This window comes from Clostridioides sp. LIBA-2809, assembly GCF_056688965.1.
The window spans coordinates 771,887-887,229 of record NZ_CP197004.1; the positions used below are offsets into that span (position 1 = coordinate 771,887).

General features: G+C 29.5%; 93 protein-coding genes, 1 tRNA gene and 2 other annotated features (1 of these 96 cut by a window edge). Of the genes, 77 read left to right on the forward strand and 17 right to left on the reverse strand.

Annotated features, from left to right (window positions below):
• Positions 1–1,037, forward strand: partial view of a metallophosphoesterase gene (locus ACTG44_RS03910; protein WP_479921342.1) — the 3' portion only. The gene continues 862 nt to the left of window position 1, outside the view; 1,037 of the gene's 1,899 nt are visible here — the last part of the coding sequence; the start codon falls outside the window, past its left edge; the stop codon is at positions 1,035–1,037.
• Positions 1,038–1,388: 351 nt separating this feature from the next.
• Here ACTG44_RS03910 and ACTG44_RS03915 read toward each other — a convergent pair whose 3' ends face one another.
• The gene (locus ACTG44_RS03915) at positions 1,389–2,267 is read right to left on the reverse strand and encodes a LysR family transcriptional regulator (RefSeq protein WP_479921343.1); all 879 of its coding nucleotides are present in this window, start codon (positions 2,265–2,267) and stop codon (positions 1,389–1,391) included.
• 268 nt (positions 2,268–2,535) lie between these two features.
• Here ACTG44_RS03915 and ACTG44_RS03920 point away from each other — a divergent pair, with 268 nt between their 5' ends.
• The 3 genes from ACTG44_RS03920 (at position 2,536) to ACTG44_RS03930 (ending at position 7,503) form a co-directional block, all read left to right on the forward strand.
• Positions 2,536–4,272 carry an ABC transporter ATP-binding protein gene (locus tag ACTG44_RS03920; protein ID WP_479918202.1) on the forward strand — a complete coding sequence of 579 codons (1,737 nt, stop codon included), beginning with the start codon at positions 2,536–2,538 and terminating at the stop codon, positions 4,270–4,272.
• On the forward strand, positions 4,272–6,131 hold the full coding sequence (locus tag ACTG44_RS03925) for an ABC transporter ATP-binding protein (protein WP_479918203.1): 1,860 nt from the start codon (positions 4,272–4,274) through the stop codon (positions 6,129–6,131). Before ACTG44_RS03920 ends, ACTG44_RS03925 begins: the two co-directional genes overlap by 1 nt.
• Before the next feature lie 283 nt (positions 6,132–6,414).
• Complete coding sequence (locus ACTG44_RS03930; protein ID WP_021383495.1) at positions 6,415–7,503, forward strand: GGDEF domain-containing protein; 1,089 nt, start codon at positions 6,415–6,417, stop codon at positions 7,501–7,503.
• 269 nt (positions 7,504–7,772) lie between these two features.
• On the opposite strand, the gene ACTG44_RS03935 is transcribed toward ACTG44_RS03930, so the two are convergent.
• Positions 7,773–8,126: an ArsR/SmtB family transcription factor gene (locus ACTG44_RS03935; RefSeq protein ID WP_021383444.1), complete on the reverse strand. Its 354-nt coding sequence runs from the start codon at positions 8,124–8,126 to the stop codon at positions 7,773–7,775.
• Between the two features lie 183 nt (positions 8,127–8,309).
• On the opposite strand from ACTG44_RS03935, the gene ACTG44_RS03940 reads away from it, so the two are divergent.
• The 6 genes from ACTG44_RS03940 (at position 8,310) to ACTG44_RS03965 (ending at position 14,833) form a co-directional block, all read left to right on the forward strand.
• Positions 8,310–8,531 carry a cation transporter gene (locus ACTG44_RS03940; RefSeq protein WP_021383518.1) on the forward strand — a complete coding sequence of 74 codons (222 nt, stop codon included), beginning with the start codon at positions 8,310–8,312 and terminating at the stop codon, positions 8,529–8,531.
• Positions 8,532–8,552: 21 nt separating this feature from the next.
• A complete protein-coding gene (locus tag ACTG44_RS03945; protein ID WP_479921344.1) occupies positions 8,553–10,421 on the forward strand; it encodes a heavy metal translocating P-type ATPase in 1,869 nt (622 codons plus the stop codon).
• 280 nt (positions 10,422–10,701) lie between these two features.
• Positions 10,702–11,595, forward strand: coding sequence for a helix-turn-helix domain-containing protein (locus ACTG44_RS03950; protein ID WP_479921345.1), 894 nt, complete (start codon positions 10,702–10,704; stop codon positions 11,593–11,595).
• 78 nt (positions 11,596–11,673) lie between these two features.
• Positions 11,674–12,978, forward strand: a complete 1,305-nt coding sequence (locus tag ACTG44_RS03955; RefSeq protein WP_479921692.1) for an MATE family efflux transporter — start codon at positions 11,674–11,676, stop codon at positions 12,976–12,978.
• Between the two features lie 428 nt (positions 12,979–13,406).
• Positions 13,407–14,135 carry a DNA alkylation repair protein gene (locus tag ACTG44_RS03960; RefSeq protein ID WP_479921346.1) on the forward strand — a complete coding sequence of 243 codons (729 nt, stop codon included), beginning with the start codon at positions 13,407–13,409 and terminating at the stop codon, positions 14,133–14,135.
• Between the two features lie 113 nt (positions 14,136–14,248).
• Positions 14,249–14,833 carry a TetR/AcrR family transcriptional regulator gene (locus ACTG44_RS03965; protein WP_479921347.1) on the forward strand — a complete coding sequence of 195 codons (585 nt, stop codon included), beginning with the start codon at positions 14,249–14,251 and terminating at the stop codon, positions 14,831–14,833.
• 153 nt (positions 14,834–14,986) lie between these two features.
• Here ACTG44_RS03965 and ACTG44_RS03970 read toward each other — a convergent pair whose 3' ends face one another.
• On the reverse strand, positions 14,987–15,604 hold the full coding sequence (locus tag ACTG44_RS03970) for a DUF998 domain-containing protein (protein WP_479921348.1): 618 nt from the start codon (positions 15,602–15,604) through the stop codon (positions 14,987–14,989).
• Positions 15,591–15,824 (reverse strand): AbrB/MazE/SpoVT family DNA-binding domain-containing protein, encoded by a 234-nt coding sequence (locus tag ACTG44_RS03975; protein WP_479920280.1) that lies wholly within the window; start codon positions 15,822–15,824, stop codon positions 15,591–15,593. Before ACTG44_RS03975 ends, ACTG44_RS03970 begins: the two co-directional genes overlap by 14 nt.
• A 581-nt stretch (positions 15,825–16,405) precedes the next feature.
• Here ACTG44_RS03975 and ACTG44_RS03980 point away from each other — a divergent pair.
• From ACTG44_RS03980 to ACTG44_RS03990, 3 genes are all read left to right on the forward strand, one after another.
• Positions 16,406–17,764 (forward strand): glycoside hydrolase family 55 protein, encoded by a 1,359-nt coding sequence (locus ACTG44_RS03980; protein WP_479921349.1) that lies wholly within the window; start codon positions 16,406–16,408, stop codon positions 17,762–17,764.
• A 25-nt stretch (positions 17,765–17,789) separates the two neighbouring features.
• The gene (locus ACTG44_RS03985; RefSeq protein ID WP_479921350.1) at positions 17,790–19,250 is read left to right on the forward strand and encodes a glycosyl hydrolase family 28-related protein; all 1,461 of its coding nucleotides are present in this window, start codon (positions 17,790–17,792) and stop codon (positions 19,248–19,250) included.
• A gap of 86 nt (positions 19,251–19,336) precedes the next feature.
• Complete coding sequence (locus ACTG44_RS03990; protein WP_479921351.1) at positions 19,337–20,773, forward strand: glycoside hydrolase family 55 protein; 1,437 nt, start codon at positions 19,337–19,339, stop codon at positions 20,771–20,773.
• 67 nt (positions 20,774–20,840) lie between these two features.
• On the opposite strand, the gene ACTG44_RS03995 is transcribed toward ACTG44_RS03990, so the two are convergent.
• From ACTG44_RS03995 to ACTG44_RS04005, 3 genes are read right to left on the reverse strand one after another with little or no spacing between them, the layout of a single operon-like run.
• Complete coding sequence (locus ACTG44_RS03995) at positions 20,841–21,146, reverse strand: hypothetical protein (RefSeq protein ID WP_479921352.1); 306 nt, start codon at positions 21,144–21,146, stop codon at positions 20,841–20,843.
• Positions 21,125–21,442 (reverse strand): Fic family protein, encoded by a 318-nt coding sequence (locus tag ACTG44_RS04000; RefSeq protein ID WP_479921353.1) that lies wholly within the window; start codon positions 21,440–21,442, stop codon positions 21,125–21,127. Before ACTG44_RS04000 ends, ACTG44_RS03995 begins: the two co-directional genes overlap by 22 nt.
• Positions 21,443–21,494: 52 nt before the next feature.
• A complete protein-coding gene (locus ACTG44_RS04005) occupies positions 21,495–21,686 on the reverse strand; it encodes a DUF4177 domain-containing protein (protein ID WP_479918209.1) in 192 nt (63 codons plus the stop codon).
• A gap of 194 nt (positions 21,687–21,880) precedes the next feature.
• On the opposite strand from ACTG44_RS04005, the gene ACTG44_RS04010 reads away from it, so the two are divergent.
• Positions 21,881–22,660: an SDR family NAD(P)-dependent oxidoreductase gene (locus ACTG44_RS04010; RefSeq protein WP_021383520.1), complete on the forward strand. Its 780-nt coding sequence runs from the start codon at positions 21,881–21,883 to the stop codon at positions 22,658–22,660.
• A 140-nt stretch (positions 22,661–22,800) separates the two neighbouring features.
• On the opposite strand, the gene ACTG44_RS04015 is transcribed toward ACTG44_RS04010, so the two are convergent.
• Positions 22,801–23,619 (reverse strand): MerR family transcriptional regulator, encoded by an 819-nt coding sequence (locus tag ACTG44_RS04015; RefSeq protein WP_021383525.1) that lies wholly within the window; start codon positions 23,617–23,619, stop codon positions 22,801–22,803.
• 611 nt (positions 23,620–24,230) lie between these two features.
• The gene (locus ACTG44_RS04020) at positions 24,231–25,973 is read right to left on the reverse strand and encodes a gluzincin family metallopeptidase (RefSeq protein WP_479921354.1); all 1,743 of its coding nucleotides are present in this window, start codon (positions 25,971–25,973) and stop codon (positions 24,231–24,233) included.
• Positions 25,974–26,401: 428 nt separating this feature from the next.
• Between ACTG44_RS04020 and ACTG44_RS04025 the strand changes: the two genes are divergently transcribed.
• The 12 genes from ACTG44_RS04025 (at position 26,402) to ACTG44_RS04080 (ending at position 42,834) form a co-directional block, all read left to right on the forward strand.
• On the forward strand, positions 26,402–27,778 hold the full coding sequence (locus ACTG44_RS04025; protein WP_479918211.1) for a TrkH family potassium uptake protein: 1,377 nt from the start codon (positions 26,402–26,404) through the stop codon (positions 27,776–27,778).
• 259 nt (positions 27,779–28,037) lie between these two features.
• Positions 28,038–28,709, forward strand: a complete 672-nt coding sequence (locus ACTG44_RS04030) for a potassium channel family protein (RefSeq protein ID WP_021383523.1) — start codon at positions 28,038–28,040, stop codon at positions 28,707–28,709.
• Between the two features lie 171 nt (positions 28,710–28,880).
• On the forward strand, positions 28,881–29,678 hold the full coding sequence (locus tag ACTG44_RS04035; protein WP_479921355.1) for a TrmH family RNA methyltransferase: 798 nt from the start codon (positions 28,881–28,883) through the stop codon (positions 29,676–29,678).
• Positions 29,679–29,852: 174 nt separating this feature from the next.
• Positions 29,853–30,087 (forward strand) — a binding site (T-box leader).
• Between the two features lie 49 nt (positions 30,088–30,136).
• Positions 30,137–31,156, forward strand: coding sequence for a phenylalanine--tRNA ligase subunit alpha (gene pheS, locus ACTG44_RS04040; RefSeq protein ID WP_479921356.1), 1,020 nt, complete (start codon positions 30,137–30,139; stop codon positions 31,154–31,156).
• A gap of 16 nt (positions 31,157–31,172) precedes the next feature.
• The gene (gene pheT, locus ACTG44_RS04045; RefSeq protein ID WP_479921357.1) at positions 31,173–33,566 is read left to right on the forward strand and encodes a phenylalanine--tRNA ligase subunit beta; all 2,394 of its coding nucleotides are present in this window, start codon (positions 31,173–31,175) and stop codon (positions 33,564–33,566) included.
• Between the two features lie 24 nt (positions 33,567–33,590).
• Positions 33,591–34,181 (forward strand): cell division protein ZapA, encoded by a 591-nt coding sequence (locus tag ACTG44_RS04050; protein ID WP_021383456.1) that lies wholly within the window; start codon positions 33,591–33,593, stop codon positions 34,179–34,181.
• A gap of 160 nt (positions 34,182–34,341) precedes the next feature.
• Entirely contained in the window at positions 34,342–35,022 is a 681-nt protein-coding gene (locus tag ACTG44_RS04055) for a YoaK family protein (RefSeq protein WP_044212786.1), read from the forward strand.
• A 294-nt stretch (positions 35,023–35,316) separates the two neighbouring features.
• Positions 35,317–37,818 (forward strand): U32 family peptidase, encoded by a 2,502-nt coding sequence (locus ACTG44_RS04060; RefSeq protein ID WP_479921358.1) that lies wholly within the window; start codon positions 35,317–35,319, stop codon positions 37,816–37,818.
• Between the two features lie 97 nt (positions 37,819–37,915).
• Positions 37,916–38,500, forward strand: a complete 585-nt coding sequence (locus ACTG44_RS04065; RefSeq protein ID WP_044212816.1) for an HD domain-containing protein — start codon at positions 37,916–37,918, stop codon at positions 38,498–38,500.
• Between the two features lie 215 nt (positions 38,501–38,715).
• Positions 38,716–39,192, forward strand: a complete 477-nt coding sequence (locus ACTG44_RS04070; RefSeq protein ID WP_021383488.1) for an NUDIX hydrolase — start codon at positions 38,716–38,718, stop codon at positions 39,190–39,192.
• A gap of 113 nt (positions 39,193–39,305) precedes the next feature.
• Positions 39,306–40,127 carry a nitroreductase family protein gene (locus tag ACTG44_RS04075; RefSeq protein WP_021383532.1) on the forward strand — a complete coding sequence of 274 codons (822 nt, stop codon included), beginning with the start codon at positions 39,306–39,308 and terminating at the stop codon, positions 40,125–40,127.
• A 316-nt stretch (positions 40,128–40,443) separates the two neighbouring features.
• Positions 40,444–42,834, forward strand: coding sequence for a diguanylate cyclase domain-containing protein (locus ACTG44_RS04080; RefSeq protein WP_021383530.1), 2,391 nt, complete (start codon positions 40,444–40,446; stop codon positions 42,832–42,834).
• Positions 42,835–43,183: 349 nt separating this feature from the next.
• Here the strand turns inward: ACTG44_RS04080 and ACTG44_RS04085 are convergent, their stop codons facing one another.
• The gene (locus tag ACTG44_RS04085; RefSeq protein ID WP_021383476.1) at positions 43,184–44,635 is read right to left on the reverse strand and encodes an aminoacyl-histidine dipeptidase; all 1,452 of its coding nucleotides are present in this window, start codon (positions 44,633–44,635) and stop codon (positions 43,184–43,186) included.
• A gap of 320 nt (positions 44,636–44,955) precedes the next feature.
• Between ACTG44_RS04085 and ACTG44_RS04090 the strand changes: the two genes are divergently transcribed.
• The 4 genes from ACTG44_RS04090 to ACTG44_RS04105 all read left to right on the forward strand — a co-directional run bounded on the left by ACTG44_RS04090 (position 44,956) and on the right by ACTG44_RS04105 (position 50,987).
• Complete coding sequence (locus ACTG44_RS04090) at positions 44,956–47,334, forward strand: endonuclease MutS2 (RefSeq protein WP_479921359.1); 2,379 nt, start codon at positions 44,956–44,958, stop codon at positions 47,332–47,334.
• Between the two features lie 21 nt (positions 47,335–47,355).
• Positions 47,356–47,769 (forward strand): 2-thiouracil desulfurase family protein, encoded by a 414-nt coding sequence (locus ACTG44_RS04095; RefSeq protein ID WP_021383482.1) that lies wholly within the window; start codon positions 47,356–47,358, stop codon positions 47,767–47,769.
• Positions 47,770–48,109: 340 nt separating this feature from the next.
• Positions 48,110–49,810, forward strand: a complete 1,701-nt coding sequence (gene argS / locus ACTG44_RS04100; RefSeq protein ID WP_479919891.1) for an arginine--tRNA ligase — start codon at positions 48,110–48,112, stop codon at positions 49,808–49,810.
• A 253-nt stretch (positions 49,811–50,063) separates the two neighbouring features.
• Positions 50,064–50,987 carry a hypothetical protein gene (locus ACTG44_RS04105; protein ID WP_021383463.1) on the forward strand — a complete coding sequence of 308 codons (924 nt, stop codon included), beginning with the start codon at positions 50,064–50,066 and terminating at the stop codon, positions 50,985–50,987.
• Between the two features lie 4 nt (positions 50,988–50,991).
• On the opposite strand, the gene ACTG44_RS04110 is transcribed toward ACTG44_RS04105, so the two are convergent.
• Positions 50,992–51,198 carry a hypothetical protein gene (locus ACTG44_RS04110; protein ID WP_003418305.1) on the reverse strand — a complete coding sequence of 69 codons (207 nt, stop codon included), beginning with the start codon at positions 51,196–51,198 and terminating at the stop codon, positions 50,992–50,994.
• Between the two features lie 135 nt (positions 51,199–51,333).
• Between ACTG44_RS04110 and ACTG44_RS04115 the strand changes: the two genes are divergently transcribed.
• Together ACTG44_RS04115 and ACTG44_RS04120 are read left to right on the forward strand one after the other, a co-directional pair.
• Positions 51,334–53,088: a B12-binding domain-containing radical SAM protein gene (locus ACTG44_RS04115; RefSeq protein ID WP_479918216.1), complete on the forward strand. Its 1,755-nt coding sequence runs from the start codon at positions 51,334–51,336 to the stop codon at positions 53,086–53,088.
• A 17-nt stretch (positions 53,089–53,105) separates the two neighbouring features.
• On the forward strand, positions 53,106–54,248 hold the full coding sequence (locus tag ACTG44_RS04120) for a tetratricopeptide repeat protein (RefSeq protein WP_479921360.1): 1,143 nt from the start codon (positions 53,106–53,108) through the stop codon (positions 54,246–54,248).
• A 79-nt stretch (positions 54,249–54,327) separates the two neighbouring features.
• Here ACTG44_RS04120 and ACTG44_RS04125 read toward each other — a convergent pair whose 3' ends face one another.
• Positions 54,328–55,236, reverse strand: coding sequence for a LysR family transcriptional regulator (locus ACTG44_RS04125; protein ID WP_479921361.1), 909 nt, complete (start codon positions 55,234–55,236; stop codon positions 54,328–54,330).
• Positions 55,237–55,460: 224 nt separating this feature from the next.
• Here ACTG44_RS04125 and ACTG44_RS04130 point away from each other — a divergent pair, with 224 nt between their 5' ends.
• The 24 genes from ACTG44_RS04130 (at position 55,461) to hisJ (ending at position 80,990) form a co-directional block, all read left to right on the forward strand.
• Positions 55,461–56,027, forward strand: coding sequence for a DapH/DapD/GlmU-related protein (locus ACTG44_RS04130; RefSeq protein ID WP_021383465.1), 567 nt, complete (start codon positions 55,461–55,463; stop codon positions 56,025–56,027).
• 127 nt (positions 56,028–56,154) lie between these two features.
• Complete coding sequence (locus ACTG44_RS04135) at positions 56,155–57,066, forward strand: bifunctional enoyl-CoA hydratase/phosphate acetyltransferase (protein ID WP_479921362.1); 912 nt, start codon at positions 56,155–56,157, stop codon at positions 57,064–57,066.
• Between the two features lie 605 nt (positions 57,067–57,671).
• Entirely contained in the window at positions 57,672–59,591 is a 1,920-nt protein-coding gene (cooS, locus tag ACTG44_RS04140; RefSeq protein WP_021383498.1) for an anaerobic carbon-monoxide dehydrogenase catalytic subunit, read from the forward strand.
• A gap of 289 nt (positions 59,592–59,880) precedes the next feature.
• On the forward strand, positions 59,881–60,660 hold the full coding sequence (locus ACTG44_RS04145; RefSeq protein WP_021383484.1) for an ATP-binding protein: 780 nt from the start codon (positions 59,881–59,883) through the stop codon (positions 60,658–60,660).
• Between the two features lie 239 nt (positions 60,661–60,899).
• Entirely contained in the window at positions 60,900–62,576 is a 1,677-nt protein-coding gene (locus ACTG44_RS04150) for a formate--tetrahydrofolate ligase (protein ID WP_021383446.1), read from the forward strand.
• A 92-nt stretch (positions 62,577–62,668) separates the two neighbouring features.
• The gene (locus tag ACTG44_RS04155; RefSeq protein ID WP_479919893.1) at positions 62,669–63,301 is read left to right on the forward strand and encodes a cyclodeaminase/cyclohydrolase family protein; all 633 of its coding nucleotides are present in this window, start codon (positions 62,669–62,671) and stop codon (positions 63,299–63,301) included.
• A gap of 91 nt (positions 63,302–63,392) precedes the next feature.
• Positions 63,393–64,265, forward strand: a complete 873-nt coding sequence (locus tag ACTG44_RS04160) for a bifunctional 5,10-methylenetetrahydrofolate dehydrogenase/5,10-methenyltetrahydrofolate cyclohydrolase (protein ID WP_021383453.1) — start codon at positions 63,393–63,395, stop codon at positions 64,263–64,265.
• 36 nt (positions 64,266–64,301) lie between these two features.
• Positions 64,302–64,976, forward strand: coding sequence for a methylenetetrahydrofolate reductase C-terminal domain-containing protein (locus ACTG44_RS04165; RefSeq protein ID WP_021383443.1), 675 nt, complete (start codon positions 64,302–64,304; stop codon positions 64,974–64,976).
• A gap of 36 nt (positions 64,977–65,012) precedes the next feature.
• Complete coding sequence (locus tag ACTG44_RS04170) at positions 65,013–65,894, forward strand: methylenetetrahydrofolate reductase (protein WP_021383473.1); 882 nt, start codon at positions 65,013–65,015, stop codon at positions 65,892–65,894.
• 43 nt (positions 65,895–65,937) lie between these two features.
• Positions 65,938–67,323 (forward strand): dihydrolipoyl dehydrogenase, encoded by a 1,386-nt coding sequence (lpdA, locus tag ACTG44_RS04175; protein ID WP_021383534.1) that lies wholly within the window; start codon positions 65,938–65,940, stop codon positions 67,321–67,323.
• Between the two features lie 54 nt (positions 67,324–67,377).
• The gene (locus tag ACTG44_RS04180) at positions 67,378–68,148 is read left to right on the forward strand and encodes a carbon monoxide dehydrogenase accessory protein CooC (RefSeq protein ID WP_021383511.1); all 771 of its coding nucleotides are present in this window, start codon (positions 67,378–67,380) and stop codon (positions 68,146–68,148) included.
• Positions 68,149–68,167: 19 nt separating this feature from the next.
• The gene (gene acsD, locus ACTG44_RS04185; protein ID WP_021383503.1) at positions 68,168–69,112 is read left to right on the forward strand and encodes an acetyl-CoA decarbonylase/synthase complex subunit delta; all 945 of its coding nucleotides are present in this window, start codon (positions 68,168–68,170) and stop codon (positions 69,110–69,112) included.
• 30 nt (positions 69,113–69,142) lie between these two features.
• Positions 69,143–70,510, forward strand: coding sequence for an acetyl-CoA decarbonylase/synthase complex subunit gamma (gene acsC / locus ACTG44_RS04190; protein WP_479921363.1), 1,368 nt, complete (start codon positions 69,143–69,145; stop codon positions 70,508–70,510).
• Between the two features lie 49 nt (positions 70,511–70,559).
• Positions 70,560–71,366 carry a carbon monoxide dehydrogenase/acetyl-CoA synthase methytransferase subunit gene (acsE, locus tag ACTG44_RS04195; RefSeq protein WP_021383485.1) on the forward strand — a complete coding sequence of 269 codons (807 nt, stop codon included), beginning with the start codon at positions 70,560–70,562 and terminating at the stop codon, positions 71,364–71,366.
• Between the two features lie 56 nt (positions 71,367–71,422).
• Positions 71,423–73,549, forward strand: coding sequence for an acetyl-CoA decarbonylase/synthase complex subunit alpha/beta (gene acsB, locus ACTG44_RS04200; protein ID WP_021383474.1), 2,127 nt, complete (start codon positions 71,423–71,425; stop codon positions 73,547–73,549).
• A gap of 86 nt (positions 73,550–73,635) precedes the next feature.
• Complete coding sequence (gene gcvH / locus ACTG44_RS04205) at positions 73,636–74,013, forward strand: glycine cleavage system protein GcvH (protein ID WP_003418363.1); 378 nt, start codon at positions 73,636–73,638, stop codon at positions 74,011–74,013.
• Positions 74,014–74,124: 111 nt separating this feature from the next.
• A complete protein-coding gene (gene acsV / locus ACTG44_RS04210) occupies positions 74,125–76,053 on the forward strand; it encodes a corrinoid activation/regeneration protein AcsV (protein WP_479921364.1) in 1,929 nt (642 codons plus the stop codon).
• A gap of 24 nt (positions 76,054–76,077) precedes the next feature.
• Positions 76,078–76,950 carry a LipS1 family lipoyl synthase gene (lipS1, locus tag ACTG44_RS04215; RefSeq protein WP_479921365.1) on the forward strand — a complete coding sequence of 291 codons (873 nt, stop codon included), beginning with the start codon at positions 76,078–76,080 and terminating at the stop codon, positions 76,948–76,950.
• Positions 76,947–77,885, forward strand: a complete 939-nt coding sequence (gene lipS2 / locus ACTG44_RS04220) for a LipS2 family lipoyl synthase (protein ID WP_479921366.1) — start codon at positions 76,947–76,949, stop codon at positions 77,883–77,885. Before lipS1 ends, lipS2 begins: the two co-directional genes overlap by 4 nt.
• A 46-nt stretch (positions 77,886–77,931) precedes the next feature.
• A complete protein-coding gene (locus ACTG44_RS04225; RefSeq protein WP_479918220.1) occupies positions 77,932–78,747 on the forward strand; it encodes a lipoate--protein ligase family protein in 816 nt (271 codons plus the stop codon).
• Positions 78,748–78,897: 150 nt separating this feature from the next.
• On the forward strand, positions 78,898–79,089 hold the full coding sequence (locus ACTG44_RS04230; RefSeq protein ID WP_003418375.1) for a CooT family nickel-binding protein: 192 nt from the start codon (positions 78,898–78,900) through the stop codon (positions 79,087–79,089).
• An 18-nt stretch (positions 79,090–79,107) separates the two neighbouring features.
• Positions 79,108–79,524, forward strand: coding sequence for a DUF3842 family protein (locus ACTG44_RS04235; RefSeq protein ID WP_021383528.1), 417 nt, complete (start codon positions 79,108–79,110; stop codon positions 79,522–79,524).
• A 15-nt stretch (positions 79,525–79,539) separates the two neighbouring features.
• Entirely contained in the window at positions 79,540–79,890 is a 351-nt protein-coding gene (locus tag ACTG44_RS04240; protein ID WP_479919896.1) for a DUF8180 domain-containing protein, read from the forward strand.
• 320 nt (positions 79,891–80,210) lie between these two features.
• Positions 80,211–80,990, forward strand: coding sequence for a histidinol-phosphatase HisJ (gene hisJ / locus ACTG44_RS04245; RefSeq protein ID WP_021383517.1), 780 nt, complete (start codon positions 80,211–80,213; stop codon positions 80,988–80,990).
• Positions 80,991–81,160: 170 nt separating this feature from the next.
• On the opposite strand, the gene ACTG44_RS04250 is transcribed toward hisJ, so the two are convergent.
• Positions 81,161–82,036, reverse strand: a complete 876-nt coding sequence (locus ACTG44_RS04250; protein ID WP_479921367.1) for a DUF4300 family protein — start codon at positions 82,034–82,036, stop codon at positions 81,161–81,163.
• A 543-nt stretch (positions 82,037–82,579) separates the two neighbouring features.
• Between ACTG44_RS04250 and ACTG44_RS04255 the strand changes: the two genes are divergently transcribed.
• Positions 82,580–83,092 (forward strand): hypothetical protein, encoded by a 513-nt coding sequence (locus tag ACTG44_RS04255; RefSeq protein WP_479921368.1) that lies wholly within the window; start codon positions 82,580–82,582, stop codon positions 83,090–83,092.
• 591 nt (positions 83,093–83,683) lie between these two features.
• On the opposite strand, the gene ACTG44_RS04260 is transcribed toward ACTG44_RS04255, so the two are convergent.
• On the reverse strand, positions 83,684–84,781 hold the full coding sequence (locus tag ACTG44_RS04260; RefSeq protein ID WP_479918223.1) for a pyridoxal-phosphate-dependent aminotransferase family protein: 1,098 nt from the start codon (positions 84,779–84,781) through the stop codon (positions 83,684–83,686).
• Between the two features lie 290 nt (positions 84,782–85,071).
• On the opposite strand from ACTG44_RS04260, the gene glpK reads away from it, so the two are divergent.
• Together glpK and ACTG44_RS04270 are read left to right on the forward strand one after the other, a co-directional pair.
• Positions 85,072–86,598 carry a glycerol kinase GlpK gene (gene glpK / locus ACTG44_RS04265; protein WP_021383544.1) on the forward strand — a complete coding sequence of 509 codons (1,527 nt, stop codon included), beginning with the start codon at positions 85,072–85,074 and terminating at the stop codon, positions 86,596–86,598.
• A 40-nt stretch (positions 86,599–86,638) separates the two neighbouring features.
• Entirely contained in the window at positions 86,639–87,754 is a 1,116-nt protein-coding gene (locus ACTG44_RS04270) for an ethanolamine utilization protein EutH (RefSeq protein WP_021383547.1), read from the forward strand.
• A gap of 254 nt (positions 87,755–88,008) precedes the next feature.
• Here ACTG44_RS04270 and ACTG44_RS04275 read toward each other — a convergent pair whose 3' ends face one another.
• The gene (locus ACTG44_RS04275) at positions 88,009–88,773 is read right to left on the reverse strand and encodes a DeoR/GlpR family DNA-binding transcription regulator (RefSeq protein WP_021383536.1); all 765 of its coding nucleotides are present in this window, start codon (positions 88,771–88,773) and stop codon (positions 88,009–88,011) included.
• A 260-nt stretch (positions 88,774–89,033) separates the two neighbouring features.
• Here ACTG44_RS04275 and ACTG44_RS04280 point away from each other — a divergent pair.
• The 16 genes from ACTG44_RS04280 (at position 89,034) to ACTG44_RS04355 (ending at position 108,894) form a co-directional block, all read left to right on the forward strand.
• Positions 89,034–89,124: transfer RNA gene (locus tag ACTG44_RS04280), tRNA-Ser, on the forward strand.
• 93 nt (positions 89,125–89,217) lie between these two features.
• Complete coding sequence (locus tag ACTG44_RS04285) at positions 89,218–90,006, forward strand: motility protein A (protein WP_479918224.1); 789 nt, start codon at positions 89,218–89,220, stop codon at positions 90,004–90,006.
• 20 nt (positions 90,007–90,026) lie between these two features.
• The gene (locus ACTG44_RS04290) at positions 90,027–90,767 is read left to right on the forward strand and encodes a flagellar motor protein MotB (protein ID WP_021383541.1); all 741 of its coding nucleotides are present in this window, start codon (positions 90,027–90,029) and stop codon (positions 90,765–90,767) included.
• A gap of 178 nt (positions 90,768–90,945) precedes the next feature.
• Positions 90,946–91,320, forward strand: a complete 375-nt coding sequence (locus ACTG44_RS04295) for a hypothetical protein (RefSeq protein ID WP_021383549.1) — start codon at positions 90,946–90,948, stop codon at positions 91,318–91,320.
• A gap of 91 nt (positions 91,321–91,411) precedes the next feature.
• Entirely contained in the window at positions 91,412–92,872 is a 1,461-nt protein-coding gene (locus ACTG44_RS04300; RefSeq protein ID WP_021383537.1) for an extracellular solute-binding protein, read from the forward strand.
• 53 nt (positions 92,873–92,925) lie between these two features.
• A complete protein-coding gene (locus tag ACTG44_RS04305; protein WP_479921369.1) occupies positions 92,926–95,952 on the forward strand; it encodes an EAL domain-containing protein in 3,027 nt (1,008 codons plus the stop codon).
• 76 nt (positions 95,953–96,028) lie between these two features.
• Entirely contained in the window at positions 96,029–98,095 is a 2,067-nt protein-coding gene (locus tag ACTG44_RS04310; RefSeq protein ID WP_069955973.1) for an ATP-dependent helicase, read from the forward strand.
• A 324-nt stretch (positions 98,096–98,419) separates the two neighbouring features.
• Positions 98,420–98,630, forward strand: a binding site (T-box leader).
• Positions 98,631–98,855: 225 nt separating this feature from the next.
• A complete protein-coding gene (locus ACTG44_RS04315; RefSeq protein WP_021383550.1) occupies positions 98,856–99,671 on the forward strand; it encodes a transporter substrate-binding domain-containing protein in 816 nt (271 codons plus the stop codon).
• Positions 99,672–99,698: 27 nt separating this feature from the next.
• Positions 99,699–100,376, forward strand: coding sequence for an amino acid ABC transporter permease (locus ACTG44_RS04320; RefSeq protein WP_021383538.1), 678 nt, complete (start codon positions 99,699–99,701; stop codon positions 100,374–100,376).
• Between the two features lie 58 nt (positions 100,377–100,434).
• Positions 100,435–101,157, forward strand: coding sequence for an amino acid ABC transporter ATP-binding protein (locus ACTG44_RS04325; protein ID WP_021383543.1), 723 nt, complete (start codon positions 100,435–100,437; stop codon positions 101,155–101,157).
• A 640-nt stretch (positions 101,158–101,797) separates the two neighbouring features.
• Positions 101,798–102,949, forward strand: coding sequence for a cysteine desulfurase family protein (locus ACTG44_RS04330; protein WP_479921370.1), 1,152 nt, complete (start codon positions 101,798–101,800; stop codon positions 102,947–102,949).
• Between the two features lie 48 nt (positions 102,950–102,997).
• Complete coding sequence (thiI, locus tag ACTG44_RS04335; RefSeq protein ID WP_479921371.1) at positions 102,998–104,170, forward strand: tRNA uracil 4-sulfurtransferase ThiI; 1,173 nt, start codon at positions 102,998–103,000, stop codon at positions 104,168–104,170.
• Between the two features lie 37 nt (positions 104,171–104,207).
• On the forward strand, positions 104,208–104,582 hold the full coding sequence (gene crcB / locus ACTG44_RS04340; RefSeq protein ID WP_479918228.1) for a fluoride efflux transporter CrcB: 375 nt from the start codon (positions 104,208–104,210) through the stop codon (positions 104,580–104,582).
• Positions 104,583–104,628: 46 nt separating this feature from the next.
• On the forward strand, positions 104,629–105,411 hold the full coding sequence (locus tag ACTG44_RS04345; protein ID WP_021383608.1) for a prepilin-type N-terminal cleavage/methylation domain-containing protein: 783 nt from the start codon (positions 104,629–104,631) through the stop codon (positions 105,409–105,411).
• A gap of 244 nt (positions 105,412–105,655) precedes the next feature.
• Positions 105,656–106,294: a nitroreductase gene (locus tag ACTG44_RS04350; protein ID WP_021383564.1), complete on the forward strand. Its 639-nt coding sequence runs from the start codon at positions 105,656–105,658 to the stop codon at positions 106,292–106,294.
• 929 nt (positions 106,295–107,223) lie between these two features.
• Positions 107,224–108,894, forward strand: a complete 1,671-nt coding sequence (locus ACTG44_RS04355; protein WP_479921372.1) for a bifunctional diguanylate cyclase/phosphodiesterase — start codon at positions 107,224–107,226, stop codon at positions 108,892–108,894.
• A 108-nt stretch (positions 108,895–109,002) separates the two neighbouring features.
• Here the strand turns inward: ACTG44_RS04355 and pflA are convergent, their stop codons facing one another.
• Both pflA and pflB read right to left on the reverse strand, forming a co-directional pair.
• Positions 109,003–109,737 (reverse strand): pyruvate formate-lyase-activating protein, encoded by a 735-nt coding sequence (pflA, locus tag ACTG44_RS04360; RefSeq protein ID WP_479921373.1) that lies wholly within the window; start codon positions 109,735–109,737, stop codon positions 109,003–109,005.
• Between the two features lie 159 nt (positions 109,738–109,896).
• Complete coding sequence (gene pflB / locus ACTG44_RS04365) at positions 109,897–112,128, reverse strand: formate C-acetyltransferase (RefSeq protein ID WP_021383554.1); 2,232 nt, start codon at positions 112,126–112,128, stop codon at positions 109,897–109,899.
• A 359-nt stretch (positions 112,129–112,487) separates the two neighbouring features.
• On the opposite strand from pflB, the gene ACTG44_RS04370 reads away from it, so the two are divergent.
• Together ACTG44_RS04370 and ACTG44_RS04375 are read left to right on the forward strand one after the other, a co-directional pair.
• Positions 112,488–113,480, forward strand: a complete 993-nt coding sequence (locus tag ACTG44_RS04370) for a calcium/sodium antiporter (protein ID WP_021383562.1) — start codon at positions 112,488–112,490, stop codon at positions 113,478–113,480.
• A 90-nt stretch (positions 113,481–113,570) separates the two neighbouring features.
• A complete protein-coding gene (locus ACTG44_RS04375) occupies positions 113,571–115,193 on the forward strand; it encodes a DEAD/DEAH box helicase (RefSeq protein WP_021383561.1) in 1,623 nt (540 codons plus the stop codon).
• The last annotated feature ends 150 nt before the right edge of the window (positions 115,194–115,343 follow it).

The window sequence follows — 115,343 nt, forward strand, 5'->3', positions numbered from 1 at the left end:
ATAAAAATAAGTCTGGTGAAGAAGTAATAGTAACACAACCTGGAGCTCATGGTAATAGTGTATCAAAGATTAATTTTAAGTTAGATAAGAAAAATGAGAAGTGGTCTATAAAAGATAAGTACAGTGAGTTAAAAATATTTGGAAAAGAGGTAAATATAATCACAACATCTGGTCTGCATCAAAATTTTTCAGATGAAATGGTAGTCAGCTTGTTTAATGAAAGAGATAGAGATGTCCAGCCTATATTTATTGATACTGGGGATTTTCTGGATACCAACGCAAAAGAAATGACTAAATGGTCTAAAGAGTGGCAGTACAATGCAAAGAAAGGTATCCATAAAAAAATAAATGAATGGCCAATTGTATACCTTGGTTATGATGCAGTAGTACTTGGTAGCCATGAGCTTACATCAGATAAAAATAATTTTAAAGAAAAGAAATCTACATTGGATTCTATTATAGAAAATTTTGAGGAAATGAAGATACCAGTTTTGTCAGCTAATATATATAATGAATCTGGAGAAAATTATGTAAAACCATATATAATGCATAAAGTGGAAACTAGGGAGGGGAGTATAAAGGTTGGAGTATTGGGTCTTACTGTAGATAAGGATGAAAAAGATTCAAGTGATTCAGGTTCAAATAAAGATTCAAAGAATTTAAAGATTCATGAAGAAACAGAAAAATTATATACAAACAATTTGGTAAAAGATGCAGAAGAATGGATAAGGGTTATGCAAAAGGAAAATCCAGACGTAATCGTTGCAGTTGTTCATTCAGATAATAATATGGCCCTAAAAAATCCAAGCAATGAAATAAAAAAACTTGCTATGTCAGTAGATGGAATAGATGCTATTGTGGTAGGTCATACGAAAAATAAAATTGAAGAACATAGTTATAAGAATGAGTTTGGGGATAAGGTTATAGTAACACAATCTGGAGAAGAGTGTTATTCTAAAATAAGCCTTGAATTAAGAAAAGAAAATGGTAAATGGAATGTCATCAATAAGTACAGTAAGTCAATAAAAATGAAGTAAGTCAATAAAAATTAATAAAAATAAAATAGAGTAATAAAAATAAGTAGAGTAATAAAAATAATAAAATAAAAGATGAAGTGAAGCAATAAAAATAAATAGAAGTAATAAAATAAATAGAATAAAAAAATTTGAACAAATTAGTAAAATTTAATAAAACCATAAAAATAAAACAAACTGATAAGGGGAAATTAAACCTATATCACAATTAGATAATTGGATATATAGTAAGATTATATTTACTGATAGCAGTATGTTTAGACAAAAATAGGTCTAGATATAGTTAAAAGATTAAAGAATTGTATATTAAAATAAAAAAGAAGAACCTTTATATCTGAGGTTCTTCTCTTTTATTTACAGACAAGTAAAATTATCTATAAAGAATCGAATATATTTTTCCTTTACATTTTTTTGATATGCAATACCGTATTCAATGAGAGCTTGTTCAGTGATTGGGCGAATAATAAAGCCATCACTTTCCGCTGGTATGCAATGCTCAGGTAATATTGTTATACCATATCCACAATTTGCAAGTAGGATACTTGCTTGGTCGTTTTCACATACAATATTAAAGTGGCTTTGAGAATGTAATGATATTTTTTCCTGTAATACATTCCCATGTTGAAATGGTATAAATTTAGGATTCAATATAATTAAGCAATTTGTCTTTAAATCATCAAAAGATACACTATCTTTCTCAGCAAGTATGGATTGTGAGGACATAATAGCATAATTTTTAGCATCTTTTAATTTTTTAAAAGAACATTCTTTCATATCTCTAATCATTTCTCTTGTCGAAAGCATAATGTCTAAATGTTTATTATTGAATAAATTTTTAAGTTTAAAATAATCTTCCATAAAGATTAAAGGGTATACCTGTGGAAAGACGATTCGTAAGTCTGACAAGATATCTTTTAATTTATTGAGTTCAGCATGACTAGAACATCCAATACGTAAAAAAGAAGTGTTCTGAGAAGTAGCTTTTGCTATCCTTTTTTGTGACATCTCTATTTTGTTGAGTATATCTTTGGCATCGTTGTAAAATATATTTCCCATTTCCGTCAATCTAACCATCTTTGAGTTTCGTATAAATAATTTCGCTCCTAATTCTTCTTCTAGATTTTTGATATGGTGGGTGACTGTAGGAGTAGATAAAAAAAGTTCTTCTGCAGCTTTTGTGAAATTTAGCCTGTCAGCAACACATACGAAACATTTTAATTGTTGAGTATTCATAGAGCACCTTCCTTCCATATTAAAAGTATAACTGGAAGATATTATAATTTCAATATAACATTAGATTTTATCTAATATTATTGCGTTTTTTGAAATTCTCATTCAAAACAGATAATGATAAAATTTTAAATATCAGACATCTAAGTATAACCATTTCTACAACAAAATAAATAAAATTTAAGTAAGAAAATTATAGATAATTGAAGCTGTCTGATAAAACTTAGAATAAGTCAACATCTTAAAAATTAGTTAGAAAAGGAGATAGAGTATGATTAAAAAATTAGCTTGTTCTATTAAAGAGTATAAAAAGGCTTCTATACTAACATCAGTATTTGTTATATTGGAAGTCTTAATGGAAATTTTGATTCCTCTGATTATGGCAGAAATGATTGATGTGGGAATCAGTGGAAACAATACACAGACCCTAGTACGATTTGGAACGATTTTAATTGTTTGTGTATTTTTAGGGTTATTTTTTGGAATCCTGTCTGGAAGCTTTTGTGCTACTGCATCTGCTGGATTTGCACAAAATTTAAGGAAGGATATGTATTATAAAATACAGGACTATTCTTTTGCTAATATTGATAAATTTTCAACTTCCAGTATTGTAACAAGATTAACTACTGATGTTACAAATGTCCAAAATGCTTATATGATGATTATTCGTGTGGCTGTTCGTGCTCCACTTATGCTTGTATTTTCATTGGTTGCTGTATTTATGGTTAATGCGAGTTTATCATCTATATTTTTAATTGCAATCCCAATTCTTGGCGTTGGTTTGTATTTCATTGTAAACCGTTCCCATCCATATTTTGAAAGAGTGTTTAATACTTATGATGATTTAAATGGAGTTGTGCAAGAGAATCTCACAGGTATACGAGTAGTTAAATCTTTTGTAAGAGAAAAATTTGAAATCAAGAAGTTTAAAAATATCTCAGAAAAAATATACAAGACGTTTGGAAAAGCTGAAGGAATTGTTGCATATAATATGCCATTAATGCAGTTTTCAGTATATTGTTGTACATTACTACTTTGCTGGTTTGGTTCAAAGATGATAGTTTCAAGCAACGCAACTACAATGACTACAGGGGAACTTTCAAGCTTAATTGCATATGCCATGAATATTCTTAATTGTCTTATGATGTTATCTATGGTTATGGTTATGATTAATATGGCAAGAGCTTCTTCTGAACGAATTATAGAAATAGTAGATGAAGAGAGTTCCTTGAAAAATGGTGATAATCCTGTATATCATATGGAAAATGGAGAAATAAGTTTTGATAATGTATCGTTTAGTTACGTAGATGATAAAGAAAAAGAGTGCCTAAAAAATATTTCATTTCATATAGAAGCTGGTTCAACATTAGGGATTATAGGTGGAACTGGAAGTGGGAAAAGTTCGTTGGTTCAATTAATACCACGTCTTTATGATGTTACAGAGGGGAAAATTACAATAGGAGGTGTAAATGTAAAAGATTATGATTTATTTACGCTTCGTAATGAAGTAGCAATGGTTCTTCAAAAAAATGAGTTGTTTTCTGGGACAATTAAAGAAAATTTACTTTGGGGAAATAAATATGCTAGTGAAGAAGAAATGATACATGCTTGTAAATTGGCACAGGCAAATCCTTTTATTGAAACATTTCCAGATAAATATGACACGTATATTGAACAGGGAGGGACAAATGTTTCTGGTGGTCAAAAGCAAAGACTGTGCATTGCAAGAGCTTTGTTAAAAAAACCAAAAATTTTAATACTTGATGATTCTACAAGTGCAGTCGATACAAAGACTGATTCAATGATTAGAAAATCATTTAGTGAGGAAATACCAGAGACTACAAAAATTATTATTGCACAACGTATTTCTTCAGTAGAAGATGCTGATTATATTATTGTCATGGAAGGCGGTAAAATCAATGGGTATGGAACACATGAGGAACTGCTAAAAACGAATGTAATCTATAGGGAAATCTATGATTCACAAACGAAGGGAGATGATAAGTGATGGAAACAAAAGTATTCAGTGTATGCAAACGACTGTTATCCTATATTGTAGGAAGACATAAAGTTTTATTTAGTACAGTTGTTGTATGTATCCTTTTTAGTTCTTGTACGATTGTTATAAGTTCTTTGTTTTTACAAACATTAATTGACGATTATATCACTCCACTTTTACTTGAGGATAATCCATCATTTAGTGGGTTATTATATACTATTATTTTAATGGCATGTATTTATATCTTAGGTGTTGTCGCAACATTTCTCTATAATAGAATTATGGTAAAGATTTCTCAAGGAACTTTGAAAGAAATCAGAGATGATATGTTTGTACATATGCAAAAGCTTCCTATTAGTTATTTTGATACTCATACACATGGAGATGTTATGAGTCATTATACGAATGATACAGACACGTTGCGTCAGTTTATTTCACAGGCATTGCCACAATTTATTTCGGCTATTATTACAGTAGTCGTTATATTGATTTCTATGTTTATAAGTAACGTACCTTTGACAATTTTAGTTTTAATAGTTACAGTCATCATGAGTATAACTACTAAAAAAATAGGTGGTGCAAGTGCAAAATATTTTATAAAGCAACAGGAGACATTAGGAAATATTACAGGTTATATTGAAGAAATGATAAATGGTCAAAAAGTTATTAAGGTATTCTGTCATGAAGAAGATGCAAAACAACAATTTGATAGAAAGAATAAAGATTTATGTTTAGATTCTACGCAAGCAAATAAATACGGTAATATACTTATGCCAGCTATTATGCAACTTGGTAATCTGCAATACGTGTTAATTGCTCTTTTTGGAGGTCTTATGGCATTGCATGGTGTAGGCTCTATTACAGTTGGAATGATTGTGGCTTTCTTAAACTTGTCAAAAACATTTTGTATGCCTGTCTCACAGATTGCACAACAGATTAGTATGATGGCTATGGCATTTGCAGGAGCAGAACGTATATTTGAATTAATTGATGAAGAACCTGAACAAGATAATGGATATGTTACATCAGTACATGCTAGATTTAATAATGGTGAAGTAATAGAAACGACTGATAATACAGGTGTGTGGGCATGGAAACATCCTCATCATGATGGTACAATAACATATACTCCTTTAAAAGGTGATATTCAGTTTTCTGATGTTGATTTTGGATATACAGAAAAGAAATTAGTACTAAAAAACATAGTTCTAGAAGCAACAGCAGGAGAAAAAATAGCATTTGTTGGTGCAACTGGAGCTGGAAAAACTACCATCACAAATTTGATTAACCGTTTTTATGATTTAGCAGATGGAAAAATTAGATATGATGGTATTAACATCAATAAAATTAAAAAGACAGATTTACGCCATTCATTGGGTGTTGTTTTACAAGATGTCAACCTATTCACAGGGACAATTATGGATAATATAAGATATGGTAAAATGGATGCTACAGATAAGGAGTGTATTGAGGCATCTAAATTATCAAATGCACATGATTTTATTACTAGACTGCCAAATGGGTATCAGACTATATTGACGCAAAATGGTGCTAGTCTTTCACAAGGTCAACGACAACTAATCTCTATTGCTCGTGCAGCAGTTGCAAATCCGCCAGTAATGATTCTTGATGAAGCAACATCTTCTATTGATACACGTACAGAAACACTGGTACAGCAAGGTATGGATAATCTTATGAAAGGTAGAACTGTCTTTGTAATAGCACATAGATTGTCTACTGTTAGGAATTCAGATGCGATTATAGTTCTTGAACAGGGACGTATAATAGAAAGAGGTACACATGATGATTTGATAAATCAAAAAGGTGTTTATTATAGTCTTTATACAGGGGCATTTGAGTTGGAATAGGATTATGGTGTATAAATTTTCATAAAATATATAGATAAAGCAAGGCACCTTAAGTCATAATATGTGTGCTTTGCTTTATTATTTTATGTATGTAATTGTCTATTATTTTTTAGAAGTTTTATTTTTAATGTTTTCTTATATATTTTTACTATATACACTTATTAAATAAGAGTACTGTTATATATTGGATATATAAGTCATTATTTAAACCTACTTGTTTTATGATATAATATTATAAATATAATTAAGTGAAAATATCTTAATAAAGGAGGAGATTAAATATTTGGCATCTATACAACAGTATATTAAAAAATATATGTATAAGTATTTCAATAAAGAATTAAACTTACAAGAAAGGCTTTTTTATCTTTTTTGTTTTGCTGGTGTTATTTGTTCATTTTTAGCTTTTGTTGCAGCTCTTTTTAGTAGTCTTCCTAGTATATCAGTATGGGGTAGTTTTTTTTGTTTTTGTATAATGTCAATATTGGCAATCTATTCTTTTAAAACAAGATATGTTAATGTAGGACGTGTAGTAATTAATATAGGGCTTAATCTATTTTTATTTCCGACACTCTTTTTTATAAGTGGGGGAGTAAATAGTGGGATGATACTTTATTTCTTATTGGGGATATGTGTAATATCATTGACACTTGATGGATATAAGAGAATAGTTATGTTGTTTATATCTATAATTGTGTATGGAGTATCTATATTTCTAGCATTTAATTATCCTAACCTAATTATATCTATAGGGGAGTCTCGTATATCAGACACAATAAGTAGTTTTATTATTGTTTCATTGTTTTTAAGTGTAATAATGATAATAGTCTTGCAAGAATATTCTTATGAACGTGATAAAGTATATAAATTAAATGAGAAACTTAAAAGACAAGCAATTGTAGATGATTTGACGAATTTATATAATAGAAGGTATTTGATACAATATATAACTAGTATATTAGAAAAACCAGTAGAAGATAGGATTTTATCCATTGTATTATTTGATATAGATGATTTTAAAAAAGTAAATGATAAATATGGTCATCTTTGTGGAAATAAGGTATTGATTAGATTTGGTCAAATTTTAACTGAAGAAATTGGAAAAGACGGAATTGCTTCAAGGTATGGAGGAGAAGAGTTTATTATTGCAATGCCTAATTTTACAAAAGATAGAGCTATTGAAGTTGCTGAACGTATTCGTGTTAGAGTTTATAGTGATAAAAGATTGATAGAACTAGTAAATAAGATTACAGTAAGTGGTGGATTAGAAGAGTATACCAGAGATATGACTATTGATAAGCTAGTAAATGGAGCTGATAAGAAACTTTATATAGCTAAAAATAATGGAAAGAATAGAATTGTTTTTGAATAATTATAATAATTATGTAGTCACTAATTACTATCGAAATATATATGTGTTTATGACTTATATTTGGAAAATTTATGCCACTTGAAGTGGCTATTTTTCTGTTTATTTTTAATAGTTTTATTTATTTTAAATATAACAATTCTATATGATTTTCGATAAAAATGAAAATTGTCACATAATATAAGTAAAAGTCATCTACTTTATTTGAAAATAGATGACTTTTATAAAAATATTCTAATACTTAAGTATGTTAAGTCTGTTTTTATTGAACATTATTCTTTTTCACATATATGTTCTAAGGATACCTCAAGTATTCCTTTGATGTGGCTATCATCTAATGAATAAAAAACAAGTTTACCTGATTTTCTTGATTTAATTAATTTAGCAGTTTTAAGTGTTTTTAACTGATGAGAAACCGCTGATTTTGTCATATTTAAGAGAGACGCAAGATCTCCTACACACATTTCATTTTCTAAAAGTGCCCACAATAATTGAATTCTTGTTCCATCTCCCATAATTTTAAAAAAATCAGATAAATCATATAGTAAATTCAATTTTGGCATTTTTTTTGATGTTTTTTCTACTAAATCGGTGTGTATGGCTTCACAATCACATTTTCTTTCCATAGCATGTACCTCCATAGTTGTAATTATAATTGATTACTTGTTCAATTGTCAAATAAATAGGCTATCTTTAAGAACATTTAAAATGTCTAATCGGGACTTGACGATTGAATATATGTTCAACTATAATTTAATCAATAGTTGAATAGTTGAACAACTGTTGGATTTTGAAAGGAGGAGTTTCTGATGAGGAAAAAATTTGATTTAATTGATTTAGACTGTGCTAACTGTGCAGCTAAAATGGAAAATGCTGCTTCAAAGATTGAGGGTGTTAATTCTGTGAATTTTAGTTTTATGACACAAAAAATGACACTAGATGCAGAAGATGCAAGTTTTGATGAGATTCTACAGAAAATCATTAAAGTATGTAAAAAAGTTGAACCTGATTGCGAAATTGTAATCAAGTAATCAGCTACTGGGAGGAAACATATGAGTAAGAAGTTAAAGAATTTACGTTGCCGAATATTCATAAGTTTCATCGTTTTCTTAGGTGCTATTACTATGCCAATGAATAATACAATTCAGTTTGTATTATTCTTGGTAGCTTATTTAATTGTTGGTGGCGATATTATAAAGAAAGCTGTTACCAATATAGGGCATGGCCAAGTATTCGATGAAAATTTCTTAATGGTGTTAGCAACAATTGGAGCATTTGTAACCAAAGACTATCCAGAAGCTTTTATGGTAATGTGGCTATATCAAATTGGAGAATGGTTTCAACAATATGCGGTTGGTCGTTCAAGAGAATCAATTACAGAATTAATGAATATTCGTCCTGATTATGCAAATGTTGAAAAAAATGGTTCTTTAGTTAAAGTAGACCCAGAAGATGTTTCTTTAGGAGAATTGATTGTAATTAAACCAGGTGAAAAAATACCACTTGATGGAATCATAGTAAAAGGAAATAGTTTAGTTGATACATCTGCTTTGACAGGAGAATCAGTTCCTAGAGAGGTAGAGATAGGAACTGAAATATTAAGTGGTTGTATAAATAAAACAGGATTAATTACCATAAAAGTAACAAAAGAATTCGGTGAATCAACAGTGTCTAAAATACTACAACTTGTAGAAAATGCAAGTAGTAAAAAAGCAAAAACTGAAAATTTCATTACTAAATTTGCTAGATACTATACACCTATCGTTGTTGTTGCGGCTATGTGTCTTGCGTTCTTACCACCTTTATTTATTGAGGGTGCAGAATTTGCAGATTACATTCATAGGGCTTGTTCATTCTTAGTAATTTCATGCCCTTGTGCATTGGTTATTTCTGTACCACTAGGATTTTTTGGTGGGATAGGTGGAGCATCTAAGCATGGCATTTTGATTAAGGGTAGTAATTATCTTGAAACTTTATCAAAGACTGGAACAATCGTATTTGATAAGACTGGTACATTGACAAAGGGTTCATTTGAAGTGACAGAAATAGTTCCTGTAGATGTTGAAAAAGCTACATTACTTGAAATAGCTGCTTATGCTGAAAGTTACTCAAATCATCCAATTGCTGAATCTCTAAAGAAAGCATATGGAAAAGAAATTTTATCAACAAGAATTAGTGATGCCTCGGAAATTTCAGGTAATGGAGTATTTATTAAATTTGATGGTGCAGAAGTGTATGCTGGTAATGAAAAACTTATGAGGAAAGCTAAAATTAAAATACCAGTTTCAAAATCTGTTGGCACTGTTGTTCATGTTGCTCTTAATGGAAAATATATTGGTTATATTCTTATTGCAGATGAAATCAAAGAAGAAGCAAAGCAAGCTATTCACGATTTAAAAGAAATTAATAAGGTAAGTCAAACTGTTATGTTAACTGGTGACAATAAGGCTGTTGCTGAATCTGTTGCCAATAAATTAGGCATTGATACTGTCTATTCTCAATTGTTACCAGCAGACAAGGTAAAACAAGTTGAACATCTTTTAAACAATAAAGTAGATAATACTTCTCTTGCATTTGTAGGAGATGGAATAAATGATGCACCAGTGCTTACTCGTGCTGATATAGGTATTGCTATGGGGGGATTAGGCTCAGATGCTGCTATTGAAGCGGCAGATATTGTCATTATGGATGATAAAATCACAAAAATCAATTCTGCAATATATATATCAAAGAGAACACTAAAAATTGTGAAACAGAATATTATCTTTGCTTTAGGAATTAAAGCAATTGTATTAATTCTAGGTGCTTTTGGGATGGCTGAAATGATGGAAGCTGTATTTGCTGATGTTGGTGTTTCTTTCATTGCTATACTTAATTCAATGAGAGCATTGAGAGTTAATGATTTTAAAAATTACAATTAATATTGAAGGAATGGCTTGTGAACATTGCGTAAAGATGCTGTAGGGACTTTTGATGAAGAAGACAAAATCAAGGAAATCATGTTACTTTTCAACGTGATGACGAAGTAATTAGCAGGGCGTATCCTTATGGTATGTCTTGCTCTCTTTTACAGCAAAAAATTAATGGCTTTTTAGGACTATTTAATGTAGGTGTGTAACTGATTTATATGAACATACTCTATATAATAGTTATGGTTAAGCTAAAAAAGCATAATACAATATGTAAGAAAGAGATGAGGAAATGGATAAAAATAGATATTCAAGTAGTATGAATGAAACGGCGATTTATAAAGTTTTTTCGGGCATAGAACTTATATATAACAATTACAATGTATCTAATTTTAATTTAGATGGTCAAGATAAAAATAATGTATTAGAAATAAGCTATTGTCTTAAAGGTAGAGTAGAGTGTGAACTTAAAGATGGAACTTATTTATATTTAGGTGAAGGAGATTTGGGGATTAATATGTTGGATAATCCTGTAGAAGCTATGAATTTTCCACTAGAACATTATGAGGGAATATCTGTAAATTTATACTTAGATACTTTGAGTAAACATTTTCCTGAAATATTAGAAAATGATTCTGTAGATATTTATAGCATCAAGGATAAATTTTGTATGGATGATGGATGCTTTGTTATGAGAGCCACAAAACAGATAGAACATCTATTTTATGAATTATATAAAATTCCTGATGATATTAAAGAAGCACATTTGAAAATGAAGGTTATAGAGCTACTTTTGTCTATGAGTGTTTTAAATAAACCATCTGATGAGAAAAAAGAAAATTATTATAAATATCATGTAAAAACCATTAAACAGATACAAGATTACATAACGAAAAATTATGCAGAGCGATATACTATTGATGAATTATCTAAAAAGTATTTTATTAGCCTAACAACCTTAAAAGTCTACTTCAAGGAAGTTTACGGAATGACAATTGTGAAATACATGAAAAATTACAGAATGAAAAAGGCTACAGAATTACTAAGAGATACAAGTAGTTCAATTTCTGACATAGCACTTGCAGTCAGCTATGAAAGTCAAAGTAAATTTGCAATAACATTCAAGGAAGTCTATGGAATGAGTCCTTTGGAGTATAGAAGAAAGGTTCTATTAGAACTGGACTAAAATAAAAAGGAGGATATATTTATGAACGAAAAAAATGACACACGTACACGATTACTTACAGAAAGTCCATTAAAATTAATGTTTTCACTAAGTATTCCTGGCATTATTGGCATGGTGGTGGTTGCTTTGTACAATATGATGGATGCTATATTTGTTGGACAGCTAGTGAGTTCAACTGCAATGGGAGCTGTAAGTGTTTCTTATCCACTTACATTAATCAATGGAGGTATCGCTACACTTGTCGGTGTAGGTTCGGCTTCTATATTATCAAGAGCAATTGGTAAGAAAGATAAAGCGATAGTAGATAAGATAATGGGAAATCTTGTTATGATGATTACAATTTTATCAATCATTATAACTATTATAGGTGTGTGCTTTACACGTCAATTATTGCAATTTAGCCGTGTAGAGGGAGAGATGCTTACTCAGGCTGAAAGTTATTTGAAAATCATTTTTGCTGGTTCATTGTTTATCAATTTCACTCAAAGTTCTAATATGGTTATGCGTGGACAAGGGTTATTGAAAAAAGCAATGGTAATAATTGCAAGTGGTTCGATTTTGAATATCATTTTAGACCCTATCTTCATTACTTATTTTAATCAATATGGAATGGGAATTCAAGGTGCTGCCTATGCTACTTTAGTGTCTCAAATTGTACAGTTTTGTATCAGCATGTTGTACTTTACAAGAAAAAGTGAAGGTATAAAAATCAAAAGATTGAAACTAGAATGGGATATTATTCCTGAAATTTGTTCTGTTGGTATTTCTGCTATGTTAATGCAAGTAATGACATTAGTGCAACAAACAGTTATATTTAATATAGGCTCACGATACGGTGGAGAAAGCGCATATATTTTATTAGGAGCTGCACTACGTGTACAAAATTTTGCATTTGTTCCATTATGGGGGATGAGTCAAGGTTTCCAACCAGTTGTAGGTACAAATTATGGTACTAAAAATTATAGTAGAACAATTAAATTAACAAAAGTATTTGTGCTTAGTGCAATTGTATTATCATTATGCTTCTTCTTACCAATACAAATTATTCCTGAAAAAATCCTTTCTTTATTTATTACAGAAAATGATATTGTTACACAAGGTGTTAGCAACTTTAGACTTATGTTCTCCACATACAGTGCATTAGCAGTTTTCATCATGATTGTTACGTTATTTCAGTCTTTAGGTACAGCTAGTAAAGCGAGTATGCTTGTGATGTTAAGACAAATAATTTTATTCATTCCTGCGGTTATTTTATTTCCTATGATAGCAAATTTAGGAGAAACTGGAGTGTGGCTTGCTATTGCACTGGTTGATGGTTTTGTGGGGGTATTATGCTTATTCATGATGTTTAAGGAATTTAGGAAATTAAAAAAATTGGCATAAAACTGATATGGAGGGCGTGATATGAAGTATTTGAATAAACATTAGATACATAGTATGAATAAACAGATAACAAAAGCACAGGGAATTTATGTGCTACAGATGAATATATTATCAAAATAAATAAATCTACCTTGAAATAGTAAAAAGACTTGTGCCATATTATTATATGCTTTGCAAGTCTTTACTGCTATTTATTTTTAAATATTTTTCATCTTAATTACACATTTAATTATATTAAAATGCTATAGAAAGTTAAAAAAGAGCTACAAGAGAAAAATAAAATAATGGGCTTCCAAGAAAGAAAAAACAGAACTTTGTGACACCGATATATTGCTTTCAATTTTGAGTATAAAGATAAATAAAAGTTAATTGACATACATGCTGTACGCATGTTAATATAAAAATAAACTTTATAGGAGTAAAACATTATGAAACATAAAGAACATTATGATGACCACTATGTTTTAGAAATTTCTGAAAAACTATCCTCCGTAATGCCAAGTTTTAACTCAAAAGCATTTTCTGGTGACTTAATCGGTCAACTTGATGATAAGGAATTATTTGCACGATTTGATTGTATAGTAGACTCAATGCAAAAAAATATGGGGACTGATTATTCAAATAGTATTCATGCTTTTTACAACATGTTAGGGCCAGAGTTAACTAAACCAGAAGGAATGTTTAGCTTTGGCTGGTGGTTGTGGCCTATTGGCAGATATGTCGAACGTTATGGAAATGAAAATTGGAAAATATCTTTATCATTTTTGAAAGAATTGACAAAACGGTTTACAGGTGAGTATGCCATTCGCTCCTTGCTGAAAGAACATCCAAGAGAAGTGATGGACGAGTTGATTGTATGGACACGTGATGATAATGTGCATGTGCGTAGATTGGCAAGTGAAGGTGTTAGGATTCGTTTGCCATGGTCAGAAAAATTGCTTGTAGCATTAGAAGAGTTTGAACGATATGTAAAAATTCTTACCAACCTTAAAGATGACCCAGAAAAATTTGTTCAAAAGAGTGTTGGTAACAATTTGAATGACTTGTATAAGGAATCTCCAGAGAAGGCAGAATACATTATTGAACAGTGGCGAAAATCATCTTCAAGTGACATGCAAGAATGGATTATCAAGCATGGTATGAGAAATCAAAAATAGAGAGGAGTTTTTAGTATAGTGCAAGACTCTAAAGGTGTGATGATTGATATTATTGAATCAATACAGGTCAGCGAAAAATTTCGAGATAACTATAAAGTGGGAGAGACATTATCATGAAAAATGAAGAAGCTACACAAAAGACAACATCTGCTTTGTTGAAAATAGCAAGAAAGCATTTTACAAAGCTTGGATACTTTGATGTATCACTAGAAAAAATTGCAGAAGAAAGTAATGTAACAAGAGGAGCCATATACCACCATTTCAAGAATAAAAAAGGGCTTTTTCTTGCTGTACTGGATAATGTCCAAAAAGATGTTGCTAAACAAATAGAGAGAGAAGCACTTAAAAGTTATGACCCTTGGCAACAATTAATATTGGGATGTCTGGGTTTTATAAAAGGTGCCAATGCAAAAGAATGTAGGAGGATATTGCTGGTAGATGCTCCAGTGGTAGTTGGTTGGGATGCGTGGAGAAAAGCTGACCAAGAAAATTCAATGAATGTTTTACAAGAACATATTGATGACTTAAATGAACAAGGCTATTTAGAAAGAGATGTTGATACAAAATTAATGACATATTGTATTTCTGGGGCATTAAATGAATTAGCCTTAAATTATTCATCAAATGAAGAAGTAGAAATTAATAATGAAATAAGCTTCACTATATCTCACATGGTTAGTGGATTTAGAAAAAAATAAATAAAAATAACTTCGAGCCATTTGGCTCGAAGTTACTCGAAAATAGTATTTAAAGAATTACAATACGTTTTTGATTGTGTGTTAAAAATTTTTTGATAGTTTCTTATAATTAGACGTAATACACTTACTATCCTAATTTTTACATAATATTAACTATCGAATCAATGCAAGATAGCCTAGTGGCAGATACATACATAATAGTGATAATCTTTGCCACAATCCCTCCAAAGATACAATCGTATTTTTATAACTCTGTTTATCTGCCATAACAAATAGTGTAAAGAATATGACTGCGAAAATAAAACAACAAATCGAAAAAATAGCAAATCCCATTCTTTCACTTTTAAAGGCATAAATACCTATCAAAAGTGGGGCAATAGTCAAGGTCACAAATCCAATAACAGAACCAAAGCCGTGTATCTTTTCTGAAATAGTATTGAGGCTTTTTACTTCTCCAACAGAAAATAAACCAGAAAGAATACAACCACCAACAGCATATGTAATTATCACAATAAATAATACTATCGCAATTATACTTGAAGATTTTGAAACAATCATATAAATTTTAAAATTACTTACCAAAAGGGTAATACCACAAACAACCAACCATATATTATAAACAGTATGTAATGGTGCTTTATTATTTCCTAAGACACTCATAACCTGTGTTAAATGATTATATCCCTTATAGGTTGGTGCTATAATGAATGGAATAGCTAAATCAAGTAATAAAGCAATTGGTAAGAATATCAGTAAACTATTTTTCATCATCTATTGCACCACTTAATCCACCAACACCTTTTAAAATTTTGACAGCTAATTCTTTCATCACATCAGCTTTTACAATAGCTATTCCTTGTTCTTCGTCACCAAGTACCAAAAGTGTATCTCCTGATTTAATATCAAAAATCTGCCTTGCTTCCTTTGGAATAACTATTTGTCCTTTTTCTCCAACTTTTACAGTTCCAAATATATGTTGCCCTTTTTTCATTTCCATACTTATTTCTCCTATCATATTTTTTGTAGTCATACTTTTCATACTTATAGGTAAAGTATGACTTAGACAACAAGAGTTGTCAAGTTTCTATTGAGAATAGTATATAAATACATTCATTTTATCTACTAAGAGTATATGTAAATATTTTTTACATAATCAATCCTAGACTAATTAATAATGTTAACCTTAAAATTATTAATTGTTTTTTATGGTTAATTTATAAAATATTTATAAACATTTTATAAACATTTTATAAACAAACCGACTATTATTAAGAGTTTTTTTCATAGTACTATAAAATAACAGGAACTGTGTTATTACAAAAAGAGAAAACTTATCAACTTTTTTATGAATACAATGTTTAGTATATTTAATATATTTTATATAACTTGGGTGATTAATTTTTAAAAAATAAATAAAAAACAATAAATATCTTAATTATCGAAATCCAAGATGTTTTATTATAACGATTATCTCAAATATCATAAAAATAAACTTATTCGCTCTAGTTATAGTAAAAATACACTTGTTCCTGTAAATACAAATAATTTAAATTTTAAAAGGAGGAATTAATCATGGCAATTGAAACTAAAACTCCAGACTGGGTTAACGTGCTGGAACTAAATGAAAAGATAGACATTACTGGAAAAGAAGATGTAAGTGATATGATACAAGAGATTGTTTCTGATGAATCACTAAAAGATTCCGTTATATATTTTCCAAATGGTGACTATTTATTTGAAAAAGGTATTAAAATTAGCCAACAAATAACACTTCAAGGAAATTCTTATTACGGAGGTGATGTTCCAGAACTAAATGAAGATGAAAGAGATAAAAAACCATTTATAGGAGCAACGAATTTTATAACTAAAGATGTTTCTAATATGAGTATTGTTACATTAGCAGAGGAAAGTCAAACTATAAAGAATATTAACTTTTACTATGATAATCGTGAAAAAAATAAATTACCTGAAGATGTATCTGCTATAAAAATATCTACTATAACAGAAGGTGAAGGGGTACAATGTCTATCTCATTTTGAACATCTATATATTTCTGGTTTTTCAGGAACAGGAGTTGAAGTTCCACTTTATGCAACTGGTAATGATATTACTGTTACTTCATGTGGTACTGGGATAAAACTTGGAGAAAAATCGATGCTTTCTAGCAGTAAGATTTACAGATGTGAAAATGGAATGGAAATTACAACTGGTGTCAGCTTAAATAATATAAGAATAGAAGACATTCAAGAAGTAGGGATTAATAATAAAGGACTTGGTTTCAATCTTATTATGAATCTTGCAGTTAATAAATGTGGATACTGCGGATTTATGTTTGAAAAAATGTCTCATAGCCAAATAACTGCAAGATTTACTAACTGTAGTCAATATTATAGAAACGTTGACTATGATACTTATAGGAATATTCCCGATAAAAAAGAAGAAGCTTATTCTATATTTTATGGAGACACTTTAGACAACTGTAATCTTGTATTGGTAAATAATAATGTTGATACTATAGAAAATGGTTTAGAGCGTAAAATACATGTAATCAAAGCAAATGAAACTAAAAATGTAACTCTAGAATGTGATGCTGAGGCAGATAGTTTTGTACAATATGCAAAAGGTAACTTATTATTAGAAAATGGTAGAAATACTTATAAGTTCTATGATGGTGAGCTTTGTTCTGTAGGTGGAGTTCAGGTTTCTGATATAAATCAAGGTGATTTGCTTAAGATAAGTGACAATACGCTTTATGTAGATAATAATGGACAAGATTTAGTAGTTCCTAAACTGAAAAAGAATTCTGTTATATCATCAATATTAGATTCTGAAGAAGAAATAGGTAAATTGCATAGTGGAACATGGGAACAAATAGGTGTAAAAACACTTGCTGACAATCCTATGTACTATTATAAAAAAATAAATGATTAGTTTTAAAATTAGGAGGTAGTGAATTATGGGAGAACCTATAATAATTAAAGAAACAGATGGGTGGATTAATGTTTTAGATTATGGAGTTTGTAGAGATGAAAAAGAAAATGTAAGTTATAGGGTACAAGAAATTATTAATGCTGCGCCAGAAGATTCTATTATATATTTTCCAAGAGGGAAATACTTATTTACAAGTGGTATAGAGATTAACAAACGATTAACACTATGTGGAGATACCTATTTTAGGTCAAATAATCCAGATAATATAGCTTTTCATTCAGGAGCAACACAATTTTCTTGTAAATTTGATAAAAAAGAGATAGAAAATAATACAATGAAAAGTTTTACGGTGATAACAGTAAAGGGTGTAAAGCATTGTATTAAAAGTATTTCTTTCCAATCAGATAGCTGCTATAGACCTAAAGATGATGAGAGCAATAATAGTCATAAGCCTCCTGCAAATGGAGAAGCAGGACTTCATCATAAAATATTTTTAACATATGAAGGAAAACATATATCAGCAATTATGTGTGATAATGTATCAGAAGGACCTGGCCATTATGAGAATCTAGACTTTGGTGGTTTTGGTGAAATTGCACTTAAAACACCTAATAATTCTACAGCAAATGATATTACTATTTTTACATGTAATCGTGGGATTAGTGCAGGAGAAAATTCAATAATTACTAATGGAAAGACCTGGGGATGTACTTATGGAATGAAAATTTCTACTGGAACATTTCTAAGTAATATGAGAGTTGAAGAAGTAGGTAAAGTTGCTGTTGACAGTATTGGTAAGGGCTCAAACTTTATAACAAATATTACAATTGACCAATGTGGCTATTGTGGATTCAAATTTGATTCAATATCTAATACCCAAATATCAGGAAATATCTCAAGATGTGGACAATATTATTTTAATTTCAACCATGATGACTACTTAAAGTTAGATGAGAAAGTCGAGGAAGCATATTCTTTATTATATGGAAATTCAATAGAATCAAGTAATATAACAATCTCAAATAATAATACAGACAATTGGGAAGATAAGGGGGATGACAAAGATGAAAATGGTAATACCAAGTTTAAGGAACATAAGATATATCTTATAAAGGCATTTGAAACCAAAAATGTATTATTAAGATGCACTATAGATGCTACTGATATGGTTCTTGAATCAGAAAAAGGAAATTTGATATACAATAACAAAGGACAAACAGTTATATTCCATGATAGTAAACTTAGTAGTATCAATGGGATTAATATATCTGGAGAAGAGTATGGTGATAAAATCAAGATAAAAAAAGGCGAAATGTATATAAATAGTAATATGAAGATGTATAGTCCACAGATAGGCGATGTACTAACAGCTGGAAATGCAACAAGTGATACAGTTGCTAATTACTATGGTGGGAAATGGGAAAAGATTGGTGAAAAGATAGAGTTTGGAACTACAGTTCATTATCATAAAATGATAGATAAATAAATCTATTAATCTCAAATAGGTAGTTTTCTAACATTCTAGTTTTAATGAGTTTAATATAGTCAAACGGATAATTATAGAAAAATTATTTGACATCAAAAGTAAATAAGAAAGGAATAGATGATATTATGGAAGAAATTAAGTATGAAAGATGGATTAACGTATTAGAAATAGAAAATGGTATTAAAAATGACGGTTCAGAAGATGTAGGACCTCTTATACAAAATATTATTAATGAAACAGACTTTTGTGTTTTATATTTCCCAAAAGGTAAATACCTATTTAAAACTGGTATTACTATTGATAAGGAAATTACATTGCTAGGAGATTCTGATACATCAACAGGCGCTACACAATTTATAACAATTGGAATACCTAACATGAGTATTATTACATTAAAAGGAAGAAAGCAATGTATTAAAAATATAAATTTTTATTCTGATAGCTGTAAGGTACTTGTTAATAGTGAACCACCAACAAAAGGGAACCCACATTACCATTATAAAATAGATATTAATAAAAATGAAAAAAATGAAGAAATGAAGAATGTGTCAGCAATTGCAACTGATGACCTAAGTGATACTCACAGAGGTCTAGGCCATTATGAAAATCTTTATATAACTGGTTTCTCAGGTACAGGAATTCAAATTCCTTATTATTCAATTGTAAATGACATTACAATTTCATCTTGTGGATTAGGCGTTGACTCTGGAAATGACATAATCATTTCCAACAGTAGAATATCTAAATGCCAAAATGGTATGGAAATAAAAGTAGGAGCTAGTCTTAATAATATTAGAATCGAGAAAATACAAGAAGTAGGTCTTAGAAGCAAGGGCGGCGGTAGTTACAAAATCAGGAATATTACTATTGATCAATGTGGTCATTGTGGTTTTGCATTTAATACAATAATTAATACTTCCATCTCTGGGATTATAAGAAGATGTGGTCAATATTATTATAATACAGACTATGATACTTATTTAAAGATGGAAAATAGAAAAGAAGATGCATATTCTTTATTTTACGGAGAGCAACTTAAGGATAGTTATATTAACCTAGTTAGTGATAATAAAGATAATTGGGATGATGGATTAGAGTATAAACATAAAGTTTATGTATTCAGGACTCTTTATATTATAAAATCAACATTAAAATGTAACATAGATGCCTATGATTATATAATAAAATCAGACTATGGAGGAGGAAATTTAAGATTACAAAATAACTCTAATAATTATATATTTGTTGACTTACATGAACCATATAATGTTAATGGTATTAACTTAAAATGGGAAGAGGATGAAAATATATTAAGACTATATGGAAACAAATTCTACTTTAAAAGTGAAAATAAAGAATTAAGTCCTTTTAGACCTAGCTCTGGTCTTGTTGTCAAATCAACAGATTCAGATATTCTTCAGATAATATATACCTATGGAGACCATTGGGAAAAACTTGGTTCTGAAGTTATTGGAGAAGAAACTGTATATTATTATAAATATGTTCCTATAAATCTGTTGTAAATAGCATAAAGAAATGAATCCTTACAATGGGATTCATTTCTTTATTAAAATATTTTATGATAAATTTTTAATTTATATCAAGCATTTTTAAGTACTTCTCATTGACTTTATATACATCCTTTTCTCTTGATAAAAGTTCTATCTCTTCAAGATTATTAAACACTTCCATCAACTGGCCAACTAATTCGATTTCCTTTATTCCAGCCTTTAAATATCTACTTTTATTCTTTTTAATATAGTTTTCTAATGTCATAGAATAGTTATCTTTACTACAGATATATTTTAATATATGTTCTTCTGTTGCTGATAGAGTAATATCATTTTCAAATAATTCTTCCTTCAACACACTCTCTAAAGACTTTCTATCATGCATGTCTCTCTTTCATTTATAGATTGTATTATGGACTTTAACATGAACTCTATAAATACAGTTAAATTATATACCTTATTCTCCACATCTAGTATCGCCTTATAATATTTGGTTCTGTTTTTAGATATCATATATGATATTGAAAACTCTTTAAAAGTATCATATCCTTTATTAATTAAATATAGATACGATAAGGCTCTTGATGTTCTTCCATTACCATCACTAAAAGGATGAACATATACAAAGTAGAAATGAATTATTGCACTCTTTACTAAATCATTTACTTTACTATTTTCCATAAAAGTTATTAATTCATCTATAAAATCATATATTTTCAAAATTTTTACGTATTTATTCCTCGATTTCAAAAATTAAATCAATTTTTCTTGTGAAGCCATGGGCATTTATTTCTATGGGAATAAATCCAATATAACGATAACCTTTTTTTGCATATTCTTCGATAATTGTGCGATGTTCTTTCATTACACCAGTGACAAGAAATTGAGATTCATAGCTTAAAGTAACATATTCATACTTTTTCATTTTTATTATCTCCTTGAGTTAAATTTATATTTATATATATCATACATTTAGTTTCAAACAAAAGCAATAAAATGGTCAACTGACTACTCGATAACACTTTTGCAATAAGTATTTATATAACTCTTGAATAGAGCAAGTTTAATTTGCAAAATATAAGTCTAAACATATAAACTTAATGACAAAGGAGACAAATTATGAGTCATAAGAACATCGCAATTGTAACTGGTGCGAATAGTGGTTTTGGCAAAGAGTTTCTTAAATTATTAGTCAATGAAGAGGAAATAACAGAAATATGGGCGATTGCAAGAAACAAAGAGCGATTAAATCAATTAATAGATGAGTTTGGAAGTAAGGTAAAAATTTTTTCAAAAGATTTATCTAAACTAGAAGAAGTGAAAAAAATTGGTACATTTTTAAATAAAGAAGACATATGCATAAAATACCTTGTAAATAATGCAGGTTTTGCAAAATTCTGTTCATACAATGATTTGAGCATAGATGAATCTGTTAATATGATTGATTTAAACATTACAGCTGTTGTGGCAATGGGTCTTATATGTATCCCATATATGAAAAAGGGTAGTCATATCATAAATGTTTCTTCTCAAGCATCATTTCAACCATTACCATATCAAAACATTTATAGTTCAACTAAAGCATTTGTAAGAAATTATACAAGGGCATTGAATGTTGAACTTAAAGATAAAGGAATAAATGCAATTGCTGTATGTCCAGGGTGGATGAGTACCAATCTATTTGAAAGAGGGATAGTTAAAGCTAAAAAAGGGACAAAAAAATTCTCAGGTATAGTAACACCAGATGTTGTTGCTGTAAAAGCTTTGAAGGATACAAAGAAAAATAAAGATATTTCTGTATATGGTATCAATACAAAGTCCAGCCATTTACTAGCAAAACTATTGCCACAAAAGATGGTGATGAAGGTTTGGTTAAAACAACAGCATATCAAGGAATAAGAAGCTTGTTTTTTGTTAATTATATATTTTTGTTAAAATTAAAAGACTATCTAGCTCTATTTAGCTTAAAAAAGAGTAGAGTACAAAGCGATTGTTTGTACCTTACTCTTTAAAATATTGTCCAATTATATAAGCTAAAGTTATATTTTTTTAACTGGAAAGCATACCTCTGTTACCCAATTATCAGGATTATTATCATTACCAGGTCCTATATGATAAATATTAAACATAGAGCCATCCATCTCATAATTATTGTCTGATATCCAATTACCAATAGCCTCAGAAGTATCTATAAGTTGATTGAAGTTTCCTTTGACTATGGCAGTTGCCGCAGTCACGCTTGGTACAGTCTTAAATCTAACATGCTCAGTGTCTTTATACTTTCCAGATACAGCAACTTGTACTTCAACATCGACATAATCTTCCTGATATCCTGTATCATAAAAGACAGCTCTAGAATGATTAGGAGATTCAATTTGAATATTTTGCTCTTTTGTCTCTGAGAATGATTGATGCCATAAGAGTCCTTCATCTTTGTAAGCTGATATGATTTTTCTAAGTGTCATCATATATTTTGGTGGAAAATTCTTTATAGTTACATCATAACTGTTCATATTATCATTTCCTTCAATTCTTTTAATAGTAGTTTCTATTTTAAGTATCTTTTTCTGTATATCTTCTAATTGTTCTTTCACTTGTGAGTGATGGATATTTAGATATTTTATTAGGCTTTTTTTATCGTTGTATTCTGTTAAAATTTCTTTTATAGAATACAAGCTAAAACCCATATCTTTTAGTGCGTGGATTCTATTTGCAGTTGAAAGCTGGTCTGCACTATAGTATCTATATCCATTAGCTTTATTTGTATGACTTGGTGTCAAAAGTCCAATTTCATCATAGTGACGTAGCATACGAATACTAATTTTACTTAGTTTTGAGAAGTCTCCTATCTTAAACATGTCTAAGCCTCCTTTTATAAAGGTGTTTTTGTCTTACTATTAATATAAACCATGTCATAATGTTAGAGTCAACTAAAATCATGTTGACATATCTTAAAAAATACTATACTGAACATGTTTAGAATTAAAAATGATACATGTATTGGAGGTATATGCTGGAGGCTGTTATGAAAAGTAATGATAAAGATGCAAGAGAACGCATAATTGAAGTTACATTGAATATTTTGGATGAGGTAGATGATATTGAGAAGGTTACAGTTTGACAAATTGTTGAGCGTGCAAATGTCGGGGTTGGTCTAATAAATTATCATTTTAAAACTAAGGACAATTTTACAGGTGTATTTTTAGTGATTTCAATAGTTCTTTTAATTATGTATGTAAAAAAATAATAGTATCATTAAAAATAAATAATACAATCAATCATTATTAATAGATAAAACGTCAGAAATTCTAAAGACTAGAGCTTTTAGAATTTCTGATGCTTTATTAGTGTATTTTATTAAATAGTAATTATGTGGTTAGTATTAATCATTAAATAGTAATTGTGTAGTCAGTATTAATGAGTATCAAAGTTACTATTATATTTAGTATTGTAAATTTAGTACCATAGATTAAGAAGCATTTTTTAGTTCAAGTGGATTATCTATGCCAAAATAATCATATAAAGCAGAACTTATTTCTTCTAAATTTCCATTTTGGAATGGTAATTGTAAATTTACCTTTTCTACTACATCTTTAAATCCAGCATCTGTATTTTGATTTAAAAAATCCATGTACACATCAACTGCTTTTCTATAATCATCTTGTGACAATTGCCATATCTGAAGTGATATATCAGATGCAAGACCATAGCTCAGGTAGTAAAATGGAACTTGGAAGTTGTGAGATACAAGTATCCAAAAAGGAGCATTCTTTTCTTTAAGTACATTGCTGGATACTCCATATTCTTCTTCTAAGTCAAAAAATAACTTATTTATATCATTTAAGCTCATGTATGGGTTTTTATATATAATCTCTTGAAATTCATCATAGAGGCAAGCATCAATAATAGTGTTTAGAACAATTGATAAGTGTTCTTTTTTTATAGCCTCAGATTTTTTACCAAAAAAATCATCAAAATACTTGTAAAATAAAATTTCTAAAGATGTTGAATGAACTTCGCATATATCTATACTTGGCTGTATCTTGTTATTTAGATTAATGCTATTGTAGTAATTATAAAAATGACCAAACTCATGAGCAAAACTAGTAACACCTAAAAAAGAATTGTCCCATGTATTAAATAAAAAAGGTGCTTTATACTTAGTTATATAAGTAGTGTATCCTCCAGGAGATTTATTCTTTCCAGAAGAATAATCATACAAGTCATATTTTTTCATATAGCTGAAACCATCTTTTAATTTTGGAGATATATCTTCAAGTACCTTGTCAAATTTCCTAAATGAACGATTTTTATATACTTTAGTGTAGATAGAAGAATCAGAAGGTCTTGATGAAATCTCTCTATATAATGGAACTATGTACTCTTTTACATCTTTTCTGAAATTTTTCGCTTCTTCCTGAGAATAATCTTTATTTAAGTTCATATAAGCATAATCTATATAATTTTTAAATCCTAGTTTACTTGCTATTTCAGTTCTTGTTTGGATAAGTTCTAAATAAATATTGCCAAATATAGGGTTGTATTTTTTTAAGTAATCTGAATAAATCTTTACATATTCTTCTGGATTAAGGTTTGGCGTTGATAAGGCTTCTTCAAAATCTGTCTCTATACCATCTATTGGTACTGTTGACTTAGATAGTAAGTCTTCATATTTTACAACTAGGTCTTGTTCTTTTTTAAGCAGACCTTCAACTTCTTTAGAATTAAGTTTTCCAATATTTTTTAGATAATTGAACGTATCTTTCCCAAGTTCTTTTTCTAGTTCTTTAGAAAACTTAGAAGTTACAAATATATCCTGAAAATCTTTGTAGGCCATGTCAACATCTACTGATTTACTCATAAGATATTTATATTCTTTAGAGTAAAATTCATCTGAAGAATCTATGTTATTTCTGATTTTTGCTATAGTAAGTGTACTGTAAAAATCCTGATAAATCTTATCAACATCGTTAAATAAATTTAATTGTTCTTTAGCGGTTTTAGATGTTAAAAGTTTGTCGTTATATGTGTTAATATTTTCGCAAATTGATTTTATATCTGGACGCTTATATTCCATTTTTTCAAAGGGAATAGTTCCTCTAACCGAATCTTTTTTTGAGTTATTAGTATAATTTCTTATGTATGATGCAAATATAATAAAAACTGCAATTAAAATTAGAGAAACAAGTATTTTTTTCTTGGATTTAACCATAAAAATCCTCCAATCATGGATATAGTTATTAATTATTTTACTATATTAAATATAAAAAATGCATGTTAAGAAAATTTAACATAAAAATATATACAAGATTATAGATAATATAAAAAATTTAACTTCAAAAAAGTATATGAAATTTATACTGGTAAAATGATAAATAAATTTTAAGTACAAAATAGTAAAAGCTATGATAGTTTTAGACCTATTACATGTAAAAAATATAGATGTTTTTGGTATAATTTAAATTAAAAGATATATAAAAAAATTTGCAATATTCTAAACAAGAATTATAAAAATTGATATCATTGTCTTTATACAATATTTATACTATAATAGAATAATAATTTAGAGGAAAGCTCTAAAAATAAACAAATTAAGGGTCTTAACAGTAGTGATTTTATGTTAAGGAGGTATAAAGAAAGTTGAAAACAATAGTTAGAAGACTTATTCTCTACGCAGATGGAATGCGACCTACTCAAATAATGGTATCTGGGTTTGCTGCGATTATTGTAATTGGAGCATTGTTGTTGACACTCCCGATAGCGTCGCAAAGTAGAGAGAGTATAGGGTTATTGAATGCTCTATTTACGGCTACCTCAGCGGTTTGTGTCACTGGTCTAGTTATGGTAGATACAGCAACTTATTGGAGTTTATTTGGACAGATAGTTATAATAACATTGATACAAATTGGTGGACTTGGATTTATGACCGTAGCCACAATGTTTTCACTTATGGCACGAAAAAAAATACAATTAAGAGAAAGGTTATTAATACAAGAATCGTTAAATCAAGCTGATTTGTCGGGTCTTGTAAAACTTACAAGATTTGTATTAATAATAACTATAACAATAGAAGGAATAGGAGCATTGATTTTGTCAACTGTCTTTATTCCGCAATTTGGTTTATCTAGAGGTATATGGTATAGTGTATTTCACGCAATATCAGCGTTTTGTAATGCCGGATTTGATTTGATGGGAAGTGTAAGCGGACCATTTACATCGCTAAATTCTTATGTAAATAACTTTACAGTATCAATGACTATTTCTTCACTTATAGTGCTTGGAGGGCTAGGATTCCCAGTTGTACTTGATATTGTAAGAAAAAGAAGATTATCAAAATTAAATGTGCATTCTAAAGTTGTCTTATTTTCAACTGCGACACTTATTATAGTCGGTGCATTATTTATTTTTCTTATAGAATTTAATCAAAAAGCTACTATGGCGGACTTGCCTTTAAAAGGAAAAGTATTGTCAGCAATATTTCAATCAGTAACGGCAAGAACCGCTGGTTTTAATACACTTGATTTAGCTACTTTACAAGAAAGTAGTATATTTATAATGATAATTTTGATGTTTATTGGAGCATCACCTGCATCTACTGGTGGAGGTATAAAAACTACGACACTGGCTGTTTTAATAATTACTGTTAGAAGCTTTATATCAGGAAAATCAGATATAGAAGCTTTTGAAAGAAGATTAGCTCCAGCAACTATAAAAAAATCGCTAGGTATATTTGTAATTAGTATATCAGCAGTTATTTTTGGAACTTTGATTATTTCAATAACTCAGCCTAATTTTACACTAGTTCAATCTGCATTTGAGGTTACATCAGCACTTGCTACAGTTGGTTCAAGTTTAGCTGGAAGTCCAAACCTAAATGCTTTAGGAAAGATAATAATTATAATCTTTATGTTTATGGGTAGAGTTGGTTCTCTTACTTTATTTATGGCGATACTTTCTGGAGGTAGAAGAAAGAGTCAACCAGTTAGATATGCAGAAGGCAAGATTATGGTTGGTTAAGATATAAATTAGTAGTATAAATTTATTAATGATGTATAGAAACTAGTACTACAAATTTATTAATAAAGTAGATGAACTTAGGTATAATCATATGAACAAATAAATTTGATTAATAAATAAAATATAAATAAAAATGGTAAATAAAAATTAAACTAATCTATGTATATATATAAATCATATATTATATATAAAATTTATATGTATAAAAATTAATTTAAAAGATATTATACAAATCGTGTATTAGGGAGGAAGTTTCGAGATGAAGCAATATATAGTCATTGGGTGTGGGAGATTTGGAAGTTCCGTTGCATCTACTATGCATCTTTTAGGACATCAAGTAATGGCAATAGACAAAAATGAAGATTCAGTTCAAAGTGTATCTGACAAGGTAACTCACTCACTTATAGTAGATGTTACTGATGAACAAGCATTAAGATCATTAGGTTTAGGTAACTTTGATGTGGCAGTAGTTGCAATAGGTTCTGATATAAGAGCATCTATAATGGCGACTCTTATAGCTAAAGAAATGGGTGTAGAGTTGATAATATGTAAGGCAAAGGATGAACTACAAGCTAAAGTACTTTATAAAATTGGTGCAGACAGAGTTGTATTCCCAGAAAGAGATATGGGAGTAAGAGTTGCACACAATTTAGTTTCTGATAACATATTAGACCATATAGAGCTTGACCCAGAGTATTCAATTGTTGAAATCGTAACTCCAAATATTTGGGTTGGAAAGACTCTAGTAGAGCTTGAATTAAGAGCTAGATATGAGATAACTGTACTTGCTATAAAGACAGGTAAAAATATAAATGTTACACCTTCTCCAGACGAGGAACTTACAGCTGGAAGTATTCTAGTTATAATTGGTCAAAATACTAGTATAACAGCCATAACATCTGGAGATAAGGGGATAATTAGAAGAAGATAATTTATTATTTAATATATATTTAATTGCAATAAAAGTAGATAGTATCATATAATTATGAATAGTTATATGATACTATTTTTATTTAATCAAAAGTAGGATTTAGATAAATATGATTTTAATTAAAAGTAAGGTAAGGAGGTTATGCTAAGATAATTTTAGCATTTAGATAAAATGATTACGAATATAAGCAGTAAGGATAATGAAAAATTAAAGTATACAAAAGCACTATTGAAGTCAAAAAATAGGAATAAAGAATTAAAGTTCATAATAGAAGGCTATAGAATAGTAGTACTTGCACTTGAATGTAGTGCAAATCTTGATTATGTGTTTATCAATGAGGACTTTGAAAATAAGAAGGAACATGTGGAACTATTAGAAGCTTTAGATAAAAAAAACACAAAGATATATAAGACTACTAACAAAAACTTTAAAGAACTTGTAGATACAGAAAATACTCAAGGTATAATAGGTGTGGTTTCATTTAAGGAAAAAAATTTAAAAGAAAATATAAATGCCAAAGATAAATTCGTATTGATTTTGGACAGAATACAGGACCCAGGAAATATGGGAACTATAATAAGAACTGCTGATTCTGCTGGAGTAGATGCCATAATAGCACTAAAGGGATGCGTCGATATATATAATCCAAAAGTAATTAGGTCGACTATGGGTTCTATTTTTGACATGAATATAATTAATGCTTCTCAAGATGATACTGTGGACATGCTTAAATCATTGGATTTTAATATAGTTTCAAGCTATCTAAACACAGATAATCTTTATGACAAAATAGATTATGGCTCAAAAGTTGCTTTGGTGATAGGAAATGAAGCTAATGGAATAAATGAAGAACTTGTATCAAAGTCTGATATTTTGGTTAAGATACCTATATATGGTAAAGCTGAGTCATTAAATGCTGCAATAAGCTCTGCTATACTGATGTATGAAATAAAAAAATACTTGATTTAATGTATTGTAATAAATATAATGTCATGTTATAATCTTGAATTAAATAGTAGCATATCAAAAACAGTCAATATATTTAAAAAAATAATTGAATTAATTATGTATTAGATGTATATTAAAAATAGTCACATAATTTAAATGGAAATGATATAATACTAAAATAAACAATATAATATTGTAGATGCAATGAAAGAGGAAAGTATTTTGATTAAACTTAGTAAAGAGATAAACACCTAGGCTGGGAGTGTTTTCTAAGAGGTCATGAGAAGTTCCCTCTGGAGTAACAGAGCTGAAATTTGATAGTAGGCTTTGACGTGAAAAACGCGTTAAGTTTGTTAGAGGTGGTTTGATGATTTTTAAATTGTTAAACTACTAGGGTGGTACCGCGAAACTATAGCCTTTCGTCCCTAGACAGGGATTGAGGGGCTTTTTTTATACAAAAAAACGAAAGGGTGATATGTGTGCAAGAAAAATTACTTGCTTTACGTGAAGCAGCTTTAGCTGAAATAAAAGAGGCACAAAGCATAGAAAGTGTAGAAAGTTTAAGAGTTAAGTACTTAGGAAAAAAAGGTGAGATAACTGCCATACTTAAAGAGATGGGAAAATTATCTGCCGAGGAAAGACCAGTAGTTGGTAAGGTTGCTAATGATGTAAGAGAGAATATTGAACTTAGCATAAATTCTAAGAAAGAAGAATTAAATGCTATTGAAAAAGAAAGAAAATTAAAAGAAGAAGTAATAGATGTTACTCAACCAGGAAAAATTCTAAAGGTTGGAAAGAGACATCCAATAACTCAAATCATAGATGAAGTAACAGATATATTTATTGGAATGGGATTCTCTGTGGCAGAAGGTCCAGAAGTTGAGACTGTTGATAATAACTTTGATGCTTTAAATGCTCCTAAAGACCATCCTTCAAGAGATATGAGTGATACATTCTATATGAATGAGGGTGTATTACTTAGAACTCAAACATCTCCAGTTCAAGTAAGAACTATGAGAAGCCAAGAGTTACCAATAAAAGTAATTGCACCAGGTAGATGTTTTAGGTCAGATTCGCCAGATGCAACACATTCACCAATGTTCCATCAGATAGAAGGGCTTGTTGTTGGTAAAGATGTTACTATGGCAGAATTTAAAGGAACTATGGATATCTTCGTTGAAAAATTGTTTGGTTCTGATATCAAAACGAAGTTTAGACCTCACAACTTCCCATTTACAGAGCCAAGTGCAGAAGTTGATGTTACTTGTTTCAAATGTGGTGGTAAAGGTTGCCCAATGTGTAAATATGAAGGTTGGATAGAAATATTAGGTTCAGGTATGGTTCATCCAAACGTTCTTAGAAATTGTGGAATAGACCCAGAGGTTTACAGTGGATTTGCATTTGGGGTTGGGGTTGAAAGACTTGCAATGCTTAAATATGAAATAGACGATATTAGATTATTATTCGAAAATGATATGAGATTCTTAAATCAATTTTAATTAGGAGGGTATGTAGATGTTAGTATCTTTAAAATGGCTTAGAGACTATGTTGATATAGACATGGATGTAAAAGAGTTCGCTGACAAAATGACAATGACAGGAACTAAAGTTGAAACAATAGATTATTATGGTGAAGAAATAGAAAATATATTGGTTGGAAAGATTTTAGAAATAAAACAACATCCAAATGCTGATAAGTTAGTTGTAACTAAGGTAGATATTGGAGATAAAGTTGTTCAAATAGTTACAGGAGCTACGAACATATCAGAAGGAGATTATATTCCAGTAGCTGTAAATGGTTCTAAATTACCTGGAGGAGTTGAAATCAATCAAACTGACTTCAGAGGTGAATTATCAGATGGTATGATGTGTTCAGCAGCTGAATTAGGTATAGATGAACATTACATTGAAGAGTATAAAAGAGGTGGTATATATATTTTAGACCACGAAGATTCTTATGAATTAGGAAAAGATATAAAAGATGTTTTAGGATTAAAAGATGCTTTAATAGACTTTGAATTAACTTCAAACAGACCTGACTGCAAATGTATGATAGGTATAGCTAGAGAAGCGGCTGCAACTATAGGAACAAAAGTAAAATATCCTGAAATTGAAGTAAAAGAAAGTGATGAAGAGATAGACTTCAAAGTTGAAATAGACAATCCAGACTTATGTAGAAGATATTTTGCTAGAATGGTTACTGATGTAAAAATAGAGCCTTCTCCATATTGGATGCAAAGAAGACTTACAGAAGCAGGTGTAAGACCTATAAGTAACATAGTTGATATAACAAACTTCGTAATGTTAGAGCTTGGTCAACCACTTCATGCTTTTGATATAAATCAAGTAGAGACTGGAAGAATAGTAGTAAGAACTGCTAAAGATGGAGAGAAACTTGTAACATTAGATGATGTTGAGAGAACATTAGATAAAGATATGCTAGTTATAACAAATGGAGAAAAATCACTTGGTTTAGCTGGTGTAATGGGTGGTGCTAACTCAGAAATAACTGACTATACAAAGACTGTTCTTTTTGAAAGTGCCAATTTCAAACCAGAAAACATAAGAACTACAGCTAAAAAAGTTGGAATTAGATCAGAAGCATCTTCAAGAAATGAAAAAGATTTAGACCCTAATCTTGCAGAGATAGCAGCAAATAGAGCTGTACAACTTGTTGAGATGTTAGGAGCAGGAAAAGTTTTAAAAGGTGTTGTAGATGTATACCCAAATAAACCAGAACCTAAAAAATTGGTAGTAAATCCTCAAAGAATTAACCATCTTCTAGGTGTAGATGTACCAATGGAACAGTTTGTAGGAATTTTAGAATCATTAGAATTTAAATGTAATTTAATAGCTAATGATAAATTAGAAATAGATGTACCAAGTTTTAGATCAGATATGGAGCAAGAAGCTGATGTATGGGAAGAAATAGCTAGAATCTATGGATTCGAAAACATACCTTCTGTACAATTAGAAGGAAATACAACAGCAGGAATTAAAACTTCAAAACAAAAATTCATGGATGCTTTAAAAGATAATTCAACTGCTGTAGGGTTAAACGAAATATTAACATATTCATTTGTAAGCCCTAAGGGAGTAGACAAAATAAGAGTACCAGAAGGTAATGCTAAGAGAAACTTTGTTAAATTACTTAACCCATTGGGAGAAGAAACTTCTGTAATGAGAACTACTTTAATACCAAATATGTTAGATGTTTTATCAACTAATGTATCTCATAAAATAGAAGAAGTATATGCATTTGAGTGTGGACATATATTCATACCACAGGATTCAGAGTTGCCTAAAGAAGAAAATAGAATGTGTGTAGGTATGTATGGTAAAGATGTTGATTTCTTTGCATTAAAAGGTGCTATAGAAACAATACTTGTAAATGTAGGATTTAAAGAGTATGAAATTGAACCTCAAGATAATAATACTACCTTCCACCCTGGTAGATGTGCTAAAATAGTGTATAATAATAAATATGTAGGTACATTAGGTGAATTGCATCCAGATGTTATAGAAAATTACAATCTAGGTCAAAGAGTTTATGTCGCTGAAATAGATATTGACTTTGTATTTGATAATTCTGATAGAACAAAGAATTATGTACCATTACCAAAATATCCATCTACATCAAGAGATATAGCTCTTATTGTTAAAGAGGATGTATTTGTAAAACAAATAGAAGATATAATAAAGGAAAATGGTCAAGGATTAGTAGAAAGTTACAAGTTATTTGACGTTTACAAAGGTTCTCAAATAGAGGCTGGATACAAGTCAATTGCATATTCAATAACTTATAGAAGTAAAGATAAAACTCTAACAGACGAAGATGTAGCTAAGGTGCATGATAAGATATTAAGTGAATTAAGCGAAAAATTGAATGCTAACTTAAGATCAAATTAACAACTAATGTCGGGGGAGGTTAGGATGAACAAAGTAATGGTTAAAATCCATGGCGCTGAATATCCAATGGTTGGAGATAAGTCAGAGAAGTTTATGATTAGTATTGCTGATTTTGTTGACAAAGAAATGGATAAAATAACACGTCAAAACCCGAAATTAAGCTTATCAGTTGCTGCGATATTAACTGCATTAAATATATCAGACCTTTTATTTGAATGTTCAGATGAGAATGAGAAGTTGATTAAAGCTAATGAAGAATTGAGTAAAAAGGTTGGGTCTTCTAATGAAGAGCTTCAATTAGAAATTAAGTCTTTAAAGCTTACAATAGCAGAAAAAGAGGCAGAGAGTCGTGAAACTGAGGCTAAGATGAAAGAGTTAATTGATATTATAGAAAATAAAAAGCAAGAAATATTCGAACTTAGTAATACGACAGAAGGTTCTAGAGCTGAGTTAGATGCTTATAAAAGCAAGATTGAGGAGTTAAGTGCTCAACTTGAAGAGGCAAATGAAAGAGCTACGATAGCCGAGAATTTGGCTTCAGAGTTTCAAAACAAAGCTTATGATTTACAGCTAAAATGTACAGGGTTAAATAATGATGAAAAAAATGTGAAATAAAATTAGAAGATTTGCTGTCTCTATTGTTTTTTGAGACAGCTTCTTTTAATGTATAAATACAAATATGTGTAAATATAAAAGTTTTTTAATATTAATAAAAAATAGTATCTAAAATAATTTTGATTTGGTATCTATCATTAGAAAGTGAGATGTTTTATATATGACAAACCAGAGTCAGATGTCTGAATCATTCTTCTTATGCTCTTTATTGGCAATAACAGGAGGATTTTTAGATATTTATACTTATGTAGTAAGAGGTAAGGTCTTTGCTAATGCACAGACTGGAAACATAGTTTTATTAGGGCTTAATATAGCAGAAGGGAACATAAAAAAATCTTTTTATTACTTGATTCCTATTTTGGCATTTATGTTAGGTGTCTTTATAGCAGAGAAGATAAGAAAGTACTTCAAAAATAATTCTAAGATTCATTGGCGTCAAATTATCATTATAATCGAAATGATTACTATACTTGTTGTTTCTTTTGTACCTAGAGGACAATTTAATATGTTTGTAAATGTTGCTATCTCTTTTATTTGTTCAATGCAAGTAGAGAGTTTTAGAAAGGTAAATGGAAATAGCTTTGCAACGACAATGTGTACTGGAAACTTAAGAAGCGCCACAGAAACATTATTTCATTATATACAGACTAAGAATATTTTTATGATAAAAAAGAGTTTGCAGTATTATGCTATTATAGTATTCTTTATATCTGGGGCTATTTTAGGAACATTTTTTACAAAGATTTTTGTGGAAAAGTCAATCTTAGTATGTTTCTTTATTTTGGCAGTAGTCTTTGGAGTTATGTTTATCAATAAGGATGATTCATTTAATGAAAACTAACTTAGTATAAATTGATAAAAAATGAGTTATTATTTGATATACTTTATACAGTAAATAGTGTATAAATTGTTTGAGACATATCAAGTTAAATATAGTAAGTAGCGTATAAATTGTTTGAGATATCTTAAATATAATAAGTAGTAAATAAGTTATTTTAAATACATTAAATATAATAAATAAGGTATAAATTATTTGATGTATTTTAGATATAGTAAATAGTGTATAAATTTAATGTAAATATTTATGTTATAGATAATTATATTAACCTAATAAGTATAAATAGAGGAGAAAAATATGAAAAAAATAGAATTACTTGCACCAGTTGGCTCTTTTGATTCATTAAAAGCAGCAGTACAAAATGGAGCAAATGCTGTGTATTTAGGTGGTAAAGACTTTAGTGCAAGAGCATCTGCAAATAACTTTGATAGAAATGAGCTAATTGATGCTGTTAAATACTCTCATATAAGAGGAGTGCAAGTCTTTGTTACTGTGAATACATTGATAAAACAATATGAGATAGAAGATTTTGTAGAGTATGTAAAATTTTTATATGATATAGATATAGATGCTTTAATAGTACAAGATATAGGAATGGCAAGGCTTATAAAAAAACTATTGCCTGATTTTGAACTACATGCAAGTACTCAAATGGTAGCTCATTCGTTAGAAGATGTTAAATATCTTCAAAGTATTGGGTTTGATAGAGTTGTTTTGGCAAGAGAATTAAATGTCGATGAGATAAAATGGATTTGTGAAAATACAACTGTAGATATAGAAGTTTTTGTACATGGGGCTTTATGTGTGTGTTACTCAGGTCAGTGCCTTATGAGTAGTATGATAGGAAATAGGTCTGGAAACAGAGGTAGATGTGCACAACCATGTAGACAAAAATATGAGTTGATAGATATAAATACAGGTGAAGTAGTAAAGAGCGATGGAGATTATTTGTTGAGTCCTAGGGATTTAAGCACTATAGAAGATTTAGACAAAATAATTGAAGCAGGTGTATTATCTTTAAAAATAGAAGGAAGAATGAAAAAGCCAGAATATGTAGCTACTGTAGTTTCAGGATATAGAGAAGCAATTAATGAATTTGTAGATAAGAATAAAATAAGTATTTCTGAGGAAATAATAAATAATTTGTACACTATATTCAATAGAAAGTTTACAAAAGGATATATATTAGGTGAAGTTGGTAAGGCTATAATGAACTCAAATAGACCTAATAATCAAGGTCTCTATGTTGGAAAAGTTTTAGATTATAATAGAAAAAGCAAAAGACTTAGAGTTATGTTAGAAAATACCCTTAAAAAAGGTGATGGAATTAACCTAGGTGGAGGCACTATTGGAAGGATAATAAAAGATGGAGAGATAACTACAATAGCACATAAAGGGGACTTAATAGAATTGGATTTTGTTGGAGAAGCAAAGAGAAATCAGCTTATATTTAAGACCTCAGATAGTGAGTTGATGGATAGAGTACAAGCTACATTCCAGCAAGATAAAGAGTTAATAAAAACTAATATAAAAGCAAAAGTAAGTATTAAATTAGGTAAAAAACCAGTACTTTCTATGAGTGATTTTTGTGGGAATAAATCGGTTGTAGAGGGAGAAAAGGTAGTTGAAAAAGCTATAAAAGTAGCTTTAAGTAAAGAAAAAATAGAGACACAAATTCAAAAGCTTGGAAATACACCTTATACACTAAAAGGTATAGAAATTGATTTGGATGAAGGTGTAAGTATGCCTATAAGTATGCTAAATCAAATGAGAAGAGATTGTATTGAGCTTTTAGATAAAGAAAGAATAAAGATAAAAGATAGAAAATTTAAGAATAATAGATTAAAATACCAGCCAAATAGAGTAAGTAAACAGAAAAAACTTAATACAGTCCCTAAAATTAGAGTTAAAGTCAAAAACTTAGAGCAATTAGAAGCTGTATTAAAATATAATGTAGATTTAATTTATTATGAAGATATAAATACACTATCAAAAGCTCTAGAAATGGTATCAAATATTTCTAAAGAATCAATAGTTTCAAATGTAAATAACATAAATACTTCTGATGAAAAGAGTTTTAATGCTGAAAATAGTGAAAGCAGATTGATATATTCAGTACCAAGAATTATTAGAAATAAAGAATATAAACAATTTGAATTATTAGATAACATAAAAGGTGTCAATAAGATTCAAATTGGTAACTGGGGTTCTATGGAATATTTTAAAGGAAAGGAGATGAATATAGATTGCTATTTAAATGCATTTAACAGTGAAAGTATAAATCACTTTAAAGATGAGGGAGCTAGTACAGTTTGTTTATCACAAGAATTAAATCTAAATGAAATTAAACAAACTTTAAAATATACAGATGTAGAAATCGAAGCAGTAATATATGGATATACTCCTATGATGATTACAGAATACTGTCCTATGGGAGTTGTTGTTAGGGATTGTAAAAAGGATAAGAGAGTTGCTAAATGTAAAGAAAGCAGTTATGCTTTAAGAGATTTTACAGATGCAAGTTATAGGATAACACAAGATATATTCTGTAGAAGCACGATTTACAACTCAAAGGTTACTTGTATGTTAGATAATCTATATGAGTTAGATGAAATTGGAATAGATGTGTTTAGAATAGATTTTACAGTGGAAAATGGCGAAATGGTTAAAAAGATTATAGATGCTCATATTGAGGTTTTGAGTAATGATTATAAGCTTGGAGAAAAGGCTACTAACCTATATAAGCAGTTGGATAAAGTTGGAACAGTTGCAGGACACTACTATAAAGGTGTAGAATAAATATAATATGAAAAATATACATAAATATATAAATAAACTTGGATTTATGTGTATTAATATACAAAAATATCATATATATGAAAAAACAGGGGGATTAATGAAAATGAGAGAAGAAGCTTTAGAAATTTTATTTAAGTATTTAGAGACTGACAGAATGAGAAAACATTGCTATGCTGTTGAAGCGGTTATGAAAGATTTAGCCAAAAGATTAGAGCCAGAAAAAGAAGAAGAGTGGGCAGTTGCAGGTCTTTTACATGATTTAGATTCAGATATAGTTGGAAGAAAACCAGGGGAAATCTGTGAAGGGCATGCTACAACAACAGTAGAGCTTCTTAAAAAAGAAAACTTTGGTGATGAAGAGATGTATAGAGCGATACTTGGTCATCACGATGGAATGGGCGTTACAAGAACTAGCCTTATGGAAAAAGCTATATATGCAGCAGACCCTATAACTGGGTTTATAACTGCTATAGCTTTGGTTTATCCAGATAAAAAACTTACTAGTGTAAAAACAAAGTCTGTAATTAAAAGAATGAAAGAAACGAGATTTGCTTCAAATGTAAATAGAGATGCAATGAGAAGTATAGAAGATATAGGGATTCCATTTGATGAATTTGCAGAGCTTTCTCTTAATGCAATGAAGAATATAAGTGATGTTCTTGAAAGTAATGAAAATGAATAATGTAAAAGAGATAATAAATTTAATTGTCTAATTTATTAATAATTTATAAAACAGATTACTAATAAGAGATTAAATAATTGATGCTTAATTAAGCTATTAATACTTGGTTTAACAAATCACTAAGAACCAGTTAATTATGGTGATAAGTATATTTAAGAAATAGAGTATCAATAGTGTACAAATAAAAAACAGAAAAAGAAAGTAAGGCGGGATATATGAAGCTTACGACTATTTGTTATATAGAAAAAGATGATAAGACTTTAATGTTATATAGAAATAAAAAGAAAGATGATATACATGAAGGTAAATATGTAGGAGTTGGAGGAAAGTTTGAGCAAGGAGAGACTCCTGAAGAGTGTATAATCAGAGAAGTTAAAGAAGAAACTGGACTTACGCTTAAATCACTAACATATAAAGGTCTTATAACTTTTCCAAAATTTAAGAATGAAGAAGACTGGTACATGTTCCTATATTTTTCAGATGACTTTGAAGGTAGTTTGTCCGAAAAAGATTTGGATGATTGCAAAGAAGGTAAATTACTTTGGGTAGACAATGATAAAATATTTGACTTAAATATGTGGGAAGGTGACAGATTATTTTTGAATTGGGCTAAGACTGGGAAAATTTTTAGTGCAAAGATAATATACAATAATGGAGAATTGGAAGATTATAGTGTAAGTTTCTTAACTTGATTTGTATAAAAATTTTCAATTTAAACTCATATATTGTTAAAAAAATAAAAATTGACTTAGACAACTATTTGCTTTATACTAAAGTAAAATTTTTAAATGGAGGAAAATTTAGGATGATAGACATAAATTTAGAAACATGCGTAGGTTGTGGCTTGTGTGAGTCAGACTGCCTTGTAAATGCAATAAAAGTTAGAGAAAATAAAGCAAAGGTAAAAAATGTTCTCTGTATTAATTGTGGTCATTGTATGGCAATTTGCCCAACAGACTCTATAGAAATGCAGGGATTTGATAAAGGTGAGGTATTAGAATACAATCATGAAACTTTTGACTTAGAGTCTGAAAACTTGATGAATTTCATAAAATTTAGAAGAAGTATAAGAGACTACAAAGATATAGAGGTAGAAGAAGAGAAAATAAGAAACATAGTAGAAGCTGGTAGATATACACCAACAGGTGGAAATAGACAGCCTCTAAGATACATATTAGTAAAAGATAAGTTAAAAGAAGTAAAAGAATTGGCAATAGAAGGGCTTTATAATTTAGCATTAAATACTGATGATGAAGACTCTGTTCGCTCTATATATAAAAACACGTTTAAGAGAATGTATAAAGGATATAAAGAAAAAGGAATTGACTCTTTATTTTATGATGCACCACTACTTATGGTAGTTGTTGGTGATATTTCTTTAGGTGGAAGTGTATATGTAGATGGAGGATTGGCTGCATCTAATATGGAACTTATGGCTTACTCTCAAGGATTGGGAATGTGCTATAATGGATTTTTTGTTATGGCATCAAATGTAGAACCAAAGATAAAAGAGCTATTAGGAATGAATGATAACGAAGCAGTTATAACTTCATTTATATTAGGCTATCCAAATGTAAAATATAAGAGAACTGTAAATCGAAATGTTGCTAAATTTGATATAAAGTAGTACTCGGATTGTGTTCTATGCTAAATCAAAATAGATAATGCTATATAATTAATACATCAAATTTATTGTAAACACAAGGTAAATAGAGTATAATCAAAATATATTATGTATGAATGAGGATGTTAAATTTTTACAAAAATTTTATGTCCTTTTTTGTACTAATCTATTTTTCAAGTCTAAGAATTTATACAGTATACTATACTGTAAATATTATTATATGGAGGATTTTATAGTGAATTTGAAAAAATTACTTTCATTAGTTTTTGTAATTATGTCCATATTCACTTTCTGCATATTTCCCTTTAAGAGTAATGCTATGAATAATGATAATCGTACCATACGTGTTGCTTATCCCATTCAAAAAGGTTTAAGTGAGATAGATGAAAAAGGTAGGTACTCTGGGTATACCTATGAATATTTACAAGAAATTGCCCAATATACTGGGTGGAATTATGAGTTTGTTCAAGTCGAAGGAGATATAAATGAATCTCTTATTAAGTTAATGGATATGTTAAAAAATGGTGAGATTGATTTAATGGGTGGCTTGTTGTATGATGAACCATTAGAGAAAGTGTATGATTATGTCGGATATAGTTATGGAACTGTAAATACAGTATTACAAGTACTTCATGATAATGCAGATATTGACAGTGTAAGCTCACAAGTGACAAAGAACATGCGTATTGCTGTAATAGAAAATTCTACTAGTAAAATTAAAGAGTTAGATAGATACTGTGAAATGAATCAAATATCCTCTGAATTGATACCTTGTAAAACAATGGAAGAACAAATACAAGCTCTAAAGGATGAAAAAGCAGACGCAATGCTTAATGTCAGTATGAATCCTAGAGATGATTTGCGCACTATAGCTAAGTTTTCTCCTAAGCCATTTTATTTTGTTACAAGCAAAGGCAATACAGAATTATCTAAAAAGCTTAATTCAGCGATATCTAACATTGAGCAAACAGACCCTTATTTTTCACCTACATTATATGAGAAATATTTTACACCAGAGAATAAAGAGATGATTTTATCTAAGAAAGAATCTGAGTACATTAAAAATACAAAAACTTTAAAAGCAGGTGTTTTACTAAACAATCCGCCATTTCAATATGTAGATGATAAAACAGGAAAATTAAAAGGTATTTCAATAGATTTATTGAATTACCTGGCAAAGAAGACTGGTTTGAAATTAGATATGGTGCCTGTAGAATCTCAGAAGGATTTAGAAAATATGATAAAAAATTCTAAGGTTGATATTGTAGCAGGCATGACATACGATTATGAAAAGGCACGTAAACAGCATGTAGCTATGACTCGGCCATTTATTTCTACACAGTATATGATGATGATTAACAATAAGGTAAACGAAGATAGCTTAGAAAATAAACGTTTAGCTCTTGAAAAAGGTACTTCTTATAAAGGCTATTCTGCTAAAAATATAATTTGGTATGATACGCTAGAAGAATGTATTGATGCTGTGAATAGTGGAAAAGCAGATTATACATATGGTGAAGGTTATTCCATACAGTATTATGTAAATCAACCTAAGTATAAGTATGTTCGTTTAATTCAACAAAACTACGAACAACATCTCTTCTGTTTTGGTGTAGCTAAACAGAATGAACAGGAATTATTTAGTATATTAAATAAGGCTGTAATTAGTATACAGACTGAAGAGATGCAATCAATTATTTATAATAATACTACATATATATCAGATTTTTCTCTAGTTCAAATTATGCAGGAAAATCCAATTCAAACTATTCTTGTAGTATTTAGCATATCATTATGTATTATTATAATTATGGCTTGGAGTCTTCGTACTCGTACAAGCATGAATCAGAGAATTTCTTTAGAGCTTAAAAAACATACTGAAGTATATGAGATGGCAAGTGAATACTTTTTTGAATATGATTATCAAGCAGATAAAATTACGATTGCGATGCAAGAAAATGGTGTTAATGTCTTTGGAGGTCTAAGTCATTGTAAAGACACATCTGGAAATGAAATTGAAAAAGAGTACAGAGAACAATTTTTTAAGTTGATTATGGAACAAGAAAATGGTTCAACAGAAATTTATTGTATTTGCCCTGATAGGGAGTTTCATTGGATTAGAATTACATCAAAGATAATTTATAATGAAAAGAATGTACCTGTTTATTCAATAGGCAAATTGCACAATGTTGATTGTGAAAAAGAGGAAAAAATGAGACTGTTAGATAAAGCACAAAAAGACAGTTTAACAAATATTTTTAATGCAGCTTCTATAAGGGAGATGGCTACAAAGAGTTTGGATGATTTATCGAATAATGAAAGAGGAGCTTTACTTATTTTAGATATTGACCATTTTAAAGAGATAAATGACAATTATGGTCATCTTATTGGAGATAAGATGCTGATTGCAGTTGCAAATATTCTTACTAAATCTTTTGAGGAATGTGACATAGTAGGTCGCCTAGGAGGGGACGAATTTAGCATATATGTTAAAAGTGTAGAGGATATGGAAAGCCTTGTAGAAAAATGTAATATTTTATATGATAAAATCCATGGTATTAAATTACCAAATGGTAAGAGTATATCTGTAAGTATGGGTGGTGTAATGTCAAAACAAGGACAAACATATGATGATATATACAAAATGGCAGATGATGCTCTTTATAATTCGAAAAAGCAAGGTAGAAATTGCTTTAAAATTGTTGAATAGAAAAATTTTCTTTATATACTTTATATAATCTATACATAATGAAAACATGAAAAAACATATAAGTATATGTTTTCTAGAAAAAATGAAGTGAATCAATTTACATATGTAAAAATTACTAAGTGGGGTAATTTAATATCTTGATTATAGGTAATTATATAAGTTTAAATAATAAAAATATATTAAATAAAAATATGTAATGAAATAATAAAGCCTAATGATAAATATAAAAATGCATCATTAGGCTTTATTCCTATAAACTTTTATAATGTTAATTTATAGAATGAGTTTTATATAGATTTATTTATAATCTATAATTGTATCCAAGAGTTAATCTAAATAAAATTTAGATTTAATATTGGTTCATAGATTTTAATATTTCTATAACATAATCCCAAACATTAGCTATAGAAGGGATACTAACATGCTCATTTGGAGTATGAACATCAAACATATCTGGTCCTATAGAGATAGCTTCAGCATGAGGAAGTTTATCAAGTAATAATCCACACTCAAGACCAGCATGTAGAGCCATAACAGTAGGAACTTTACCAGTTAATTTTTCATAAGTCTCACTACATATTTTTTCTAATTTAGAACCTTTTTTGAACTCCCAAGCTGGATATTGAGAAGTAAGACCATAATCAGCACCTAAAGCTTGAGCTAAAAGTCTTATTCTATCAGCTATTTCATCTCTAATAGACATAACAGAACTTCTAACAGAAGTTAAGAATTCAATAGTAGATTCTTTAGTTTCAATTATAGCGAAGTTAGTAGAACTTTCAACTAATCCTTCTATATCAAGGCTTACAGATTGAACACCATGAGGAGTTAAGCTTGACATTTGAATAACCTTTTCTTTACAATCTTTAGCAAGAACTTTTTCTACAGAAGTTTCAGCAACTGAATAAGTCATACCAGGGTCAGAAGTAGTGAACTCATGTTTAAATGCAGTTAAAATATCATTTATTTGTTTTTTAGCAACTTCAACATCAGCTTTATTGACAGCTATTACACACTTAGCTTCACGAGGTATAGCATTGTGTTTAGTTCCGCCATCAACTGAAGCCAAATCATAGTCAACATCTAATACACTTAATACTCTAGCTATTGCTTTGTTAGCATTTGCTCTTTGTAAAACAATTTCCATACCAGAGTGTCCACCTAATAGTCCAGTAACTTCAACTAATAAACCTTGCTTATCAGCTTCAACTTCTTTGTACTCAACAGGTAAACTAACAACACAAGTTTTACCACCAGCACAACTAACTAATAAGTATCCTTCCTCCTCGGAGTCCATATTTAGGATATATTGACCTTTAATTAAACTAGGCTCTAATGCATCAGCACCATTCATACCATCTTCTTCATTAACAGTAACTAAAACTTCTAATGCTGGATGCTCTAAAGTGTTATCTTCTAATATAGCCATACCCATAGCAACAGCTATACCATTGTCAGCTCCTAGAGTAGTTCCAGTAGCATATATCATGTCACCATCAATTCTTAATTTTATAGGGTCTTTAAGAAAATCATGTTCAACATTCTTTTCTTTTTCACAAACCATATCCATGTGTCCTTGAAGAACTACGCCTGGACAATTTTCATATCCTTTTGTAGCAGGCTTTCTTATTATTATGTTTAAGCTTTCATCTTGAATAGTTTCAAGACCTAAATCTTTACCAAAGTTAAGTAAAAAATCACTTATACCTTTTTCATTTCCAGAACCTCTAGGAATTTGAGATATTTTCTCAAAGTTTTTAAAAACATTCTCTGGTTTTAATCCTTCTAATACGTTTCCCATGACTTATGTTCCTCCTTAATTTATCTATATAAGTAGCTATTTTAAAAAAACAAGCTAAAATAAACTTCTTTAAAAATATTAAAGAAGATTTTTTAACAGATTATATTACAAATAAAGCATGTTTATGTATAATATATAGATAGCTACATACATAGTATAATACAAAATATGCGTAAAATATATCTAAAAGAGAAAAAATATAATAATTTTAGAAATGAAAAAGAAATAAAACTTGCAGTTTTTATTGGAAATGCTTGAAAAGCATACATTTTTAAAATTAAATAAAAAAGTTAAAATATCGAGGATGGTGAATATAGAAAATGAATGAGAAATCGTTAAGAGTTCTAGAATACAACAAAATAATAGACTTATTAAAGAAGAAAGCCTCATCTTCTTTAGGTCTAAAATATATAGAAAGTTTAGTCCCAAATACTGATTTTATAGAAGTAAAATCCATGCTAGAAGAAACTAGTGAAGCTCAATCAATTATTATAAAGAGAGGTTCAGTAGCTTTGGAAGGTATTCATGATATAGAAGACAAGGTAAAGAGAGCGTATATAGGTGCATCTCTTTACCCAGGAAGTCTAATTATGATAGCAGATACTTTAAGAGTAGCTAGGAGATTAAAAAATAGTCTATCTAGTAGTGATGAAGAAGATTTCAATTATCCAATAATACAATCTCTATCAAATTCTCTATACGTGTATAAAGACATAGAAGACCAGATATACACTGCGATAATTAGTGAAGTAGAAATATCTGACAATGCTTCAAGTACACTTAGAGATATCAGAAGAAGAATATCTCAAAAAAATCAATCCATTAGGTCAAAACTAAATTCAATAATAAGTTCGACTACGTATCAAAAATACTTACAAGATGCCATAATTTCTCTAAGAGGTGATAGATTTGTAGTGCCTGTAAAAGCTGAATATAGGTCACAAGTAGCTGGTATAGTACATGACCAGTCATCTTCTGGTGCGACACTTTTTATAGAGCCAATGACTATAGTAGAGATGAATAATGAGTTGAGACAGTTGAAATTAGGAGAGCAAGAAGAGATAGAAAGAATTTTATCAGAGCTTTCTGCTATGGTTGGAGAAGTGAGTGAACATTTGATTTCTAATCAGGAAATACTAGGAAGATTGGATTTTGCATTTTCAAAGGGAAAACTTTCTATACAAATGAGAGGTATAGAACCAACTTTAAATGAGGATAAATATTTAAATATAAAAAATGGAAGACATCCATTGTTGGATAAGAAGAAAGTAGTAGCAAATACGATTTATTTAGGAAGAGACTTCCACACATTGGTAATAACAGGTCCAAATACAGGTGGTAAGACTGTTACAATAAAAACTGTAGGTCTATTTGCACTTATGACACAAAGTGGACTTCATATACCTGCTGATTATGGAAGTAGTATGTGTGTATATGATAATGTATTTGCAGATATAGGAGATGAACAAAGTATTGAGCAGAGTTTATCAACATTTTCATCGCATATGACGAATATAGTATCAATACTACAAAGTGTAACAGCAGACTCTTTAGTTATATTTGACGAATTAGGAGCAGGAACAGACCCTGTTGAAGGAGCTGCCCTTGCAATAGCAGTATTAGAAGATATAAACTCTGTAGGAGCTAAATGTATAGCAACTACTCACTATAGTGAGCTTAAAAACTATGCTCTTACTAAGTCTGGTGTAGAAAATGCAGCAGTTGAATTTGATATAGAAACATTAAGTCCGACATATAAACTACTTATAGGTGTTCCTGGAAAATCGAATGCTTTTGAGATTTCTAGAAAACTTGGACTAAGTGATTATGTAATTTCACGTGCTAAAGAATATATAAATACAGATAATATAGCATTAGAAGATGTATTACAGAATGTTGAAAAGAATAGAATCAAAGCAGTAGAAGACAGAGAAGAAGCTGAAAGATTAAAAGAAGAGATTGAAAGACTAAAAGTAGAGTATGATGAAAAGCTTGAAAAATTGATTAGCCAAAGAGATAAGATGGTTGAAAAAGCTAAATCAGAAGCCTTTTCAATTATAAGACAAGCTAAAGAAGAAGTAGACCTAATAATAAAGGAACTTAGAAATCTTGAACAGGAAAGAGCTTCAAAAGAAAAGAATCGTAAGATAGAAGAGCTTAGAAAAGAATTGACTAGCTCCATGGGAAGTCTTCAACCAACAGTAAAAAGTATGATAGTTCCAAAGGTTTCAAATAAGGAGATAAAAGACCTAAAACCAGGTGAAGAAGTTAAGGTAATAACTTTAAATCAAAATGGTAGTGTAGTTTCAGTGGATAAAAAGAGAAAAGAAGCAGTAGTGCAAATTGGTATAATGAAGATGACTCTACCTTTTAAGTCTTTACAAAAAACTCGCAAAGATGTTTCAACAAATGTAACTAAATCAACAAGAAATATCATAAGGTCAAAATCTGGTAATATAAAAAATGAAGTTGACCTTAGAGGATTAAATTTAGAAGAAGCTATAATGGAAGTCGAAAAATATCTTGATGATGCATATGTGGCAGGATTAGAATCTGTAACAGTAATACATGGAATAGGTACAGGAGTATTGAAAGCAGGACTACAAGACGTCTTAAGAAGAAATAGACATGTAAAATCACAAAGAGGTGGTCAATACGGAGAAGGTGGAGCAGGAGTAACAATTGTTAAACTAAAATAATTTGTATGGGAGCACATTTTTATGATATTAGTATCTGCATGTTTAATAGGAATAAATTGTAAATATAGTGGCGATAATAATGAAAATGAAAAAGTTAAGGAATATTTAAAAGGCAAAGAATTTACACTTGTATGTCCAGAACAGTTAGGTGGTCTATCTACACCAAGACCACCTGCTGAAATAGTTGATAATAAGGTAATTACCAAAGATAATAAGGATGTGACAGAAAACTTCGCAAAGGGTGCAAAAGAGACTCTAAAAATAGCAAATTTATATGTATGTAGCGAAGCAATATTAAAAGAAGGCAGTCCATCTTGTGGGTGTAATTTAATTTATGACGGTAGTTTTTCTGGTAAAAAAATCTCAGGAAAAGGTGTCACAGCAAAACTACTTGAAGAAGCAGGAATAAGAGTTAAAAGTGAAAAAGATTTGTAGAAAATCAATACAAGAATAAAAAAGTTGTATATAAAGATAGTTACAAGGATGTGTATAAAGATAGTTATAAGAATTAACCAAATTTATAAAACATCATAAAAAGTAGAAAAGTTGTATAAAAAGCAAATGTAAGGTTGAAAAAATCTTATACAGATTAATAAAATGGTATAAATTAAAATTGTAATTAGAGCATTTTTAACGTATGCAGAATTCATACAAAGGGTACATTTTTTAAAGTACTTTGTCACATAATGAAATACTTGAAAAAACACGAAATTTGATTTAACATAAAGAGATAAGCACAATATAAACCAGGTACAATGTAGAGAGGAGCAACAAGATGCAAGATTTCAAGGTAGCAATATCAAATTGCCTTAAAGAAAAAATAGAAGATTTATCGAAAGAAGAGATAGAGGCACTTATAGAAGTACCACCAAATAAGGATATGGGTGACTATGCTTTTCCATGCTTTAAATTAGCTAAAGTATTTAGAAAAGCTCCAAACATGATAGCAAATGAATTAGCAGAAAGTATAGAACCAAGTGGAGAGATAACAAAGGTAATACAATTAGGCGGATATGTAAACTTCTTTGTAAATAAATCTCAATTAGCAGAAACTGTAATCAAAAAAGTATTAGAGGAAAAAGAAAACTACGGTCATAGTGATTTTGGTAAAGATAAAACTGTAATAGTTGAGTATTCTTCTCCAAATATAGCAAAACCTTTCCATATAGGGCATATAAGAACTACAGTTATAGGCAATGCTTTATATAAGATATATGATTCACAAGGATACAAGACTATAAGAATAAATCATTTAGGTGACTATGGAACTCAATTTGGTAAGTTAATAGTGGCCTTTAAAAAATGGGGAGAAAAGACGGTAGTAGAATCTAATCCAATTCCAGAATTACTAAAATTATATGTAAGATTCCATGATGAGGCTGAACAATATCCAGAAATGGAAGATGAAGCAAGAGCATGGTTTACTAAATTAGAAAATGGTGACGAAGAAGCAAAAGAATTATGGCAATGGTTTAGAGATGAGAGTTTAAAAGAATTTAACAGAGTGTATAAACTTTTAGATATAGAATTTGATTCTTTGGCAGGTGAAAGTTTCTATTCTGATAAGATGGGTAAAGTTATTGAGTTATTAGAAGAGAAAAATCTTTTAAAAGAGTCTAAAGGTGCAAAGATTGTTGATTTAGAAGAATATAAGATGCCACCAGCACTTATTACTAAGAATGATGGCTCAACACTATATATGACAAGAGATTTGGCTGCTGCAATATATAGAAAAGAAACTTATGATTTTGACAAGTGTATATATGTAGTTGGTTCTCAACAAAACTTACATTTCCAACAATGGTTTAAAGTAATTGAGCTTATGGGATACGATTGGGCAAAAGATTTAACTCATGTTGGATTTGGTATGGTAGCTCTTGAAGAAGGTACTATGTCAACTAGAAAAGGAAGAGTAGTATTTTTAGAAGATGCTTTAAATCAAGCTATAGATAAGACTAAGGATATTATACTAGCTAAAAATCCAAATGCTAAAAATGTAGATGAAATATCTAAGCAAGTAGGTGTTGGTGCAGTAGTATTCCAAGAATTATCTAATAGTAGAATAAAAGACTACACATTCTCATGGGAAAGAACATTGAGTTTTGATGGTGAGACTGGACCATATGTTCAATATACACATGCTAGATGTTGTGCAGTTTTAAGAAAATCAGAAGAAGAAGTAACTTCTGATATAGATTATAGTCTATTAGCTGACGAAGATAGTGCAGAAGTTCTTAGAGTTATAGAATCATTTAACAAAAATATTTTACTTGCTCTAAAGAAAAATGAACCACATATAGTGACTAGATTTATGTTAGATTTGGCTCAAGCGTTTAATAAATTTTATCATGACAATCCAATTTTAGTAGAAAATTTGGAAATTAGAAAAGCGAGACTTGCATTAGTTCTAGCTACAAAACAAACTTTAGAGAATTCTCTGAAGCTGTTGGGAATGCACGCTCCAGAAAGAATGTAACACGATAAAATGTTGAAATAAAAAGAATAAAATTGAACTTAGTACGCAATTTGTATAACTGTAAAATATAGGGATGTCGAAAACTGATACTTTACATATAAAAAAGTAGTATCGTATAATAATATATAGATAGTAGATTACAATGATTTTTGTACACTACTATCCCCCTATATATGACAGCTTCTTAAACGGGCTGTCTCTTTTTTTTTAATGACAAGATATTTAGATTCAATTTTTTAGAAAGGATATATTTATGAATGACGAATTACTAAAAAAAGTCTACACATCTTCTTTTAATAGTGCAAGTAGGGCTCTTAAAGATTTGATTATAATAAATACAAAATCCTTAATAGATGATAAAGTGCAAAGATGTGTATATATAGACGAAAATAGACTGAGAGATGAACTTGTTTACTATAGATTTTATGGAGAGAAAATAGGTACTATTAATTTTTTAAATATTTTATTACCATTAATTTTATCAAATACTAATATCCAAAAAAGTGAAGATGAGGTTATTAGACTAATAAAAAAATATGTAAATTATTTTAAAAAAGAAGAATCTTTATTTGATTATTTGTTAGGTTCTGTAGCTTATAATTCTGTTATGCACAATCTTATAAATAATAGTAAAATAGAATATGTCGAATTACTACAAAGTATTAAAGACAAGATAATAGGATTTTCTATAGAATTAGACAAATCTGATATTGTAAAGTTTCAGATGGCAAGGATTAAAGCAATACAATTAATTGATAAATATATTGATTCGAAGTTTGAAGATTATGATGAAGAAAGTATTCTATTAAATGTGTTAAACATCTTATATGATGTATATATGGAAGATAGGATTGTAGAAAATGAAGGAATTAAGAGCATAAAAAAATCTATATTATCCATTTTGGGTGAAGATAGTGAATTAAATGAAGATAATATAGATTTCATTTTTTCTATGTCGGAATATGTTGTTAAATTGAGAAAATATAAAATTGGAGTTAAAGCTTACAATAAAAAGATAGACCCAAGAAGTCTTATAAGACTTGAAGAAGGTAATACTATAATAGACCCCATATTTAATCAAATAACAGTTATGTCGAAAACCTTTAATGATAATATATTAAGCATAAAAATAAATTCTAAATCAGGTATTTATATATTGAAATTTAAAAAGGTTTAGGTTATTAGAGCGTGCTATTTTTTTCTAGATAATCCAAAAAATCTTTTTCCTTAGTGTCAGTTAAAAAACATAATTCCTTTACAATATTATTTCTAAGGTCAATAAAATCACTAATTTGAGTATTTTCATTAGTGTATTCAAGAGACTTTATAATAAGTAGTAAATCTCTTTTTGATAAAGAGTTGATAGATACTTTTTCAATTAATTCCATAAAAAACTTCCTTTCCTCACATTACTTGAAATTAATAAATTAATTATATAGATATTATTAAAACTTTACATATACTATTTTAACCTATAAGGGGTACAAAAAGACAGTATAATCTTAAAAAGAGGTGAGAAATATTTGAAAATTTTATTAACAACATTAAATTCTAAGTTTATTCATACAAATTTAGCTATAAGATATCTAAAAGAATTTGTAAGAGATTTGATAGAAGTTGATATGAAAGAATATACGATAAATAATGATTTGGACTATATTTTGAAGGATATATACAAAAACGAGTATGATATAATATTATTCTCCACATATATTTGGAATGTGGGAGATATAGTTAAGCTTTGTGATAATCTAAAAAAAATTAGACCTAATACTAAAATAGCTTTGGGCGGACCAGAAGTTAGTTATGATAGTTATGAGGCGATGAAAAAGTACGACTTTGTGGACTATATACTTTATGGAGAAGGAGAATTAATTTTTAAAGACTTAATACTTCACTTACAAGGTGAAAAAAACATAAACGATGTAAATGGACTTGTATATAGACAAGGCAATGAGATAATAGTGAATAAACCAATGGAATTACTTAAAAACTTGGACGAGATTCCTAGTCCTTATGAGAATTTAAATCCAAAGGAATATGAAAATAGAATAGTGTATTATGAATCATCAAGAGGTTGTCCATTTAACTGTCAGTACTGCTTATCATCTACTATTCCAGGTCTAAGATATTTTAGTTTAGATAGGATAAAGAGTGATTTAAAAGCTTTAATAGATGCAAAGGTATCACAGATAAAATTTATTGACAGAACATTTAATGCAAATAAAAAAGTAGCTATGGAAATTATGGATTTTCTTATGAAAAATGATAATGGATATACTACTTATCATTTTGAAGTTACAGCGTATTTGATAGATGATAAGATGCTTGAATTTTTAGCTGATTGTAAAGAAGGTCTTTTTCAGTTTGAAATAGGTGTACAATCGACAAATGAAAAAACACTTGATGCAGTAGGTAGAAGGGATGATTTTAAAAAGTTGTCTCATGTTGTGCAGACTGTAGCATCTTATAGAAATATACATCAGCACTTAGACTTAATTGCAGGGCTTCCTTATGAAGATTATAAGAGTTTTGAGAATTCCTTTAATGATGTATTTAATTTAGGTATAGAGCATCTACAATTAGGTTTTTTAAAGATGATTAAAGGTACAGGCATGAGAAAAGTGGCAGACGAGCATGGTTTTAAATATAAAGATTATGCTCCATATGAATTTTTATATAATAATTATATAAGTTATGAGGAAACATTGAAGCTAAAGGATATAGAGGATATATTGGAGAGATATTATAATTCTAAAAACTTTGTGTTGTCTATGAGATATATTATAGGCAAGTTTTATAAACAAAGTCCTTTTAAATTCTTTGAGACTTTTGCCAAGTATTTTGATGAAAATGGATACTTTGATTTGGCACAAGGAAAGAATCAACTTTACAAAATATTGATGGATTTCTATAATGAAAAAATAAATATAGATAATGATGTATTCAATGATATATTAAAGTATGACTATATATCACTGGGTAAAACATCGAATATACCACAGTTTTTTAATAAGTTAGATGTGGATGATTTTAAGAATAGATGCCATGTATTTTTACAGGATAATGATAATTTATCAACATATTTACCTAGTTTTGTTGATAAGCCAGCTAAACATATAATAAAATATGTTCATTTTGAGCCATTTAAATTTAATGTTGTGGATTTAAAAAATGATATAAATACAGAAATAAGAGAAGAAGAAAATGTAGTCTTATTTGAATATGATGATAAAAAAATATTTGAGAAATCTAAAACTCATAAAGTAGAGATTTAAATATTTAGGAGGAGAAAATGGATTTTAAAATAGAAAAATATTTGCTGAAAAAGGCAGAGGAACTAGCTTTTATTACTATAAAGCATGGTGGAGAGTTTAAATTAAAGAGCTATGATGTGCCAAAAGATGGATTAGATGTACCTATAAAAAATGAGGTATTGGTAAAAGGAATAAAAGAAAAGACTGCCCAAGATAAGTTAAATTCAATGTCTATAGCAGATGCTATGATATATATAATTGGGATAGATAGTAAATTTAAAAACAATGGAGAATATGAAAAGTTTTTAAATGCTTTAGCTAAAGATATTAATCTGGATTTGAAGGCATATATGGGATATATGTCAAGAAAATACTTTGAGATTGGTGAGCATACAGATTCTTTAATATATATAAAAGCATTTATAACAATGTATCCAGATGATTTAGATGCAATGTATAATTATGCAATTGTTTGCCAAGAGATAGCAAAACAGTATCAAAAAGACATGGATGAGAAGGCAATGAATGCATTTTTACTTGAAGCAATGGCCAAGCTTGAAAAGATAATTGGTGTTGATGAGAATTTTGCATTAGGTTATTATCACTTAGGCTACCATTACTATAATCAAGGTCAATATCTAAAGACCAAGCTAACTTGGGAAGATGCGTTAAGACTGGGGCTAGATTCTGATTTAGTAGCTGAGATACAAGATAATCTAGGAAAGATGGATTTTAAGGTTCAGTACGAAGAAGGATATACGCTTGTATTCCAAGGCAAATTTAAAGAAGGATTAGAGAAACTACTTCCATTAGAAGAAGAACATATGGATTGGTGGAACTTGTTGTTCATGATAGCTCTTGGATATAAGGGTATGGGCGAGATAGAACAGGCTGAGATGTATTTGGAGAAGATATTGATAATAAAGCCTAAGCAAGTGGATGCTATAGTGGAATTAGGGCTTTGTGAGGCTTATAAAAATAATTTAGATAAAGCAATAGAATATTTTGAACAGGCTGCTAAGATAAAGGAAGACCCAGAGATACTTTGTAATTTAGGTATGGCTTATTTAAATAATGGTGATATTGATGATGCAACTTATTATATAGAAAGAGCTTATGAATTGAATCCACAAGATGAGATTACAATTGCTTGTTTAAAAGAGCTTGGAATAAATAAGTAAGTATATTGTTAAGTTGTATTTAATTTTATTGGTTAGGCGGTATAACATTTATCATGTTATACCGTTTTTTATTTTTTACTTATTTTTCTTCAGATGAGTTCAACATGATATAAGAAAAGTCTTTTTGTATTTGAAGTAAAAATTTTTCAGCTACTTTTGAAAATATTTGATGTTTTTTCCATATGATATTTAATTTAGCTTCTAAAGGGGGAGATAGAGGTCTAAAGCAAAGATTACTATTTTCTGTAGTATTAATGAGTCTATCTAAACATAAAGCATAACCTAATCCCTCTTCTACCAGAAGAGAAGCATTATAAACTAAATTATATGTAGCAACAATATTTAGCTTTTCAGTACTATATTCAAGCCATTTAGAAATTGCTTTATCAACTAGTGTCTGTCTTGAAATAATAAGTGGTATATTACATAAATCTTTTGGATTTATCGTATTTTGTGAAGCAAGGATACTGTCTTTACGCATTAGTAACCCCCAAACATCAGTAGTAGGAATTTGTGTATAATCATACTTCTGTATGTTTGCAGGTTCAATTAAAATCCCAAAGTCAAGAAGTCCTTTGTCTAATTTTTCAGTTACATCATCAGCATTTCCGCTAAAAATGTGGTATCTTACATTAGGGTATTTTTGATGAAAATGATGTGCAGCTCTAGCTATAAGTCGCATAGCTTCAGTTTCTCCACCACCTATATATATATCACCACTAATAATTTCATTGGGATTGTCAAATTCCAATTCTACTTTATCAACTAATGATATAATTTCCTCTGCTCTTTTATGTAAAAGTCTACCTTCATTCGTTAAGGAAACTTTTCTATTTCCTCGAACTAATAATTTGACTCCCAACTCTTCTTCAAGTTCTATAATCTGTCTAGAAAGTGTTGGCTGTGTTATATGTAAAAAGGTTGCTGCACCAGATATACTTTCCTCTCTTGCAATTGCTAAAAAATATCTTAATACTCTTAATTCCATAGTTAATCATCCTTTACTAACTTATTTATTAATATAATTATATCAACTTTTATGCTTTTTACGTATATTTAAGTATTTAATATAGGCATTTGATATAGAAAAAGTTGTATATTACACTAAAAGGAGTAATCATATTACTTATAAAGTTAAATAAACTAATTTTTATTAAAATGTTATTTAGAAAATACAAATAAATTAAAGTTTATATTGAAAGGATGTATAAAATGAATATCAATGAATTTTTAACGCATGTCAATCAAAGAAAACCTGTTTCTAGTGAATCAGAAATACATGAATTTATGGTTAAGTTAAGTAATGAGGCAATGAAAATAACAAGTAAGTTAAATTCTTCTTATCATGAACCAGAAGAAGTGCGTAGTTTGTTTTCTGAGTTAATTGGTAAGAAAGTAGATGAATCATTTTTTATGTTTCCACCATTCTATACGGATTGTGGAAAAAATATTACTATAGGAAAGAATGTTTTTATAAACAGCAGTTGTCATTTTCAAGACCAAGGTGGTATTGAGATTGGAGATAATACTCAAATTGGTCATAATGTGGTATTAGCTACACTTAACCATGGTATTGCACCAGAGAAACGTAGTACAACTTATCCTTCTCCAATTATAATAGGAAAAAATGTATGGATTGGTGCTAATGTAACTATTGTTTCTGGAGTTACTATTGGTGATAATGCAATTATTGCTGCTGGAGCAGTTGTAACCAAAAATGTTGCAGAAAATACTATTGTAGGCGGTGTTCCTGCAAAGATTTTAAGCGTTATTGATTAAATCTCAGAATAAAATATTAAACTATCTTTTAGTTATACAAATTTTTTATAACATAAAAAATAAATTGAGAAAAGGTATAGCAAATATGGTATTATTTAGTTAAATATATATAAGGGAGGGGTTACTTTTGATAAAAAAATTAGATGATATTTTAGAGCAACTTAAAGGAGGAGAGAAAATAGTTCTCTCTGTGGCAGCAGCTCATGACAAAGAGGTTTTGATGGCAATAAAGGATGCTGTAGAAAGAAATATAATTACTCCTATATTAGTTGGAAATGAAGCAAAAATAAGAGAAATATCAAAAGAAATAGGATTTGATTTAAATGGTATCAAAATAGTGGATAAGGATGATATCAAAGACTGTGCAGAAATAGCAGTTAAATTAGTATCAAGTAAAGAAGCTGATTTTGTAATGAAAGGATTGTTAGATACATCAGTTATCTTAAAAGAAGTGTTAAACAAAGACTATGGTCTTAGAACTGATAGTTTATTAAGTCATGTTATGGTATATGAGCTAGAAAAATACCATAAATTACTTATAACTACAGATGGAGGAATGAACATAGCACCTGATTATGAACAAAAGGCAAAAATATTAAAAAATTCAATAAAAGCTGCAAAAGCTTTAGGTATGGAAACTGTAAAAGTTGCATGCTTAGCAGCTAAAGAAAAAGTAAATCCTAAGATGCAGGCTACTGTAGATGCAGATATGTTAGCAAAAGCTTGTAAAGAGGGAGAGTTTGGAGAAAACGTAATAGTAGAAGGACCTCTAGCTTTTGATTTAGCGGTTTCAAAAGAGGCTAGTGAAATAAAAGGATTTAAGAGTGAAGTATCTGGTGATGTAGATATTATGTTGGTTCCAACAATTGAGGTTGGTAATGGAATAGGGAAAGCCTTTACATATATGGCAGACTCTAAATCAGCAGGTATAATTATGGGCGCAAAAGCTCCTATAGTTTTGGTATCAAGAGCTGATTCACATGAATCTAAATTATACTCTATTGCATATGGAGCTATTGTAGCTAAGAGCATGAAATAAAATCAAGAGTATGAAATAAATGAATAAAAATAGAAAAAGCAGTCAAAATGTCTAAATTAATGCGATATTAAAAAAATTTTATATAAAAAATAATTATAGCTTCAAATGAATATATACAAATGTTCAATTTGAAGCTATAATTAATATTAAAGTAGGAAAAATGAAAAAATTCAAAAAAATTAGTCCAAAAAATGCTATTCTAAGAAGTTTTTACTAATTAAGTTTAGGGAGTAAAAATCTGTAACAAGTCCAAAAAGTAATGAAAAATAATAAATACACAATCAATATATAAAAACAAAAAATGACTAGAAATAATTCAAACTTGATTTAAAAAAAATCAAAACGTAATTTAATTAAACTAAAGTATCAAAAAATAGGTTTAGGTATTAAAAAATAGCCTAAAACAGGCAGTAAAATTAACTTAAATTAGGTACCAAAAATTAAATTTTTATGTATTATCTAATTTTGTTAAAAAAATATTTAAATCTAAAGCAAAGTACTGAAAATTAGTATATAATCAACTTAGAAAGCATTTATTTTATTATTTTATGACATGAAGTCAGTCACCTGGGGGATTTTAAAAATCAAAAAAAGGGGATAGGAATATGGATGAAAAAATGTTAACAATTGATTTAAACAGCCAGAAGATGATAGCAAAAGCTAGAGAAGAAGGCGTAGAAACAATGTATGATAGAAAAGAAGGCTTTAAGGCACAATGTGGTTTTGGTCTTCAAGGTGTTTGTTGTAGAATATGTGGAATGGGACCATGTAGAATAAGTCCAAAGACTCCAAGAGGGTTATGTGGAGCAGATGAACACACTATAGTAGGTAGAAACTTTGCAAGAATGGTTGCTGGTGGGACAGCTGCCCATTCAGACCATGCTAGAGATATAGCACATACATTAGCATTAGCTGATCCAAATGGAAACTATAAAATAAGAGATGAAGCTAAGTTAATAACTTTAGCTAAAGAATGGGATGTAGAAACAGAAGGTAGAGATATCTATGATGTAGCACATGAAGTGGCAGAAATTGCATTAATGGAATTTGGAAAACCTTTTGGGACATTAAGATTTATAAAAAATGCGCCAGAGCCAAGACAAAAAATATGGAAAGAATATGCTATAGAACCAAGAGCTATAGATAGAGAAATTGCAACAATAATGCACTCTACTCATATAGGATGTACTGGTGATATAGACAGTTTAATACACATGAGTCTTAGAACTTCTATGGCTGATGGTTGGGGTGGTTCTATGATAGGTACTCGTCTAAGCGATATCTTATTTGGAACTCCAGTGCCAAGAAGAACAGAGGCTAACTTAGCAGTATTAGAAGAAAATAAAGTTAACATAATATTACATGGACATGAGCCAGCATTATCAGAAATGATAGTTTTAGCTTCAGAAGAGCCAGACTTAGTAGCTTTAGCTAAAGAGGTTGGAGCAGATGGAATAAACTTAGCTGGTATGTGTTGTACAGGTAATGAGATTACAATGAGACATGGTGTAAGAATAGCAGGAGACTTTCATCAACAAGAACTTGCAATAATAACTGGAGCAGTTGAAGCTGTAATAGTTGACGTTCAATGTATATTCCCTGCATTAGCTAGAGTTGCAGATTGTTACCATACTAAATTTGTAACAACTTCTCCAAAAGCTAAAATAACAGGTTCAACTTATATTGAATTTAGAGAAGAACAAGCACTTGATGATGCTAAAGCAATAGTTAAAGAAGCTATTTTAAACTTTAAAAATAGAGATAAATCAAAAGTACTTATACCTGAATTAAAATCAGGAGCAACAGTTGGGTATAGTGTAGAAGCAGTAGTAAACCAATTAGATAGAGTTGTAAACTCTCATATAGACCCAGCAGGAACAGTTAAGCCATTAACAGACTGTTTAAAATCTGGAGTATTAAGAGGAGCAGCTGGTGTAGTTGGATGTAACAATGCTAAAGGAGTTTCAAATGAGGCTCACGTAACAATAATGAAAGAATTAATCAAAAATGACATAATAGTAGTTACTACAGGATGTGGTGCTTCAGCAGCAGCTAAATTTGGTTTAATGGAAACTGATGCAGCTGAAAAATATGCAGGTAAAGGTCTTGCAACTGTCTGTAAATTAGTAGGAATCCCACCAGTACTACATATGGGTTCTTGCGTTGATATAAGCCGTATACTAGATTTAGTTGGAGCAGCAGCTAATTACTTAGATATGGATATGTGTGACCTTCCAGTTGTAGGTATAGCTCCAGAGTGGATGTCAGAAAAAGCAGTTGCTATAGGATGTTATGTTGTGGCTTCTGGTATAGATACTTATCTAGGAATAATGCCTCCAATAACTGGTTCTTCAAGAGCAGTAGATATCTTAACTAGTGAATTAAAAGATAAAGTTGGTGCAACATTTACTGTAAACACAAATCCAAAAGAATTAGCAGCTACAATAATAGAAGATATAGAGAAGAAACGTGTTCACTTTGAAGCATTAGTTGAAGAAAAAATGGCAGAAAAAGCTGAAGCTTAAGAAATAAAAAAATCATAGAAAAAACGATTTTATAAACAAGTTTATGGTTGAATAAAGTCAAATATTAAAGTAAAGAGTATCAAAATACAATGAATATACTGAATAAATAAAATATAAACAATATAATGAAGAATAATAAAACTATACATGCTGCTTTGAAAAGCTAGTAAGGTAAATGTAATTGGTTCCTGTAAGAACTAGCTGTAGTTTATTTTTAGTGTATAAAAAAATAATTAACTATAAAAATTGACTACATAGAAAGCAAATAGAAATAAAGGTGGTAAGGATTATGAAGATAGCAATAACAGGTAAAGGTGGAGTAGGTAAAACGACTTTTTCTTCAATGCTCTCTAGGATGTTTGCTGAAGACGGATACAGAGTTGTTGCTGTTGACGCCGACCCGGATGCTAATTTAGCTTTAGCACTAGGTTTTCCAAAAGAAGTATATGAATCAATAGTACCTATATCAGAAATGAAGAAATTAGTTTCAGATAGAACAGCTGCTTCTGTAGGTTCATTTGGAAAAATGTTTAAGATGAATCCTAAAGTGGACGATATCCCTGAAAATTTCTGTAAAGAATATAATGGAGTAAGATTACTTACATTAGGAACAGTAGATTCTGGCGGCACTGGATGTGTATGTCCAGAGCATGTTCTTTTAAAAAGATTATGTTCACATTTAATACTACAAAATAAAGATGTAGTTGTTATGGATATGGAAGCAGGAATTGAACATTTAGGAAGAGGAACAGCCCAAGGAGTAGATGCTTTTATAGTAGTTGTAGAACCAGGAGAAAGAAGTCTGCAAACATATAGAAAAGTAAAAAAACTTGGACATGATATAGGAGTAAATAAGGTATTTGTTGTAGGAAATAAAATTAGGAATAAAGAAGATGAAGAATTTATAATCAAAAACTTAGAAGATGGAGAATCTTTAGGATTTATTTATTATAATCAAGATGTTATAGATTCTGATAGAGCTAATCAATCTCCATATGATTCTAGTGAAACAACAAAAGCACAAATTAAAGCAATAAAAGATAAATTAATGTCATTTAAAGATAAATAGAATTTTGATTTGGGATTTTAGGTTGGTTAAAGGTTAGACATAGGTAATAGATAGGTAATAAATAAGTAATTAGATAAATAACTAGCTATTAAGTTTGAATATTTTAATAGCTTAGTAGCTAGTTTTTAAGCAATTTTACATGTATAATTATCTTATAAAATATAATTTTTACATATTAATACAATTTTTAGAAAAAATTATATTTTAAATCTATTTAGGTTGTGGGAGGAGATTCAGTTATGGGATTTAAATCTGATATTGAAATAGCTCAAGAAGCTAAACCTCAAGATATTAGAGAGGTTGCAAAAAAATTAGGACTAGGTGAAGATGATGTAGAACTTTATGGTAAATATAAAGCCAAAGTTGACTACAATCTACTAAAAAGAGACACTGGTAAAAAAGCTAAGTTAATATTAACTACAGCTATAAACCCAACTCCAGCAGGTGAAGGAAAAACTACTACTACTATAGGTGTTGCTGATGCATTTGCTAAGTTAGACAAAAATGTACTAGTTGCTTTAAGAGAACCATCTCTAGGACCAGTATTTGGTGTTAAAGGTGGAGCAGCTGGTGGAGGATATGCACAAGTTGTTCCTATGGAAGATATAAACTTACACTTCACAGGCGATTTCCATGCTATAGGAGCTGCTAATAACCTTTTAGCTGCTATGCTTGATAACCATATTCACCAAGGAAATGCTCTTAGAATAGACCCTAAGAAAATAACTTGGAGAAGATGTGTAGACATGAACGATAGACAACTTAGAAATATCGTTGATGGTATGGGTAAAAAAGGTGATGGAGCAGTTAGACAAGACGGATTTGATATAACTGTTGCTTCTGAGATAATGGCAGCATTCTGTTTGGCAAGTGATATATCTGACTTAAAAGAAAGATTAGGAAACATAATAGTTGGATATAGCTACGAGGGTGACCCTGTAACAGCTAGACAATTAAAAGCTAATGGTGCAATGGCTGCATTATTAAAAGATGCTTTAAAACCAAACTTAGTTCAAACTCTTGAAGGAACACCATCATTTGTACACGGTGGACCATTCGCAAATATAGCTCATGGATGTAACTCTGTTATAGCTACAAGAATGGCTATGCACTTTGCTGATTATGTAATAACTGAAGCTGGATTCGGTGCTGACCTTGGAGCAGAAAAATTCTTAGATATAAAATGTAGAATGGCAAACTTAAAACCAGATGCTGTTATAATAGTTGCTACTGTAAGAGCATTAAAATACAATGGTGGAGTTGCTAAAGCAGACTTAAATAACGAAAACCTAGAAGCTCTTGAAAAAGGACTTCCAAACTTATTAAAACATGTTGAAAATATAACTCAAGTATATGGATTACCAGCAGTTGTTGCAATAAACAGATTCCCACTTGACACTGAAGCTGAACTTAAACTTGTTGAAGACAAGTGTAAAGAATTAGGTGTAAATGTTGCTCTTTCTGAAGTATGGGCAAAAGGTGGAGAAGGTGGAGTTGCAGTAGCTAAAGAAGTTTTAAGATTATTAGATGAAGAAGAAAATAACTTTAGATTCTGCTATGAAGATGATTTATCTATAAAAGACAAGATAAATGCTATAGCTACTAAGATTTATGGAGCAGATGGTGTAGATTATACTCCAGAAGCTGATAAAGAAATAGCTAACTTAGAAAAACTTGGATTTACTAAGGTTCCAGTATGTATGGCTAAGACTCAGTATTCTTTAACTGATGACCAAACTAAATTAGGTAGACCAACAGGATTTAGAATAACTGTAAGACAAGCAGCAATTTCAGCAGGAGCTGGATTTATAGTTGCACTTACTGGAGAAATCATGAAGATGCCAGGATTACCAAAAGTTCCAGCAGCAGAAAAAATAGATGTTGATGAAAACGGAGTAATAGCTGGATTATTCTAAGCACATTAATTTATAAATAAAGAGTAGGAAATATCTTAAAATAGCTCGAATAATTTGAGATATTTTCCTACATCCTTTCAAGGAGGATTATAATGAAAATAGCAGATAAAACTTGTGTTGATTTTGTAGAAGTACTATCTTCTAAAGAAGCAGTACCAGGTGGCGGTGGAGCAGCTGCACTAGTTGGTGCAATTGGTATGGCCCTAGGTAGTATGGTCTGTAATCTTACAATAGGAAAGAAAAAGTATGCTGAGTATGAAGAAAGTGTAAAAGAGATATTAAGTAAAGCTGGAAAACTAGAAAAAGATTTATTAAAAATGATAGATGATGATGCAGAATGTTTCTTACCATTATCGAAAGCTTATGGGCTTCCTAAAGAAACAGAAGAAGAAAAAAGAATAAAAGCAGAAACAATGGAAAAAGCACTTAAAGTTGCTTGTGAAGTACCATTAAATATAGTAAGAGTTTGCTATGAAGCTATTAAGTTACATGAAGATTTAGTTGATAAAGGTTCAAGACTTGCTATAAGCGATGTTGGTGTAGGAGTTCAATGTTTAAGAGCTGCTATACTTGGTGGACAATTAAATGTAGTTATAAATATAAATTCTATACAAGATAAAGAATATGTTAATAAGGTAAAAACAGAGGTAGATAAATTAGTTGAAGAAGGCGTAAAGACTTGTGATGAAGTTTATGCTAAAGTTGAAAAAGCTCTTGGAAAATAATTTTTAAATGACGAAAGTAAATACTATGTTGTTAATATGTGGTATATAGAATAAATGAATTTAAGTTTGCTTGTAGGGGAGTTGTGAATATATGGAAGGAATGTCAACTAAAGGACAAATTATAAAAGGAAAACCTGTAGCTGATAAAATTAGTGAAGAGTTAATAAAAGAAGTTGAGTTATTAGTTAAAGAAGGTATAAGTCCTAAACTAACAATAGTTAGAGTTGGAGCAAGAAGTGACGATTTATCATACGAAAGAGGCGCACTAAAAAGATGTCAAAACATTGGTATAACAACAGAAGTGTTAGAATTAGCTGAAGATATAACTCAAGAAGAATACATTGATGTATTAAAGAGAGTTAATGATGACAAAAATGTTAATGGTATATTATGTTTTAGACCTCTTCCAAAACACTTAAATGAAGAAGTTATAAAATATGTTATTGCACCAGAAAAAGATGTAGACTGTTTTAGTCCAATAAACTCTGCTAAAGTCATGGAAGGTGATAAGAGTGGATTCCCACCATGTACTCCTACAGCAGTAGTGGAAATATTAAAACATTATAATGTTGATTTAAAAGGAAGTAAGGTAACAGTTCTTGGAAGATCAATGGTTGTTGGGAAGCCAGTATCAATGCTTTTATTAAGTGAACATGCAACTGTTACAATATGTCACTCAAAGACTAAAAATTTATCAGGTGTAGCAGCAGACGCGGATGTATTAATAGCAGCTATTGGTAGAGCTAAGATGGTTGATGAAACTTTTGTTAAAGATGGGGCAGTAGTTATAGACGTTGGTATAAATGTTGATGAAGAAGGAAATTTATGTGGAGATGTTGATACAAATGCAGTTTTAGATAAAGTATCAATGATAACTCCAGTTCCAGCGGGGGTTGGTTCAGTTACAACATCTATACTTGCAAAACATGTAGTTAAAGCTTGTAAATTACAAAATAATAAATAGATATATATAAGTGGAAGGTTTAGGGGGGAAGTAGATATGATAATTTCTGAAAATAAACCATTAGAAGAAGTACTAGGGTACTTAAAGAATTTTGACAAGCTAGTTTTAGTTGGTTGTAATCAATGTGCAGCAACTTGTAAAAGTGGTGGAGAAGAAGAAGTTTTAAAAATGAAAGAAACTCTTGAAGGCGAAGGCAAAAAAATCTTAGGATATGTAATGCTTGACCCTGCTTGTAACCTTTTAAAGTCTAAAAAGGATTTAAAGGCTCTAAAAGAGGAGACTAAAGAAGCTGATGCAGTTTTATCTTTAGCATGTGGAGATGGTACACAGACAATAGTTAAGAACCTAAAAGATAAGCCAGTTTATCCAGCAAACAATACTTTGTTCATAGGGGAAGTACAAAGGGTTGGAGAATATGAAGAAGCTTGTAAAGCTTGTGGAGACTGTGAACTTGGTTGGACAGGTGGGATATGTCCAGTAACTATGTGTGCTAAAGGTCTTATGAATGGAGCTTGTGGTGGAGCTAAAAATGGTAAGTGTGAAGTAAATGCAGAGAATGATTGTGCTTGGATAAAGATATATGAAAGATTAGAAGCTATAGGACAATTAGGCAACTTAGCAGAAATAAGACCACCAAAAGACTACTCTAAGCAAAATAATCCAAGAAGTTTAAGTGCAAAGAAAAAGAAAGAAGCAGCAGCAAATTCATAAAAGTTTTTTTTTAGAAGGTTAAAAGGGGGATTAGAGATGAGCTTATTAAGAGAAACATTAGAAAGTGGAAAATTTGCAGTTACTACTGAGATGGCTCCTCCAAAAGGGACTGACCTTTCACATTTAATAGAATGTGCAAAGCCATTAGTTGGAAGAGTTCATGCAGCAAATGTAACAGACTTTCAATCAGCAGTTATGAGAGCAACTTCTCTTGCTACATGTAAATTACTAAAAGATGCTGGATTAGAGCCAGTTATTCAAATAACAGGGAGAGATAGAAATAGGATAGCTATACAAGGAGAAATGTTGTCAGCAGGTGTATTTGGGATAAACAATCTGTTGGCACTAACAGGAGACCATACTAGCGTAGGAGACCATCCACAAGCTAAAGGAGTCTTTGATTTAGATTCTGTTGGGATACTTCAAACTGCTGAGACTTTAATGGCAGGTACGGACATGGCTGGTAATAAATTAAAAGGTTCTCCAGATTTTTATTTAGGAGCATCAGTAACTCCAGAATATTCTCCAATAGAAGTTCAATTATTAAAAATGCAAAAGAAAATAAAAGCTGGGGCTAAATTTTTCCAAACTCAAGCACTTTATGACATAAATACAATGAGAAAGTTTAGAGAATTAACAAGGGATATGGATTGCAAGGTATTAGCAGGGATAGTACCTTTGAAATCACCAGGAATGGCCAAATTTATGACTGCAAATGTACCAGGAATATTTGTTCCAGATGAACAAATCGAAAGATTAAGAGCAGTTGGAAAAGAAAACTGGGTAAGCGAAGGAATAAAAATGGCAGGAGAACTTATCAAACAATTAAAAGAAGAAGATTTATGTGATGGTGTTCATATAATGGCAATTGGGGCAGAAGAGAATATACCTGCTATACTAGATGCCGCAGGTTTATAGTATTTTAATATTGTAGATTATATAAGGTTTGGGGGAATTAAGGATGAAGATAGTAGTAGTAGGTGGTGGACCAGGTGGATATGTAGCAGCTATAAAAGCTTCTATGCTTGGTGCAGAGGTAACAGTTATTGAAAAAAGAAGAGTTGGAGGAACTTGCTTAAATGCAGGATGTATACCAACTAAAGCACTTCTTGCTTCTTCTGGAGTATTAAACACTGTAAGAGAAGCAAAAGATTTTGGTATAGAAATAGATGGAACAGTTACACCAAACTTCACTGCCATAATGGAAAGAAAAAATAAAGTTGTAAATCAATTAATAAGTGGGATAGAATTCCTATTTGAAAAAAGAGGCGTGAAACTAGTTAATGGTTTTGGAAAATTGATTGATAAGAATACTATAGAAGTAACAAAAGAAGATGGAACAGTAGAAACTATAAAAGCTGACAAGATAATACTAGCAAATGGTTCTGTTCCAGTTGTACCAAGAATGTTCCCATATGATGGAAAAATAGTAATAACTAGTGATGAAGTTCTTGGACTTGAAGAGATACCTGAGTCTATGTTAATAGTAGGTGGTGGAGTTATAGGATGTGAGATAGGGCAGTTCTTTAGAGCCTTAGGAACAGAAGTAACTATAGTTGAGATGGTTGACCAAATACTATTAAATGAAGATAAAGATGTAGCTAAACAACTACTTAGACAATTTAAGAAAGATAAGATTAAAGTTATCACAGGTATTGGAGTACAAACTTGTGAAGTAGTTGATGGTAAAGCTGTTGCAACTCTTTCTAATGGAAAGGTTATAGAAGCACAATATGCACTAGTATGTGTTGGTAGAAGACCTAACCTTGATAATTCTGGAGTAGAAGATATAGGAATTGAAATGGAAAGAGGAAAAGTAGTAGTTAATGAGCATCTTGAAACTAATGTAGAAGGTATATATGCAATAGGCGACATAATAGATACTCCTTTCTTAGCACATGTTGCTTCTAAAGAAGGTATCGTAGCAGTTGAAAATGCTTTAGGTAAGACTAAGGTAGTAGATTACAGAGCAATTCCAAGATGTGTTTATACAGAACCTGAAGTTGCTGGTGTTGGAAAAACTGAAAAACAACTTGAAGCTGAAGGTGTAGAATACAATGTAGGTCAATTTGACTTTAGAGGTCTTGGAAAAGCACAAGCTATAGGACATTTCCAAGGATTTGTAAAGATTATAGCTGATAAAGAAACAGATAAAATAATAGGTGCAGCAGTAGTAGGACCTCATGCTACAGATTTATTAACAGAGTTGTCACTAGCTGTTCATCTAGGATTAACAGTAGAACAAGTAGGGGATGCAATACATCCACATCCAAGTTTATCAGAAGGACTAATGGAAGCTCTTCACGATGTACATGGTGAATGTGTTCATTCTGTACCTAAATTATAATACGTAAACAGAGTACATAAGGCTCTGTGGCTGATTTAAGGGGGAAGTCTTAAAATGGGATACAATATAGCTGTTGCAGGAAAAGGTGGAACTGGTAAAACAAGTCTCACAGGGCTTTTGATTGATTATTTGGTTAAGGACAATAAGGGACCAGTATTAGTTGTAGATGCTGATGCCAATGCTAATATAAATGAAGTATTAGGTATCGAAGTTGAAGCAACGATAGGAGAAATAAGAGAAGAAGTAAATCAAAGAGAAAAGTTAGGCAATGCATTCCCTGGTGGTATGACAAAAGCACAATATCTACAATTTAGATTGAACTCTATAATTGAAGAAGGCGAAGGATATGACTTATTAGTAATGGGTAGATCAGAAGGTGAAGGATGTTATTGTTTTGTAAATGGAATACTTAGAGAACAAGTAAACAAAATATCTGGTCATTACAAATACTTAGTCATGGACAACGAAGCTGGTATGGAACATCTAAGTAGAAAAGTCACTAGACATGTTGATACACTTTTATTGGTTAGTGATTGCTCAAGACGTAGCATACAAGCTGTTGCTAGAATAAGAGATTTAGCTGAGGAACTAAAGTTAAATGTTGGAAGAATACTTCTAATTGTAAATAAAGTTCCAAATGGGGTTATGAATGATGGTGTTAAAGAAGAAATTGAAAAACATAACCTAGAGTTAATCGGTGTTGTACCTATGGATGAATTGATATATGAATATGACTCTACAGGTATTCCTTTAGTTAATTTACCTGAAGATTCAAAATCTAAAGTGGCTATGAAAGAGATTTTTGCTAAATTAGAATTAAAATAGGTTTAAGGGGGAAAAAAATATGGCATTTAAAATGTCTACTCAAAAATATTCTGGAAAAATATCAGAAGTTGAAGTAGGAATAGGGGAAAAAGCAATTAAATTAGGTGGGGAAAATGTATTACCTTTTTATAGTTTTGATGGAGAAGTAGGGAATTCTCCAAAAATAGGTATACAAATATCAGACGTTTACCCTGAAAGCTGGACTGATTCATATAAAGAGTTATACAAAGATGTAGCTAATTGTCCAGTAGAATGGGCTAAATATGTTGAAGCTAATACACAAGCAGATTTTATTTGTTTAAAATTTGATGGTTCTGACCCAAATGGATTAGATAAGTCAGTTGATGAATGTGCTGATGTAGCTAAAGCAGTAGTTGAAGCAATAGAATTACCTTTAGTTGTAGCTGGTTCAGGAAATCATGAAAAAGATGGTAAATTGTTTGAAAAATTAGCTCAAACATTAGATGGACATAACTGCTTATTTATGTCAGCAGTAGAAGATAACTACAAAGGAGTAGGAGCATCAGCTGGTATGGCTTATGCACACAAAGTTGGAGCTGAGTCTTCTGTTGATATAAACCTAGCTAAACAATTAAACGTACTGTTAACTCAATTAGGCGTTAAAGGCGAAAATATAGTTATGAATGTTGGATGTTCAGCAGTTGGTTATGGATATGAGTATGTTGCATCTACTATGGATAGAATTAGACTTGCAGCATTTGGTCAAAATGATAAGACATTACAAATGCCTATCATAACACCAGTAGCTTTTGAAGTAGGTCATGTTAAAGAAGCTATAGCTCCAATAGAAGATGAGCCAGATTGGGGTTGTCCAGAGGAAAGAACTATAGCAATGGAAGTTTCAACTGCAGCAAGTGTTTTAGTAGGTGGTTCAAACGCAGTTATACTTCGTCATCCAAAATCAATAGAAACTATAAAAGAATTGGTTAACGCATTAGCTTAATTAAATTGTTAAGGTTAGGGGGAAAAAATAATGGCATTAAAAGCTTTAGATATATTTAAATTAACACCAAAGAAAAACTGTAAGGATTGTGGATTCCCAACTTGTATGGCTTTCTCTATGAAGGTTGCTTCAGGAGCTGTAGAAGTAGGTAAATGCCCACACATGTCTGATGACGCTATAGCGAAATTGTCAGAAGCTACAGCACCTTTAATGAAAGCTTTAAAAGTTGGTACTGGTGCATCTGAATATGAACTAGGTGGGGAAACAGTATTATTTAGACATGAAAAAACATTAGTAAGTAGAAATAGATATGCAGTTTCATTCTGTACTTGTATGAGTGATGAAGCAGTAGATTCTAAAATAGCTAACATGAAAAAAGTTGACTATGTAAGAATTGGTGAACAAATGAAAGTTGAAATGGTTGTTTTAGAGTACTGTGGAGACAAAGAAGCATATTTAAAATTAATAGATAAAATAAAAGGTAGTGGATTAGAAGTAGCTTACATTTTAGCTTGTGATGATGCACAAGCAGTTAAAGAAGCTGTTGAAGTATTAAAAGATGCTAGACCAATGGTATATGGAGCAACTAAAGAGAACTACAAAGATATGATAGAAGTAGTTAAAGGAGCAAGTTTACCATTAGGTGTAAAAGCTGGTAGCCTAGAAGAATTATATGAAACAGTTGAATTAGTTCAAGCTGCTGGATATAAAGAATTAGTATTAGATGTAACTGGAGAAAACATAAAAGATACTTACACTAACGCTATACAAGTTAGAAGAATAGCTTTAAAAGAGCAAGATAGAACATTTGGATATCCTTCAATAGTATTTGCAAATAGATTATCTAATTCTAACCCTATGATGGAAATTGCTTTATCATCAATGTTTACTATAAAATACGGTTCTATAATAGTAATAGATGATATCAGTTACGCTAAGGCATTACCATTATTTGCATTAAGACAAAATATATACACTGACCCACAAAGACCAATGAGAGTTGAACCAAAGATTTACCCAATCAATAACCCAGATGAAAATTCTCCAGTATTAGTTACTGTTGACTTTGCATTAACTTACTTCATAGTTGCTGGAGACATAGAAAGATCAAAAGTTCCAGTATGGTTAGTAATACCAGATGCAGGTGGATATTCAGTTCTTACATCTTGGGCTGCTGGTAAATTTGGTGGAAATTCAATCTCTGCTTTCATTAAAGAAAGTAAAGTAGAAGAAGTAACTAATTGTAAAGACCTTATCATTCCAGGAAAAGTTGCAGTACTTAAAGGTGATATAGAAGACAATTTACCAGGATGGAGTGTAGTTATAGGACCAGAAGAATCTATGGAATTACCTAAGTTCTTAAAAGGATACCAAGAAAAAGCATGCCAAACAAACTAATAAAATATTAACTAACTATTAATATTAAATTTAAAGGGGGACATTATAAATGGAAAAATTTATGATTATAGGTGAAAGAATACACTGTATCTCACCTTCAATAAGAAAGGCATTAGCAGAAAGAGATCCAGCTCCAATATTAAAAAGAGCGAAAGAACAATTAGAAGCAGGAGCACATTATATAGATTTCAATATCGGACCTGCTGAAAGAGATGGCGAAGAAATAATGACATGGGGAATCAAATTACTTCAATCTGAGTTTAACAATGTTCCTATAGCACTAGATACAGCTAATAAAAAAGCTATTGAAGCTGGACTTAAAGTTTATGATAGAACTAATGCAAAACCAATAATAAACTCTGCTGATGCTGGTTCAAGATTTGATTTAATAGATATAGCAGCTGAATATGAATCAATGGTTATAGGCTTATGTGCAAAAGAAGGTATCCCAAGAGATAATGATGAGCGTATGGCTTACTGCCAAGAAATATTAGAAAAAGGCTTAATGTTAGGAATGGAACCAACTGATATACTATTCGACCCATTATGCTTAGTTATAAAAGGTATGCAAGAAAAACAAGTAGAAGTTTTAGAAGCTATAAAAATGATGACTGAAATGGGACTTTTAACTACAGGAGGATTATCTAACGTATCTAATGGATGTCCTAAACATGTTAGACCTGTTTTAGATAGTGCATTCTTAGCAATGGCAATGGCCAATGGATTTAGTTCAGCTATAATGAATCCATGTGACCCAGAATTAATGAAAACTGTAAAATCTTGTGACATAATCAATGGGGCATCTTTATATGCAGACTCTTTCTTAGAGTTAAATGAAGGTGGATTTGCTTTCTAGGGTTTTTAGGGTATAGTTAATAAAAAATAGGTATAAATATTAAAGGGGGAAATAGAATGAATCTATATAATATAATCTTTACAGGGTCAGAACAAGCTTTAGGTGCAGCTCAAGCTATGCTAGCTGAAGCTATAGAAAAAAATGGAAAAGAACATAAAGTTGCATTCCCTGACACAGCATATTCATTACCTTGTATATATGCTGCAACAGGACAAAAAATGAACACTTTAGGGGACTTAGAAGCTGCTTTAGAAGTAGTAAAATCTTTAATAAACAGAACTCATTTATTAGAACATGCTTTTAATGCTGGTTTAGCTACAGCTTTAGCTGCAGAAGTAATTGAAGCATTAAAATACTCAACTATGGATGCTCCATATAGTGAGCCATGTGCAGGTCATATAACTGACCCTATAATCAGATCACTTGGTGTACCACTAGTTACAGGAGATATACCTGGTGTTGCAGTTGTTCTTGGTGAATGTCCTGATGCTGAATCAGCAGCAAAAGTTATAAAAGATTACCAATCTAAAGGTTTATTAACTTTCTTAGTTGGTAAAGTTATAGACCAAGCGATAGAAGCTGGAGTAAAAATGGGTCTTGAACTAAGAGTTATACCTCTAGGATACGATGTAACTTCTGTTATCCACGTTGTATCTGTTGCAGTAAGAGCAGCATTAATATTCGGTGGATTAACTCCTGGTGATTTAAACGGATTATTAGAGTACACAGCTAATAGAGTTCCTGCATTTGTTAATGCATTTGGACCATTAAGTGAATTAGTTGTATCTGCAGGTGCTGGAGCAATAGCTTTAGGATTCCCAGTTGTAACTGACCAAACAGTTCTTGAAGTTCCAATGAACTTATTAACTCAAAAAGATTATGATAAGATAGTAGCTACTTCATTAGAAGCTAGAGGAATAAAAATAAAAGTTACTGAAATACCTATACCAGTTTCATTTGCAGCAGCATTTGAAGGTGAGAGAATTAGAAAGAGCGATATGTTTGCTGAGTTTGGTGGAAATAGAACTGAAGCTTGGGAACTTGTTGTTAAGAAAGAAGCAGCAGAGGTTGAAGACCATAAGATAGAAATAATAGGACCAAATATAGATGAAGTTGAAGCAGATGGTGTATTGAGATTACCACTTGCTGTAATAGTTAAGATAGCTGGTAAAAACATGCAAGATGATTTCGAGCCAGTACTTGAAAGACGTTTCCACTACTTCTTAAACTATATAGAAGGTGTAATGCACGTTGGACAAAGAGATATGGCTTGGGTAAGAATCTCTAAAGATGCATTTGATAAAGGATTTAGACTTGAGCATATAGGAGAAGTTTTATATGCTAAGATGTTAGATGAATTTGAATCAGTAGTTGATAAGTGTGAAATAACTATAATTACAGATGCTGAAAAAGTTTCTGAATTAAAAGGTGAAGCAATAGCTAAGTACAATGCTAGAGATGAAAGATTAGCTTCTTTAGTTGATGAAAGTGTTGATACTTTCTATTCTTGTAACTTATGTCAATCATTTGCACCAGCTCACGTTTGTGTTGTTACTCCTGAAAGACTTGGTCTTTGTGGAGCAGTTAGCTGGTTAGATGCTAAAGCTACTAAAGAACTAGACCCAACAGGTCCTTGTCAACCAATAGAAAAAGGCGAGTGCTTAGACGATAGAACAGGTGTATGGAATTCAGTAAATGAAACTGTAAACCAAATATCTCAAGGTGCAGTTGAAGCTGTTACATTATACTCTATATTAGAAGACCCTATGACTTCTTGTGGATGCTTCGAGTGTATCTGTGGTATAATGCCAGAAGCAAACGGATTTGTTGTAGTTAATAGAGAGTTCCCAAGTGTTACTCCAGTTGGTATGACTTTCGGAGAACTTGCTTCTATGACAGGTGGAGGAGTTCAAACTCCAGGATTCATGGGACATGGAAGACATTTCATATCTTCTAAAAAGTTTGCTTATGCAGAAGGTGGACCAGAAAGAATAGTTTGGATGCCAAAAGAATTAAAAGATTATGTAGCTGATAAATTAAATGCTACAGTTAAAGAAATGACTGGAATAGAAAACTTCTGTGATATGGTTTGTGATGAAACTATAGCTGACGATTCTGAAGGCGTATTAGCTTTCTTAGAAGAAAAAGGTCATCCAGCATTAGCTATGGAAAGTGTAATGTAATTGATGGAAAATTTAAAATAGTGTGATATAATATTAATATGATTTAAATAATTTAATCAATAATATAATATTGGGGGTCTATCGAAATGAAATTATTACCAGAATTAAAATACTCTAAAGATCATGAGTGGGTGAAAGTAATTGATGGAGATGTTGTATATATAGGTATAACAGATTATGCTCAAGATCAATTAGGAGAAATATTATTTGTTGAAACACCAGAAGTAGAAGATACTGTAACTAAGGGAGTAGATTTTGGAGTAGTTGAATCTTCTAAAGTAGCTTCTGATTTAATATCTCCTGTTAATGGTGAGGTACTAGAAGTTAATGAAAAATTAGAAGATGAGCCAGAATGTATAAATGAAGACCCATACGAAAACTGGATATTAAAAGTAAAGCTAGCTGATGTTGCTGAACTTGATACGTTATTAAGTGATAAAGAATACGAGGCTGGATTAGAATAATTAAAGATTAGTATATTATTATAATTGGGGAAAGTATAGTAAAATTTGAGTGCACGCAAATTTAGCTATACTTTCCTTTTATAATATATAGAACAAATTGGGAGGGATAGTATGATAAAAGTAACTTTTACACCAAACAATAAAGAAGTTTATTGCAATGAAGGGGACGTATTATTAGAAGTTGCAAGAAATGCAGATGTATTTATAGATGCTCCTTGTAATGGAAATGTATCCTGTGGTAAATGTAAGGTAAAATTATTGAACGGGAAAGTTGACACAGAAAAAACAAGACATATAACGGATGACGAGTGGGAGCAAAGTTATATATTAGCTTGTTGTACAAAAGTAGTCTCAGATATAGAAATTGAAGTTCCTTCTAAACTATCATCTTCTATGCATGGTATGAAGATAGAAGGTAGTAATAAAAAAGAAGATAGAGAAATATTTGAAAGAGCTAAAAAGATAATCGAAGAGCATAATCTTCAATTTAAAACAAATATAAAAAAGAAATACATAGAAATGGAAGAGCCAAACTTAGATGATAATATAAGTGATGTAGATAGATTAGAGAGATATGTTAGAAATAATCTAGGATATAATGAAATAGATTTTAGACTAGATATACTTAGAAAGATGCCAACAGTATTTAGAAAGAGCGATTTTAAAGTTACAATAACATACGTCCAAAAACAAAAGAAGCTTACAATTATAAATATAGAAGAAGGCAACAAAGAAAATTCATTGTATGGAGTTGCAATAGATATTGGTACAACTTCAGTAGTTGTATGCCTAGTTGACTTATATTCAAAAGAAGTAGTAGACAAAGCATCTTCTGGAAATGCACAGATAAAATACGGAGCAGATGTTATAAATAGAATTATATATTCAACTAAGAAAAATGGATTAGAGACACTTAATAAAGCTATAGTTGAAGAAACTATAAATCCTCTATTGAAAACAATATACGAAAGAAATGGCATAAATAAAGAGGATGTAGTTACATTAGTAGCTGCTGGAAATACAACCATGACAAGTTTATTCTTAGGTGTGTATACAGACTTCTTAAGACAAGAGCCTTACATACCTCCATTTTTAAAATCTCCAAAACTTATGGGTGAAAATGTAGGTCTTTTTGTAAATGACAGTGCATATGTGTACTTAGCTCCATCTGTTGCAAGTTATGTAGGAGGAGATATAACAGCAGGTGTATTATCAGCAGGTATATGGTCAAGTGAAGAAAATGTTTTATTTATAGATTTAGGAACTAATGGAGAGATAGTATTTGGTAATCAAGATTATATGATGAGTTGTGCATGTTCAGCAGGACCTGCCTTTGAAGGTGGAGGTATAAGCTGTGGAATGAGAGCATCAGCAGGAGCAATAGAAAAAGTAACTATTGATAAAGAAACTTTAGAGCCAACTTTAAAGATTATTGATGAATGTGCTCCAGTTGGTATATGTGGTTCTGGTATAATTGATTTAATTTGCCAAATGATTACTAAAGGTGTAATAGATAGAAGAGGTAAGATATACAGAGATTTAGATAATAAGAGAGTTAGATTTAATGAGCATGAGATAGGAGAATATGTATTAGCATTTAAAGAAGAATTTGATTTAGAAAATGATATAGTAGTCAATGAAGTTGATATAGATAACTTCATCAGAGCTAAAGGAGCTATATATTCAGGTGCATATACTCTTGTAGATAGCTTAGGTATGGACTTTAGCATATTAGATAGAGTTTATATAGCAGGAGGTATAGGAAATAACTTAGACATAGAAAATTCAATAATTATAGGATTACTTCCTGATATTGAGAGAGAAAAATTCACTTATATTGGAAATAGTTCTCTTGTGGGTTCTTACTTAGCTCTTATAAGTAAAGATGCAAAAAATAAGCTTGAAGAAATAGGTAATCAGATGACTTATGTTGAACTTAGTGTATATCCAAGTTATATGGATGAATTTATATCTGCATGCTTCTTACCACATACAAATATAGAGCAGTTCCCAACAGCAAAAAGATTACTTGAAGAGTAAAACATAACTTAAAAGGAATAAATTATGAATAAAAATTTATCTGAAAAAATGAAAATGGCTTTTGATGTTAGACTAAATAATTTTGGGAATAAAATAGAATTTGCTTATCCTAATCAGACACTAGCACTTAGTACTACAAGTAATAAATGTAGTTTAAAGTGTGCTCATTGTAATGGTCACTACTTAAACAATATGGTGCCAATCGAGAATTATAAAGAAAAAGTACAGTCAAGAAATATAACTAGTTTTTTATTAAGTGGTGGTTGTAGCTATGAGGGAGATGTTCCAATAAATACACATATTAAGACTATTAAAGACTTAAAAAAACAAGGATATAGATTGAATGCTCATTTAGGGCTTATGGATAGAGATAGCATTATAGAGTTGTGTAAGTATTTAGATATAGTTTCTTTTGATTTAGTATTTGATAAAGAAACAATAAGAGAAGTTTATAAGATGGAAAAAAGTAAAGACGATTATATCGAAGTTTATAATACAATAAGAGAAAATACAGAAGTAGCACCACATATATGTATTGGTTTAAAGGGAGGACAAATAAAGGGTGAATATGAAATTATAGAATACCTACAAAAAAATCCTCCTAATAAACTTACATTTATAGTACTTATTCCAACAAAAGGGACTGAGTATGAGAATGTAGAACCACCTGAGCTAGAAGGAGTAGCAGATATCTTATGTGAAGCTAGAATTAATTTACCAGATACGGAAATTAATCTAGGCTGTATGAGACCAAGAGGAACGTATAGAAAAGAGCTAGACCAGCTATCTATAATGTGTGGAATCAATAGAATAGTATTACCATCAAAGTCTGCTAAGAGTAAGGCTATAGAAATGAATATGACAATAACTGAGTGTAAGGAGTGTTGCGTTTTATGATTAGACTATCATCTGGGACAGCAATAGAACTTGGAATATTAAACAAAAAAAGCGATATACCTCCTACTACAGCATATATAATGATTGGAGAAAAATGTATAAATAAATGTAGTTTTTGTTCTCAATCAATAGAAAGTAGTACTAGAAAAGATAAGTTATCGAGAGTAGTTTGGCCAGAGTTTTCTAAAGAAGAAATATTGGATGCTTTAAGAATTTATAAAGGGAAAAATATAAAGAGAATATGTATTCAATCAATGGCAAGTGAAGAAGCACATAAGTCTGTTTTAGATTTTATAAATTATATAAATGGGAAAATAGATATGCCGATTTCATTATCTGCAAAATTAGAGAGTTATGAAGAAATAAATAAGTTTTTTTCAGCAGGAGTAGATAAAATAGGAATAGCTATAGATGTAGCAAATAAAGAATTGTATGAAAAAATAAAAGGAAATAATTATGATGAAAAGTTAAAATTTATAACTGAGATGTCAAAATCATATCCTAATAAAATAAGTACTCATATAATAGTTGGTATGGGTGAAAGTCATGAGGATATATATAATCTATATAATTATTTAAAGGAAAATAACATAACGATTAGCTTATTTGCATTTACTCCAGTTAGAGGAACTAAAATGGAAAAAATAAGCCAACCAAATATAGAAAGTTATAGAAGAGTACAATTAATGTCTTATATGATAAATAAAGGCTACTCAAAAGAATGTTTTGAATTTAAAAATGGATATTTAGATAATATCAAACTTGATAATGATATTATAAAAGACATAAACAAAGGTTATCCTTTTGAAATAAGAGGATGTAAGGATTGCAATAGACCATATTATAATGAAAGACCAGGAAGTACTATATACAACTATTCAAGACCTTTAAATCAAAGTGAGATAGATTTAGCTATAAAAGAAATAAATTTATAAATGATTTCTAGGATATATTTGTACTAAAGATGGAGGCGTAATAATCATGAATCAGTGGAGAGTTATACATAATAAATCATATGATGGTGCAATGAATATGGCAATTGATGAAGCTATATTTACTGCATATAAGAAAGGACACAATAAGCCGACACTTAGATTTTATACATGGGAGCCAGCTTGTTTAAGTATAGGATATTTTCAGAAATTGGAAGATGAGATAGATTTGGATAAATGTAGATGCATGAATATAGATTATACTCGAAGAATTACAGGGGGAAGAGCTGTATTACATGATAATGAGCTAACTTATAGTATAATTATAGGAGAAGAGAATCCTTTGATTGACAAGAGTATTAATCTATCTTACAGATATATAAGTGAAGGTCTAGTTAAAGGATTAAATTTAAGTGGAGTAGAAACAGATAATTTAAATAGAGGTGAAAGAATAAGTAGGGAAAATCTATCAGCTGCATGTTTTAATGCACATGCATCATATGAAGTTACTATTAATAATAAGAAGGTTATTGGGAGTGCTCAAAGCAGAAAAGATGGAGTTTTATTGCAACATGGTTCAATAATATTGAATTTCGATGTAGAAAAATTATTTGAATTAATAAAAACTAAAACACCAGAATTTAAGGAAAGGGCTATGAAATTTACAGCTAAGAAGGCTAGTGGAATAGAAAATGAACTTGGCAAAAAAATAGACATAGATATTCTGCAAGAAAATATAGTAAAAGGATTAGCTGACCAATTTAATGTTGAGTTTGTAGAAGGCGATTTGACTGATTATGAGAAGCAATTAGCTAAAGAATTATATGAAAAATATAAGAATGAAGAGTACAATAAAAAGCGTTAACTTTAATTGACTTTATGTAAATTAAAGTGCTATACTTAAGGTATAATAATATACGAAAATTGAAATCATGAAGATTTCTTTGGTGTATTGAAATACCTAAGGGAATCTTTTTTTGATTTTTAATAAAAATCATATTAGGAGGAGATTTATATGTGTGAATCATCAGCTTTCATTTGTAAAAGTAATAATGAGTTAGAAAAGGTTATGGAAAATGTGGTTAATATAGACCCTTGTGATGGAAAGATTTATTTAACTGATTTACTAGGAGAGCAAAAGATAATAGATGGGATAATTAAAGAAATAAGATTGATGGACCATAAGATAATAATACAAGAAAATTAATTAATAGGGGAATTTCATATGATAATAGCAGTGATAGATGGAATGGGTGGAGGTATTGGAGCCCAGATAGTTTCTTCTTTGAGAGAAGAATTACCTACATATGTAGAAATTTATGCACTAGGGACTAATTCTATAGCAACTAGTTCTATGATGAAGGCTCATGCTAATAAAGGGGCTACAGGGGAAAATGCTATAGTAGTGTCAGCCAAAAAAGCAAATATAGTAGTTGCACCTATTTCTGTAATAATACCTAATTCTATGATGGGAGAAGTTACTTGTAATATAAGTGAAGCTATTTCAGACAGTGAGGCACTAAAGATACTGTTACCTATTATGCCAGAAAATATAGAATTAGTTGGATTAGAAGGTAAACCATTAGCACTACTTGTAAAAGATTCTGTAAATCTTATAAAAAAAGAATTTAATATAAAATAACAGGGGGAATAACTAATGATTTTTGATAGAGAGATTGTAAGATATCATCATGGTAATCATGACCATGACCACTGCCACGAACATACTCATGGAGATATGTGTCATGAACATCCGCATGACCATGCTCATGACCATGACCACGAACATAGCCATGAGGAATCATCAGAGTCTAAAGATGAAAAAACTTTAAAAATACTTTTAGTACACTGGATAAATCACAATGAAACTCATGAAGAAGGATTTAGAGAGTGGGTTGAAAAAGCTAGAGCTATTGGAAAAGAAGAGACAGCAAAGAGTATCGAAAAAGCTATAGAGTGTATGGAAGAGGCTAATAAGATGTTATTAGAGGCTAAAAAACATATGTAATATAATTAATCGCTTATATGTTTGATATAAGCGATTTTTATGTTTTTGATATTTAATTATTGAAATTTCTAGGAGGTATGTAATATACTTTAATGAGTAAATTTTATTATAAAATTGGGTTATGTGATACTTAGTATTGACATATTGGAGTATTACTATTAAAAGATAGTACTAATGTTAAGATAGCATTAAGACTGTTTAAAATTACTTTAATATTAGATATAATAAAGTTTAGTATGGTTAAAAGATTTTATTTTAGAGTTTAAAGAATTTATATGTTTATATTAAATTTTTTATTTAAAGAAGGGGATGAACTATTTATGAAAGACGGTCATATACATTCACCTTATTGTCCTCATGGAAGTAAGGATGATTTTGAAAAATACATACAAAGAGCAATTGATGTTGGCATAACAGAAATGACATTTACAGAGCATTTTCCATATGCAGATGGATTTAAAGACCCTGCTCCTGAAAATGATAGTTGTATGAGTATTGAAGACTTACCAAAGTATCTCAATGATGTTAAGAGACTGAAGGAAAAATATAAGGGTAAAATTAAGATAAATGTGGGGTCAGAAGTAGACTTTATAGAAGGTTATGAAGAGGGAATAAAGCAAAACTTAGATAAATATGGAGATGAATTAGAAGATTCTCTTTTGTCAGTACATATAATTAAGATTGACGATACTTATTATTGTGTAGATTACAGTGTGGAAGAGTTTCAAAATTTAATTGATAAGCTAGGTAGTATTGAAGCTGTTTATAATAAGTATTATGAAACCTTGATAAAAGCTGTAAATTCAGACTTAGGAATACATAAGCCAAGAAGAATAGGTCATTTAAATTTAGTTAGAAAGTTTAATCAGGCATTTCCATATGATTATAAAGGAAATAAAGTTCTTGAAGATTTAATAAAGTTAGTCAAAGAAAAAGGTTATGAACTTGACTACAATGTATCTGGTAATAGAAAAGAGTATTGTAAAGAACCTTATATAGATGGATACTTATTAAAATTAGTAAAAGAATATGACATTCCACTAGTTTTAGGCTCAGATTCTCACTGTGCAGAGGAAATAGACAACTATAATATTTTTTAGATATGTTCACATAAAAGACTGTAGATAAGTTTGTATAAAATAAATTTATCTACAGTCTTTTGTAAATTTGGCTAATTTAAAACAATAATAGAATTTAAAACTAATATATTTTATTTGTATGCTCTTGTATTAATTTAAAACTTAGAAAGCTTATTTTGTGCTTAAAGTGATTACTTCATAAGTTTATCATTTTCCATTATTATCGGGTCAAGTAATTCTCCTTCACCTTCTGTCATTTTCAATCTATTAAACATATAATTTTTCACATCTTTTTTACTTTTAAATCTGGTAATTTGATAAGGCGATGTAACTCCATACTTTTCTATAAATAAAATATCCTTGTCAGTCTTAATACATATACCTGTATGACCTATAAATACATTTTTAGTTTCTGGATAACGAAGAAAACCACTTATAATGGACATATTTTTATTATCTTTAAAAGATATCTTTCTCTTTTTCCATTCCTTTTTTATTTGTTCTGCATTTTTATTTATATCATTTGTATCTTTAGTCGGTATTGCAGAAAAAAAGTTGATAAATTTCTCTACATCTTTGGGGCTAAATTTAGCATCTTTATTGTTTGATATAGTATCTAAATCTATACTTAAATCAATGGAATCTCCAGTAAATTTCTTGTTTGAATTTATAAAATCTTTAAAAAGTCTAAAGGCTGTTATTCTACAATTTACATCCATATAATCAGGAAATTTTTTCATCCAATTATCTTGTAATTTTTCTAGGTCATATGGAACTTGTTTTGCATTCGTTGAAGAATATCCAGATTTAGATAAACTTATATTATTTTGCAGTATTTTAACTTGCTGTTTGTTATAACTATTAATTGCTTTAATAAATGCATCTACATCTTTTTTATCAACCTTATTTTTTTCTAAAACTTTTTTTACATCATTTTGAGTTTTTTTATCTATCATATTAGAGTATATTAATTTATTATTCTTAACAGCTGAATATGCAAAGATAGTAAGTATACTTGATAACACTAAAGCAATGGATAATATTACTATTGATAATTTTTTTTTCACTTATATCTCTCCTTTTTAAATTTATTGTGTCGACATATTTATAGTATATAGTACATTTAATTTTAGCTTCAATATGTTTTTAATTACAAAACTGTTGTAAAAAATATAACTTTATTTAAAACTTTTTTTTAATATTTAAATATATATACTAATATAGGGTATATATTTTTTGAATATTAAGAAAAATACTCTTGATATTTTTGAGTTACTTTGTATAGTAAAAATAAATAGGCTATTGCTAGAAAAGGGAGAAATTTTTAATTTGTTTATTATAAGACTTTAGGTAAATAAGTAGGATTGAAGTATCTAAAAACTTTTATTTTATCAAAAAATTATTTGCTTAGTTTGATTTTAAAGCTATTAATAAGTATAAAAATATTATTATTTAAATTCAACTATTCCTCAAAAAAGCGATTTTTAAGGAATAGTTGAAATGAAAAGTTTGGTTACATAACAGTAATTTTAGTTACAAGAATGAAACTGTAAAACTTAGGATTTTATTTATATAATTGCATTGAGAATATTTAATTTAGGAGGTAAGATATGAAAGTAAAAAAATTTAAAACTGGTGTAGTCTCAGCATTAACAATTATGATGATAGGAGTATCATTGACAAATGTATCAGCTATGGAATTAAATGAGAGCAAGGAATTTGAAACTAAATACAATGAGATGAAAAGAGATTTTCAAGAGGAGTATGGAAAAGAGGACAAATTTAATATAACATTAGATGATGAATTTACAAAAGAGGAAGTGAATGGAGCTAAAGGGATTATAAAGACAACTAATAAAGTGAATAATGAAGTTGTAATCTTAAATTATTTCGATGAGATGAAATCTGGAATTGAATTTGAATTGAAGCCAAAAGAAGAAAAAAATGCAATTTTAAGAGAAGAATTCCAACAAGGATATGGGAAGGAAGATAAATTTAAAGTTGTGTTAGATGATGAATTTACAAAAGAAGAAGTAAATGGAGCTAAAGGGATTATAAAGACAACAGATAAAGAAACAGGTGAAGTTGTTGTATATAATTACTTTGATGAGCTTGAAAAATAATACTAAATGTAAACACGATTGTATTAAAATATAAAATAATTAAATGTAAAAAAGTTGTATCAAAAATATAGGATGACTAAATCTAAAACAATTGTATTAAAAACATAAGATAACTAAATCTAAAAATAATTGTATTAAAATGTAAAATAACCAAATCTAAAACAATTGTATTAAAAACATAAGATAACTAAATCTAAAAATGATTGTATTAAAAATATAAAATAACCAAATCTAAAATGATTGTATTAAAAATGTAAGATAACTAAATCTAAAAATGATTGTATTAAAAATATAAAATAATTAAATATAAAAAATTGCATCAATATAAAATTTAATATGAGGGTGAACTTTATATATTTAGAGTTCACCCTTATAGAAAATATAAAATCTAATTTATTAAATGAATATTTTAAAAAGTCAGTCTATTTAATTTATACTAATATTCTACAGAATTTAATCAATAAAGATTAAAGAGTATTAGAAAGAAAGGGTACTAAATGTTTACTCCATGCTGAAATAAATTTTTCTATTATGATAAAACAGGATTTTGCAATAATTCTAAACAGTAATATAAGTCAATTTTATAAATATTTACATAGCTTTTTTAATTTCTAGTTTTGATTTTAAGACATCTAAAAATTTGTAACAATCTTCTGGATATATTTCTCCCATGTTTGCAACTTGGAAGATATTAGCATCTAAGAATTTGCCCTTTCCAGGATATACTACATAACCATTTTCCCTTTCTAAATCCAATATAAACTCATTTATATCTATTTCTTTAGGCAAAAACACAGAGGTAACCGTATTAGACATATACTTATCTGGAAGTAAAAATGTTAGACCTAGTTCTTCCATTCCATTTCTTAAAATAGCAGAACATTCTCTATATCTTTCTATTTTATTGTCATCTTCTAAAAACTCAGTTAAAGCTTCATTAAGAGCAAATATTAAAGTGACATTAGGTGTATTTGGTGTTTGAGAGGACGATTTTGCAAGTTTGTAGTGTTTATAAAGACTAAGGTACACATTTTTACATTGATTTTCTTTAATATTTTGTAAAATGTTTTCTTTAGCACAAAGATATGCAGAGCCTGGGAATGCACCAAGAGCTTTACCACCAACACCAGTTATTATATCTATATCAAACTCATCCACATCAATATATTCTCCAGCAGAGGCACTTATTGCATCTACAAAGAATATTTTATTATACTTTTTAGCAAGTTTTCCTAGTTCAGGTATTGGATTTATCATTCCTGAGCTAGTTTCATGAAATACTATAGCAATTACTTTTATATCAGGATTTTCAATTATATATTTTTCTAAAATGTCTAAGTCTGGATATTCTGCCCATTCAAAATTGGGCTTGTATGTTTTTACATTATAAGCAGATAATATTTCTTCTAGCCTTTCTCCAAAAACACCATTACTAACTAATAAAGCTGCATCTTCTTTATCGAATATAGAAGACAGTACACATTCATTTACAGATGTCCCAGAGCCAGATACGACTAATGAGTAATAATCAGAAGTTGCATTATATAGTTTATTGATTTTCTGTTGAGTATCCTTGAATAAATCCATAAACTCATCTCCTCTATGGCATATATCATAGTGAAGAAGTGCGTTTCTAACCCTATCTGTAACCATTACTGGTCCAGGACTAAATAGATATGTTTTTTTCATTGTAAATCCTCCTTAAAGTTTAATTTAAAATTTGTGATGACTGTTTATGTGTAAATATTATGATATTATGTGTTATTTTAACTAGATTATAGAATAAAATAGTAAATATTGCAATAATATTTTAATTAAAATACTTTTAAAATCATTTAAATTAAAAAAAACAAAAAATATCGTAATAAATATTGTATAAATCCACAGAATGATATAAAATATAAATAACTTGAATAGATTTTATATTCAAAAAATAAAGAAGAATTAATTAATTCTGAAAATAAAGGGGGACGTTTAAAGTGAAATATGTATTAGCAATTGACCAAGGAACAACAGGAACAAGAGCAGTATTAATAAATGAAAAATCAGAGTTTGTTTTTAGTGATTATATGGAACATACTCAAATATATCCGCAATCTGGATACGTCGAACATGACCCTATAGAAATTTGGAATAATACAAAAACTGTAAGTAATAATGTATTACAACAAGCTTTTGAAAGTGGAATTAATGAAAGTGATATAAAAGGAATTGGTATAGATAATCAAGGTGAAACAGTAATGCTATGGGATAAAAATACAGGGATGCCACTTTACAATGCTATTGTATGGCAGTGCAGGAGAACTTACGATTATGTGGAAAATTTAAAGAGGGTGCCAGGTCTAGAAAATAAAATAATAGATAAGACTGGATTAATTATAGACCCGTATTTCTCAGGTACAAAAATTAAATGGGTAATAGATAATGTAAAAGGTGTAAAGGAAAAAATAAAAAATGGAGAAGTGCTTGCAGGAACATTAGATAGTTGGTTAATTTGGAAAATGACAGGAGGAAAATCCTTTTTAACAGATGTATCCACAGCAGCAAGAACGATGCTTTTTAATATAAGAGATATGGATTGGGATAGAGAGTTACTTGATATTATAGGAATACCTAGAAGTATTTTAGCAGATATAATGCCTACTAGTGGTGATTTTGGAACTACAGATAAAGAGGCATTTTGTGGTGTTTCTATAAAAATCACTGCCTCAATGGTTGACCAACCAGCAGCCTTGTTTGGTAATGGATGTTTTGAACCAGGGATGGTCAAAAATACTTATGGTACAGGTTGTTTCTTATATATGAACATAGGTGAGGAGCTAAATATAGCAGGTAATGGTATATTGACAACTGTTGCTTGGAAGATAGGAGATAAAGTTACTTATGCTTATGATGGAGGTGTGTATATAGCAGGTGCTGCAATACAATGGCTTAGAGATGGAATTGGAGTTATAAAAAATTATTCGGAAACTGATGATATGGCAAACTCCATATCAAGTACTGGTGGTGTGTATTTTGTACCAGCATTTGCAGGGATAGCAGCACCTTATTGGGACCAATATGCTAGAGGTACAATGGTTGGGATAACCGGAAGTACTAAAAAAGAGCATATAGTAAGGGCAACTCTTGAATCTGTTGCACTTCAAGTTAAAGATGTTGTTGATTCTATGAATTTAGCTTCAGGTAAAGATATAAAAATGTTGAGAGTGGATGGTGGAATTACTAAAAATAACTTTACAATGCAGTTTCAAGCTGACATATTAGATATACCAATTGAAATTGCAGAAAATCCTGAAACAACAGTGCTTGGGGTAGGGTATATGGCAGGTCTTTCTTGTGGTGTTTGGAATAGTATTGATGAAATTAGAAGTGAATTTACAGTAAGTAAAAAATATATCCCAAATATGACTAATCAAAAAAGAGAAGAGATACTAATTGGATGGAATCAAGCAGTAAAAAGAGCTATGAATTGGGAAAACGATACCAAAAAAATGTGTGCTAATTAAAGTACAATAGAGAATTTTACATATACAGGAGGAAATAAATATGCCCTTTGATAAAATTATATTATACATAATGGCTGTGGGTGTGCTTTTAGGAGCATTAGATAGGATAATTGGGAATAAGTTTGGGCTTGGAGAGCAGTTTGAAGAAGGATTTAATTCAATGGGGCCATTAGCATTAGGAATGGTTGGTATAGTTTGTTTAGCTCCAGTCATTTCAGATGTGTTAGGACCTGTGATAATACCAATCTTCAACCTTTGTGGAGCAGACCCATCTATGTTTGCTACTATTTTAGCCAATGATATGGGAGGGTATCCATTAGCCATGGAACTTGCACATAATAAAGAGGCAGGAATGCTTGCAGGATTAGTTGTGTCGTCCATGCTTGGGTGTACATTGGTATTTTCAATACCAGTAGGATTAGGGCTTATAGAATATGAAGATAGACCATTTTTTGCAAAAGGCTTACTGATAGGATTGATAACTATACCTTTTGGAGGTATTGTAGGAGGCTTAATAGCAGGATTTAACTTATCAATGGTAATTATAAATATGATACCAGTGATAATATTGGCAGTAATATTAGCAGTAGGATTAAAATTGAATTCTACACTTATGATAAATGGGTCATTAATTTTTGGGAAATTTATATCCATATTAATAACAATAGGATTGGGAGCCGCTGCATTTCAAGAAATAACAGGAATAGTGCTTATAAAAGGAATGACACCAATAAGAGAAGGAATTCAAGTAATTGGAAGTATTGCAATAGTATTATTAGGTACTTTTCCAATATTGCATTTGCTAGTTAAAGTTCTTAATAAACCACTTACAATGGTGGGAGGTAAATTAGGTATGGATGCGACCAGTGCAGCAGGGTTAGTATTTACTTTAGCTAATAGTATTCCAGTATATAAAATGATGAAGGATATGAGACCAAAGGGAAAAGTAGTAAATACTGCATGGTTGGTTTGTGCTACAGCAGCTCTAGGAGACCATTTAGGATTTACAGCAGGAGTAGTGCCAGAGATGATTACGCCTGTTGTAATTGGAAAGTTGGTTGGTGGAGTATTGGCAATTGCACTTGCTATGGTCATGACAAAAGACTTAACTTTAGAAGAAGAACAAAGTGTTAGAGTTAAGAAAGATGTTGTATGAAATGAGTAGTACTTAAACAGAATTTAAGTTACTTTAAATTAAAAAATCAAATGACTAAGAATATAATTAAATAGTTCAAAATAATAAAGTAGCATAAAACATTGAAGTAATTGAGAGTATTAAACTAATCTCAAAATAGTAACATAATAAAAAATATAAAGTATTATTTAGATATAAATGGAGCTAAATAAATAATTATTTGGCTCCTTAAGTTTAATTTATTATGCCAAGGAATTAAAAACCAATCATACAAACTAATTATCTGCTATGACTAAAGGTATTCCTCTCTGAGAAAATTCTATTATTATATCATGGTCTATATTAGAGGATGTAATAATAGTATCTATATGTTCTATAGGAGCTACTGATGCAAATGAATTTATACCAAACTTAGGAGGTTCAACAACCACTATAGATTTTCTAGACCTTTCAATCATTTTTTTTCGAACAAGTGCTTCTTCCAAATGATAGTCAGAAATACCATTTTCAAGAGTGATACCTCCAGCACCTAAAATAGCCTTATCAACATTAAATTGTTCAATAGCTGATAGTGTGAGTGGGCCAGAAAAAGAACCTTCAGTTTCTCTAAGATAACCACCAAGTACATATACTTTTATATTAGTATTCATAAGTTCATTTGCCACTAAAATTGAGTTGGTTATTACAGTTAAATTTTTTTTGTCTTTTAAATTTTTTGAAACTTCAAGAACAGTAGTTCCAGTATCCATAAAAATAGTATCATTTGTATTTATAAACTCACTGCATTTGATTGCAATTTGTTTTTTATCATTTGAGTTTATTTTTTTTCTTTTAACATAGTTGAGTTCTACACTACTTGCTATAACTGGTATAGCACCACCATAGACTCTTTTTAAAAGTCCAATACTCTCCATATGGGCTAAATCTCTTCGTGCTGTCTCTATTGATATGTCAAACATTTGAACTATGTCATTTATTTTAATTATATTATCTGATTCGAGAATACTTAAAATTTTCTCGTATCTTTCCTGTGGTAACATAGAATATCCTCCTTGGATTAATATTATTTTAGCTTTGAGCATAACTTATGATTAAGTCAGGATTTATGTATATTTGTTAATGTATGTATATTTATCAAATAATATTATAAGTATTATGCAAGATAATTTTACCATATTTGAAACTTACATTTAAGCAAAAAAGTAAAAATAGATATTTAATAATTCAAAATAACTTAAATTTTATAAAATAATTGACTAAAATATAATTTTATTATATAATTTACTAGTAAAGACAATCTGGAGAAGTACTCAAGTGGCTCAAGAGGATCCCCTGCTAAGGGATTAGGCTGGGTAACCGGTGCGAGGGTTCGAATCCCTCCTTCTCCGCCAATTATTAAAGGCTATTCTTGTTAAAGGTAGTCTTTTTGTAGTGTCTTTAATAAAAGTAATTTACTAAGCAGAACTAAAGAAAGGAGGGAATAGATGACAACTTTAATTTTTTTCATAGTGGGAATAGCATCTTTAGTGGTTGCTTTCGTTATTGATGGAGGACATATTGGAGCACTATTTGTGTTTTCATCAGCACTTGTTGTCTTTGGTGGGACTATAGGAGCTGTTGGAGCTTCAACGCCATTTCCCGTGTTTAAAAAATCTATAAAGATAATGTTGTTAGCTTTTAAAAATAAAAAACCTAACAACATAGAAAATATAATCTATTTTAAAGAAATTGCAATAAAAGCTAGAAAAGAGGGGCTTCTAAGCATTGATAAGGAAATAAATGACAATAATGATTTAGACCCTTTTATTAAAAAAGGGCTTGAACTTATGGTAGATGGAGTTGATGCAGCTACTATAAGAAATATCTTGGAATCACAGATACAGATAACATCAAAACGACATAAAGAGGGTATATCAATATTTGATTCAGCAGGGGGATTTGCACCTACACTGGGGATAATAGGTACCGTTATGGGATTAGTACATATTTTAGGTAATCTTTCGAGTAATCCAGATGCACTGGGTCCTCAAATATCCGTTGCATTTTTAGCTACATTATATGGTGTTGGTTCTGCCAATTTAATATGGATACCAGTAGCATCAAAACTTAAAGCTATAAACCAACAAGAAATAAATGAAAGACTTTTGGTGATAGAAGCAATATTATCTATACTTGAGGGGGATAATTCTAATTTAATGACAGAAAAATTAAAAATATTTTTAAATTCAAAAGAATTAATCGAACTTGAAGGAACAGATAGTAGAGCTGAATAATATAAAAGGATGGAATATTTATGTTACATGATGAAGATGAAAAAGAAGAAAACAATGAGCGATGGCTTTTAACTTATTCAGACCTCATAACACTACTTATGATTTTCTTTGTCATAATGTATTCTATGAGTAATGTTGATGCAGAGAAATATAAACAATTATCTGAATCTCTAAATTCTGCATTTGGTGATTCTTCTGGGGTTATTGAAGGTGGTAAGAGCCAAATGGAGCCAGTAGTTGAACCAGGAAGTAATAATTTAGATAGTTTACAAAATGCTGAGTTCAAAAAAGTTGGTGAGGAAATTCAGAAGTATTTAAATGAAAATGGTATGGCGAATTCAGTATCATTAAAAGCTCAGGATAGAGGATTAGTAATAAGTCTTAAAGATACCATACTATTTGATACTGGAAAAGCAGTTGTAAAGAATAATTCTAGAGATAAAATTATTCAAATAGGTAAGATGTTAAATGAAATGAATAGTTACATAAGGGTAGAAGGTCATACAGACAACATGTTTATAAAAAATTCTGAGTTTAAGTCAAATTGGGATTTATCAGTTATGAGAGCAACCAATGTTGTTCAACTTCTTATTGACAATGCAGGTATAGCACCAGATAAATTATCTGCTGTAGGATATGGCGAATTTAGACCAATAGCAGAAAATTCATCTCAAGATGGTATGTCAAAAAATAGACGAGTTGATATAGTCTTAGTTGATAGTAAATATGATAATGTAGAAAATGTTGGTGAAAATAAATAGTTAAACAAACTATCTCAAGGCAGAATTATTTCTAAAAAGAGATAGTTTTTTTATGTAAAAATTAAAAATAGATGAACAGTAAGTTACCTTTTTGGAAGAATATATGGTATCTTAAATATATAATGTTTAAACGATAAAAAACTCAATTTTAAAATTTTTATAGAGGGTGAGGAAACAAATGAGTAATAAGAATAAAAACACGAAGTATAAAGATAAAACAAGAGAAAGGTATAATAAAAAAGTTGATACTTTAAATAAAGAGAAGCTAAAGGAAACTAACAAAAAATCTAAAAATGTAGATAAGGTTGATGATATTATTAATAAATCTAGTATTGTATTATGTATTCTTTTAGTAATATTTTCTTTACTTTATTTGTTTAAGTTAGTTCAACTTAATGTAATAATGACGCTTTTAGTGATTACAGTGGCTATTCAACAAGGTTTGGTATCGTTTGGAGCATTTAGAAATAAAAATTATGCAAAAGCCCTATTTTCAGTATTTGTAATTATATGCTTCTTAATTGCTTTTAAATATGTTGTTAATCCTGTTTAAATATATCAATAAACGTTCTATAATTAATATAAATAGTGAAGTTGTAGTTTTAATGCTATTATAATTTTATAAATTTGAAGGAGTAGATTTTATGAATAGGTGTAAGTTTGCAAAATTAATTATCACATCAATGATTGTTTTATTACTTACAGGGTGTAGTTTGAAAAAGGAAGATAATTATAAGCTGGACCCAGAGAATCCAACATCAATAGAAATTTGGCATTATTATAATGGACAGCAAAAAATAGCTTTTGACAAGCTTGTTAAGGAATTCAATGACACTGTAGGTGCTGAAAAAGGAATTATTGTTGAAGCGTTTAGTCAAGGTAATGTTGTTGATTTATCAGAAAAGGTTTTAGATTCTGCAAATAAAAAGGTTGGTTCTGAAGATGTACCAAATATATTTGCGGCATATTCAGATACTGCTTATGAAATGGATAAATTAGGATTACTAGTGGATATGGACAAGTATATAAGCAAAGATGAACTAAATGAGTATATAGATGAATATGTAGAAGAGGGCAGAATAAATTCTAATGAGGAGTTTAAACTTTTTCCAATTGCAAAATCTACTGAGATTTTGATGATAAATAAGACTGATTGGGATAAATTTGCCAAAGCTACAAATTCAAATATCAATGATATACAAACAATAGAGGGATTAACAGAAATATCAAAAAAATATTATGAATGGACAGATAGTTTAACAAAAGAGCCTAATGATGGTAAAGCGTTTTTTGGAAGAGATGCTTTAGCAAATTATATTATTATAGGAAGTAAGCAATTAGGAGTAGAACTTTTTTCTGTTAAAGATGGAAAAGTTACATTAAATATTGATGAAAAAGTTATGAGAAAATTATGGGATAATTTTTATGTACCATATATAAATGGATATTTTGCATCTTATGGTAAATTTCGTTCTGATGATGCAAAAACAGGAGATATATTAGCTCTTGTGGGTTCTAGTTCAGGAGCAGCATACTTCCCAGATAGAGTAGTGTCAAATGACAACGAGAGTTATAAGATTGAAACATCTGTTTTTGAAGCTCCTCGTTTTAAAGGAAAAGAAAAGTATGCTGTACAACAAGGTGCAGGAATGGCTGTAACAAAATCCACTAAAGAAGAAGAATATGCATCAGTAGAATTTTTAAAATGGTTTACAGATAAAGAACCTAATATAAAATTTTCTATTGCTTCTGGATACTTGCCAGTAAAGAAAAAAACAAATGATTTAGATGTTATAAAAGAAGTTATGAAGAAAGACGATTTAAATGTATTAAATAAAGTTGAAGAATCAATAGTTTCATCTATTGCACAAATTAAAAGCTGTAATTTATATACTAATAAAGCATTCGATGGTGGAACTAAAGCTAGACAAATTCTTGAATATTCGATGCTTGATAAGGCTAAAGAAGATTTAAATAAAATAAATGAATTAATAAAAAATGGAACTTCTAAAAAGGATGCAGTAGCACAATTTAATAATGACAAGAATTTTGAAACTTGGTTTAATGATTTTAAGACTGAGCTTGAAAATGCTACAAAAGAGTAGATGAATTGGCGGTTAGTGTGTCAACATGCACAAAGGTATAGGTGGAATTAAGTATGGAAAACAATCTAAGAAAAAATAATTCAATAATGAAAAAGATGATATTTCCCCTAATTATTGTTATGCTAATTCAAACAAGTTTATTTTGTGCCACAATTTTATGGGGAGGAACTATTAAGAAGTTAAATGACAACTCATTTGATATTTTAAATGAAAGAGTAATTAATCGCAAAAATTATATACAAAATGAGATGTTGCAAAGATGGTCAAAGACAAGTGAAACGGAAGCCGCAATTAATTCATCTGTAAAAAAGGTTTTGGATGAAAATAATGTTTCAATCAAAGATGTAGGTGAGAATGAAGAAATTAACAAGGAGATTATAAAAAATATATCGAGTAATTTGATATATCTTTTAAGAAAAAATTCTGTTACAGGCTCTTTTGTAATATTAAGTAATAAAAACATTGAAGATGATTCCATGAGTAAAGGTGAAATAAGCAAGACGGGACTGTATATAAGAGATTTAGACCCTAAATTTAGTCCAAATGATAATTCTGATTTGTTAATTGAGAGAGGTTCATCAGATATAGCAAGAGACTTTGGAATATCTATGGATAGTTATTGGGCTCCAAAATTTTCATTTAAAAGTGAAAACAAGCGAAAAGGAGATAATTTTTTTTACAAACCATTTAGAGCGGCAATTGATAATCCAAATGTATCAAGTTCTAATTTAGGATATTGGGGAAGTAAGTTTCTATTAACAAATGCAGGCGATAAGGTTATGACATATTCAGTTCCTCTTATTTATGAGGATGGAACTGTATATGGAGTACTTGGAATAGATTTAAGTATAAACTATTTAAGTGAATTACTACCATATGCAGAGATAAATGGAAACAAAAAAGGTAATTATATTTTAGGTGTGGACAGAAATGATGATATGGCATTTGAAAATGTAGTTTCAAATGGATATTCACTAAAAGAAAAATTTTGGGATGGTTTACATTCTAATTTAGAACAGAAAGAATCTTATAAGAATGTATATAAGATTAAAAATGAAGATAATGATTATAGTAGTGGGAATATTTATGCTAGTGTGCAATATCTAGATTTATATAATTCCAATACTCCATTTGAAAATGAGCGTTGGGCTCTTTTGGGGATTATTGAAGAAAAAAGCCTTTTATCTTTTTCAAAAAGAGTGGAGCGTTTGGTTATAGTATCTATAGCAATTTCTTTAGTAATAGGACTTATAGGTATTTATATAGCATCAAGACTGTTTACAAAACCAATTGTTCTTCTAGCCAAAAAGGTTAGAAATAGTAATCCATCAAAACCAGTAAATCTTGATAAAATAAATATATCTGAAATAGATGAATTATCTTCAGCTATAGAGCTACTTAGTGCAAATGTTGCAGATTCTTCTTCAAAATTATCACAGATTATAGAGATGGTAGATATGCCTATTGGAGCTTTCGAATTGTACAAAAATACAGATAATGTTTTTTGTACAAAAGGATTTTTTAATGTATTTATTACAGAAAAGGGATTCCGAGAATATGGTTATATGCAAAAAGATAAGTTCCTTAAAAAAATGAAAAAGCTAGATAAATATTTACAAAAAGGTTATGAAACAGAAAATACATATATATATAAATTTGAATCTGAAGATAAGAGGTCTAAGTGGGTAAGATTAAACCTTGTTGAAGATGAGCTAAAGGTTCTCGGTGTTGTTGTTGATGTCACAAAAGAGTTCGTTGAGAAAAGAAAAATAGAGTACGAAAGAGATTTTGATATTTTAACTAATCTTTTAAATAGGAGAGCATTTTACTCACAGATACAAGAGAAATTCAAAAACAAAGATGAGCTTAAGGTAGCAGCATTTGTTATGTGGGATTTAGATAATTTAAAATATATCAATGATACATATGGACATGATACTGGAGATGAATACATTAGATGTGCAGCAGGAATACTTAAAAAGTTTATATCATGGAATGGTATAGTTTCTAGGCTTTCAGGTGATGAATTTTATGTATTTATATATGGATATGAAAGTAAAGAGAGTATAAGAGCTATTATTAATTCTGTTAAGATACAGATGAGTAATACATTACTAAAACTTCATGATGGAACAGAATTTAAAATAAGAGCATCAGCAGGAATTTCTTGGTATCCTTACGATTCAAGTAGCTATGATGAATTAATGAGATATGCAGATTTTGCTATGTATCAAATTAAAAACACAATCAAGGGTGAAGTCAGTGAGTTTGATATCAATATATATAATAAGGATTCATTCTTATTGAGTAACAGAGAAGAGTTAAATAAATTGATTGATGGTCAACTTGTTGAGTATGCATTTCAAGCTATTGTAGACTGTGAAGGAAAAGTTTTTGCATATGAGGCACTCATGAGACCTAAAATAAAAACTTTCAGTTCTCCAGTGGATGTTATTAGATTGGCTCGTTCACAATCTAAACTGTATCAAATTGAGCGTATTACTTGGTTTAAAGCACTTAAATCATTTAAAAAATACAGAGAGAAGTTTGGAGATTGTAAATTGTTTTTAAATTCTATTCCAAATAATAACCTATCAAAAGTGGATTTTGAAGAAATTGAGGATTTATATGGTAATTATTTGAATAGAGTTGTATTAGAAATAACAGAAAATGATAAAATTAATGAAGATTTTATTGAGAAAAAGAAATCTTATATAAACCATTGGAATATAGAGATTGCTTTGGATGATTTTGGAACAGGCTACAATGGAGATGCTGTACTATTATATATAATGCCAAATTACGTAAAGATTGATATGTCTATTGTAAGAGGTATTGATAAAGATGAAGACAGACAGAAAATATTAAAAAATCTTATTTCATACTCTAATGAAAGAAATATTAAAGTAATAGCAGAAGGTGTAGAAACTAAAAGTGAGATGGAAACATTAATTAATCTTGGAATAGATTATATGCAGGGATATTATATTAGTAAACCATCATTTATCCCTGAAGATATAAGTGATAAAATTAAAAAAGAGCTCAAGATGTGTCATGAAAATAGGAATGATGTGATTTAATAGAGGAAAAATTACATGTATTTTTATGAACTTTTGGTTTATAATTAAAAAGAAAATAATATAATTATAAATTAGGGTGGTGGAGCTAATAATCACAACAAATATAGATATAAGAAAGTTAAATGAAAATCAATTAGAAGCAGTTGAACATATAGATGGGCCTTGCATGATACTTGCAGGGCCTGGTTCAGGTAAGACTAGAGTAATTACATATAGAATAGCCAATATGGTAGTAAATAAAAATATAGCACCAACAAGAATCCTAGCAATAAGTTTTACCAAAGCATCTTCAATAGAAATGAAAAATAGAGCTTTAAGTTTAAGTGATGATATAAGGCTTAACAAAGTAACCTATGGAACTTTTCACTCTGTATTTTTTAAAATTCTAAGGTATTTTGAAAGGTATAATCTAGATAGTATATTTGATGAAAAATCAAAGCGAATAACAATCAAGGCAATACTAAAAAGTTTAAATATAGAGAATGCTGATGATGATGAGAATATAGGACAAGTTATAAATGAAATTTCTTATGTAAAAAATGAACTTATGGATAAGAATGAATTTAGTTCAGAGATACTGACAAAAGATGAGTTTTTGAAGGTATATAATTTATATGAAGAGCAAAAATCTAAAGTTAATAAAATTGACTTTGATGACATGCTTATAAAGACTTACTATTTACTCTTAAATAATAAGTCTGCATTAGAGATGGTTAGAAATGTATATAAATATATATTGATAGATGAATTTCAGGATATAAATAAAGTACAGTTTGAAGTTTTAAAGTTAATTTCTAATCCATTAAATAACATATTTGCTGTTGGAGATGAGGACCAGAGTATATATGGTTTTAGAGGAGCAAGACCAGACTTTTTACTTGAATTTGAAAGATATTTCAATAATACTAAAAAAATAATATTAGACGTAAATTATAGGTCTAAAAGTGAGATAGTACATATTGCAAATAGACTTATAGAAAAAAATAAAAATAGATATGAGAAAATTATTAAATGTAGTCAAGGCACTGGAGGAAGTGTGAGTTACATTTGTCCACATGATTCAGAAGAGGAAGCTTTATATATTGCCAAGGAAATAATTGACGAAATAAAAAAAGATTATGTAGAGTATTCTGATTTTGCAGTGATTTATAGAACTAATATACAGTCAAGAGCATTAGTAGATGTATTTATGGATATGAGGATTCCATTTGTAGTGAAAGACTCAGTAATTACAATATATGACCATTGGGCAAGTCAAGATATACTAGCATATTTAAGAATAGGTATTAATCCAAAGTCAAGTAAAGATTGGTTAAGAATCATAAATAAGCCATTTAGATATATATCTAAGGATAATGTAAATATGGTTAAGGATGAAAAAGATTTTATAACTGCACTAATAAATAAATGTAATCTCCATCCTAAACAAGTCAAAACCATAACTGATTTGGAAATAGACCTAAGTTATTTAAACACTTTAAATCCTAAAAATGCAATATCTTATATTAGAACCAGTCTTGATTATGATAGATATGTATTAGATTATTGTAGTAACAGAAAAATAAAGACTAATGGTCTTGTAGAGATATTAAATGAACTTGAGAGTTCGGCTACAAATTTTAATACTGTGACAGAGTTTTTAGAGCATATTGATAGAGTAAAGACTGAGTTAATGGAAAACAATAAGAATAAGCAGACTGATGGTGTCATATTTACAACTATGCATAGTGCAAAAGGATTAGAATTTAGAAATGTTTATATCATAGGTGTAAATGAAGGAACAATACCTCATGAAAAGTCATATGATATTTGTAAGGAAGAGAAAAAAGAAGAACAGTTAGAAGAAGAAAGGCGACTTATGTATGTTGCTATTACAAGAGCTGAAGAGAAATTGTGTATAAGTTCTACTTTAAATAAATATGGTAAAAAAGTTGATAAATCATTGTTTATTGACGATATAAAATCTCCAACCAAAAAAGAAATTGATAGTATTGGTGTAGGTGATAAAGTGCACCATAAAAAATTTCATGAAGGAGAAATAATTAAAAAAGATGGAATTATGTTTACAATAAAGTTTAAAGATAGGGAGCGAATTTTAGACCTGAAAACTTGCTTATTGAAGAATATAATTTATATTATTTAATTTAGAAGCCAAACTTAGATAGATAGAAAATGTATTATTTATATAGGTAAGAAAGAATTATATTATTTATGTATGATATTTAAGGCAAAGATATAGATAAAAAATATATTATTAAAAAAATAGCTCAAAATATGAAAAATGTTATTTATTAATATCTAAAGAATATAAATAAATCTAAAAGATGCTATTTATGATTATCTAAAGAGTAGAGCTAAATATACATCGTAGTGTTTAAATAATTTACAAATAAAATTATTAAAAAAATAAAAAACTTATTGACAAAAATATTATAAGGAAGTACAATTGTATTAACAATTTAAGGAAACAAATCCAGTGATAGAGAAAGTAGCATATATGGATTTACAGCGAGTTAGGGGTTGGTGTAAGCCTAGCAATGAAGTCTATGTGAAGAGAGCTCTGGAGGAGATTATCAGAAGTTTTAGTATGATAATTGGTTTGCCCGCCTTAAGGGATTGAGAGGATAAGTACTTACTTATCAAAAAGAGTGGTAACGCGGATATAATTCGTCTCTTAGCTGTAAAGCTAAGGGACTTTTTTGATTTAAAAATCAAAATATCCACATAGCTTACAAGCTAACATTCACAAATTTTGAAAGTTGTAAAAGTATTTATCAATAAGAGTGGTAACGCGGTAAAGTCGTCTCTTAGTCATTAAAGACTGAGGGACTTTTTTTGTAACTTGAAACATTAAAGTATTAAAATCTGAGGGAAATTATAATTAAAAGAGAGGGGTAATTAAAATGAAAGCATTTAAAAAATTATTAAGTTTAGGATTAGTATTAGGATTAACATTATCACTAGTAGGATGTAGTGGTGGAGAAGAAAAAACAAAATTAGAACAAATAAAAGAGAATGGAAAATTGGTTGTAGGTACTAGTGCAGAATTCCCACCATTTGAATTCCATAAAGTAGTAGATGGTAAAGATTCAATAAAAGGATTCGATATGATGTTGGCTGAAGAATTTGCAAAAGAGCTTGGTGTAAAGGTTGAAATTAAAGATATGTCGTTTGATGGATTAATAGGTGCTTTAAATGCAGACCAAGTTGATATAGTTCTTGCAGGTATGTCTCCAACACCAGAAAGAGAAAAGAGTGTTGATTTCTCAGAATTATATTATTTAAGTAGAAATGCAGTTATAGTTAAAGATGCAGATATAGACAAAGTAAAAAGTGAAGATGATTTAAAGAAACTTAGAGTTGGAGTACAAGCGGGAAGTATCCAAGAAGAATATGTGGTTAACACTCTAAAAATGACAACTACAAAATCTTTAAAAGCAATACCTGATTTAATTACAGAATTAAAAAATGGAAACATAGATGCAGTTGTTACTAATGAAGCAGTTTCTTTAATAAATGTTAAAAAATATGATGGAATCAAAATGGCAAATACTGAAGTTGGTAAAGATGTAACAGAAGGTATGGCAGCAGCAATCAAAAAAGCTGATAATAACAAAGACTTTATAGAATTATTAAATAAAAAGATAAAAGAATTACAAGATGGTAAAAAAATAGACGAATTTTTAAATGAAGCATCTACTGAAGCTGCTTCAAATTAGTAAGAAAGTTATGTGGGAGATGAAATTATGAGTTTAGATTTTAGTTTTTTAAGTAGATTTGGAACTTCTTTTCTGGAAGGAACAGGTGTGACAGTAGGAATTTCTCTTGTGGCATTATGCTTTGGATTTATAATAGGTATAATCATCTGTATGGCAAAAATATCAAAGAGTAAAGTATTAAGAGCAATATCATCAATCTATATTGAGATTTTAAGAGGGACACCATTATTAGTACAGATATATATAGTATGGTTTGGATTACCTCAATTAGGAATAAGATTCCCTATGTTATTTGGTATACCAAGTGAATTTGTAGCTAGTGCATTTGCATTATCAGTAAACTCTGGAGCGTATGTGGCAGAGATACTTAGATCAGGTATACAATCAGTTGATAATGGACAAATGGAAGCAAGTAGATCATTAGGATTAAATTACTGGTCAACTATGAGATATATAATAATACCTCAGGCTATAAAGAATATACTACCTTCATTAGCAAATGAGTTTATTACACTTGTAAAAGAATCTTCAATAATATCTGTAATAGGAGTTGTTGAAATAATGCGTACTGCTGATATAGTAAAAAATGCAGCGTTTAAAGCATTAGAGCCATTAATAGTAGCAGCAGCAATTTACTTTGTTATAACATTTACTCTATCAAGATTAGTTGGATTATTAGAAAAGAAACTATCTGTGTCTAACTAGATGAGAGCATGTTTAGCATTTAGGGAAAACATAGAATAGTAAAAAGGAAAGTGATAATATGATTACAATAAAAAATTTAAGTAAATCTTTTGGAGATTTAAATGTATTAAAAAATATAGACTTAGAAATCGCTAAAGGTGAAATAATGGTTATAGTAGGTCCTAGTGGTTCTGGTAAAAGTACACTTCTTAGATGTATGAATTTACTAGAAATACCTACAGGTGGAGAGATAATATTTGAAGGAAAAAATTTGGTTGATAAAAAAACTAATATTGATGAAATTAGACAAAATATAGGTATGGTGTTTCAAAACTTTAATTTATTCCCACATAAGACTATTTTAGATAATATAACATTGGCACCAATTAAATTAAAAAAGATGACAAAAGAAGAAGCAGAAAAAAAAGCAGAAGTTTTGTTAAGTAGAGTTGGTCTTTTAGACAAAAAAGATTCCTATCCATCACAATTATCTGGAGGACAAAAGCAGAGAATAGCAATAGCTAGAGCCCTTGCTATGGAACCAGATATGATGTTATTTGATGAACCAACATCGGCTCTTGACCCAGAAATGGTAAACGAGGTTTTGGATGTTATAAAAGAGCTTGCCAAAGAAGGGATGACAATGGCGATTGTAACCCATGAAATGGGATTTGCAAAGGAAGTTGCAGATAGAGTTATTTTTATAGATGGAGGAAGTGTACTAGAAGATAATACTCCAGAAGAAGTTTTTGGAAATCCAAAACATGAAAGAACTAAATCATTCTTAGCAAAAGTGTTATAATATATAAAAAAGGATGTTATTGATATTAGAAACTCAATACATCCTTTTTTTATGATTATTAATATAAGTTTAAAATAAAATTAATATTAATCTCATTTTGCTAAATTTTAGCAGAAAAAAAGAGCTCGGGGTAAGCTCTTTTTTTCCACCGAATCAATTTCCGTTATCAATCCGATTTTTAATAAATATAAAATATATCCTTATGAAAGGGTATTGGGAATAGATATATTAACTAACTAGGGTTACCAGGGGGATAACCTTAATTTATTATAACAAAATGCGACACAAAAATCAATATTTTTTTTGATATAAATTATAAAAGTTATTTTTATAACAAGTAAGCTTATAAAAATAACTTTTATAGTAAAAATAAGCATATGTATAATATAATATATTTATTTTATATAATATATTATTTTATCATATATTGTATTTTATAACGTATTTTTGTAGGATATAGTATAAGTATATTATATTTTACTATAAAATTTTATAATAAAGTGAAAAAACTAATTTTTTATGAAAGAATATTTTGTAAATTTAAGATTGTCTTTTTAATAAAGATTAACAAAAAAAATACTATAATTAGTGGTATAATAGTTAGAGTTGAAGATTTTAAATAAAGGTAGGTGTAATTAAGTTGGAAATATACTTAGACAATAGCGCAACTACAAAACCTTATCAAGAAGTTATAGATAAAATGGTTTATGCACTTAGTACGGATTATGGAAATCCTTCTTCTGTTCATAGAAAAGGTGTAGAAGTTGAAAAAGGAATAAAAGAAGTAAGAAAAGTTATAGCGAAATCTCTAGGAGCGAAAGAAAAGGAGATTTATTTTACATCAGGTGGTACAGAATGTAATAATACTATAATAAGAGGAATTGCAAATCTAAATAAAAAGCGAAAAAATCATATAATATCTACTAATATAGAACATCCTTCTGTTTTAAATACATTGAAAGATTTAGAAGAAGATGGTTTTGAAGTAACTTACTTAGAGGTCGGAGAAGATGGAAAGATAAATATAGAAGATTTAAAGAATGCAATAAAGTTAACTACATGTTTAGTAAGTATGATGCATGTTAACAATGAAATAGGAACTATACAGCCAATAGATGAAGTCGGAAAGTATTTGAAATCTTTAAAAGAAAAGATATATTTTCATGTAGATGCTATTCAGTCATATGGGAAAATCAATTTTAGACCATCTAAATACAATATAGATTTTATGAGTGTTAGTGCACATAAATTTCATGGTCCAAAAGGAATTGGATTTATGTATATAAAAGAAAATAATCGTCTTAAACCCATGCTAACAGGTGGAGGACAAGAGATTGGTATTAGGTCTGGAACAGAAAATGTACCTGGGATATATGGGCTTGGAGAAGCTGTCAGAATACTAAATAAAGATTTAGATGCAGTTATTTTAAAAGTAAATAACTTAAAACATACATTTAAAAATAAAATAATTGATAATATAGAAGATATAAAAGTTAATTCTCCAGAAGATGGTGTATGTCATATATTAAATATATCATTTAGAGGGACAAAAGGAGAGGTGTTACTTCATTACTTAGAGCAAAAAGGTATTTATGTATCAACTGGTTCTGCATGTTCGTCTAAGAAGAAGGGTAGCCATGTTTTAAATGCCATAGGTCTTACAAATGAAGAAATAAATGGGACAATAAGATTTAGCTTATCTGATATGAATACAGAAGAAGAAATATCAGAAGCGGTAGAAGTATTGAAAGAATCAATTTGCGACTTAAGGTCAATAATGAAAAGGAAGTAAAGAATACAGTATAAATAATGATAATAAATTAGTTTAAGAGGTGAAATAGTGTATAATATATTAATAGTGAAGTATGGCGAAATTGGAGTAAAAGGAAAAAATAGATATATATTTGAAAATAGACTTATAAGGAATATAAGAAATATGTTAAAGCCAATTGGCAAATTTAATGTATATAAAGAATATGGAAGAATATATGTTGATTTAGAAGATTATGATTATGAAGAAGTAATTGAAGAAGTTAGAAAAGTATTTGGAATAGTGGGAGTATGTCCTGGAGTAAGAGCTAAAAAAGATTATGATACATTAAAAGAAATAGCTTTAGAAATGTTAGAAGAAAAAATAGAAGCTGGATATAAAACTTTCAAAGTAGAGTCAAGAAGAGGAGATAAATCTTTTAGATTGACTTCTCAAGAAATGAGTATGGATATAGGTGGATACTTATTATCAAAGGTAGGAGATAAGATTGATGTTGATGTAAGAAATCCAGAAGTTAAAATAAAATGCGAATACAGAGAGTTCCATACCATGGTCTATAGTGATACTATATCTGGATATGGTGGATTACCGCTTGGAACGAATGGTAGAGCAATGTCTCTCTTATCAGGAGGTATAGATAGTCCAGTAGCAACATGGATGGTTGCAAAAAGAGGTATGGAAGTAGAAGCAGTACACTTCCATAGTTATCCATTTACAAGTGAAAGGTCACAGGAAAAAGTTAAGGATTTAGCCAAAATATTAGCAAAGTATTGTGGTAGAGTAAGACTTCATAAAGTTAACATATTAGAAATACAAAAGGCAATCGGTGAGAATTGTAATGAAGAAGAAGCTACTATTCTTTCAAGAAGATTTATGATGAGAATAGCACAGAGGCTTTCTGAAAAAAGACATTGTGATGCTTTAATTACAGGCGAAAGTATTGGTCAGGTTGCATCTCAAACTATACAAGGGCTTACTTGTACTAATGCTGTTGTAGATTTACCAGTATTTAGACCACTTATAGCAATGGATAAATCAGATATAGTTGATATAGCTAAAAAAATAGGAACTTTTGAAACATCTATAATTCCTGAAGAAGATTGTTGTAGCGTATTTTCTCCTAGAAAACCTGTTACTAAGCCTAGGTTAGAAAAGATAGAAAAATCTGAAACAGCACTTGACATTGAAGGATTAGTACAGGATGCGATTGATAAAATAGAGGTTGAAGACATAGAGTTTTAATGTATAAGTGATTAGCCTCTTGGGGGAGGTGTTATATATGATTAATATATTATGTGTTGGTATTGGTGGATTTTTGGGTGCTATATTAAGATATTTAATATCTTTAAGATTTGCAGTAGCTAAGTTTCCATTTGGGACTCTAATTGTCAATGTCATGGGTGGAGTTTTAATTGGTTTTATCATGGAAATGAGTATAAGAACAAATTATATTTCTGATAGTTTGAAATTGTTCTTAGTAACTGGTCTAATGGGAGGTCTTACTACATTTTCTACATTTAGTTTTGAGAATGTAAAGTTTTTTGATAGTGGCAATTATATGTTATTTGGATTAAATATATTCTTAAATTTAACATTAAGTATTTTAGGAGTTTTTGTTGGAAGAACTCTATGTAGACAATTTGTTAATATGTAGTATTTTAAAGTAAGTACTATAATTTTATTTAATGGGAATGATTATTATGAATAAAAAGGGTTTTACACTAATTGAATTATTGGTAGTTATATCTATAATAGGAATTTTAGTTATAGTCGCAGTTCCAGCACTATTTAGAAATATAGAAAAAAGTAAGGCAGTTACATGTCTTTCAAATAGAGAAAATATAAAGACTCAAATTGTTATTGCAATGGCTGAGGAACCAAGTAAAGACAAGAATGAAATTATAAAAGATGTGTTAAAAAATAAAGATGGAAAATATTTTGAAACAGAGCCAAAGTGTAAATCAGGTGGAACATATTCAGCAGAATTTGATGATGGTTATGATGGAATAACTGGAGATGAAAGTATTGCAAAGGTGTATGTTACTTGTACAGAACATCCAGATGGTGTTGAGATGGCTAGAGATGTATATCAAAGTATGACAGATTTAATTGCATCATTTGCAGAAGATCCTTCTATAATACCAGGAAATTCAAAAAATAATGATGAGTTTAGAAAATATTTGTTGGATAATAAGTATAAAGGTAATTGGCCTACAATTCCAGATGAATTTAAGAAAAAGTATGATTTAGGGAAAGAACCATTGTATATACAACCATATGCAAATAAGCCTAACACAAATGAAGCTAGTGTAGTTGTATTTGCAAATACTTCAACTAAAGGTAACTGGTATGCTTCTCTAATTTATGATTATGATGAAGCTAAATGGTATAAAGGTAAAGGTGGTATTTCTGTAGCAAATAAAACATGGGAAGCTTTAAAAGAAGAAATCCATACTAAATCTGATTGGGCTCCTTTAAATTAATATAGCATATTTTACTGGTATTAATCAGACTATAGAATAATATTTTCTATAGTTAGTTAATGCCAGATTTTTATTTTAAATATTTTATTGGTATAGGATGATTATTAAAAATTTACTATTTTAAAGTCTTCACATATAAACTAAAAATAATTATAATAAGAATATAAATAATATTAGTTATAGAGTGAATTTTTATAAGATTTAGTATTTATACTAAGAAATACATAAAAAGGGGAATAGATATATGAATAATTTTCAAGATAATCAAACAATAAACTTGATACAAAGCCGTAGAAGTATACGAAAATTTACAACAGACCAAATTACAGACAAACAATTAGATACATTGTTACATTGTGCATTTGCAGCACCTTCAGGATGTAATAAGCAACCTTGGCATATAAGTGTTGTGCAAGAACAGAAACTTTTAAAAGAGATTAGTGATGATACTCTATCTAGAATTCATGAAGTTAGTAATGTTGAGATAAATAAGAATTTTAAATTATTTTATGGTGCACCAACAGTTTTATTTATCTCTTATGATGAAGAAAATTCATGGGCTCCATATGATGTAGGAATACTTACAGGGAATATAACAACAGCTGCACAAGCATTAGGACTAGGAAGCTGTATAATAGGAATGGTTAGGGGACTATTTACACCTGTTGAACAAGGGGATATTGTAGGTCTTGTTAGTGTATTGGATGACAATGATGTAAAAGAATCAGACTCAATAAAGATGAAGTTTGATACAAATAAAAAATATAGAGAATTACTAGATATACCAGAAGGATATTCTGTACCATTTGCTATTGCTGTAGGTGTTCCAAATGGAAATCTACCAAAGGCTAGAGATGTAATTTATAAAGTTTCTAGAGTTTAGACTATTTGATTAATTAAATAGCTATATAAATTTATATGATTAAAAAAGATAACATAAGGCTGAAAATAAAAAAAATTATTTTTAGTCTTATTTTTTATTATTTTATATTTATAAATGAAGAAATGGTAATGTAAATTTATTAGTTTAAGCATATAAAATAAAAATTATAAAGACGAAAAATGTAAATAAACGATTTATAATATTTTGGAAATAAATAGCAAAATATTGAAATGAAGAAAAAAGAATGTTAAAATAAGATGAAAGTAACCCTTAGTTATAAAAGGGTTTTTTTTATGCTTCGAAAAAACAAAAAATATTATATCTACAAACCAATCTAAAAAATTTTTCATTTCTAATAAATAAGTATAAATCAAAAAAATGAAATTAAACTTAAAAACAATAAAATATTTACAAATTTGATTGTTAATTAAGAACATTTTCTTTGAAAAATTCTGTATAAAATAGAAAAAAACTGCTAGTTTTTTCAATAAAAACCCTTTTATAACAAATGGAAACTATTGGAAGTAAAAAATAATGGTAATTATAATAAAAATATGATTTTAATTAAAAAATATTGATGCTTTAAGTATATTTTATAGTCATATTCTAAGCTATTTTTTATTAAATCAGTAAGAATAAATAATAATTAATAGTAAGTATCTTAGAACCTATAAATGTGATTTAAATAATATTCTTACTAGACTTATTTAGAAAAATATTTTGATATAAGTTAATACTATTATGATAGCTTATGAATGTATTTACTATAGAAACAATGAGATAAAAGAAATAGAAAAATAGAATAATTTAGATAATAATATTTTATTGATAAATTACACCAACTGTAAACTATAACCCTACTTTAAAATTATTTTTATTATAAGTAGGGTTATAATATTACTATATTACTTATATTATAGGGGGAGAAGATGAGTGAAGAATCGAACTATTTAAATTTAAATCATATAGAAATTTTCTTTGAACTTTTGTCTCAAAGTACAGAAGACTATATATTTTTTTGGGATATAAATAGAAATAAATTTAAAATTTCTTCAGCAGTTTTTGATGAATTTAACTTAAGTAGAGATATAGATTCTGATGTAGTAAATTGTTGGAGTAAAATTGTTTATCCAGACGATGTTCAAATGTGGAAAGATGATATACAAGCTTTAGTAGATAGAAAAAAAGATGAACATAATTTAGAATATAGATTAATTAATAAATATGAAGAAGTAGTATGGATTTCTTGTAGAGGGAAGGCTTACATATCAGAAGATAAAAAAACTATAGTTTTGGTTGGAAGAATAAAGAATATTGGTGAAAAAAATAAGTTTGATTCTATCACTGGGACATGGAATAGAGAACAGTTTGAGTACTGGATGAATTATATCATAAAAGATAAGACCTATGAAAGTGGAGCTATATTTATTATGGATATAGATAATTTCAAAAATATAAATGAAAAATATGGACACTCTTATGGTGACAAGGTCTTGCGTGCAATTGCTACTGAAGTGTTAGAATATCTACCAAAAGATGTTCGATTGTATAGATTAGATGGAGATGAATTTGCATTTTTTTATCCTACGTGTACTAAAGAAACTATAAACAAAATATATGAAAAGATACAGATGTATACGAATACTCAACATGAGATTGAATCAAATAAGTATTATTGCACAGTAACTGCGGGAGTTGCTATGTATCCAGAAGATGGAGATAATTATTTGGATTTATTTAAACATGCTGATATCGCACTAGATATAGCAAAAATAAATGGTAAAAACAGAATTAAGTTTTTTTCACCAGAACTATATGAAAATAAACTAAAAGTAATTTCAATGCAACATAAGCTAAGAGAATGTATTGAAAATAACTTTAATGACCTTGAACTATTTTTTCAGCCACAAATAGATGCAGCTACAAAAGAAGTAATAGGAGCAGAGGCACTTTTAAGATGGCATTCAAGTACTTATGGAGAAGTATCTCCTATTGAATTTATACCAATCTTGGAACAAAGCAATTTGATTATACCAGTGGGGAAGTGGATTATAAAAGAAGCTGTAAAACAGTGTAAAGAATGGCATAAAATAAATCCAGATTTCAAGATATCTGTAAATGTATCATACATTCAATTAAAAGAAGATTTTTTTAGAGATTTTATAGTTGAATGTCTAATAGAGTATCAATTAAGACCTGAATTTTTAATTCTGGAGTTAACAGAGAATTGTTGGATACCAGATATAAATTTACTAAATGATAAGTTTATTAGTTTAAAGAGCATAGGAGTACATATTGCAATTGATGATTTTGGTACTGGGTATTCATCTTTAAATTACCTTAAAGAACTGTCTGTTAATATAATAAAGATTGAAAGAAGTTTTGTTAAGAATATTACATATAATAGTTATGAACATACTTTCCTTGAATATATTATTAAATTGGCTCATATAATCAACTTAAAAGTTTGTGTTGAGGGTATAGAGTCTTATGAAGAGTATGATATAGTAAAGGGTCTAGGTGTAGATATTATTCAAGGATTTTTATTTGGAAGACCTGTAAGTGCATCTGAATTTTATAGACTTCAATTATTAAAGTAGTATACAGAAAACAATATAATAATATATTAAAATAGGGTAAGGTATAAATTCTTAAGAAACTTATACTTTACCCTATTTTATTGTGTTATCTATAGATATTAATATATATTAACTATTATATACTTTTACTCCAAATTTAGAGATTGTCTCACTTGCTTTTTTTATATCTTCCTTAGTAGCATCAGGAACATCTTTTAGTTCATAATCAATGCCTAAATTCTCCCATTTGTGTATCCCCATAGAATGGTATGGTAGTAATTCAAATCTTTCTACATTTTTTAATGTAGATACAAACTGACCTAGTTTTTCTAGATTATCTGTATCGTCAGTAATACCAGGAACTAAAACCTGTCTTATCCACACAGGGATATTTCTTGAGTCTAAGTGTCTAGCAAGTTTTAAAGCTTTATCCATACCAACACCAGTCAAATCAATAGATTTTTCTTCAACCATATGTTTTAAATCAAGTAAAACTAAATCAGTATTATCTAAAATTGGGTCTATAGTTTTTATATCTACAAATCCAGATGTATCCAAACAAGTGTGTATATCATTTTCTTTGGCTTTTTTAAATAATTCACTTAAAAATTCTGGCTGAAGAGTAGATTCTCCACCAGAAGCAGTTATACCTCCACCAGAAAACTTCATAAAAGAAGTATATTTAAGAGCATCAGTTATTATCTCATCAACTGTATATTCTTTGCCTGATTTAGTGTCCCATGTATCTCTGTTATGGCAGTACTTGCATCTAAGTGGACATCCCTGAAAAAATAATATATATCTTATTCCTGGTCCATCTACAGTACCAAACGTTTCTATAGAGTGTATCTTTCCCTTAATCATAGCGTTCACCTCACAATATATTTTAATGACTTTATTAATAGTTATAATATTTGTCTAAAAAAGGCCATCCTATACCAGAAATAATTCAAATATAAGACGGCCTTTTATTTTTATTTTCTACACAGTAGTAATCTTAGTTAAAGTATAAAAATTTAAAGACTAAGCCATTTTACCGTGGAATGTTCTGTTTATAACATCTAATTGTTGCTCTTTTGTTAATTTTATGAAGTTAACAGCATATCCAGATACTCTTATAGTTAACTGTGGATATTCTTCTGGATGTTCCATAGCATCTTCTAAAGTAGCTCTATCAAATACATTTACATTTAAGTGATGAGCATTTTGAGAGAAATATCCATCCATCATTGCAGAAAGATTATTTATTCTTTCATTCATATCTTTTCCTAAAGCAGCTGGTACTATAGAGAAAGTATTAGATATACCATCTTGAGCATGCTCATATGGTAATTTAGCAACTGAAGATAATGAAGCTAAGGCACCATTAGTATCTCTACCATGCATTGGGTTAGCACCAGGAGCAAATGGAGCACCAGCTCTTCTACCATCTGGTGTATTACCAGTTTTCTTACCATAAACAACATTTGAAGTTATTGTAAGTATAGATTGAGTTGGATAAGAATTTCTATAAGTTTTATTTTTTCTTATTTTGTTCATAAAGCTTTCAACTAACTCTACAGCTATACTATCAACTCTGTCATCATTGTTTCCGTATTTTGGATAATCTCCTTCTATTTCAAAATCAACAGCTATTCCTTGCTCATTTCTAATAGTTTTAACTTTAGCATGTTTTATAGCAGATAATGAGTCTGCACAAACTGATAATCCAGCCATACCACAAGCCATAGTTCTAAATATATCTCTATCATGTAATGCCATTTCTAATGCTTCATAAGAATATTTATCATGCATGTAGTGTATTACATTTAAAGTATTTACATATAATGTTGCTAACCAATCAGTGAATGGTTCAAATTTACTTATAACTTCATCATAATCTAAGTACTCAGAAGTTATAGGCTCAAATCTTGGTCCAACTTGAGCACCAGATTTCTCATCTATACCACCATTTATAGCATATAATAAAGTTTTTGCTAAGTTAACTCTAGCTCCAAAGAACTGCATTTGTTTACCAATTTTCATTGCAGATACACAACAAGCTATACCATAGTCATCTCCCCAGTATGCTCTCATTAAGTCATCATTTTCATACTGTACTGAACTTGTATCTATAGATACTTTAGAACAGAAATCTTTGAATCCTTGAGGCAACTTAGTTGACCATAATACTGTTAAGTTTGGTTCTGGAGATGGTCCTAATGTATATAGAGTATTTAACATTCTAAATGAGTTTTTAGTAACTAATGTTCTACCATCTATTCCCATACCTCCTATACACTCAGTTACCCAAGTTGGGTCTCCAGAGAATAGATTATTGTAATCAGGAGTTCTTAGGAATTTAACCATTCTTAATTTCATAACAAAATGGTCCATATATTCTTGTAATTCTTCTTCTGTTACTATTCCAGCTTTTAAGTCTCTTTCAAAATATATATCTAAGAAAGTAGATGTTCTACCTAAAGACATTGCAGCACCATTTTGGTCTTTAACAGCACCTAAATAACCAAAGTATAACCATTGTACAGCTTCTTTTGAGTTAGTCGCTGGTTTTGATATATCAAATCCATAAGACTGAGCCATCTTTTTAAGTTCATTTAAAGCTGATATTTGCTCAGTTATTTCCTCTCTTAGTCTGATAACTTCCTCATCCATGCAAGAAACTTCTAATGATTCCTTTTGCTTATTTTTATCTTCTATTAAGGCATCAATACCGTATAAAGCAACTCTTCTATAGTCACCAATTATTCTACCTCTACCATAAGCATCTGGAAGACCTGTTATTATACCAGATTTTCTAGCAGCTCTCATTTCTGGAGTGTAAACATCAAAAACTCCTTGATTGTGTGTTTTTCTGTATTTAGTGAATATATCTTTTATTTCTGGGTCTAATTCATATCCAAAAGCATCGCATGAATTCTCAACCATTTTTATACCACCATATGGCATAACAGCTCTTTTTAAAGGGGCATCCGTTTGTAACCCAACTATTGTTTCTAATCCTTTATCTAAATATCCTGGAGCATATGCTGCTATTCCAGAAACAGTTTTTGTATCAACATCTAAAGTACCACCATTTTCTCTTTCTTTTTTAAATAAAACCATTGCTTTATCCCATAGCTTTTTAGTGTTTTCAGTAGCGCCAGCTAAGAAAGAGTCATTTCCTTCATATGGAGAATAGTTTAATTGTATAAACTCTCTAACATTTACTTCTTTAGTCCATCTTCCTGTTTTAAATCCTTGCCATGCATTCATTAAGTATTTCCTCCTTAGATTTAAATGATAAATAATACTATTAAAATTAATTTTTATATACTTAATTTATTTTATATATTTTTTAAAAAATATATTTTCTAATATAATAATAACATATTATACGTATCCTGTATACACAAAAAATAAAAAATTGTCGTTTTAAAGTATAAAACAAATTATATGTTATTAATGTGATGAAATTATACCCATATATAAATAAAATGAAACAGATAAATGACTAATTAACAATAATATATTTTTCCAATTCCAAATTCGAAATAAATAAATTTTATTATGAAAAAAAGAAAAGCATACATCTTCACAATTTGAATATTTATTTAATAGGGGGAGGTGATATATTGTTTATCACAGTGATATTATTTTTAGTAGGTTTCCTATTAATTACTAAAGGCGCAGATATCTTTATAAATTGTACTGTAGAGATAGGTAGAAAAACGAACATATCAGAAATTATACTTGGAGCAACTATCGTTAGTTTTGCAACAACATTACCTGAGTTTACAGTATCTTTACTTGCTTCTATTGATGGCCATACTACAATGAGTTTAGGAAATGCAGTTGGTTCTATAATATGTAATACAGGATTAGCATTAGGATTGGTTGTTTTTATAAGTCCATATAATGTAGATAAAAAAATGTTTTTTTCTAAGTCTTTACTATTAATAGTATCTGTAATAGTTTTAATTTTATTGGGGTTAGATGGAGTTATAACAAGAGGTGATTCGTTATTACTTATAATAATATTAATCTTTTATATGGTTAATAATTATAGAAGTGTAGTTGGAAAATCTACTAAAAATAGAAATATTAAAAATAATACTATTAAAGATATACCTGCTAAAAAGAGTAAGAATTTTAGAGGTTTTTCTGTAGCAGAAATTGTAAAAATACTATTAGTTTTTGCTACTGGTTTGATAATGATGATAATTGGTTCACAAATACTTATAGAGAGTGGAGTAAGAATAGCTAGTTTTTTAAATATACCTCAAGGTATAGTAAGTTTAACTATAATAGCACTTGGAACTTCTCTGCCAGAGATAGTTTCATCAATTACTGCTATAAGAAAAAATCATCATGAAATATCAGTAGGAAATATTTTAGGTGCAAACATATTGAACATAGTATCAGTAATAGCTGTATCAGCAATACCAAATAACATACCAATATTATCTCAAAATAGGCAGTTGGATATACCATTTATGATATTGTTATTATTAATAGTAATAGTACCAACGCTTAAATCAAACAGACTTAGTAGAATACAAGGGATATTGATGTTATTTACATATTTTCTATACATATCAATTTTGTATTTCATGTATATTATTTAATAATACTGTTAAAAATATTAATTGCAGAATATCCTAAAAAAGTATATAATGGATAGGTTAAGATTAATTGATAACGGAGAGGAATAATATATGAATATAACAAAGTTTGAAGATTTACCAATAAGTGAAGGAATAAAAAAAGCTATAGCTGAAATGGGGTTTGAAGAGCCATCTCCTATACAAGCACAGTCTATACCTGCGATTTTGTCAGGTAAAGACGTTATAGGACAAGCACAAACTGGTACGGGGAAAACAGCAGCTTTTAGTATACCTATACTAGAAACAATAGACCCAAATAATAGAAGTTTACAAGCTGTAGTACTTTGTCCAACAAGAGAGCTTGCAATACAAGTATCGACAGAAATAAGAAAACTAGCTAAATATTCGCACGGAATAAAGACATTACCTATATATGGTGGACAACCAATAGATAGACAAATAAAATCTCTAAAGAGTGGAGTACAAGTTGTAATAGGTACACCAGGACGTACAATAGACCATATCAATCGTAAAACATTAAAGATGGATAATGTAAAAATGATTATATTAGATGAAGCAGATGAAATGCTAGATATGGGATTTAGAGAAGATATAGAAATGATTTTAAGTAAGATTCCAGAAGAAAGACAAACAACTTTCTTTTCAGCTACTATGCCAAGAGGAATTTTGGAATTAACTAAGAGATATCAAAAAGACCCAGAACACATAAAAGTTGTTAGAAAAGAACTTACAGTTTCAAATACAAAACAATACTATATAGAAACTAGGTCATCAAATAAATTAGAAGTATTATGTAGATTAGTTGATGTATATGACCCTAAATTATCTGTTGTTTTCTGTAACACTAAGAGAAAAGCAGATGAATTAGTAGGAGATTTACAAGCAAGAGGATATTTTGCAGATGCATTACATGGAGATTTGAAGCAGACTCAAAGAGATATAGTAATGGATAAGTTTAGAAATGGTACAATAGATATACTTGTTGCTACTGATGTTGCAGCTAGAGGTATAGATGTTGATGATGTTGAATGTGTATTCAATTATGATTTACCACAAGATGAAGAGTACTATGTTCATAGAATTGGTAGAACTGGTCGTGCTGGTAGAGAAGGTATGTCATTTACTTTTGTATTTGGAAAAGAAATGAGAAAGATGAAAGATATAGAAAGATATACTAAATCTAAATTGATAAAACATAACATACCAACAATAACTGATGTTGAAGAGAAAAAAGTAGGTACTTTCTTTGCACAAGTTAAACAAACTATCGAAGAAGGACATTTAACTAAACAGCTACAATGGTTAGAAAGCTTCTGTAATGATGAAGACTATGCAATGGTTGATATAGCTGCTGCACTTGTTAAGTTATCTCTAGGTGAAGAAATGAAGGAAGAAATAATAGAAGAAAAACCTAGAAGAGAGCGTGGAGAACGCGGAGATAGAAAAGGTGGTACTGGAGCTAAAGATGGTATGATTAGATTATTTATCAATATTGGTAGAAATCAAAGAGTACAAGCTAAGGATATAGTTGGTGCTATAGCTGGAGAAGTTGGAATACCAGGTAAAGTAGTAGGAACTATAGATATATATGATAAGTATACTTTTGTTGAAATACCTAAAAAAGATGCTAAGACAGTAATTGAAAAGATGAAAGATATTAAGATAAAAGGTAATAAGATTAATATAGAAAAAGCAAATAAAAAGAAAAAATAATTTATAGCATGTAAAAATATAATTAGAAAATATATAAAAGAATATATTGAATATTTAAAAAGCCTAATGTGTTTTCAAAACAGATGTGTGGAATCTGTGATAGTTAACAACATAAGGCTTTTATTGTTTTATATAATATTATTGTGAGGA

Excerpts from the sequence above, each read along its gene's own strand:
- ACTG44_RS04160 (WP_021383453.1), top strand. The coding sequence starts at position 63,393 with ATGGAAGGAATGTCAACTAAAGGACAAATTATAAAAGGAAAACCTGTA.
- lipS2 (WP_479921366.1), top strand. The coding sequence starts at position 76,947 with ATGATTAGACTATCATCTGGGACAGCAATAGAACTTGGAATATTAAAC.
- ACTG44_RS03985 (WP_479921350.1), top strand. The coding sequence starts at position 17,790 with ATGGGAGAACCTATAATAATTAAAGAAACAGATGGGTGGATTAATGTT.
- ACTG44_RS04270 (WP_021383547.1), top strand. The coding sequence starts at position 86,639 with ATGCCCTTTGATAAAATTATATTATACATAATGGCTGTGGGTGTGCTT.
- ACTG44_RS04035 (WP_479921355.1), top strand. The coding sequence starts at position 28,881 with ATGATTACGAATATAAGCAGTAAGGATAATGAAAAATTAAAGTATACA.
- ACTG44_RS04165 (WP_021383443.1), top strand. The coding sequence starts at position 64,302 with ATGATAATTTCTGAAAATAAACCATTAGAAGAAGTACTAGGGTACTTA.
- ACTG44_RS04375 (WP_021383561.1), top strand. The coding sequence starts at position 113,571 with ATGAATATAACAAAGTTTGAAGATTTACCAATAAGTGAAGGAATAAAA.
- ACTG44_RS04170 (WP_021383473.1), top strand. The coding sequence starts at position 65,013 with ATGAGCTTATTAAGAGAAACATTAGAAAGTGGAAAATTTGCAGTTACT.
- ACTG44_RS04355 (WP_479921372.1), top strand. The coding sequence starts at position 107,224 with ATGAGTGAAGAATCGAACTATTTAAATTTAAATCATATAGAAATTTTC.
- ACTG44_RS04120 (WP_479921360.1), top strand. The coding sequence starts at position 53,106 with ATGGATTTTAAAATAGAAAAATATTTGCTGAAAAAGGCAGAGGAACTA.
- cooS (WP_021383498.1), top strand. The coding sequence starts at position 57,672 with ATGGATGAAAAAATGTTAACAATTGATTTAAACAGCCAGAAGATGATA.
- ACTG44_RS04075 (WP_021383532.1), top strand. The coding sequence starts at position 39,306 with ATGATAGACATAAATTTAGAAACATGCGTAGGTTGTGGCTTGTGTGAG.
- ACTG44_RS04290 (WP_021383541.1), top strand. The coding sequence starts at position 90,027 with ATGTTACATGATGAAGATGAAAAAGAAGAAAACAATGAGCGATGGCTT.
- ACTG44_RS04235 (WP_021383528.1), top strand. The coding sequence starts at position 79,108 with ATGATAATAGCAGTGATAGATGGAATGGGTGGAGGTATTGGAGCCCAG.
- crcB (WP_479918228.1), top strand. The coding sequence starts at position 104,208 with ATGATTAATATATTATGTGTTGGTATTGGTGGATTTTTGGGTGCTATA.
- pflB (WP_021383554.1), bottom strand. The coding sequence starts at position 112,128 with ATGAATGCATGGCAAGGATTTAAAACAGGAAGATGGACTAAAGAAGTA.
- ACTG44_RS04020 (WP_479921354.1), bottom strand. The coding sequence starts at position 25,973 with ATGGTTAAATCCAAGAAAAAAATACTTGTTTCTCTAATTTTAATTGCA.
- ACTG44_RS04000 (WP_479921353.1), bottom strand. The coding sequence starts at position 21,442 with ATGGAAAATAGTAAAGTAAATGATTTAGTAAAGAGTGCAATAATTCAT.
- ACTG44_RS03975 (WP_479920280.1), bottom strand. The coding sequence starts at position 15,824 with ATGAAAAAAGGGCAACATATATTTGGAACTGTAAAAGTTGGAGAAAAA.
- ACTG44_RS04090 (WP_479921359.1), top strand. The coding sequence starts at position 44,956 with ATGAATGAGAAATCGTTAAGAGTTCTAGAATACAACAAAATAATAGAC.
- ACTG44_RS04260 (WP_479918223.1), bottom strand. The coding sequence starts at position 84,781 with ATGAAAAAAACATATCTATTTAGTCCTGGACCAGTAATGGTTACAGAT.
- ACTG44_RS04125 (WP_479921361.1), bottom strand. The coding sequence starts at position 55,236 with ATGGAATTAAGAGTATTAAGATATTTTTTAGCAATTGCAAGAGAGGAA.
- ACTG44_RS04155 (WP_479919893.1), top strand. The coding sequence starts at position 62,669 with ATGAAAATAGCAGATAAAACTTGTGTTGATTTTGTAGAAGTACTATCT.
- ACTG44_RS04105 (WP_021383463.1), top strand. The coding sequence starts at position 50,064 with ATGAATGACGAATTACTAAAAAAAGTCTACACATCTTCTTTTAATAGT.
- ACTG44_RS03950 (WP_479921345.1), top strand. The coding sequence starts at position 10,702 with ATGGATAAAAATAGATATTCAAGTAGTATGAATGAAACGGCGATTTAT.
- acsB (WP_021383474.1), top strand. The coding sequence starts at position 71,423 with ATGAATCTATATAATATAATCTTTACAGGGTCAGAACAAGCTTTAGGT.
- ACTG44_RS03920 (WP_479918202.1), top strand. The coding sequence starts at position 2,536 with ATGATTAAAAAATTAGCTTGTTCTATTAAAGAGTATAAAAAGGCTTCT.
- ACTG44_RS04145 (WP_021383484.1), top strand. The coding sequence starts at position 59,881 with ATGAAGATAGCAATAACAGGTAAAGGTGGAGTAGGTAAAACGACTTTT.
- ACTG44_RS04325 (WP_021383543.1), top strand. The coding sequence starts at position 100,435 with ATGATTACAATAAAAAATTTAAGTAAATCTTTTGGAGATTTAAATGTA.
- ACTG44_RS04060 (WP_479921358.1), top strand. The coding sequence starts at position 35,317 with ATGAAAAAAATAGAATTACTTGCACCAGTTGGCTCTTTTGATTCATTA.
- ACTG44_RS03915 (WP_479921343.1), bottom strand. The coding sequence starts at position 2,267 with ATGAATACTCAACAATTAAAATGTTTCGTATGTGTTGCTGACAGGCTA.
- ACTG44_RS03970 (WP_479921348.1), bottom strand. The coding sequence starts at position 15,604 with ATGATGAAAAATAGTTTACTGATATTCTTACCAATTGCTTTATTACTT.
- ACTG44_RS03980 (WP_479921349.1), top strand. The coding sequence starts at position 16,406 with ATGGCAATTGAAACTAAAACTCCAGACTGGGTTAACGTGCTGGAACTA.
- ACTG44_RS04345 (WP_021383608.1), top strand. The coding sequence starts at position 104,629 with ATGAATAAAAAGGGTTTTACACTAATTGAATTATTGGTAGTTATATCT.
- ACTG44_RS04005 (WP_479918209.1), bottom strand. The coding sequence starts at position 21,686 with ATGAAAAAGTATGAATATGTTACTTTAAGCTATGAATCTCAATTTCTT.
- ACTG44_RS03935 (WP_021383444.1), bottom strand. The coding sequence starts at position 8,126 with ATGGAAAGAAAATGTGATTGTGAAGCCATACACACCGATTTAGTAGAA.
- ACTG44_RS04240 (WP_479919896.1), top strand. The coding sequence starts at position 79,540 with ATGATTTTTGATAGAGAGATTGTAAGATATCATCATGGTAATCATGAC.
- ACTG44_RS04065 (WP_044212816.1), top strand. The coding sequence starts at position 37,916 with ATGAAAATGAGAGAAGAAGCTTTAGAAATTTTATTTAAGTATTTAGAG.
- ACTG44_RS04055 (WP_044212786.1), top strand. The coding sequence starts at position 34,342 with ATGACAAACCAGAGTCAGATGTCTGAATCATTCTTCTTATGCTCTTTA.
- ACTG44_RS04150 (WP_021383446.1), top strand. The coding sequence starts at position 60,900 with ATGGGATTTAAATCTGATATTGAAATAGCTCAAGAAGCTAAACCTCAA.
- ACTG44_RS03965 (WP_479921347.1), top strand. The coding sequence starts at position 14,249 with ATGAAAAATGAAGAAGCTACACAAAAGACAACATCTGCTTTGTTGAAA.
- ACTG44_RS04320 (WP_021383538.1), top strand. The coding sequence starts at position 99,699 with ATGAGTTTAGATTTTAGTTTTTTAAGTAGATTTGGAACTTCTTTTCTG.
- ACTG44_RS04275 (WP_021383536.1), bottom strand. The coding sequence starts at position 88,773 with ATGTTACCACAGGAAAGATACGAGAAAATTTTAAGTATTCTCGAATCA.
- ACTG44_RS04315 (WP_021383550.1), top strand. The coding sequence starts at position 98,856 with ATGAAAGCATTTAAAAAATTATTAAGTTTAGGATTAGTATTAGGATTA.
- ACTG44_RS03960 (WP_479921346.1), top strand. The coding sequence starts at position 13,407 with ATGAAACATAAAGAACATTATGATGACCACTATGTTTTAGAAATTTCT.
- hisJ (WP_021383517.1), top strand. The coding sequence starts at position 80,211 with ATGAAAGACGGTCATATACATTCACCTTATTGTCCTCATGGAAGTAAG.
- ACTG44_RS03945 (WP_479921344.1), top strand. The coding sequence starts at position 8,553 with ATGAGTAAGAAGTTAAAGAATTTACGTTGCCGAATATTCATAAGTTTC.
- acsE (WP_021383485.1), top strand. The coding sequence starts at position 70,560 with ATGGAAAAATTTATGATTATAGGTGAAAGAATACACTGTATCTCACCT.
- ACTG44_RS04110 (WP_003418305.1), bottom strand. The coding sequence starts at position 51,198 with ATGGAATTAATTGAAAAAGTATCTATCAACTCTTTATCAAAAAGAGAT.
- ACTG44_RS03925 (WP_479918203.1), top strand. The coding sequence starts at position 4,272 with ATGGAAACAAAAGTATTCAGTGTATGCAAACGACTGTTATCCTATATT.
- ACTG44_RS04255 (WP_479921368.1), top strand. The coding sequence starts at position 82,580 with ATGAAAGTAAAAAAATTTAAAACTGGTGTAGTCTCAGCATTAACAATT.
- ACTG44_RS04030 (WP_021383523.1), top strand. The coding sequence starts at position 28,038 with ATGAAGCAATATATAGTCATTGGGTGTGGGAGATTTGGAAGTTCCGTT.
- pflA (WP_479921373.1), bottom strand. The coding sequence starts at position 109,737 with ATGATTAAGGGAAAGATACACTCTATAGAAACGTTTGGTACTGTAGAT.
- ACTG44_RS04095 (WP_021383482.1), top strand. The coding sequence starts at position 47,356 with ATGATATTAGTATCTGCATGTTTAATAGGAATAAATTGTAAATATAGT.
- argS (WP_479919891.1), top strand. The coding sequence starts at position 48,110 with ATGCAAGATTTCAAGGTAGCAATATCAAATTGCCTTAAAGAAAAAATA.
- lpdA (WP_021383534.1), top strand. The coding sequence starts at position 65,938 with ATGAAGATAGTAGTAGTAGGTGGTGGACCAGGTGGATATGTAGCAGCT.
- ACTG44_RS04285 (WP_479918224.1), top strand. The coding sequence starts at position 89,218 with ATGACAACTTTAATTTTTTTCATAGTGGGAATAGCATCTTTAGTGGTT.
- ACTG44_RS04300 (WP_021383537.1), top strand. The coding sequence starts at position 91,412 with ATGAATAGGTGTAAGTTTGCAAAATTAATTATCACATCAATGATTGTT.
- ACTG44_RS04080 (WP_021383530.1), top strand. The coding sequence starts at position 40,444 with ATGAATAATGATAATCGTACCATACGTGTTGCTTATCCCATTCAAAAA.
- ACTG44_RS03940 (WP_021383518.1), top strand. The coding sequence starts at position 8,310 with ATGAGGAAAAAATTTGATTTAATTGATTTAGACTGTGCTAACTGTGCA.
- acsD (WP_021383503.1), top strand. The coding sequence starts at position 68,168 with ATGGCATTTAAAATGTCTACTCAAAAATATTCTGGAAAAATATCAGAA.
- ACTG44_RS03995 (WP_479921352.1), bottom strand. The coding sequence starts at position 21,146 with ATGCATGATAGAAAGTCTTTAGAGAGTGTGTTGAAGGAAGAATTATTT.
- ACTG44_RS04070 (WP_021383488.1), top strand. The coding sequence starts at position 38,716 with ATGAAGCTTACGACTATTTGTTATATAGAAAAAGATGATAAGACTTTA.
- ACTG44_RS04305 (WP_479921369.1), top strand. The coding sequence starts at position 92,926 with ATGGAAAACAATCTAAGAAAAAATAATTCAATAATGAAAAAGATGATA.
- ACTG44_RS04350 (WP_021383564.1), top strand. The coding sequence starts at position 105,656 with ATGAATAATTTTCAAGATAATCAAACAATAAACTTGATACAAAGCCGT.
- ACTG44_RS04295 (WP_021383549.1), top strand. The coding sequence starts at position 90,946 with ATGAGTAATAAGAATAAAAACACGAAGTATAAAGATAAAACAAGAGAA.
- ACTG44_RS04015 (WP_021383525.1), bottom strand. The coding sequence starts at position 23,619 with ATGTTTAAGATAGGAGACTTCTCAAAACTAAGTAAAATTAGTATTCGT.
- lipS1 (WP_479921365.1), top strand. The coding sequence starts at position 76,078 with ATGAATAAAAATTTATCTGAAAAAATGAAAATGGCTTTTGATGTTAGA.
- ACTG44_RS03955 (WP_479921692.1), top strand. The coding sequence starts at position 11,674 with ATGTTTTCACTAAGTATTCCTGGCATTATTGGCATGGTGGTGGTTGCT.
- ACTG44_RS04225 (WP_479918220.1), top strand. The coding sequence starts at position 77,932 with ATGAATCAGTGGAGAGTTATACATAATAAATCATATGATGGTGCAATG.
- ACTG44_RS04050 (WP_021383456.1), top strand. The coding sequence starts at position 33,591 with ATGAACAAAGTAATGGTTAAAATCCATGGCGCTGAATATCCAATGGTT.
- ACTG44_RS04010 (WP_021383520.1), top strand. The coding sequence starts at position 21,881 with ATGAGTCATAAGAACATCGCAATTGTAACTGGTGCGAATAGTGGTTTT.
- gcvH (WP_003418363.1), top strand. The coding sequence starts at position 73,636 with ATGAAATTATTACCAGAATTAAAATACTCTAAAGATCATGAGTGGGTG.
- acsV (WP_479921364.1), top strand. The coding sequence starts at position 74,125 with ATGATAAAAGTAACTTTTACACCAAACAATAAAGAAGTTTATTGCAAT.
- ACTG44_RS04130 (WP_021383465.1), top strand. The coding sequence starts at position 55,461 with ATGAATATCAATGAATTTTTAACGCATGTCAATCAAAGAAAACCTGTT.
- ACTG44_RS04085 (WP_021383476.1), bottom strand. The coding sequence starts at position 44,635 with ATGGGAAACGTATTAGAAGGATTAAAACCAGAGAATGTTTTTAAAAAC.
- ACTG44_RS04230 (WP_003418375.1), top strand. The coding sequence starts at position 78,898 with ATGTGTGAATCATCAGCTTTCATTTGTAAAAGTAATAATGAGTTAGAA.
- pheT (WP_479921357.1), top strand. The coding sequence starts at position 31,173 with ATGTTAGTATCTTTAAAATGGCTTAGAGACTATGTTGATATAGACATG.
- ACTG44_RS04180 (WP_021383511.1), top strand. The coding sequence starts at position 67,378 with ATGGGATACAATATAGCTGTTGCAGGAAAAGGTGGAACTGGTAAAACA.
- acsC (WP_479921363.1), top strand. The coding sequence starts at position 69,143 with ATGGCATTAAAAGCTTTAGATATATTTAAATTAACACCAAAGAAAAAC.